This is a genomic window from Leptospiraceae bacterium (genome assembly GCA_016708435.1).
GTDB lineage: Bacteria > Spirochaetota > Leptospiria > Leptospirales > Leptospiraceae > UBA2033.
Window position 1 is genome coordinate 288,358 of record JADJFV010000005.1, and the last position, 96,584, is coordinate 384,941.

Annotated in this window: 92 protein-coding genes, 2 tRNA genes and 3 pseudogenes (1 of these 97 running past the window's edge); 51 read left to right on the forward strand and 46 right to left on the reverse strand. The window is 37.0% G+C overall.

The window, feature by feature from the left end; genetic code table 11:
- Positions 1–496, forward strand: partial view of a hypothetical protein gene (locus tag IPH52_11340; GenBank protein ID MBK7055627.1) — the final stretch only. The gene continues 1,088 nt to the left of window position 1, outside the view; only the last 496 of its 1,584 coding nucleotides appear in the window; the start codon falls outside the window, past its left edge; its stop codon occupies positions 494–496.
- Positions 497–512: 16 nt separating this feature from the next.
- On the opposite strand, the gene IPH52_11345 is transcribed toward IPH52_11340, so the two are convergent.
- The 5 genes from IPH52_11345 to IPH52_11365 all read right to left on the reverse strand — a co-directional run bounded on the left by IPH52_11345 (position 513) and on the right by IPH52_11365 (position 3,337).
- Positions 513–1,148 carry a prepilin-type N-terminal cleavage/methylation domain-containing protein gene (locus IPH52_11345; GenBank protein ID MBK7055628.1) on the reverse strand — a complete coding sequence of 212 codons (636 nt, stop codon included), beginning with the start codon at positions 1,146–1,148 and terminating at the stop codon, positions 513–515.
- Between the two features lie 6 nt (positions 1,149–1,154).
- Positions 1,155–1,697, reverse strand: coding sequence for a prepilin-type N-terminal cleavage/methylation domain-containing protein (locus IPH52_11350; protein ID MBK7055629.1), 543 nt, complete (start codon positions 1,695–1,697; stop codon positions 1,155–1,157).
- Positions 1,657–2,223, reverse strand: coding sequence for a type II secretion system protein (locus IPH52_11355; GenBank protein MBK7055630.1), 567 nt, complete (start codon positions 2,221–2,223; stop codon positions 1,657–1,659). The genes IPH52_11350 and IPH52_11355 overlap by 41 nt, the downstream gene beginning before the upstream one ends.
- A complete protein-coding gene (locus IPH52_11360; GenBank protein ID MBK7055631.1) occupies positions 2,223–2,516 on the reverse strand; it encodes a hypothetical protein in 294 nt (97 codons plus the stop codon). Before IPH52_11360 ends, IPH52_11355 begins: the two co-directional genes overlap by 1 nt.
- Positions 2,517–2,614: 98 nt before the next feature.
- A complete protein-coding gene (locus tag IPH52_11365) occupies positions 2,615–3,337 on the reverse strand; it encodes a hypothetical protein (protein MBK7055632.1) in 723 nt (240 codons plus the stop codon).
- A gap of 123 nt (positions 3,338–3,460) precedes the next feature.
- Here IPH52_11365 and IPH52_11370 point away from each other — a divergent pair, with 123 nt between their 5' ends.
- Together IPH52_11370 and IPH52_11375 are read left to right on the forward strand one after the other, a co-directional pair.
- Complete coding sequence (locus tag IPH52_11370; GenBank protein ID MBK7055633.1) at positions 3,461–4,705, forward strand: hypothetical protein; 1,245 nt, start codon at positions 3,461–3,463, stop codon at positions 4,703–4,705.
- On the forward strand, positions 4,706–5,170 hold the full coding sequence (locus IPH52_11375; protein ID MBK7055634.1) for a chemotaxis protein CheX: 465 nt from the start codon (positions 4,706–4,708) through the stop codon (positions 5,168–5,170). It begins immediately after the preceding gene.
- Positions 5,171–5,425: 255 nt separating this feature from the next.
- On the opposite strand, the gene IPH52_11380 is transcribed toward IPH52_11375, so the two are convergent.
- The 7 genes and pseudogenes from IPH52_11380 to IPH52_11410 all read right to left on the reverse strand — a co-directional run bounded on the left by IPH52_11380 (position 5,426) and on the right by IPH52_11410 (position 11,809).
- Positions 5,426–6,877, reverse strand: a complete 1,452-nt coding sequence (locus IPH52_11380; protein ID MBK7055635.1) for a hypothetical protein — start codon at positions 6,875–6,877, stop codon at positions 5,426–5,428.
- Entirely contained in the window at positions 6,878–7,681 is an 804-nt protein-coding gene (locus IPH52_11385) for a hypothetical protein (protein ID MBK7055636.1), read from the reverse strand.
- A gap of 59 nt (positions 7,682–7,740) precedes the next feature.
- The gene (gene clpX, locus IPH52_11390) at positions 7,741–8,979 is read right to left on the reverse strand and encodes an ATP-dependent Clp protease ATP-binding subunit ClpX (GenBank protein ID MBK7055637.1); all 1,239 of its coding nucleotides are present in this window, start codon (positions 8,977–8,979) and stop codon (positions 7,741–7,743) included.
- Positions 8,980–9,010: 31 nt separating this feature from the next.
- Positions 9,011–9,610 carry an ATP-dependent Clp protease proteolytic subunit gene (locus IPH52_11395; protein MBK7055638.1) on the reverse strand — a complete coding sequence of 200 codons (600 nt, stop codon included), beginning with the start codon at positions 9,608–9,610 and terminating at the stop codon, positions 9,011–9,013.
- Between the two features lie 3 nt (positions 9,611–9,613).
- Positions 9,614–10,948 carry a trigger factor gene (gene tig / locus IPH52_11400; protein ID MBK7055639.1) on the reverse strand — a complete coding sequence of 445 codons (1,335 nt, stop codon included), beginning with the start codon at positions 10,946–10,948 and terminating at the stop codon, positions 9,614–9,616.
- Positions 10,949–10,991: 43 nt separating this feature from the next.
- A tRNA-Gly gene (locus tag IPH52_11405) sits at positions 10,992–11,063 on the reverse strand.
- An 82-nt stretch (positions 11,064–11,145) separates the two neighbouring features.
- A pseudogene (locus tag IPH52_11410) lies at positions 11,146–11,809 on the reverse strand (arylesterase).
- Between the two features lie 145 nt (positions 11,810–11,954).
- On the opposite strand from IPH52_11410, the gene IPH52_11415 reads away from it, so the two are divergent.
- Positions 11,955–12,809 carry an Hsp33 family molecular chaperone HslO gene (locus IPH52_11415; protein ID MBK7055640.1) on the forward strand — a complete coding sequence of 285 codons (855 nt, stop codon included), beginning with the start codon at positions 11,955–11,957 and terminating at the stop codon, positions 12,807–12,809.
- 141 nt (positions 12,810–12,950) lie between these two features.
- Entirely contained in the window at positions 12,951–13,370 is a 420-nt protein-coding gene (tsaE, locus tag IPH52_11420) for a tRNA (adenosine(37)-N6)-threonylcarbamoyltransferase complex ATPase subunit type 1 TsaE (protein MBK7055641.1), read from the forward strand.
- A 206-nt stretch (positions 13,371–13,576) separates the two neighbouring features.
- Here tsaE and IPH52_11425 read toward each other — a convergent pair whose 3' ends face one another.
- The gene (locus IPH52_11425) at positions 13,577–14,203 is read right to left on the reverse strand and encodes a hypothetical protein (protein MBK7055642.1); all 627 of its coding nucleotides are present in this window, start codon (positions 14,201–14,203) and stop codon (positions 13,577–13,579) included.
- A 592-nt stretch (positions 14,204–14,795) separates the two neighbouring features.
- Between IPH52_11425 and IPH52_11430 the strand changes: the two genes are divergently transcribed.
- The 3 genes from IPH52_11430 (at position 14,796) to IPH52_11440 (ending at position 18,829) form a co-directional block, all read left to right on the forward strand.
- Complete coding sequence (locus IPH52_11430; GenBank protein ID MBK7055643.1) at positions 14,796–14,999, forward strand: CHAT domain-containing protein; 204 nt, start codon at positions 14,796–14,798, stop codon at positions 14,997–14,999.
- Positions 15,000–15,116: 117 nt separating this feature from the next.
- Positions 15,117–17,360, forward strand: coding sequence for a M48 family metallopeptidase (locus IPH52_11435; GenBank protein ID MBK7055644.1), 2,244 nt, complete (start codon positions 15,117–15,119; stop codon positions 17,358–17,360).
- A 200-nt stretch (positions 17,361–17,560) separates the two neighbouring features.
- Positions 17,561–18,829, forward strand: a complete 1,269-nt coding sequence (locus IPH52_11440; protein MBK7055645.1) for a phosphoglycerate kinase — start codon at positions 17,561–17,563, stop codon at positions 18,827–18,829.
- Between the two features lie 266 nt (positions 18,830–19,095).
- On the opposite strand, the gene IPH52_11445 is transcribed toward IPH52_11440, so the two are convergent.
- Positions 19,096–21,591, reverse strand: a complete 2,496-nt coding sequence (locus tag IPH52_11445) for a TonB-dependent receptor (GenBank protein ID MBK7055646.1) — start codon at positions 21,589–21,591, stop codon at positions 19,096–19,098.
- Between the two features lie 250 nt (positions 21,592–21,841).
- Between IPH52_11445 and IPH52_11450 the strand changes: the two genes are divergently transcribed.
- From IPH52_11450 to IPH52_11460, 3 genes are read left to right on the forward strand one after another with little or no spacing between them, the layout of a single operon-like run.
- On the forward strand, positions 21,842–22,465 hold the full coding sequence (locus IPH52_11450) for a hypothetical protein (GenBank protein ID MBK7055647.1): 624 nt from the start codon (positions 21,842–21,844) through the stop codon (positions 22,463–22,465).
- 12 nt (positions 22,466–22,477) lie between these two features.
- Positions 22,478–23,362 (forward strand): hypothetical protein, encoded by an 885-nt coding sequence (locus tag IPH52_11455; protein ID MBK7055648.1) that lies wholly within the window; start codon positions 22,478–22,480, stop codon positions 23,360–23,362.
- Positions 23,359–23,925, forward strand: coding sequence for a hypothetical protein (locus IPH52_11460; GenBank protein MBK7055649.1), 567 nt, complete (start codon positions 23,359–23,361; stop codon positions 23,923–23,925). The genes IPH52_11455 and IPH52_11460 overlap by 4 nt, the downstream gene beginning before the upstream one ends.
- A 132-nt stretch (positions 23,926–24,057) precedes the next feature.
- Here the strand turns inward: IPH52_11460 and IPH52_11465 are convergent, their stop codons facing one another.
- Positions 24,058–25,005: a prolipoprotein diacylglyceryl transferase gene (locus IPH52_11465; protein ID MBK7055650.1), complete on the reverse strand. Its 948-nt coding sequence runs from the start codon at positions 25,003–25,005 to the stop codon at positions 24,058–24,060.
- A gap of 46 nt (positions 25,006–25,051) precedes the next feature.
- Positions 25,052–26,071, reverse strand: coding sequence for a M23 family metallopeptidase (locus IPH52_11470; GenBank protein ID MBK7055651.1), 1,020 nt, complete (start codon positions 26,069–26,071; stop codon positions 25,052–25,054).
- 107 nt (positions 26,072–26,178) lie between these two features.
- On the opposite strand from IPH52_11470, the pseudogene pcnB reads away from it, so the two are divergent.
- The 3 genes and pseudogenes from pcnB to IPH52_11485 all read left to right on the forward strand — a co-directional run bounded on the left by pcnB (position 26,179) and on the right by IPH52_11485 (position 29,215).
- Positions 26,179–27,869 (forward strand): annotated as a pseudogene (pcnB, locus tag IPH52_11475) (polynucleotide adenylyltransferase PcnB).
- A 34-nt stretch (positions 27,870–27,903) separates the two neighbouring features.
- Positions 27,904–28,719, forward strand: coding sequence for a hypothetical protein (locus IPH52_11480; protein ID MBK7055652.1), 816 nt, complete (start codon positions 27,904–27,906; stop codon positions 28,717–28,719).
- Positions 28,720–28,777: 58 nt separating this feature from the next.
- Positions 28,778–29,215, forward strand: a complete 438-nt coding sequence (locus tag IPH52_11485; GenBank protein MBK7055653.1) for a single-stranded DNA-binding protein — start codon at positions 28,778–28,780, stop codon at positions 29,213–29,215.
- Here the strand turns inward: IPH52_11485 and IPH52_11490 are convergent.
- Positions 29,212–32,472: a SpoIIE family protein phosphatase gene (locus tag IPH52_11490; protein MBK7055654.1), complete on the reverse strand. Its 3,261-nt coding sequence runs from the start codon at positions 32,470–32,472 to the stop codon at positions 29,212–29,214. The two genes, IPH52_11485 and IPH52_11490, sit on opposite strands and share 4 nt — an antisense overlap.
- Before the next feature lie 280 nt (positions 32,473–32,752).
- Between IPH52_11490 and IPH52_11495 the strand changes: the two genes are divergently transcribed.
- Positions 32,753–34,897: a VacB/RNase II family 3'-5' exoribonuclease gene (locus IPH52_11495; protein ID MBK7055655.1), complete on the forward strand. Its 2,145-nt coding sequence runs from the start codon at positions 32,753–32,755 to the stop codon at positions 34,895–34,897.
- A 634-nt stretch (positions 34,898–35,531) separates the two neighbouring features.
- Here IPH52_11495 and IPH52_11500 read toward each other — a convergent pair.
- Positions 35,532–35,603, reverse strand: a tRNA-Pro gene (locus IPH52_11500).
- A gap of 106 nt (positions 35,604–35,709) precedes the next feature.
- Here IPH52_11500 and IPH52_11505 point away from each other — a divergent pair.
- The 3 genes from IPH52_11505 to IPH52_11515 all read left to right on the forward strand — a co-directional run bounded on the left by IPH52_11505 (position 35,710) and on the right by IPH52_11515 (position 37,441).
- The gene (locus tag IPH52_11505; GenBank protein MBK7055656.1) at positions 35,710–36,744 is read left to right on the forward strand and encodes a hypothetical protein; all 1,035 of its coding nucleotides are present in this window, start codon (positions 35,710–35,712) and stop codon (positions 36,742–36,744) included.
- Positions 36,745–36,876: 132 nt separating this feature from the next.
- Complete coding sequence (locus tag IPH52_11510) at positions 36,877–37,218, forward strand: pentapeptide repeat-containing protein (protein ID MBK7055657.1); 342 nt, start codon at positions 36,877–36,879, stop codon at positions 37,216–37,218.
- A complete protein-coding gene (locus tag IPH52_11515) occupies positions 37,109–37,441 on the forward strand; it encodes an NUDIX domain-containing protein (GenBank protein ID MBK7055658.1) in 333 nt (110 codons plus the stop codon). The genes IPH52_11510 and IPH52_11515 overlap by 110 nt, the downstream gene beginning before the upstream one ends.
- Before the next feature lie 280 nt (positions 37,442–37,721).
- Here the strand turns inward: IPH52_11515 and IPH52_11520 are convergent, their stop codons facing one another.
- Entirely contained in the window at positions 37,722–38,021 is a 300-nt protein-coding gene (locus IPH52_11520) for a type II toxin-antitoxin system RelE/ParE family toxin (GenBank protein ID MBK7055659.1), read from the reverse strand.
- Complete coding sequence (locus IPH52_11525; protein MBK7055660.1) at positions 38,005–38,298, reverse strand: hypothetical protein; 294 nt, start codon at positions 38,296–38,298, stop codon at positions 38,005–38,007. The genes IPH52_11520 and IPH52_11525 overlap by 17 nt, the downstream gene beginning before the upstream one ends.
- A 525-nt stretch (positions 38,299–38,823) precedes the next feature.
- Here IPH52_11525 and IPH52_11530 point away from each other — a divergent pair.
- From IPH52_11530 to IPH52_11555, 6 genes and pseudogenes are all read left to right on the forward strand, one after another.
- Positions 38,824–38,988, forward strand: coding sequence for a caspase family protein (locus IPH52_11530; GenBank protein MBK7055661.1), 165 nt, complete (start codon positions 38,824–38,826; stop codon positions 38,986–38,988).
- Positions 38,988–39,164, forward strand: a complete 177-nt coding sequence (locus IPH52_11535; protein ID MBK7055662.1) for a caspase family protein — start codon at positions 38,988–38,990, stop codon at positions 39,162–39,164. Before IPH52_11530 ends, IPH52_11535 begins: the two co-directional genes overlap by 1 nt.
- Positions 39,165–39,305: 141 nt before the next feature.
- A complete protein-coding gene (locus IPH52_11540; GenBank protein MBK7055663.1) occupies positions 39,306–39,743 on the forward strand; it encodes a hypothetical protein in 438 nt (145 codons plus the stop codon).
- Entirely contained in the window at positions 39,698–40,192 is a 495-nt protein-coding gene (locus IPH52_11545) for a hypothetical protein (GenBank protein MBK7055664.1), read from the forward strand. The genes IPH52_11540 and IPH52_11545 overlap by 46 nt, the downstream gene beginning before the upstream one ends.
- Before the next feature lie 97 nt (positions 40,193–40,289).
- Positions 40,290–40,777, forward strand: a pseudogene (locus IPH52_11550) (tail fiber protein).
- Complete coding sequence (locus tag IPH52_11555; GenBank protein ID MBK7055665.1) at positions 40,774–40,944, forward strand: hypothetical protein; 171 nt, start codon at positions 40,774–40,776, stop codon at positions 40,942–40,944. Before IPH52_11550 ends, IPH52_11555 begins: the two are co-directional and overlap by 4 nt.
- Positions 40,945–41,247: 303 nt before the next feature.
- Here the strand turns inward: IPH52_11555 and IPH52_11560 are convergent, their stop codons facing one another.
- A complete protein-coding gene (locus IPH52_11560; GenBank protein ID MBK7055666.1) occupies positions 41,248–41,535 on the reverse strand; it encodes a DUF5615 family PIN-like protein in 288 nt (95 codons plus the stop codon).
- Between the two features lie 61 nt (positions 41,536–41,596).
- Positions 41,597–41,839: a DUF433 domain-containing protein gene (locus tag IPH52_11565; protein MBK7055667.1), complete on the reverse strand. Its 243-nt coding sequence runs from the start codon at positions 41,837–41,839 to the stop codon at positions 41,597–41,599.
- A gap of 84 nt (positions 41,840–41,923) precedes the next feature.
- Between IPH52_11565 and IPH52_11570 the strand changes: the two genes are divergently transcribed.
- From IPH52_11570 to IPH52_11585, 4 genes are all read left to right on the forward strand, one after another.
- Positions 41,924–42,580, forward strand: a complete 657-nt coding sequence (locus IPH52_11570) for a tail fiber protein (GenBank protein ID MBK7055668.1) — start codon at positions 41,924–41,926, stop codon at positions 42,578–42,580.
- Positions 42,581–42,861: 281 nt separating this feature from the next.
- On the forward strand, positions 42,862–43,431 hold the full coding sequence (locus tag IPH52_11575; GenBank protein MBK7055669.1) for a hypothetical protein: 570 nt from the start codon (positions 42,862–42,864) through the stop codon (positions 43,429–43,431).
- Positions 43,428–44,993: a beta-propeller fold lactonase family protein gene (locus tag IPH52_11580; GenBank protein MBK7055670.1), complete on the forward strand. Its 1,566-nt coding sequence runs from the start codon at positions 43,428–43,430 to the stop codon at positions 44,991–44,993. Before IPH52_11575 ends, IPH52_11580 begins: the two co-directional genes overlap by 4 nt.
- 6 nt (positions 44,994–44,999) lie before the next feature.
- A complete protein-coding gene (locus IPH52_11585) occupies positions 45,000–45,980 on the forward strand; it encodes a flagellar motor protein MotB (GenBank protein ID MBK7055671.1) in 981 nt (326 codons plus the stop codon).
- Positions 45,981–45,991: 11 nt separating this feature from the next.
- Here IPH52_11585 and IPH52_11590 read toward each other — a convergent pair whose 3' ends face one another.
- On the reverse strand, positions 45,992–47,308 hold the full coding sequence (locus IPH52_11590) for an adenylate/guanylate cyclase domain-containing protein (GenBank protein MBK7055672.1): 1,317 nt from the start codon (positions 47,306–47,308) through the stop codon (positions 45,992–45,994).
- Positions 47,309–47,367: 59 nt separating this feature from the next.
- On the opposite strand from IPH52_11590, the gene IPH52_11595 reads away from it, so the two are divergent.
- Genes IPH52_11595 through IPH52_11605 form a run of 3 tightly spaced genes read left to right on the forward strand, consistent with a single transcriptional unit; the run spans position 47,368 to position 48,826 of the window.
- Positions 47,368–48,255 (forward strand): DUF2804 domain-containing protein, encoded by an 888-nt coding sequence (locus tag IPH52_11595; protein ID MBK7055673.1) that lies wholly within the window; start codon positions 47,368–47,370, stop codon positions 48,253–48,255.
- A gap of 9 nt (positions 48,256–48,264) precedes the next feature.
- Complete coding sequence (locus IPH52_11600) at positions 48,265–48,402, forward strand: DUF2804 family protein (GenBank protein ID MBK7055674.1); 138 nt, start codon at positions 48,265–48,267, stop codon at positions 48,400–48,402.
- A 28-nt stretch (positions 48,403–48,430) separates the two neighbouring features.
- A complete protein-coding gene (locus tag IPH52_11605; GenBank protein MBK7055675.1) occupies positions 48,431–48,826 on the forward strand; it encodes an STAS domain-containing protein in 396 nt (131 codons plus the stop codon).
- Positions 48,827–48,836: 10 nt separating this feature from the next.
- Here IPH52_11605 and IPH52_11610 read toward each other — a convergent pair whose 3' ends face one another.
- Positions 48,837–49,151, reverse strand: coding sequence for a hypothetical protein (locus tag IPH52_11610; GenBank protein MBK7055676.1), 315 nt, complete (start codon positions 49,149–49,151; stop codon positions 48,837–48,839).
- A gap of 41 nt (positions 49,152–49,192) precedes the next feature.
- Complete coding sequence (locus tag IPH52_11615; GenBank protein ID MBK7055677.1) at positions 49,193–50,158, reverse strand: alpha/beta fold hydrolase; 966 nt, start codon at positions 50,156–50,158, stop codon at positions 49,193–49,195.
- Between the two features lie 378 nt (positions 50,159–50,536).
- Here IPH52_11615 and IPH52_11620 point away from each other — a divergent pair, with 378 nt between their 5' ends.
- Complete coding sequence (locus IPH52_11620; GenBank protein ID MBK7055678.1) at positions 50,537–50,767, forward strand: hypothetical protein; 231 nt, start codon at positions 50,537–50,539, stop codon at positions 50,765–50,767.
- A gap of 1,146 nt (positions 50,768–51,913) precedes the next feature.
- On the forward strand, positions 51,914–53,836 hold the full coding sequence (locus IPH52_11625) for an NAD(+) synthase (protein MBK7055679.1): 1,923 nt from the start codon (positions 51,914–51,916) through the stop codon (positions 53,834–53,836).
- Between the two features lie 147 nt (positions 53,837–53,983).
- On the opposite strand, the gene IPH52_11630 is transcribed toward IPH52_11625, so the two are convergent.
- Both IPH52_11630 and murD read right to left on the reverse strand, forming a co-directional pair.
- Complete coding sequence (locus tag IPH52_11630) at positions 53,984–54,847, reverse strand: SDR family oxidoreductase (protein MBK7055680.1); 864 nt, start codon at positions 54,845–54,847, stop codon at positions 53,984–53,986.
- A gap of 47 nt (positions 54,848–54,894) precedes the next feature.
- Positions 54,895–56,232: a UDP-N-acetylmuramoyl-L-alanine--D-glutamate ligase gene (gene murD, locus IPH52_11635; protein MBK7055681.1), complete on the reverse strand. Its 1,338-nt coding sequence runs from the start codon at positions 56,230–56,232 to the stop codon at positions 54,895–54,897.
- Positions 56,233–56,309: 77 nt separating this feature from the next.
- On the opposite strand from murD, the gene IPH52_11640 reads away from it, so the two are divergent.
- Both IPH52_11640 and trpC read left to right on the forward strand, forming a co-directional pair.
- Entirely contained in the window at positions 56,310–56,645 is a 336-nt protein-coding gene (locus IPH52_11640) for an STAS domain-containing protein (protein MBK7055682.1), read from the forward strand.
- Between the two features lie 86 nt (positions 56,646–56,731).
- Entirely contained in the window at positions 56,732–57,406 is a 675-nt protein-coding gene (trpC, locus tag IPH52_11645; protein ID MBK7055683.1) for an indole-3-glycerol phosphate synthase TrpC, read from the forward strand.
- Between the two features lie 4 nt (positions 57,407–57,410).
- On the opposite strand, the gene IPH52_11650 is transcribed toward trpC, so the two are convergent.
- Both IPH52_11650 and IPH52_11655 read right to left on the reverse strand, forming a co-directional pair.
- Complete coding sequence (locus IPH52_11650) at positions 57,411–58,151, reverse strand: GerMN domain-containing protein (protein ID MBK7055684.1); 741 nt, start codon at positions 58,149–58,151, stop codon at positions 57,411–57,413.
- A gap of 136 nt (positions 58,152–58,287) precedes the next feature.
- Complete coding sequence (locus IPH52_11655) at positions 58,288–60,426, reverse strand: Cache 3/Cache 2 fusion domain-containing protein (GenBank protein ID MBK7055685.1); 2,139 nt, start codon at positions 60,424–60,426, stop codon at positions 58,288–58,290.
- Between the two features lie 144 nt (positions 60,427–60,570).
- On the opposite strand from IPH52_11655, the gene IPH52_11660 reads away from it, so the two are divergent.
- Positions 60,571–61,194, forward strand: coding sequence for a hypothetical protein (locus IPH52_11660; GenBank protein ID MBK7055686.1), 624 nt, complete (start codon positions 60,571–60,573; stop codon positions 61,192–61,194).
- Here IPH52_11660 and IPH52_11665 read toward each other — a convergent pair.
- The 5 genes from IPH52_11665 to IPH52_11685 form a co-directional block, all read right to left on the reverse strand.
- Positions 61,191–62,411, reverse strand: coding sequence for a tetratricopeptide repeat protein (locus tag IPH52_11665; GenBank protein MBK7055687.1), 1,221 nt, complete (start codon positions 62,409–62,411; stop codon positions 61,191–61,193). The genes IPH52_11660 and IPH52_11665 overlap by 4 nt on opposite strands.
- Positions 62,412–62,493: 82 nt before the next feature.
- On the reverse strand, positions 62,494–62,907 hold the full coding sequence (locus IPH52_11670; protein ID MBK7055688.1) for a hemerythrin family protein: 414 nt from the start codon (positions 62,905–62,907) through the stop codon (positions 62,494–62,496).
- 309 nt (positions 62,908–63,216) lie between these two features.
- On the reverse strand, positions 63,217–64,005 hold the full coding sequence (locus IPH52_11675; protein ID MBK7055689.1) for an alpha/beta hydrolase: 789 nt from the start codon (positions 64,003–64,005) through the stop codon (positions 63,217–63,219).
- Positions 64,006–64,015: 10 nt separating this feature from the next.
- Positions 64,016–64,879: an alpha/beta hydrolase gene (locus IPH52_11680; GenBank protein ID MBK7055690.1), complete on the reverse strand. Its 864-nt coding sequence runs from the start codon at positions 64,877–64,879 to the stop codon at positions 64,016–64,018.
- A 59-nt stretch (positions 64,880–64,938) separates the two neighbouring features.
- On the reverse strand, positions 64,939–67,437 hold the full coding sequence (locus tag IPH52_11685) for a hypothetical protein (GenBank protein MBK7055691.1): 2,499 nt from the start codon (positions 67,435–67,437) through the stop codon (positions 64,939–64,941).
- Positions 67,438–68,418: 981 nt separating this feature from the next.
- Between IPH52_11685 and IPH52_11690 the strand changes: the two genes are divergently transcribed.
- The 7 genes from IPH52_11690 (at position 68,419) to IPH52_11720 (ending at position 76,925) form a co-directional block, all read left to right on the forward strand.
- Entirely contained in the window at positions 68,419–69,102 is a 684-nt protein-coding gene (locus tag IPH52_11690; GenBank protein ID MBK7055692.1) for a histidine kinase, read from the forward strand.
- A gap of 9 nt (positions 69,103–69,111) precedes the next feature.
- On the forward strand, positions 69,112–69,882 hold the full coding sequence (locus IPH52_11695) for an SDR family NAD(P)-dependent oxidoreductase (GenBank protein ID MBK7055693.1): 771 nt from the start codon (positions 69,112–69,114) through the stop codon (positions 69,880–69,882).
- A 296-nt stretch (positions 69,883–70,178) separates the two neighbouring features.
- The gene (locus IPH52_11700) at positions 70,179–72,863 is read left to right on the forward strand and encodes a hypothetical protein (GenBank protein ID MBK7055694.1); all 2,685 of its coding nucleotides are present in this window, start codon (positions 70,179–70,181) and stop codon (positions 72,861–72,863) included.
- A 285-nt stretch (positions 72,864–73,148) separates the two neighbouring features.
- Positions 73,149–74,561, forward strand: a complete 1,413-nt coding sequence (locus IPH52_11705) for a hypothetical protein (GenBank protein MBK7055695.1) — start codon at positions 73,149–73,151, stop codon at positions 74,559–74,561.
- A 173-nt stretch (positions 74,562–74,734) separates the two neighbouring features.
- Positions 74,735–76,138, forward strand: coding sequence for a hypothetical protein (locus tag IPH52_11710; GenBank protein ID MBK7055696.1), 1,404 nt, complete (start codon positions 74,735–74,737; stop codon positions 76,136–76,138).
- Positions 76,139–76,185: 47 nt separating this feature from the next.
- Positions 76,186–76,539 (forward strand): hypothetical protein, encoded by a 354-nt coding sequence (locus IPH52_11715; protein ID MBK7055697.1) that lies wholly within the window; start codon positions 76,186–76,188, stop codon positions 76,537–76,539.
- A 41-nt stretch (positions 76,540–76,580) separates the two neighbouring features.
- The gene (locus tag IPH52_11720; GenBank protein MBK7055698.1) at positions 76,581–76,925 is read left to right on the forward strand and encodes a hypothetical protein; all 345 of its coding nucleotides are present in this window, start codon (positions 76,581–76,583) and stop codon (positions 76,923–76,925) included.
- An 85-nt stretch (positions 76,926–77,010) separates the two neighbouring features.
- Here IPH52_11720 and IPH52_11725 read toward each other — a convergent pair whose 3' ends face one another.
- Positions 77,011–79,737 carry a response regulator gene (locus tag IPH52_11725; GenBank protein MBK7055699.1) on the reverse strand — a complete coding sequence of 909 codons (2,727 nt, stop codon included), beginning with the start codon at positions 79,735–79,737 and terminating at the stop codon, positions 77,011–77,013.
- Between the two features lie 194 nt (positions 79,738–79,931).
- Here IPH52_11725 and IPH52_11730 point away from each other — a divergent pair, with 194 nt between their 5' ends.
- From IPH52_11730 to rsfS, 4 genes are all read left to right on the forward strand, one after another.
- Positions 79,932–81,041, forward strand: coding sequence for a response regulator (locus IPH52_11730; protein MBK7055700.1), 1,110 nt, complete (start codon positions 79,932–79,934; stop codon positions 81,039–81,041).
- A 17-nt stretch (positions 81,042–81,058) separates the two neighbouring features.
- Entirely contained in the window at positions 81,059–82,201 is a 1,143-nt protein-coding gene (locus IPH52_11735; protein ID MBK7055701.1) for a two-component system response regulator, read from the forward strand.
- 166 nt (positions 82,202–82,367) lie between these two features.
- Positions 82,368–83,465 carry an LCP family protein gene (locus tag IPH52_11740; GenBank protein ID MBK7055702.1) on the forward strand — a complete coding sequence of 366 codons (1,098 nt, stop codon included), beginning with the start codon at positions 82,368–82,370 and terminating at the stop codon, positions 83,463–83,465.
- A 166-nt stretch (positions 83,466–83,631) separates the two neighbouring features.
- On the forward strand, positions 83,632–83,985 hold the full coding sequence (gene rsfS / locus IPH52_11745; protein MBK7055703.1) for a ribosome silencing factor: 354 nt from the start codon (positions 83,632–83,634) through the stop codon (positions 83,983–83,985).
- On the opposite strand, the gene IPH52_11750 is transcribed toward rsfS, so the two are convergent.
- From IPH52_11750 to IPH52_11785, 8 genes are all read right to left on the reverse strand, one after another.
- A complete protein-coding gene (locus IPH52_11750; protein MBK7055704.1) occupies positions 83,982–84,305 on the reverse strand; it encodes a DUF59 domain-containing protein in 324 nt (107 codons plus the stop codon). The two genes, rsfS and IPH52_11750, sit on opposite strands and share 4 nt — an antisense overlap.
- A gap of 13 nt (positions 84,306–84,318) precedes the next feature.
- Positions 84,319–84,744 carry an SUF system NifU family Fe-S cluster assembly protein gene (locus IPH52_11755; GenBank protein MBK7055705.1) on the reverse strand — a complete coding sequence of 142 codons (426 nt, stop codon included), beginning with the start codon at positions 84,742–84,744 and terminating at the stop codon, positions 84,319–84,321.
- Complete coding sequence (locus tag IPH52_11760; protein ID MBK7055706.1) at positions 84,728–85,969, reverse strand: cysteine desulfurase; 1,242 nt, start codon at positions 85,967–85,969, stop codon at positions 84,728–84,730. The genes IPH52_11755 and IPH52_11760 overlap by 17 nt, the downstream gene beginning before the upstream one ends.
- 4 nt (positions 85,970–85,973) lie before the next feature.
- Positions 85,974–86,282, reverse strand: a complete 309-nt coding sequence (locus IPH52_11765) for a non-heme iron oxygenase ferredoxin subunit (protein ID MBK7055707.1) — start codon at positions 86,280–86,282, stop codon at positions 85,974–85,976.
- A gap of 11 nt (positions 86,283–86,293) precedes the next feature.
- Positions 86,294–87,043 carry a Fe-S cluster assembly protein SufD gene (sufD, locus tag IPH52_11770; protein MBK7055708.1) on the reverse strand — a complete coding sequence of 250 codons (750 nt, stop codon included), beginning with the start codon at positions 87,041–87,043 and terminating at the stop codon, positions 86,294–86,296.
- Entirely contained in the window at positions 87,000–87,509 is a 510-nt protein-coding gene (locus IPH52_11775) for a hypothetical protein (GenBank protein MBK7055709.1), read from the reverse strand. The genes sufD and IPH52_11775 overlap by 44 nt, the downstream gene beginning before the upstream one ends.
- Positions 87,510–87,512: 3 nt before the next feature.
- Entirely contained in the window at positions 87,513–88,262 is a 750-nt protein-coding gene (gene sufC, locus IPH52_11780; GenBank protein ID MBK7055710.1) for a Fe-S cluster assembly ATPase SufC, read from the reverse strand.
- Positions 88,263–88,338: 76 nt separating this feature from the next.
- Positions 88,339–89,592, reverse strand: a complete 1,254-nt coding sequence (locus tag IPH52_11785; protein ID MBK7055711.1) for an EAL domain-containing protein — start codon at positions 89,590–89,592, stop codon at positions 88,339–88,341.
- A 249-nt stretch (positions 89,593–89,841) separates the two neighbouring features.
- Here IPH52_11785 and IPH52_11790 point away from each other — a divergent pair, with 249 nt between their 5' ends.
- From IPH52_11790 to IPH52_11800, 3 genes are all read left to right on the forward strand, one after another.
- Positions 89,842–91,326 (forward strand): HDOD domain-containing protein, encoded by a 1,485-nt coding sequence (locus tag IPH52_11790; GenBank protein ID MBK7055712.1) that lies wholly within the window; start codon positions 89,842–89,844, stop codon positions 91,324–91,326.
- Between the two features lie 337 nt (positions 91,327–91,663).
- On the forward strand, positions 91,664–92,443 hold the full coding sequence (locus IPH52_11795; protein ID MBK7055713.1) for a GNAT family N-acetyltransferase: 780 nt from the start codon (positions 91,664–91,666) through the stop codon (positions 92,441–92,443).
- A gap of 118 nt (positions 92,444–92,561) precedes the next feature.
- Entirely contained in the window at positions 92,562–93,548 is a 987-nt protein-coding gene (locus IPH52_11800) for a carboxypeptidase (protein MBK7055714.1), read from the forward strand.
- Here the strand turns inward: IPH52_11800 and IPH52_11805 are convergent.
- From IPH52_11805 to IPH52_11815, 3 genes are all read right to left on the reverse strand, one after another.
- Complete coding sequence (locus IPH52_11805) at positions 93,541–94,239, reverse strand: ceramidase domain-containing protein (protein MBK7055715.1); 699 nt, start codon at positions 94,237–94,239, stop codon at positions 93,541–93,543. The genes IPH52_11800 and IPH52_11805 overlap by 8 nt on opposite strands.
- A gap of 5 nt (positions 94,240–94,244) precedes the next feature.
- Positions 94,245–94,514, reverse strand: coding sequence for a hypothetical protein (locus tag IPH52_11810; protein MBK7055716.1), 270 nt, complete (start codon positions 94,512–94,514; stop codon positions 94,245–94,247).
- A gap of 670 nt (positions 94,515–95,184) precedes the next feature.
- The gene (locus IPH52_11815; protein MBK7055717.1) at positions 95,185–95,448 is read right to left on the reverse strand and encodes a hypothetical protein; all 264 of its coding nucleotides are present in this window, start codon (positions 95,446–95,448) and stop codon (positions 95,185–95,187) included.
- Positions 95,449–96,107: 659 nt separating this feature from the next.
- Here IPH52_11815 and IPH52_11820 point away from each other — a divergent pair.
- A partial coding sequence (locus IPH52_11820) for a hypothetical protein (GenBank protein ID MBK7055718.1) occupies positions 96,108–96,584 on the forward strand: 477 nt, incomplete at its 3' end.

Below are 96,584 nucleotides of genomic sequence, written 5' to 3' on the forward strand. Positions count from 1 at the left end.
ACTTAGAATTGTTGAATTGATAAAATTATATCAGCCAACGGGAATCTGGACAATGCCCCTACCGGGCTCTATACCTGCCTGGGATTCAATGAATGGGTTCGGCGCTTTCCTTAAAAAGTCAGATGTAACTTACAAAGAACTATTTCAATACTTTGAGAATACACTCGTTGCGATTGATAAGAATGCAAGTCAGAGTGGAATCAAAGTTCATTTCATTGTATATCCAATGCGTTTCCAACAATCAGAAGGCGAGTGGAATGCTACAAAGGAATTGTATGGACTAAATACTTCGGGCTTTGATTTAGAAAGTCCCAATCGGGTAATAGCGAATATCTGCTCTAAAAATAATTTGTCTTGCTTGGATTTGTTACCAGTGTTTAAAGAGAACGGAAAACAGATTTTACATTTTCCATTCGATCAGCATTGGAATAAACAGGGAAACCTAATTGCAGGTAAAGAGATAGCAAGGTTAATTCGAGAGAATTATTTTAAGTAACCGCACGCTTCCAATTTTACTTAAAAAATACACCGGGGTAGGCGAGGGTTTCGTATTTAAGCTCTGTATCGCCTACTAATGCAATCAGTTCAATTCTTATTAGCTTGGGAATCTTTTTTAAATCAGCAGAACTCCAATCGTCTTGCCATTTGTCTCCCCTCTGAGAATACTTCAATTGAAAACTTCTCACATGAGAAAGAATCATATGCTCTGTTCCTCCATGTCTAGGATCTGCGTCCACCATTTCGTCTTCTCGTCTCATCAAATAATAGTATTCACAGTCATCGCACATCTGTCTTAGAAAGTAACCGACTTCTCTCACAGAAGGATTTCCAGTTTCTTCTGAATTTGTATGGTTAGCGGCAAATACTACACTATCCGCTCTGCCACCCGTAGTGCTTTCTGTTTTTGCTTCGAAGATAAGTCGTTTGTGACCTTGAACATAGAATACTTGCGAGAAAGTAGAGCGAAGATTTTCTAAGGCAAAGAATATTTCTTTTCGTGTAGTTCCTCCGCGGGGGTCTGAGTCTCTAGATATTTTTAAGGCAGCATAATAAGCTCCAAAGATTCCACTGAATATCACACCGAGAATCGCAACCACAATCGAAAGCTCGATTAGTGTCATACCTTTTCGTCTTTTATTTTGTTTCATATAGTTTTAGAAAGTGCTCGATTTTAGAGTCTCAGCGGTATATACCTTTTCGCCGTAACCGGAGGGGAAGAATATGCTTACCTTGATGCGGAAAACTTTGATTATCCCACCCGTCTTTGAGCCGGTCGTCTTTCCTCTTTTCTTTAAGAGATCATCCATTTTAGAATTTGCATTTGTGCCGAGTAGATCGTCTGGATTCGCTTTTTTTTTCTTTTCTCCCCCCTGCTCGGAGAGTTTTAATAAATCCAGTTCCTCTTCTTTGATTTCTGTTTCGAATCGATATCCTTCGTAACCCGGTATGTCTCCCTTGGAGCTCGTTGTTTCTAGTTTAGGACTTGCATCTATTTGTGCCATTTTGATCTTTGCTAGGAACACCGCATTCGTAAGAGTAACCGCTTGTCGCTGTAAAGATAAGCCTTTGCTGATAAGAGAAAATGTAAACACTATCGCACTTGCAGCAATGGCAAGTGCAATGGAAATTTCGATCAAAGTAAAGCCGCGTCTAATATTATTTATCTTCATCTGGATCCTTGATTCGAAAGGTATTATCTTGACCTGCTCCGGAACTACGATTTACATCTCCGTTCTTCACTACAATTTTTCCATTGTATCTGTAAAGCAATACGGATTTAGTAATTGTATTTGCATCTTCACCTAAATGGATATTGTAATCTCCTGCCACTCCATCATGTGTAAATGGAATCACTAGATGACCGGTTTCATATTTTACTCCGCGAAGATCAGTCACATTCACAACTCGATTGTTAGAGGGAAGAAAAACTTCTAAGACTTTTTTTTCTTTGAGACCTTCGTCTGATCTAACTAACTTCGATGCAGTGTATTTATTTTTTTCCATATCAATATCAAATAGGACAGTTTGATTAGATATAATCGCAGTTTGATAGGCGTAATAAAGTCCCGCTTTCATTTTATCGGATGTGTCTTTAGAAGAGGGGCGAATGAGACCAGAAATACTACTCACCATCAAAGCCATTAGTAGTCCAAGAATGGAAATAACTACAATGATTTCAATCAAGGTCATACCACTTCTGATTTTTCTTTTTGGGATTTTCATTATTTATAATTAATTTCTTCTTTTACAACATCATCCGAGCTTGATTTACAAGCTGCATCATACTGACAAAAACTGCCAATGAAAATATTGGATTCTAAGCTTCCATTGCACTCGGGTCTAGATTTATTTCCCGAACAAAAAAGGATAAATGCATTTACGCATCTCTTTGCCCCTTCCTTTTGTTTTTTACAATCAGCATCTTCCGTGATATTGCAACTGATTAGAAAAGATAGGATTAAAAATAATATTTTACGCGCGATTCGTTTATTCAGTAGGATGAGTAATAATTCCATCGTATCTTTTATCGGTGTTCCGCTCCAAGCATTCGCGACCAGCGCCTTCGCATGTTCATCGGTGGTAATCTTTTAAAATTCTTTCTGAACGGTGTATATTAAGAATTATCCTTCATGACAATGGACTTGAGTCTTGCTACTTCTTCGCTGAATATAAGTGGGACAGGAAGAAACCGTTTCTTGGGGATAATACTGAATGCCTGCTCGAAGAATATTACCTCTGCAATGTCGGAAAAAGCATAATCTGTGAGTAAGTTACCTGTAATAAATTTAAAGGAATTATTTTGATGTTGGATTCTCGCAACGCCAATACGTTTGAAGTTTTGAAACATATTTTCACTCCAAGCAGTAGATTTCAAATCTTTGGATTGGAATGGAATTGTCCTAGAATAATCTAAGAATAAAAGTCCGTTTAATTCTATCGTTGCCGTCTCTTCCTCAACAGGAATGGTTTCCATTCTTTCACGAGTTTCTTGGATTGTATTTAAGCTTTTCGTCTGCACGGTTTCATAAAAAGAAGAAATGGAACTTTCTTCCGGAAAGTCTTCTAGAGTAGGCATTTCAAATTTTGTTTCTTCTAGTTTTGGTTTTACAGTAGTCGTCGTTGCCATTCGTCTCTCCTGTCTGATCTTACGCTCTAATTCCGTTGAGCCTTTGTATTCCGGATAACGAAAATTAAATAGAATCTTTTTTGTTGCGCGAGGGGAATTCCTTACTACTTGAGCTTTAGGCGCTTGTTTAGGCATTGGTTTCTTTGAACTCGCGACTAGCTCGGGACCTATGCTCGCGATCACAAAAAACAGCAAACCGATTAATATCATTATTGTTGCAAGGTAAATCATTTATATCTTGAATATCCTATTAATTTGGTGAAAAGTAAAGTAGTTTTTATTTCTTTACAAGAATCCTATTTTAAAAAGAGTAATAAAATAAAGAGAGTTAAGATGATACTTGAAGAAGAACCAGTAAGCATAGCACAGAAAATTTATAGAGTTTTCGCGGGGCTATTTATCGCAGTTTTAGTTGTGATGTTAATTTTTACTTTTATTCCAGGCGATGCAGAGCAAAGTTTGCTTCGAACCATCACTGGTCAAGACCAGATGACAGCCGGAAAAGTGGGCGATGAATCCATTCCTGTGGATTATTTTAAAGCAGCAAGGCTTGAATGCTATTATATGTTTAAGCAACGTTATCCTACCATTGCAGATGATCGCTCTATGCTGGAAAATTGTGCTTTCAACCAAGTAAAATCTTTGAAAATAGATAGAGTTCTCGGAACTGCAGCAGGGTATTATGTATCTGATCTTTCTATCAAGGAAGATATTTCCAATGAAGCAAGACGCATTCATAGTCAATCCGGAACATCTGCTGGCTATGCAAGCGACGAAGTTCGTAGTGTAGACGAAATATACCGTTCCATTTTACTTTCCGTTCCCATGCATTATAGACAGGATTCCGTGTTATCTTCTGATTTGTATGAGCGTTTTCTTTATACAGATGTAAAAGAAACGGAAGAAGAACAAAAGGTTCGCTCTGAATTGGAAAATGTTCGCATTTCCTTATCTTACGTATCTTTCTCAGATGAAGAGCTTTCTAAATTAGTGGGAGAAATTCCGGCTGTTACGGACGAAGAAATCAAGAAGGAATACGATGCATCGATCGCAAATAAAACAATTCCTATGGGTGCTGATGGAAAGCCTCAAACATTAGAGATAAGAAAAGCTTTCATTTTTAACAAAATTCAGACAGAGGCAAAAGAAAAGAAGCTTTCTGAATTAAAAGCTAAGATCCTATCTGTTAAAGGTGCTGAAAATGCAAACTTGGCAGCGATTGGAACCATTTCAGGATCTAAAATCCAAGAGTTAAGTAAGATATCTCTTTCTAGCTTGAATTCTCCTAATAAAGATGCAAAGACAGAGTTGCCTAAGTTTTTATCTAGCTCTACCTTTTTGAAAGATATTACAAATATGTCTTTTGGAAAAGGCAAAGTAGGTGGTCCTTATACTGACAAAGATAAAACTTTTTATGTTGAATTTAAAGAATTAACAATCGATTCTGGTAATTCAGTTGGGAAGACTGTTGCATTGAACGATAATGGAAGTAACAAGGTAAGAATGTTTTTATACGAAATCAAACAAAGTCTTAACGGCATATATCCTATTCAAAGAAATGATAAATCGGTAGAGTAAATGGAAATAAGAGCGGAATTTGTTAATCCCTTTATTGAAGCGGCTTCTTTAGTCTTTAAAGATTCACTCAAAGTTGAATTGATTAGAGGAAAATTAAAGATTAAAGAGAGTCCAGCACCTTCACACGAAGTTGCCATTGTAATTGGAGTAGTAGGGTCATACAAAGGGGAAGTAGTATACAGTATGAACCTGGATGCCGCTTATAAGATTGCAAAGCAGCTTGTGCCTTCCCTCGATGATGAAAGCGTGAAAGATGAATACAAGGACATTATTGGTGAGATTGGGAACATGACTACTGGTAACGCTCTTAGGATTTTTGCCACCAGTGGTCAGTTCATTGATATTACTACACCTAATGTCATTGAAACGAATGATTCGTCTATTAAATTTATGAAAGCAACTACTTTGTCTCTAAATCTATATTCTAGATTTGGACAAATCGAAATCAATATAGCTATTCTTTAATTAACACAGAGCGTCAGGTAATGGTGGGGTATGTTGATTTCTCCAGTCATTTCGAACACCACTTGACGGCTGGATTTGCTGCATAGGAAATATGCGGTGTGAGAAATCTATTTAGCAATATAACAATAATGCGAGAAGGCCGCTAGAGCCTACGTTTCATCGAGGAAGGCAAGATAGACATGGCGAAGGCGCTGGTTCGCGATTAAGCGAAGGGTGGATGATAAAGCCGTTCGGGGTGACAGTAAAACAAAATTCCTAGTTCTCTAATAACTCTAATCTACTCTTAACAAAGTTTAGATACTGACTATTTTTAAAATGGGGTTTGTCTCTATTCTTTAAAAACAACTCATAGTATTTCTTCGCTCGAGTCAAATTTCGAATGCTTGTGCTTTCTTCGTAGATTCGTCCACTTAAATAAATCGCGTCGTCTGCGAATTCACTATTGCTGTGATTCAAAATAATATTGGACAAATGATCGAGTGCCGGTGTGTGATCTCCAATTGTATATAAGAGATGAGACAAAGCCCAGAGAGACTTAGGTAGGATAGCGTTTGTTTTTGGAGCTTCCGTGATGATAGAAAGATGAAAAGGAATTGCTTCTTCTTTTAATTTTTTGTCTCCCTTAGCTGAGTTCTCCAATCCAACGGCTAATTCGTATAATCCCTTAAATCTAAATTCAGGATCAGAAATTCCTTCTATGACATTCTTGGCTTCATTTTTTTTCCTATCTAATGCAAGTAAACGAATTTGATCCATCTTTGCAAGATTAGAAATTTCTCCATCCCCCGAAGTTGCTGCATTTAGTTCAGGAGTTGCTGACGGTTTATCATTTCGATTCAGATAGTATTTAGATCGTTCAAAGGGAGCGGCAGTTTCGTCTGCCTGCTTTTTGTCTTTACCTTTCTTGCTCGATGGTTTATCGATATTGGGTAATTTTGTATCTGGAATAATAGTAGGAGTAGTCTCTACTGCTTTCTCTTTTTTTGCATTCGGATCTTTGGCTTTAACTTCTTTAGTTGGAGACTTATTTGAAGTATCCTCTACACCATATTGTCCTTTTAAATCCAATTTAGAATTAGGAGTCTTAGATGGCTTTGTAACTTCTTGTTTTTCTTTGCCTACTAGAGCTTTGCCAATTTCATTTGTTGGCTTGGTTTCCGTTTTCACTTCTATCTTTTCAGGTTTACTTTCTTTCTTTACTTCAACAGGAGTAGGGGTTTTTACTTCTTCTTTTATGACTACTGGTGGTTTCGAGTCCTTAGCTGCAGGAATAACTTCTTCCAATTTCTTTGGCTCGACTTGAACAGGATTTGGTAAATCAATCTTAGGAAATACAATTAATTTTTCGAGAGGTAATTCAGCATTTGCTCCTGATTCATTTTTTTTATCTTCTGTTAAAGATTTCTCTGATTCTATTTTTTTGAATTCAATAACAGGCTCCTTTGAGTCTGGGTCAGGAGGAAATGGAATCGATAAGGATTTCTTTGTCTGTTCTTTTATTTGAGGGGAAGTATTCTTTGCCTTTTTCCTTTCTAGCAAAATAGATTCTTCTATTGTAATATTTTCAGGAAAAGGAATATGAATTTCTTCTTTGAGATTCTTCTCTTGCGATTCTAATGTGGTAAATGATAACAGTCCACTTATACAAATGACTAATGCTTTATTCTGGAGAGATATTTTATTGAACTTAAGATTTGTTTTTTTCATTTATCTATCGCCATTAATGGGTAATAGTTTCCCCTTTTTATCTTGCTTCTCTGATTTCTCTGGAACCTCAATTTTACCTGTGTTACTTTTTAATAGCCTTGATTCATTCGTATTATTGGTATCGTTTGCGTTTTGGGAATCTTTGCTGGACTCCTTTTTGTTAAGAATCTTTTTTTCTGGATGCATGTCTGTATTTACTTTATCAAGGACTGAATTTATTTCTCGACTCTCTGTATTGCTCAAAGGATTATCAAAGCTATCCTTTAGATAAAGTTTTCTTTTTGTCTTTTGAGTTGCATCTGTATTCTCATTTCTAGTCGGAGTAACGGTTGGAATTTCTTGAGAAGGCGCTGTATCATTTAATTCTGCAAGAGGGGAAGTTTCTCCTTTTCTTTTAAATGCTCTAAGGCTCTTGCTATTTTCGACCATTGTATCATCTGGTGAATAAATGGAATTAGCCTCGTTTGTTCGTCCATAAGGCTCGTATTGCTTTGGAGTTTTATATATTTCATCACTTAAGAGGCTATCTGAGCTTGGCATTCGAATGTTCTTACGTTTTCGGTTGTAATCTCTCTCAATGTCTTCTTGAAAAAGGGACTTTGTATCCTTTGCAAGCTCTTGTCCTTCTTGGGTGGCACTGCCTTTTCCTCGAACATAACCATAATACATCGCATACATGATTGCTAATACCAAAATACCTACCATTACTTTTGTAAGTAAAGAGGAAATGCTTTCTGGGATTTTAGCTACTAAATCATCTAAAAATCCTAGAACATCGTTGGGTTTAATCTTCTTGAAATCCATTATTTTATCCTTCGGACTTAATCATGGATTTTTTCATCCCTTTTTATCGTGGGATGAGTTTAAGCGATTTTTTCTTTAGGCTTGAGGATAAGAAGAGGAGCATCTCCGTTCATGACAGATTCTTCCGTTATGACTACTTCTACCACATCTTCTCTAGAAGGAATCTGAAACATCAAATCCATCATAATATCTTCTACAATAGCACGAAGCCCTCTAGCACCAGATTCTCTTTTGATAGCCTTGGTAGCAACTGCATTGATAGCTCCGTCAGTAAACTTAAGAACTACATTTTCTAATTCAAAAATCTTAGCAAATTGCTTCATAATAGAGTTCTTGGGCTCAGTAAAGATTTGCTTTAAGGTAGCAACGTCTGCTTCTTCGAGAGTCGCAAGAATAGGCAAACGACCAACAAATTCAGGGATCAAGCCGTATTTTAGTAAATCGTCTGGAATTACGTTCTTTAAGACTTCTGTTTTTTGTAAATCATCTAGGTTTGCACTTGCATCTGAGTTAAAACCAATTGTTTTTACGCCAATTCTTGATTTGATAATTCTATCTAAGTCAACGAATGCTCCACCGCAGATGAAAAGTATATTTCGAGTATCAATAGAAAGATAGTCTTGGTGTGGATGCTTTCTTCCACCTTGAGGAGGGACGTTCGCAACGGTTCCTTCAATGATTTTGAGGAGAGCTTGCTGAACACCTTCCCCGCTTACATCTCTTGTGATAGAAGCACTGTCATTTTTACGGGAAATCTTGTCGATCTCATCGATGTAGATAATTCCAAGCTCTGCTTTCTTAATGTCGTTATCCGCATTTTGAATGAGCTTTAGAATGATGTTTTCTACGTCCTCTCCCACATAACCAGCCTCTGTTAAAGCAGTTGCATCTACGATGGCAAAAGGAACTTTTAGAATACGAGCAAGGGTTTGCGCTAATAAGGTCTTTCCGCTACCGGTAGGACCGATCAAAAGGATATTTGATTTTTCTAACTCAACGTCATTTTTTCCAACATTAAAATGAATTCGTTTGTAATGGTTGTAAACGGCTACAGAAAGGGCACGCTTAGCATGGTGCTGACCAATTACATACTGGTCTAAAATTTTTTTAATTTCTTGGGGCTTCGGAACATCCGCTATATGGGTAGGTCTCTCTAAATGAGCAGGCTCATCCGCGATAATCTCTGTGCAAAGGGAAATACACTCGTCACAGATATACACTCCAGGTCCTGCAACCAATCTCTTGACTGCATCCTGCTCTTTACCACAAAAGGAACAATGTAATTTTTCTTTTCCCATATTCGTCGGTTTCTTAGTTGAAGCCAAAACCTTATCCTACCTTAGGTTTTTTTCTGTCCGTAATGACATTATCTATGATGCCGTAGGCTTTTGCTTCTTCGGCTGTCATATAGAAATCTCTTTCGGTATCTCTTTCGATTGTCTGGATATCTTTTTCTGTGTGTTTTTGATAAAGGGAGTTGATGATGCTTTTTACTCGTAGTATTTCGTTTGCTTGAATCTCTATATCACTAGCCTGACCTGTTGCGCCACCGGATGGTTGGTGCATCATGATTCTGGCGTGCGGAAGAGCAGAGCGTTTTCCTTTTGCTCCTGCTGCTAAAAGCAAAGAAGCCATAGAGGAAGCCTGCCCAAAGCAAAGAGTTCTTACTTCTGGTTTGATGTATTGAATAGTATCATAAACAGCTAAGCCAGAAGAAATATAACCACCCGGAGAGTTGATATAAAGATAAATGTCTCTTTCAGGGTTATCAGCTTCTAGGAATAAAAGCTGAGCGGTTAAAATATTAGCAAATTCGTCGTCAATTCCACTACCAATGAAGATGACTCTGTCTTTGAGTAGACGAGAAAATACATCGGAGCTTCTTTCTCCTCTGCTGGTTTGCTCTGTAATATATGGTACTATTGGCATAAATTAGTTATCCTTTTTGGAGCCACCTAGAATTTCTGAAGCGCGGCTGATAGAAATTTCACTATTCCCTTGTTTGTTCGAATTGGAAAGTAAAAAATCATACACTTTTTGCGAAATCAGGTTTTCGTAGATATTTCTATAAATTCTTTCTTTTGATTCTCGGCTGCTTTTCTCTTTTTCTCCAAGTTGGAGCTGAGAAAATACAGCTTCCATTTCTTCAGGGGCAACTGTTTGGTTTTCCTGTTTTGCAATCTCATGAATCGCTAGATAAAACTTAATTTGGTCTACGGCTCTATTATGGAAGTTAGACTTAATTGATTCTAAATCAGATCCCACTAATTCAGCATATTTCTCCATTGGCATATGATCTAGGTTGTAGTCATGTGAGAATTGGTGGTATAATGCATGGCTTTCTTCCTCAATTAAGGAATTTGGAATGCTAAAGCTTGCATTTTTAACTACTTCCGAGATAAGGTGTGTGGAATAATGAGCATGTAGCTTGTCATCTGCGAACTTTTTCAAGTTTTCCTTCATCTTATTCTTAAGCTCTTCCATTGTAGGAGTCTCGTCCCATTCTTGGGCAAGATGATCATCTAACTCAGGGAGAATTACTTTAGAAATAGAATTGACTGTAATTGTGAAAGTAAATGTCTTTCCTACTAATTCCGCAGAAGATTCGCTATCGTAGGTATAATTGAAAGTTTTGGTTTCGCCTTGTTTGAGTCCGATGATTTCGGCGTCTAATTTCTTTTGTTTTGGGTTTAATCCAATATAGTATTGAGTATTTTTGGAGTCTTGAACAGATTCTCCGCTTTCATTCTTAGTTTCGATGTCAATGTCAACTAAGTCAGTGTCCTGCGAAAGCTCATCTGCCTCACGAGCCTGGGTTTTAGAAAGTTTTAATTGAATGTCTTTTAACTGAGGTTGAATATCTTCATCTGTAATTTTAACATCGTAAACTTCTACCTCAAGTTCTTTATATTTGCCTAAATGAATTTCTGGGGCGGTCTCATAAGTTGCTTTGGCAATGAGAGTGCTATGTCTTTCAAATTTTTCAATTTCAATTTTAGGAGGCTTGTAAGCTTTAAAAGAAAGAGTAGGGTAGAGACCATTGATAGAGTCGGTGAGTAGAATGGTTACAGCATCATCTGAAACGGTATCGCCTAGCATTTTAATGACCATTTCGATAGGAGCTTTGCCCTGTCTAAAACCGTTTACTTTTACTTTTTGGCTGGCTCTAATATATGCTTTCTTGAAGGCTTCTTCAATGTCTTCCGGTGTATAGGTCAAATCTAATTTTGCTGTAGCGTCGTCGTTAATTGTTACTTTGTATTCCATGGATTGCTCTTTGTATTGTATTGGGGGTGAAAAAAATACATTAAGCGGGAAACGGGATTCGGACCCGCGACCCCCTCCTTGGCAAGGAGGTGCTCTACCACTGAGCTATTCCCGCAAAACATTGGTGATATTTCCATGAAATTTCTTCTATGAGATTTGTAAAATATTTTTTAGGATTTATAACTGAATTGTTTAGGTCACTTTACCAATTTCTTCACACTTGGATAAAGTGTTTCCGCTAGAAGCTTATGACCTTCTGCGGTTGGGTGGATTCCGTCTTTTTGATTTAGGTCTTTTAGACCTGCGACTTTTTTCTAGCAAGAAAGGGGATAACGGGATGTTTTCCTCTTTGGCGAGTCTGGGATAAATAGAATCAAATTTCTTTACATAACTTGGACCCAGATTTGGAAATGTGAGCATTCTGACTAAGAGGATTTTGACCTCTGGATTTTTCTCGCGAACTTTAGAGATGATTTTTTTTAGGTTGGTTTCAATGACTGTTGTATCAATGCCGCGCATACCGTCATTTGCCCCTAGCTCTAAAACAAAATAATCTACTCCTTTTGAAATAGACCAGTCGAGTCTTGCAATTCCTCCTGATGTAGTGTCTCCACTGAGTCCTGCGTTGATTACTTTTAAATCGATTCCATCTTTTTTTAATTTCTCACCAAGTAAGAATACAAAAGATTCTTCAGGACTATTTAGACCCATTCCAGCTGTGAGACTATCGCCGAAGAAGATTATTTTTTTTCGTGAGTCTGTTTCGATTTTCTTTGCCGGACTGCCTTCATTTGATTCTGATTTACATGCATAAAAAATTCCAAGAGTAAGAATAAGTAAGTAAGTGATTTTATTTTTCATAGGTTTCTAAAAAAGTAAAGCAAACGACAAAGCTTTTTGTCAATCTAGAAAATTTTAAATGGAGCGAGTAGCCGGGGAAAATAAACCTAAGAAAGCTTTTTTTAATTGACGTAGGATTTTTGCAGAGATTCGATGCATGGAATATATGGATAAAACAGATTCTTATTTAGTTGGTATATTACCGGAATACAATTTTAGATTTTTACTAGCAGATTGTTCTAATTCTGTAAGAGAAGTAATTCAAAGACATGAAATGGAAAATTCTTCTGCAACACTTGTCGGAAAGACAATGATAGCGGCGTTTTTTTTAGCGGGTCTTGTAAAAGAAGAGACAATGATTAGCATACAACTAGAAGGAGAAGGGGATGTCGAGCGGGTAATGGCATACTCGGATAGAATGGGTAGAATGAGAGGAATGGCAAAGCACAATACCATTCAAGCAGATCCATCTGATACCACTCTTGGAATTGGAAAGGGGATATTCCGTGTTACTCGCTGGGGCGGAGTGCAGAAGTTACACCAATCTATTACTAAATTAGAAGACACTGTATTCGAAACAAATCTACTAAATTATATCAATGAATCAGACCAATTGATTTCTTTTGTATCTATCTTCACAGATATTGACGCAAGACCTGTGCGTGCCTGCGGAATGATCTTTCAAGCTTTACCTTTTACAAGCTCAAGACAGATTGATGATTTGATGGATAAGATTTCAAATATTGATATCGATCAATCCAAAATATTTTCGGGAAGTATAGATAGCACATTGAAGCTAATGGAGAATATGCTCGAAACCAAGGCTGATATTTTGGAAGTAGGGATTCCCGAATTCTACTGTGGATGCACACTCGATAAAATTAAAAATGTAATTGTATCAATCGGAAAAGAAGAAGCGTATTCGATCATAGAAGAAAGAGGAAACATAGAAATGATCTGCGAATTCTGCCGCGAAAAATACCTATTAGACGCAGAAGAAGTAAGACTTTTATTTATTTAAACTGAACCTAACTCCAATTTTTATTACTTGTATTGTATTACCGATAAAGTCCCCTTCCCTAGGGTGGATTAGGGAAGGGGCTACTTATTAGGATTCTACAAGTAGTTAAAGTCCGGGGTTAGGTCACACTACTATAAAACAATGCAAATTACATACAATTTAAACGAAATAGATAAACCAGTATCTTGCTTACGTGAGATGCTAGTAGAGCGTAAGATTGATTATCCCGTGATACTTCTAACAGGAGAAATGGGGGCGGGCAAAACTACATTTACCTCTCATTTGGTTCGATCGTTTAATGAAAGTCTAAATCCAAATTCTCCCACATTTAATCTAATGAATGAATATAGGACTTCCGAGTTTAGTATTTTTCATTTTGATTTGTATCGTCTCAAGTCTTCTGAAGAAGTAGACAATCTAGGCTTTGAAGAAATTTGGGGAAAACAAGGATTATCCATCGTAGAATGGTGGCAAATAGCAACTGATTATTTTGATAAGTCAGCAATCGAAGTAAAACTAGAAGTTGTAGATGAACAGAGAAGACGATTTACTGTGAAATAGACAGATTTGCCACTGAGCCACGGAGACACAGAGAGTTATTGGATTTTGCCAATTTTATTCAAGTGCATCATGTAAAAGAGAGCAAATGGAAAAATCGGATTCAAATTATAATTGAATAATAACCGTTAAATACGAAATCAAACATTATTCTGTGAAGTAGACTCTCTCGAAATCTCTCTGTGTCTCAGTGCCTCTGTGGCATTGTATTATGCTGAGTAGTTACAAAACTCTCCTAGATACTGAGAATTGGAAACTTGTTGCTTTTGGTTCTGCCTGAATGCATAGGCATGAAAGATTGCTCCATTCCAGAAAGAAGGAAACTTTACCCTAAGACTTTCCTCTTTACCAGAAGATTGAGATTGAATAGATCGATAGTTTTCGTTGAGAGGGAGTAGAACAAGGTATACGGTATCCGATTTGTCAGTGATGGATTTATTCTTCCATTGAAAATAAAAGGAAGAATTCTCAGGGCTTGCGGATACTACCTCTATGCCTTTGAGAGTTCCTTCACTTAGAACCAATTGCGGGTAATCAGTCTTTAACTCACCTTCCAAGTTTAAAATAGAAGAGTGGTTGTATTTAAAAAAAGCATTTCGCTCAGACATAGAAGAAGTGTGAGATTTAAATCCGATAGCGGCTGATTGGGATAATCCTCTAAACACACTACTGAGCAATTTGAATTTATCTCTCGCTATAATTTGTGCCTGCGTGGGCTTTTTTTTTGAGGGACTTCTCTTTGCTCTAAGAACGACTGTGTTTTTCCATTTGTAAAAGTTCAAATCTCCAATGCTTCCAGAGAGATCCTTAAATATTCCATTTTGTAATTTTGCCATAGGTGGCTCCTTTGTTATAATGTATTATGATAATTGAAATAGTATGCCTGAATTGGTAAGAAAGGGTAGGTAAACTAAGTGTATTACAAGATAACTATCGGTAAACTACTTAAATAAATGCAGAATAAAAGGGACGTAAGAGGGACATAGAAGCCACATAGAAGCCACATAGAAGCCACATAGAAGCCGAACTCGGCTTCTATGTGGCTTCTACATTGCCCCTAGATTGCGGTTATGTAAAAAGTAAGGATATGGACAAACGAAAAAAATCACAAGCACGAAGGAATACAAAGTAGATTTGAATCCAAAAAAATCTTGACTCTATAGAACTTTTCAAATGGATTAAGAAACATTTTAAGCCAAAGCATACTCCTAAGTATCCGCTAATTCCAAACATGGAAGGATTTTAATTTCCGAGCGTGTATTCGATTGGATGCACACAGAAAAAGGAAATCCTGCGGAACTTGTAAGAGAAGATGTGAAGAAGAGGAATGTGGCTTGATTCTTATTCAAATACCTGCCTGCATAGTCCTTGCAGGCTATGCAGGCAGGTATTACGCTCCGTTAGCTTTAGAACGATAGCCCCCTGTGAATGTTCTTGCTACTCTGGTCTGTAGACGACACAGGCACCATGCTCTTCTTCAAAGAATATTACAAAAACCTAATAGACAAAAAGCTAACATCCGTAGATGCACTGAAACTTACACAGAAGAATCTTTACAAAAAGACTAAAGCGGCATCCGTTGATTATACTGATCCATTTTATTGGTCGCCCTTTGTTGTTTATGGAAAGTGATTATTCCGATAAGTGCTACAATATTGGGGTGAGGTAAGTCATTTCTTAAAATAAAAAACGCTTGCTTGTAAAGCAGAAAAGAAACTCTAATAATCTAAGCATCTACAGGAGAAGTTTATGCAAACGTCTACATTATACAAATTATTTTCGTTAATACAAAAGAGGGTTGAATATATTCAACCCCTACAACGAATAGGGAAATCTTTTTTTAATATTGCACTCCTAATCTTTCTCACATTCCCCATCTTCTCACAAGCAACCACAGCCAAGCTTACAAGACTAAATGGCTCTGTAGAAATGACAGAAGCGGGTAAGAGTGTTAAGCCAGAGGTAAATTCTAATTTGTCGCTCTCAACTAAGATTAAGACAGGAGAGGATGGAAAAGTAGAATTGCTGTTAGATCAATCGGAGTATTTAATTTTAAGAAATCAGGAAGTAGTTGTAAAAGATTTACAATTGAAGAATTTTATCTCCGTGCAACCTACAGCCGTTCCGGGGGCAAGAGGGCTTTATGAAAAGATACTAGTAAAATTAGAAAAAGAGAGTGCAGAGGCTTACAGGGATTATGTGAAAGCGAAGGGATCGCTTGAAAATCATAATGGTTGGAAGAAGGTGATTGATACTTGTTTTGCTAAATTGATTGCGACTAGCGGCAAAGAGTCATTTAACTTACACTATGCGATTATAAAAGATAATTCATTTAACGCAGGCGCATTTCCCGGAGGACAATTTATTATACATGTTGGAACTCTTGATTTTCTAGATAAAAAAATAGGGACAATTTTAAAAGATAAGAAAGAATCCGTAGATGCGATGAGAGAATCTTTGTTATCCGCAATCCTTTCTCATGAACTAGCACATTATTATAACAAGCATGCATTTCAGAAAGTAAAGAAAATTATAGGCGATGAAGGCGATACTAAAACGATTACGGCTGAGAGTGAACTCATTAGTATCCGCTTTGGACAGGAGATGGAGCTTGATGCTGATATGAGTGGATTTTTGTATTATCAGAAAGCTGGGTTTGAACCAAGTGGAATGATTTCCATGTTAAAGATTCTAAATGAATTACAGCAAGAAGGCTTGAAGAATTCTCCCGAGTCGATTCCCTATTTTACTTCGCATCCAAGTCCTCATGAAAGGCTTTCTCAGTTTCCGAGTGATGAAAAGGAATTACATGCATGGGCGTTCACAATGGAGAAGACATTTGCTGATATTCAGCTTGGACAAAATCTAAAAGCTGCCAATGAAGAAATTACTTCTGCTTTAAAAAAATACAAAGACAATTCAGAACTTTTAAAAGCGAATGCTGTTTGTCTACATAAGATTTGGTTGGATACAGTTTCCATTGAAGAGCAGGGGCTACGCTCTATTATATCTATGCCAGCCTTTAGGGATGAAATGGTATTTGGTGGGGAAAAGGGAACAAAGGGAGATTTAAAAATTCCAGGTGATGTTGATAAATACTATGCTGCTAAGGATGCTTACTTGCTTGCATTCTCTAAATCTCCCGATCCAGCATTTGCTTCTAACTATTCAGTTTTACTTTCCTATTCGGATGAGAAAAAAGAGCGGCTAATGGCAAAACTGATTGGAGAAGAGTTAGTTAAAACCCCTACTGTTCAAAATTGCAATAATCTAGCAGTAGTTTATTTACAAAATTCAGAAGAGAAGAAAGCTCTTGAAATATTAAGATTAGTAGCTCCCGGTTTAGTCGAGCATACACAAAAACTAATCGTGGCTTCTTTCTTTGATGAAAATATCAGATTACAACTGACTACATTTCTAAAGGAGATCAAACTCCGTCAAGCGGCAAACAAGACGTATGTCTCTGATCTACATACTCCTATTTTAAATCTAGCAATTCTAGAAACATTAATTGGCGATAAAAAAGCAAGTGCGGATTGGTCTAAAGAATACCTTACTTCTTTTGACTCCGATTCTAAATGGGCAGAGTATCTTTCTACAAAATCTGGTGTTAGTATAGCAAGTGCGGATACTCCTAGTAAGCCAGTGAGCCTAGAAGGAGTGGAACTAGAAAACACACAAAAGCAATTGATTTCTAAATGGGGAGAAGCGGATTCACGTAATAGAAATGGAAATTCTGAATTTCTCATTTATAAAAAATACGGTGCTGTAGTTACTCTCGAAAAAGATATAGTGACAGAAATAAAAATGACTGACTCTACAACATTTGCTCTTAGCAATAAATTAAAATTAGGTGCCAAGCAAGAAGAAGTAGAAAAACTCTTAGGTAAAAAAGCAAAACGAAAAGGTAACAACTATCTCTATTCCGGCAAATCCAAATTAGCCCTTCGTTATATATCTAGTAAGTTAGTCGAAATATTAGTATATAAATAAGGCTTTTTTGAAATACATTGCATCGTCCTTTCAGTCTACGCAAGCCTACGCCCGGAGGGCTTTATACCATAGCCCCAACGGGGCGTAATATCTCCAGCCCATTGCCGCAAATTTAAGAAAGAGTAAATAAAAAAAGTGCTTTCCTTTCAAAGGGTATCTTTCAGGATTTCATTGTAAATCATAACGAGAAAGAGGAACCAATGGCAATCAGCAAAAAAACAATTAAAGACAGCGACGTAAGTGGCAAAAGAATAATTATGAGAGTGGATTTCAATGTCCCGATCAAGAATGGAGTCGTGCAAGATGACACAAGAATTGTCTCCTCCCTTCCTTCTATAAAATATCTTTTAGAGCATGGAGCAAAGTCTATCGTTTTAATGTCACATTTAGGTGACCCAAAGAAAGATACCAAGAAAGCAAAAGAAAAAGCAGATAAGGCTGGTAAGCCGTTTAATGAACAAGATTATATCAATGGACAACACAAGATGGCGCCTATTGGTGCTCATTTAGCAAAAGTATTAGGTAGCGAAGTAAAAGTTACTGATAGCTGTATCGGCGAAGCTGTATTAGCCACAGTGAATGCTCTCTCCGGTGGACAAGTTTTATTATTAGAAAATACTCGTTTTCATAAAGAAGAAACTTCTGAAAACGCAGAAGATAGAGAAAAACTCGCAAGTGAACTTGCCAAGTATGGCGACATCTATGTAAATGATGCATTTGGAACTGCTCACCGTGCTCATGCTTCTACTGAGACTCTCGCTAAATACCTTCCAGCAGTTGCCGGATTCTTAATGGAAAAAGAATTAGAATTTCTAGAAGAGAAAATAGTAAAAAATCCAGCTAAGCCATTTGTCGCTATCATTGGTGGTGCAAAGGTTTCTTCTAAGATCACAGTTATTGAAAAGCTAATGGATAAAGTAGATAAAATTATCATTGGTGGTGGAATGGCATTTACTTTCTTTAAAGCAATGGGAAAAGAAATTGGCACTTCTCTTGTTGAATTAGATCAATTAGAAGTAGCAAAGAGCACAATGGCAAAAGCAAAAGAGAAAAATGTTGAGTTTATCCTCCAGACAGATGCGATAGTCTCAAGTGCATTCTCAAACGATGCCGAAACAAAAACTGTAGACGTAGATCATATTCCTTCTAATATGATGGGTCTTGATATAGGACCAAAGTCTATCGAAGAATTTAAAGCAGCAATTAAAACAGCAAAAACAGTTTTCTGGAATGGACCTGTTGGTGTATTTGAAATGGAAAAATTTGCAAAAGGAACTGTAGAGATTGCAAATACTCTTGCTTCTTTAACAGGTGCGATTACTGTCATAGGTGGCGGTGACTCCGTATCTGCCGTAAATAAAGCAGGTGTAGCAGATAAGATGTCGCATATATCTACCGGTGGTGGTGCTTCTATGGAATTAGTAGAAGGCAAAGTATTACCAGGAGTAGCCGCACTTAACAATAAGTAACATCTAATTGCCACGGAGGCACCGAGACACAGAGAGGTTTTGGATTTGTCCAGTCACCTCGAACTGCTTCTTGTTTGCCCTTATGTGCAATAACCTTCGCATGTGAGAGGTCTATCTTGCTTAACACTACTGTTTTGTTATCAAATAGATTTCTCACATCGACAATTGCTTAGAGTGAAAAACCCAACCGTAAAACGATGTTCGAAATGACTGTAAAAATATTTTTTCGATTCTCTGTGTCTCAGTGCCTCTGTGGCAACCCAATCTCAGAATTCAAAGTTTAAGGTAAATAGGAAGTATCTGCCCGGTTGTGGTAAGATAGAATTTCTATAACCTCCTGATCTATCGTAGAAATTATTTCCAGCATCTGCTTGTTCTTGTCCTGAATGAGTGTATGAATGATTGAGTAGGTTAAATACTTTTACAACAAGTGTTGTATATTTGAATAAAAAAGAAAACGAGCCGTTGATTAAAACATAGTTGTCGAGGATAATACCTTTATCCCGCTGAAACGGTAATCCTTTATTACGAAGCTCATTACTTAAATAGAGTTCTCTCGGTCCTACGTAATTGGCTCGGAGGTTAATATTCATTATGTTTTGTATAGGTAGGTTTATTCCTAGACTTACTTTATGAGGAGAAATATCACCGAGCGTCGAGTAAGATTTCTTTCTTGGGAGTGGGGGAGTATTTGGATTAGCCGTATAGTAGGCGTTTTCATATTTACCAAGTGCTGTTGTTCCAGAGATCCAATCTTCTGGATTTACTCCGGCTGGCGTCCAGTTAGTCCTTGGAGCATCGAAATTGTAATAGGATTCGCTTAACGCTTCCGTATAGGTATAATAAAAGAATACATCCATTTTAGACGAATTGGGAATTGGATTTCCAAATAGAATTTTATTCCTAAGTTCTAGTCCGTAGATTTTTCTTGAGCCTTCATTCTTTGCTGTTTCTTTGATTACATTTTCATAGCGAGAATAATAGATAGAAGCCTCTGCTAGCCAGTTATGAAATTGCTCCATTAAAATTAATTCTGTTGTTCTTTCCTTTTCTGGTTTTAATCTCTCATTTGCCTTTCGCCCAGACCAACCCCCAAACAATAATATGAAAGCTGGTTCTTGAAATGCTTCTCCGTATAACAGCTTGATTGCCCCTGTTCGACTGTATTTGTAAATGGCTGTAGCTCTTGGATTCAATGATTGTCCATAGAGTGAATTATGATCATAGCGCATACCCGGACTGAATCTAAATTTTCCAATCTCATAAGTTGCAATTGCAAATCCTCCCATATCATAAACTTGTGCGATATTATTATGAGGCATTCTTTTGTTACCATCGGGTAATTTGATGTAAATAGGATTGCTACTAGATTGCACAGCAGGACCATTGGGGAAAATCGATGTTAGATCCAAGGCAGGCTTTCCTTCATACTGATTCCATGAATTATAAGAACCCGGAAAATAACCAGGAATATCAAATTGCTTAGTCATATCTCTTTTTTCAAATTTTACACCTGTGTTAAATTGGAGATTACTAGTTACTTTGTATTCCCAGCTTTGATTAAACAACCAACTTTTATTTTGATTTCCCCAATAGGTTTGACTTAAATAGGAATACTGTTTTCGTCCAGGGTTCCAATCTGGTTCGGCTTCTGACCATTGTCCTCTAAAAGCTGATTCACGATAGGAAAACATTGTATTCGAAGTGAGGCTAGGCGTTATTATACTCGTATATTCCAAGTAAGATTGTTTATTTAATACTTCCCACATTCCATTGTTCTGTGCTCTGTCCCCTGGATATTTCATTCCATAGCCTTCATTGCGACTCCATATTATGGTTCCTACTTTGAAGGCACCATTTGTCACACTGGCTACTGCTCCGTAGTCGCGAGTCGGATCATAATAACTAGAAAGGGATCGGTCGTTATTTTGAGTGTAACGAATTCCTCCCCATACGGTCGGATTGCTATACCAATAATTTGTATTAAAGCTAGAACGATTGGATAAATCAGGCTCATCACTCTTAAATACTTTCCCCGAAGCGGCTAATAGCCAGTCTCCGATCTTAGCATGTGCTCCTGCGTCAATGCTTCTGGTATTGTAACTTCCGCCTTGCAGAGAAATCTTTGTCGAACTATAATTCCCATTTTCAGAAGCTTTGCCCTTTTTAGGATTAGAGCCATCATGGGTGATAATATTGATTATCCCCTGAAACGCATTCGGTCCGTAAGCCGCTGAGGCAGGTCCATATAATACTTCGATTCGTTTGATATTCGACATAGGAATTTGACGGGATAACTCGGCTTCTTGCGTATACATATCGTTTTGAACTTTGCTATCTATCATGAATAGAGTTCTAGACATGAAAGGAGTTCTATAACCTCTTTGATAGCCCATGATATAAGGAATTCCATTTGAAAAAGATAAATCAAATCCGGGTAAATCGTAAAGTATTTCGTCTATACTCGCGTAGCCTCGATTGCGAATGTCATCTTCCGTAATTACAATCACACTAGCAGGAGCATTCTGTAAATTTTCTTTTGTTCTGCTAGCAGTTACTACTATTCTATCTTCCAGTTTAAAAAAACTCTCTTCTAAAACTTCATCTTTCTTAGGTTTAGGTTCTTTTTTTTCTTCCGTCGGTGTGCTTTGCTGAGTATCTTGCTTTGTTGTAGCATTCTTTTCATCTTCGGCGAGAAGTGTTGATTGAATAATAAAAGGCAAAATACAAGTAACCGCTATTCGTTTTAATTTCTTGAACATAAGAGGAGACCCTTTTTTTGGAATTGGATATTTTCAATCCATAGACAAGTTGTAAAAGGAAGGTTATCTTTTCAATGTTTTTTGTTATTCTTTGGAATTAGATTTCTCTATGAAGAATACGACCTGGCAGAAATGCGTTGAATGGCTGAATGCTCCTAGTTTAAAATCTGTTAGCAGTTTTAGAATTGGAAAATAAAAAAATAGACGAAAAAAGGTCAACGTCTCAAATGAATTTATCAATGAAATCATTATGAAAATTATAAAAATTTTATTTCTAAGTCTAATTTTGCTTAGTCCAATCTTATCCAATGCAGTTTTTCCCGGTAGAAATTTAGCCTCGAATGTAAATCGAGTTACTTCTCAACTCAAAGACAGGCATTATACGATAGAAGGGGGTAGGCGATTTCACATCGGTCTAAAAAAAAATGAATCTGTCCGATATGTTATTACAGTTCCCGTTTATCTTTCCAAGACCGCAATCGGAATTGCTACGGATGAAAATGTGAATAAAGTTCGTATGGTTTTATTTACTCAGTTGAATGAGGAGTCAAGAGAACACGCTGTTGACGGAGAAGAAATTGAGTCTAGGGCATACATAAAAGAAATTTCAGACAAAAGCTACCATTATGTAGTTGAAATTACACTGCTCGAATCTTCTGCGGCTAATGAGTATTCTTCGGTCGATTTACTTGTTGCCTATGCTCCGATGCCTTTAAAGACTGTGGAGGAATTGAAAGATTTTTACTATGATCATACCGATGAAAAAGAGTTTTACAGTGATCCAATTCGCGCCAGGAATGCGGGTTGGAGAAGATCAGATACAGGAAGAATTCCTTGCACAGCCTTAGATTATGGGCGCACATGCATTCGTTAATTAGGAAACAAAATGATTAAATTCAAAAAAACTATGACAGAAAAAATAAACCAATACAGATATATTATTCTAACGTTAGTCACCATGACAGTATTAACCGTGACTGGATTTTATTCCTACAAAGAGAAGTCCCAAGTTCCTTCTGTAGAAGATGATGTTCAGTTTAATTTTATTATTGATGGCAAAAACTATGTTATGCCTTCACCAGTTCATTCCTTTCATTTCTTAAATACAATGGGCTTTCCTTGGAAGGAATTGGCTGAAGCAAGTCCAAATAGCAAGTATGAAACAGAGGCTCAGACTGCACTCAATTTAGGATACCGTTCTGCAGATGGAACTGTTCTTTTATTTGCAGATGAAAAATTGAAAGCAGTAGAAGCAAGATCGACTTTTATTCACTTAGCGGATAATCTGGGTATAACCTCGGATGTAAAAGATGCTATTTCCGCGCTTGACAATGCTGTTACACTCAGGCAGGATCATTCCATTCTAAATGAAAGAATTATTCATCTAGAATACCAAATTGAAAAAGCACTCCATACTACGAAAAAAGACAATCTTGCTGTGCTCGTGGAATTGGGCGCTTGGCTTGAAGGATTACACATCGGAAGCAAAGGAATTATTCGGAATTATTCCCCTGTCTATGCCGAGATTCTAAGGCAACCTAATATCGCAGAAATATACTTAGATGTATTAGCCGCGTTGATTTACCGATCTACTTCCGAGAAGGAAAAAGTATTATTGGAATCTATTGCAAAAAATTTAGAGAAAATCGCTAAAATTACAAATCATACGCATAAGGAATCTTTTCCTCTTCAAAAAGTAAAAGAGCTAAATACGATTGCCATAGAAGTAAAAAAACTAATTGAGTCTAACGGCGATTTACCAAAAAAATGAAACTTAAAATTCTAATCCTATTGTCCTTACTAATTTCGATTGTTCTAGTTTCACAGGAGATTGAGAACGAACACGCCGTGCTTACTGAAAGAATTAGCATTGTAAAAAAAGAATTGCAAAGGAGAAAATTCTATTTAACTCCTAAAAAGTATAATTTCCTTCTGATGAATAAACAGACTGTGCAATTCATTTTAGTGAAGCAAGGTCGAATGTTTTCAACTGGAATTGGCGTTGCTGCAGACGATAAAAGTAAAGGCTACAAAATTGCAATCTATGAACTCCATGACATAAAAGATTATTCGTCTAAAGAACTTTTAGAAAAATTTTCTGTTACTGATAAAATCTTTTTACGCGAAATTCACGATACATCCAATTTCTATCTTATTGAAATCGAAATGGCAACGGATTTTTCGGAAGGCTCCGTCGTGCAATTGTTACATGGATTTTCAGCCATTCAATTAAATGTCATAAATAAGAAGCCACCACAGAATATAGACATAAACGCTGGTCTATGTGATTTCGGGAATTGTGGTATTATCCGCCGTATGGATTGGGGGAAGTAAAAGATTAGTCTCCAGAAATTTACTATCTACAATACTATCAAAGATACTATCATCTATACTTAAAAAAATTTAACAGTATCTTTGAGAGTAAGTTTAATAGTATTATTGATAGTATCTTTGATGCATTGTTACCTAAGCTACTTTTTCTTTCTCCCAGAGTCTCATCTTGAAAAAGAAAATGGCGGATACTAATATAAAGGCGATGGAGATGTATTGAGATTGAGAAAATCCATGCCAGTAGTAGCCTGTTAGGAAAGTAGGGTTGCCGCTTGCATCGGGAATGTTTACCATTTGCGGTGGATCGACGAAAGGTATAACAGCCTTATTCACACGAAGGAACTCAATGCATAGACGGGCAAATCCGTGTAAGGCGATGTATTGAAAGAAAATACTCCACTTCTTGAAATTTTGAAATCTCGCGTAGTAGTGGAAGTAGAAAAAATATCCAAACGAAATTATGGATTCGATTACGGGTGTATTCCAAACAGGAACTCCCGAAGGATGAGCGCCCTGGAATTGAAATACAAAAAGAGGAATATTTGCGTCTGTGTGAAATCCGTAGCAACCATCACCCGATACAAAACAACCGAGTCGTCCAATTGCATAACCAATTGCCATAGTCGGAGCCATTCCATCGTAGTATTTACCTAGATCGTATTCATTCCATTTTAAATAAAAATAAATGAAAAGGGTTCCAAATAAAAATCCACCATAGAATACAAGACCGCCTCCGTTAAAAAGCGAACTCCAAAGTCCCATGCTAGTCTTACAGGCTTCGCAAGCGGGATCGGCTAATTCCTGGAAACCGTTCCAATGAGTCCACGGATAAGAAAACATTCCAGGCACTACGAAGATTTGATCCCAAATTTCGAAGATGTAGAAAATCTTTGCTCCAACTAAAGTGCCAAGGACTCCAAGAAAAACAATCGTATCCGCAGCTTCGGGCACTAAGCCTTTGCGTTTGTATTCGAGCGGAAGTAATTTTGAACCGGTTAGAAATGCTATCAGCATTAAAATGGAAAAGGTGGAAGGACCACCCCAAATGCTTTCGAGAAAGGGTATTGGAATTCTATCTATCATATTATTACCAGAGATGCCTGTTTTCTTTACGAATCAAGATGAAAAACTAATCTATGTTGATAAATTCTTGCGGGTTAATCGGTGGGTCAAGTCCTATATGAACTTCATAATGTAAATGCGAACCTGTCGCTTTTCCTGTAGAGCCTACGTGAGCTATGATGTCTCCTCGTTTTACGATGTCTCCCTCGGCAACGAGTAACTTAGAACAATGCCCATACATGGTAAAAAATCCATTCTCGTGGTTGATACGCACATGCATTCCAAGTCCTCCATCAGAAGAGGACGCATCTGCTACTACTCCCGGCGCAGTCGCATAAATAGGAGTCCCATTAGCGGACGCAAAGTCAATACCATTGTGAAATTCGCCTACATCCACATAGAATGGATCTTCTCTATGTCCGTAAGTGGAAGTGATTAAGCCAACACCCGGACCAAGCGGTCTTCCTCTTGGCATAGACTCAAAAATACTCTCTCTTGTTTCGAGATAGTCCATTGAATTTTGGAAATTTGCTTTTAGATTGGAAAGGCTATCGAATACTTCTGCAAATTTTTCCACAGTGTAAGTGTAAATCTTCATATTGGAATCTAAATTCGAAGCGTTGGCTACTTCCAATTTTTCCGGTTCATCTTGGATAAGTCCCATTTCTTCGTTTGTCTTCGTATCCCGAAGCGACCTTTCCCAGGTTGCCTTGTAAAGATCTTCCGTTTCTGAGGCTAGGTCTTCAATTGTATTTTCTAAAATATCTCCCATCAAGTCATGGTGTAAGAAAAAAACTTTCTCGGTATTACCTCGATTGTAAAGATATTGGTGATCATTTCTAGTATATAGGTAGTATCCAAAGAAGCTGAGTCCTAAACTAAGGAGACTTACTATGATTAATAATAAAAAGCCTAGGGAATAGTGAGAGATTTCTACCTTTACAATGTTCTCATTGCTATGCGGTATAAAAAGGAGAGAAATTTTGGTTTTTCCGAACGTATGAATCTTTTTAAGACTTTTTTTCAATTCATAGGACTTAAGAGTCATTCTCTCAAGCAAATTCAGTTTATGTTCCGATAATTCCATTAGAGCGTATACATCTATTAAAGTTCCAAGTTTTCGCAGCCTAGTGTCCTAGTCAATTTGTTGTTGATTTTAATAGATAAAATCCTAGCTTAGACAATATACACATGATAAAATTTATAGCAAACCTTTTTAAAAAAAAGCCACAGACAGTTGAAAACATCCTAATTTTTCCAGAAGGTAAGCGCTACTACAAAGACTCCCATATCATTCGAAAGAACTTAATCGATGAAGATGCTCTCAAGATTATGCATAGATTAACCAAATTCAATCATAAAGCATTTTTAGTAGGCGGTGGGGTAAGAGATATTTTACTCGGGAAAAAACCAAAAGACTTTGACATAGCGACTAGTGCCACACCCAATCAGATAAAAAATATTTTCAATAATTGCCGTATCATCGGAAAGAGATTTAAAATAGTTCACGTAATGTTCAAAGGAAAGATTATAGAAGTATCTACTTTTCGATCTCTTCCCGATCACAGACTTGGTAAACAAGCGGATGACAAAGATTATCTTCTACGTCGTGACAATAATTATGGAACTGCCAAAGAAGATGCAGCTAGACGTGATTTCACCATCAATTCTCTTTACTACGATCCTAGAAATGATTCCATTATAGATTTCGTTGGTGGATTTGATGATATAAAAAACAAAATTCTCAAAGTGATTGGGAATCCCGATGTTTCTTTCAAAGAAGATCCTGTTCGAATGCTTAGAGCCGTTAAGTTTCAAACGCTTCATGGTCTAACTCTTGATAAAGAAACAAAATTGGGAATTAAGAAAAATCGTCTCGAATTAGAGAAGGCTTCTTCTTCTCGAATGCTTGAGGAGTATAATAAAATATTCCGCACCTGGCATACTTCGGAAATCTTTAACGGACTTGCAGAGAATTTCCTCTTAGATGTATTGTTCAAAGAAGCTTTAGAGGTTTCTAAGAAAAATCCATCCTGGCAAAAAGAATTCCTGGAATCGAACATAGGCAAACGTCTAGTAATCGCGGATAGAATGTTGCAAGAACGTGAGGAGCTAACTTCTGTTATCTTCTTTGCCTTAATCTTCTGTGATCTAGTTACGGACACTTTGGAAAAAGATAAGAATAAGCAAAACATGATTCATTCTATCAAAACTGCTATAGATCCAATTTGTGCTCGTATGGAAATTCCAAAGAAAGACAAAGAGCGTCTCATTAAAATATTTGCAAGTCAAAAGAGATTTTTTAAAACAGAAGAGCACAATCCTACTCACAATGAAGTATTTCGTAAGAAGGATTTTTTCTACGAAGCGTTTATGGTTTATAAGATCAACGCATTGGCAGACAAGCAAGAAGAAGCAATTCAGTCTGCATTTTCTGGGAAATTTCTACACGCAATAGACCAAAGCCTTCTCAAAGAATGATTCATAATGAAGCAGGTGCGGGCGAAAGAGAGAGATTCAGATCGTTTCGTAATGATAGAAATGATCGTCCTGAAAGAAAGCCAAAACGTTTTAACAAAGGCAATCATGTTTCCAAGGAAAGTGCTACAGGACATCATCATCCTCGCAAGGTGGAAAAATCTGATTTAATAGAAGAAAAGATTCTTCCAAAGGATACGGAAGAAAAACCGCAAATAGCTGCGAAGGCTGTGGAAGGAAACGGAGAAGCTGTTGCGCCTAAGGACGGTAAGCCGCCCTTTAAAAGAAACAAATACCGTAACAGATTTAGACGGCATGGAAACAGAAATAAAAAACCGCAACAGGGTGGGGGCGATACACAGGGCGGTGACAATTCTGGAAATACTCTCCCAAAGGAAACGAATTAGTAGCCGCTCAATTAGTTATTAATTGAACCAAGTTATGAATTATTTCCTTTTGTTAGTTTTGGTTTCTCTTCCTCTTTTTGGGGAAGAGAAGGTTGAATCTTTCATCGTTCATCAACCAAAAGAAGACAGGGATTCTAGCAGTAATATCCGTAAGGCAGAATTACTGCTCAATCAAAATATTACAAAGGCAAATCTCTCTTTGTCAGAATATGCAAGTCTTCTTTCTATGAAGACTTCCTCTCTTCCTCATAAAACAATTTTATCGAGAGGAATTACTAAGGGGGAAGACTGCATCCTAAATAAAAACCAACAAGAAACTGCAGACTGTATCAAGGTAGAACTATTTGATTTTGTAGAAGGGGAAATTGTAAATAAAGGAGTAGCAGTTGGATCTCGAAGTAAGTCCATGATACTTTTCTTTTCCTCTCGCATTGGTGATAAAGCGGATACTTTGGATTTGGCGAATGTCAGACTTATGAAGGTTAAGAGTAGAATCTTTGAGCATAATCTTTCTACTCTAGACAAGAAATTAATTGAAGTAATAGATACTGATCCACTCGGAAATCCCGATCACGATGATAAAATATTTATCACGAGTCATACGGATGCTTATTTCGCGAGTTCCAAAAAAGACGCAGAAGAAAATGGAACTCCTTACAAATACACTCTCTCTTCTCTTGAAAACACAAAAGCAAATCCAATTCGAAATCAATTTAAGAGAGAAGCCTATCTTAAGCATTTAATGGCTTTCGAAAAAATACTTTCCAAGGTGCATGGCTACAATGAAGTAGAAGCTAACCCGAAAGAATCGAATAAAAAAGAGATTCCCAAAAAAACTTTAAAAAATTAAGCTATTTTGTCTGTATGTAGTTTTAAAATAAGATAATAACTTACCGAGAGGAAATTTTATGGCAAATGATTTGAATAGTGTAATATTAATTGGAAGAATGACAAGAGATCCCGAATTCAAAACGGTAGGTCAAACATCGCTCGCAAATTTCAGTGTTGCGAATAATCGAAGTTATATGGACAACGGAACTAGAAAAGACATAGTCAATTACTTTGAGTGTTCCGTATGGGGCAAGCTCGCCGAAATATTAAAACAGTATGGGGGTAAGGGCAAACAGATTATGGTAGAGGGTCGATTGGAACAATCTACTTGGGATGGACCTGATGGAAAGAAACTCAGTAAAGTTAGAATTCGAGTAGAGAATTTTCAATTGCTAGGCGGTAAATCAAACTCTGATAGCGGTACTTCTCATGATTCAACTCACTCTCAAACATCTGCGCCTACTAGTTATTTTGCGCAAGACATAGAAGAAATCCCCGCTGATGATATATTTTAAACTATATCTATTGACACAAGTGTGATGTCGTCTTCGAAGCCTACGGATTCATCTTCTATACCACGGTAGGCTTTTACATCATCGATGATAGAGCTTAGGAAATCCTGACCGACTAAGCCATGCTTGTTTTGTATAAAGTCAATAAATCTTTCTTCTCCATAAAAAACAGTGCTGTTGGGTTCTTTTCTTACTTCCAAAATTCCATCTGTATAAAGAAGAATTTTATCTCCGAGTTTAATAGGCATTAGCTCGTTTGTGCATTTGATTTTTGGAAATGCTCCGAGTATTGCTCCTTTTGGTTGTAGTTCTTTGATCTCGGTAGATCTACTTCTTAGTAAAATTAGAGCAGGGTGACCGGCACTGCTAAATGTAATTTCTTTTTTTTCTAAATTGATATAACAATAACCAGCGGTTACATATCCTTTGCCGGCAATTCCGAAAAGTGTATCATTCATCTTCTCTAAAAGATTGGCAGGGTTTCGGGCATATTCTTTATTTGTCTTAAAGGCAAGCTTAACCATTCCCATGATAATAGCAGCGGATACTCCATGACCTGCTACATCAGCAATTAGAATTCCAATCTCTGTCTTACTGATGACATGAAAGTCATAGAGGTCTCCTCCAACAGTATGCATTGGTAAATAGGTAGTGCTAATTCTAATTCCATCTAAGATAGGAATTTTATCAGGAAGAATATCTGCCTGGATTTTCTTGGCGGTTTGAAGTTCCTTTTCAATTGTGATAAGACGGCTGTTATCCTCAATTGCTTTCTTGATTGATAATTGGTTGTGGATACGGCTGAGTAACTCTTTCTTATGAAATGGTTTGTGCATATAGTCATTGGCACCAATTTCTAAACCGAGGATAATATCATTTGTCTGATTCTTGGCTGAGAGAATGATAATCGGAAGAGTGTGGATGGGATATTTTAAACGAAGTGTTTTACATACTTCGTATCCAGAAAGCTTTGGCATCATGATGTCTAGTAGAATTAAATCTGGAATTTCTTTTTCAACTATCTTAAGTGCTTCTACTCCATTGTTTGCAGTAATCAATCGATAGTTTAAGTCCTTGAGGTGATTTACAATTACCTGCAAGTTGATAGGCTCATCATCTACGGCTAATATAGTGTATCTCTCTGTTACTTTGTCTGACTTAATTTCTTTAGGGATTTCGATGATCTTATCTAATGGAATTGGAACTTCTGTTTTTAGTCCCGGTAAAAAGAATTGTCCCTTGAGTAGGGGAGTATTGTCCCATTTGCTTTTACTCCCTATACTCAAATCAGGAATTGTAAAATAAAAAGTGGAGCCTTTCCCTAAAGTAGAGTCTACCCATATTTTACCCCCATGTAGCTCTACTAATTGTTTGGTGATACCAAGTCCTAGACCGGTTCCACCGTATTCTCTGGATGTTGAATTGTCTATTTGCTCAAAGGACTGAAAGATAATCTCAAACTTTTCTTTCGAAATTCCAATGCCTGTATCGGCTATGTAGATTGTAGTTGCACCAATTTTACTTTCAGCATAGATTTTAATTTCTCCTTGCTCTGTGAATTTAATTGCATTGCCTATAAGGTTGTGGAATATCTGAATTATCCGATTCTCATCTGCTTCAATTTCTGGAAAATCAATTGATATAGCGTTGCTTAATCTTAAATCTCGATCTACAACGAGCGGTTCCGACAAACGAATTACTAAGTCTGCAATTTGCCTTAAATCAATCTTTCTAATTTGTAATTCGATTTCATGATTTTTTAGTTTAGAAAAATCTAGAATATCATTTACGAGGCTACTGAGTCTTCTACCACTTGCTACAATCAAAGAAAGATTTTGTCTTGTGTCGTAATTGAGTTTAGTTGTTGCGTCGTCTAACATAGATTCTGCGATACCGATGATTCCATTTAAAGGTGTTCTTAGTTCGTGAGAAGTGTTTGCGAGGAAGTCATCTTTTAATCTATCTAATGTTAATAGTTTTTCGCTCATAGACTCTACTGTAGCAAATGCTTTCGAAAAGCGCATCGAAAGAATAAATGACTGCGAGAAGATAAAAACGAATAGCCCCACTGGAAAGAGAAATCCTGTGTAGATAAAATTATTCAAATAGAGTAGGTCATTAATCAAGGCACCTAAAAAAACGATGAGCCCAAATGCTACCCAGGAAGCACCTTCTCTTTTTTTGCTATTGATAACAATCAATATATAGGCGATGTATGCAATCAGAGAGAATAGTAAAAACTGAAAGTATTGAACAAAACCAGTAGTAATGGAAGTATCCATCACCAAGGTGGCAAAACAAAAGAACAATGCGATAGTGATTGTGAATTTTGAAATAAATTTATGCGTGTCTTCGGGATAGATAGATTCTAAAAATAAAATAAAACAAGGAGTGGTAAGAAAAACCGTCATAAACTCCAACTTGACAAGAAAAATCCAAAACATAGTATCTTCTGAAATTTTGAATAAATATCTTTCTCCAGTGAGTAAAATCCTAAGTGCAATGATAAGACAGACAAAGCCAAAATACAAAGTAGATTTATCTTTTTTTCTAAGAGCATAAAGCCCGAAGTGGTAAAACGCCATTATGCACAAGCTACCGAACATGAAGAATTCAAAATTGGTTTGATCTTCTCTGGATTCTTCAATATGCTCGGCAAGTCCAAATTCTATAAAGTTCCAAAGACCTCCCTTGAAATGATAAAAATTGGAAACTTGGAAAATAATTTCTATAGCCTCACCATTGGGTTTAAACTCAATTACCCGCGAATTATAAGCAGGTGACATTGTTTCTTTTGTTTCTCCAATCGTTCCTGCTCTGGCTAGAAGTTCACCGTTAATCCAGACTTTATAGGCGGTGGCAGCGTCTATGATCTTCATCGCATAAGTAGGATACTTATCTTTAACTAGCACTCTGAGGCGGTATGTAGCAAATCCATTGCCGGATAATTTCTTGTCCTCTAGTTTATACTTATTCCAAATAGATGGAACCGATTGAAAGCTTGGCTTTGATACTTGATTGTAAATAAAGTCTTCCGGTGTATAGAAATGAGCCCAATAAAATTCCCAGGCTCCATCTAATTTTAAGATTCCTTTCTCTTTAAAATTCCACGAGGTAGTATTTAAAATACCATTTACGGCGATAGGCGCCTGTGATTTCATTTCAGAGGTTCTGATTCTTGAAATGAGATAAAAGAGTGTAATCCCAAGGAATGCACAAAACACAATCGCTTTAATGAGCCTGATTTTATTGAACTTCATCACGGATGATTCACAGATTTTCAGATAATTTCTTCTTTGAATAGTCTTTTTTTGTTATAGAATATACTTGACTAAAAAAAGGCATTGCTTTAGGTTTAGATACAGATTGTCCTCTCAGCCGTTTTTTTATTATAACAGTAGATTCCTCCTCTTCTTGGTGATAAAATCATTTCAGTTTCAATATCGCGGTAATCTATTATTAACCTCTATGGGATAGTGCTGTCGGATGAGTCAAATTCATAGATACAACAAATGCAATCATAAATATAAAAAGGAAAATATGAAACCAAATAAATTCATTAAAAGTATTGTAGAATACTTAAAATTAAAAGCGGGAAAAGAAATAACTAAATCGGATATTTATAAACACTTTCTCGAATCAAACGAAGATAAAAAACACAAGAAGCATGAGAAAGGAAAACGCAAGCATGACGACGAAAGAAAAGTAGAGATCGAAGAGCTATTCTGGTTACTCGAAAAAGAAGGACTGGTTACCTTAGATAAAAAAACTATCTCCGTGCACAAACCATTTAGCATGGCGGGAACAATCTCTCTTAGCCGCCGAGGGGACGGATTCGTAAAGTTAGCCTCCGGAAATGAGATATTTATACCAGCCAGTTTTACAGATACGAGTATTTCTGGAGATACAGTCGAAGTAATTCCAATTGGAATTGGAAAAAAAGATAGGCTAGAAGGAGAGGTCATCAGTATTCTTAAACGGGGAAGAATTCTTTACCGCATGAAGGTAACAGAAATAGAAGGAGGGTATATTCACGGTAAGCTCCTAGATATGACAGGAGAAGAAAAATCAGGACTCATTGCTAAGAAAACTTTATTGTCTGAAATCACAAAGTCGATTCAACCAAATGATGTTCTAATTGTAAAACTAAAAGAACATGCCTATCAGGAACAAGCTACTCTAGAAGTTACTTTTATAAAAGTAGAGTCCGGTGAAAAAGAAGACATTGACTTTAACCGCATCTTAATGAAATACAATTACCACCAAGTCTATCCTGATACTGTATCTCTAGAATTTCAAGAAGAAATAAAAGAAGATACGATTGATGACTGGCATACACGCGTTGACCTCAGAGACTTATACACTGTCACCATTGATGGAGAGACTGCAAAAGACTTTGACGATGCAATTAGCTTTATCGAAGAAGAAAAACGTCTTCGCTTCTATGTGCATATTGCGGATGTTTCGTATTATGTGAAGCAAGGCTCTAGTCTTGACGAAGAAGCATACAATCGGGCAACTTCCGTTTATCTCGCAAATAAAGTAGTTCCAATGCTTCCGCCCGAACTTTCCGAAAACCTATGTAGTCTTGTTGCAAAACAAAACCGTCTAGCCTTTACAGTAGAAATGGAAGGAGACTACACTGGAAAAATCTATTCTGCGAAGTTTTATAAAAGCGTCATTAAAGTAGATGAGCGTTATACATACGAGAGAGCGGAAAAAGAAATTCTAGAAGGACATCCTGACAACTGGCTATTTAAGATTATGCGCTTAGCGAATGGACTTAAAAAAGCCCGAATCGAAAACGGTAGAGTAGATTTAAACTTCAAAGAAACCTATGTTGTAACAGACAAGGACAACAGAAAAGTAATCGAAATCAAAACGCGTGAAAGACTAAACAGTCATATTTTAATTGAAGAAATGATGCTATCGGCTAATATCAAAGTAGCCGAACATTTGCGTAAAAATAAAATTCCCGCACTCTTTCGTATTCACGAAACCATGGACGAAGAAAAATTAGAAAATCTAAATGAATTTCTAAAGCTCTACGGGTTTAAGTATCAACTAAAGTCTACGGAATACGACGATATTAAACGTGCGTTAGTCGAAATCGCAAATCATCCCGCAGAGAAAATCTTCAACTACTTCCTACTTAGAAGTTTTATGCAAGCTTATTACAGTGGAGAAGCTCTTGGGCATTGGGGTCTTGGTTTTAAAGACTATTGTCATTTTACTTCGCCTATTCGCCGTTATCCAGATTTGGTCTGCCACCGTGCCCTCGAAGCTCTCATCATGAAAGAAGAATACGCCTATACCGCTCACGAAATTCAGATCATGGGTGCTCATACTTCCACAGAAGAGAGGCGTGCCGCCGATGCTGAGCGTGATATTCTAAAACTAAAAGCCTGTCGATTTGTAGAAACAACTGGAATGAAAGAATTTACAGGAACGATTACTGGCATTAAGCCACATGTAGTTTTTGTAGAGTTAGACGAGATTCTTACAGAAGGGGCTGTTCCATTCACCGAGTTTACGAATGAAATTGAACTCACTATGCCAAATGATTTTTCTTTCTATGCAAAGAAATTTACGAAGACATACTTTCTCGGGGAAAAATTAAAATTGGTTTTAGATAGAATTGATTACGAAGAAATTAAAATATTTCTAAAGGTGGCTAAGGGGTAGGGATTAATTAAGAATGCTGAATTATTAATTTTGAATTTTTCGGAGTGATTGTTTTGAACCTGCGGCTACTTAGAATAAGCCGCCCTCTCGCCTGACGGGCTCGCCTAGACCTCGGCTCCTTCCGCCTGATGGCTAACGGAGCCTCGTCCCCCATACAAGTGCGCTACCACTGCGACTTTATTGAAATGTATTTTTTAAAAAAGATATGAAAGCAGCAAAGCGCTAAGCTTTTCGGAGTGATTGTTTTGAACCTGCGGCTATTTAGGATAAACCGCCCTCTCGCCTGACGGGCTCGCCTAGCAGACCTCGGCTCCTTCCGCCTGATGGCTAACGGAGCCTCGTCCCCCATCCAAGTGCACTACCACTGCGACTTTATTGAAATGTATTTTTTAAAAAAGATATGAAAGCAGCAAAGCGCTAAACTTTTCGGAGTGACAGGATTTGAACCTGCGGCTATTTAGGATAAACCGCCCTCTCGCCTGACGTGGGGGCTCGCCTTTGCGTGGTAAGACGGTCGGCTCCTTCCGCCTGATGGCTAACGGAGCCTCGTCCCCCATACAAGTGCACTACCACTGCGACTTTTTTGAAATGTATTTTTTAAAAAAGATATGAAAGCAGCAAAGCGCTAAGCTTTTCGGAGTGACAGGATTTGAACCTGCGACCACTTGCCCCCCAGACAAGTGCGCTACCACTGCGCTACACCCCGTGCTTGTTATTTTTTTTGAGATATGTTCTTTGTAAAGAAGAAATATTTTACAAGGAAGGGTGCTTTAATTATTATCCTAGATATGCAGAATCAGGAAAGGGTAGACTTGAGAAATCAGTTGATTGGTTTTTTAGAGCCGGGGGAGGATGTGCGATTTTGTCTCAAGACTCCGACAGAAGAGGATGAATGGATTGCAGCAAAGGATTATTTTGTTCGGCGAAATGAAATTCTTGGTGTTCTAAGTTATGGAGTAACCAAGAAAGGAAAAATTCATAAGGTCAATTTTTGGAATACAAGCGCAAACTATTACTTATTCGATAATGCGCAGGCTGAGAAAATTCCAGATACCAAAGTAAGAGAGGAAATTCATTCTCTCGAAAATGCACTCATTGATTTTCTAATTCTTATTTCTAATGGTAGACAGGGTTGGGCTCTGGGAGAAGGAGTAATTAAGATTATGCGCAATCTCTCTATCTATACGATTCGAAATAGTGATGGTAAATTACAAGTATCCGCTCAGTCAAAGTCTCTAGGTGAATTGGAAATTGAAACTAGAACAATAATGGATTTTATTCTAAAGAGAGTAAGGTTAAATATCGTTACATTAGATGACGAAATACGAGAATTTATTTCGAGGGAAATTCCTATTATCCCTTTGGAGGAAATCAAAAGGCAGTCAAAGGAAAAAATTGACATCAAAGATAGTATGCTAGATTTTTTAATCGATTCCGGTCTTGAAATAGAAAGAGCAAAAGGAAAAGAAAGACAAATTCTAGAAGAAGTCAATTATGGATTACAGAATGCCTTCCAGAGTATCGGTTTAGAAAAAAAAGAAATTCAGTTTTTAACTGACGATACATGGAATCAATTACTGGATAATCACCATATATTTCTGGAAAGCCTTCCCGAAAATGCAAACCTCAAATGGGAAAGAGTAGGCTCCTCGATTGAGCAGGAAGTGCAATACTTATCTAAAAAATATCCCAATCATCATCTACAGGGAAAAATAGTTGGCTATAAGCTAAAAGAATTTTTCTTAGAAAATAGAAATATACGGGTAATGAATCTTAGCCGTTCTCTGTTTTATGATTCAAAGTTTATCGGGATTAATTTTTCAAATTCAATTGCAGTCTTTTTCTAAATGGAAGAATAATCACCTAGACGAATGCAATTTCTCGGAAGTAGATTTCTCTGAAAGTGAAATGGTAGACTGCAAATTCAAAAAGATACTTTTTCTAAAGTAGATTTTGAATCGGTCACTTTTGAAGATTGTTTGTTTGACTCCTGTGATTTTACGGGAACAAAATTCAAAAGATCTATTTTTTATAAATGTAAATTTACAAATTGTAATTTTAAAAATTCTCGGTTCATAGAGGCTATTCTTTATTTGTCGGAGTTTACAAATTCAGACATTCAAAAAGCAATCAATAAAAATTCTGAATTTAACGATTGTAGTTTTCTTAAGTCCAGAGTCTATATGTATAAAAAAATTCCCATTGTTCTTATTGTGGAGCAAAGTTTCCCGAAAAATATTCCTTTCAATCACTTGCGATACCTGTTCCCAGATTACTTATTCGAACCCAATTCCAGTAGCAGTAATACTACTTCCCGTTGATGAGGAATTCTTCTGGTTCGTCGCGGAATTGAACCACAGGAAGAGCAAACTCGCATTACCCGGTGGATTCATTGAAACCGGAGAGACCTGGCAAGAAGGCGGAGCACGCGAGCTTAGAGAAGAAGCAGGTGTCATCATTCAACCAAAAGATGTGAAAAATTTATGGTTCACAGTGCCAATGAAAACAGACTTGTTCTTATTTTCGGAATTGCAAAACCAATGAAGTCTTCCGATTTACAGCCGTTTACCCCAACAGAGGAGGCACCGGAGCGGGTAATTCTCTTTCACCCCGAAGAGCTTGCTTTCGAATTACATACATTAGCCGTTGCTGAATGGTTCAAGAAGAGATAATTAGAGTTGTTGCTAAATTAAAATTGTCATGGTGAGCCTGTCGAATCCATACTCAATATAAATAGTATCCTTCGACAGGCTCAGGATGACATTGAACTAAATTTACCAACAACTCTATTATGAATTAGAAATTGTGAATGTTGAATGATGATTTAGTCGTCTAATCTTTCCATTTTATCGAAGGGTTGTCTTGCAGAATGCCAGATTGCGAGCATGGTAGGTGTGATAAATACATAGTAGATTCTGTGCTTTTTGAATCCATTTACACTTGTGTAACGAATTCCATTTTCGTCTGCCGAATATTTTTCTGGTTTAATTAACGTAGTCTCAATTTTTGAAAATACATTTTGAATGAATCTTTTGCCAAGACCTATTTGTTTGTCTTCGTAGTATTCATAAATTTCATCCAAATCTTTGTCAGCTTTGGATGTGAAATTATAATTGAATCCCAAGTTTTCGACCCCATTTAGATTTAATTTCTTGGGCAGTGATTAATTTTTCAGGATATTTCTTTGCATGGTCAAGTCGTCTCAGTAATTCTTTTCTTTGTTCTTGCGACAATTCTGGATTAGCCGCTTTCTTTGATTTCTTAGGCGTGTATTTGAATTCTAGAAAGTCTATGTATTCCAAAAGTTCTTTCTGAATTTTCTTTTGCAGAGCAGGAGACAAATCTTTGATTCTGTCCATTACTCTAAAATGGCTTGTGGGGTATTTGTCTCTACTAGTCATGGTTTAAGGTTAGGTTTTTAGGGAAATTGGTCAAGAAAAAAAAATCTGTATGCTGGCGTTTTTTAGTGTGGGTCAACCTTTACTTAGTAGGTAAAAAACATGTTCTAAGAATATGAATTAAACAAGGTAGACCCTCTCAATGTCATTAAGTTAAGAAAAACTAGGAAGAAATTAACCACGAAGGGCACGAAGAACACGAAGAAAAGAAGGGCGATAGAGGGATTAACATTTTAGTGAAAGTTTTTTGAGAGTTATCATTTTGATACTACGTCTCATATAGCGCCTATCGTCTTGGAAATAAAAAATGAATTTTCCTCCTATAAGAGGATTTTTACACCTTAAAATAGAAAAGACTTGATTTAGTATTAGCTCAGTTTGTGTATGGCAAATGTAGGAAATGCTGGAGAAAATTTTTGCTATATAAATTACTAATTCTACAATTACTTTTTTGTATTCTGTCTATTTGCAGAGGAAAGCATTGCAACGGGAACTGTCGGAAAAAAATATAATTTTGTTCAAAAAGGAATGAAATTAAAATCACTAGATGAAGAGAATCAGGGGAACCGTTATGCGATAATCATCGGCATCAATGAATACGAGGATGCGGCGATAAGCAAACTAAACAAAGCGCGTAATGATGCGAAGGCGCTCGACCGACTCCTAAAGGCTCAGGGCAATTTAATAAAGTAATTCTACTTACAGATGATATAGACCTGCAAAGTAAAAAATATCCGAGTGCGGAAAATATCATGGGACGACTCAGGGAAATTCTTTCCGGTGCATCAGAGAATGATTTGATCCTTGTATTTTTCTCCGGTCATGGAGTGACAGACAAAGACGGAAAAAGGCTACTTGGTCGCAGTTGATTCCGATCAGGCGAATATTTTTCGACTGGGGTTCCGGTAGATAAGATTGTAGCGGAGCTTTCTAAGTTTAATAAATCCTTACTACTACTCGATGCTTGTCGCGATGTGGTTTACAAGACGAAGGCGCTAGAGCAAAATCCTTTGCAGACAGATAGATATGCAAAGGCAAAATTAGCGGCTACTTTCTATTCGACGCAATCGGGTTATTTTAGTTTTGAAGATGAAGAATCGGACTATGGGGTATTTACCCGTTATCTCCTCGAAGGACTAGAAGGAAAGGCAGATACAAATAAGGACAGCGTAGTATCGTTTACGGAAATCGAGCAACATGTGCAAGCGGTAAATAACTGGTCGGCGAAGTTTAAGAAAAAACAAAAGCCTTCTACTGAAATTCACGGAGAAAAATTTGGCGATCTCGCACTCACTCTAAGCAGACGGAACAGAGAAAAGTCTAATCATAGAAAAAAAGAGGCAACGTCACGCGCGCAAGACGTGGGATGTTTTATGATCTTTCTTGTTCCTGGTTGGGGGCAGTGGCATGGAAGGATTATGGATTTGACCCGGCGACTCAGAAGATGAAAGCCTCTTTCTTTGGAATCGGTTCTTTCTTATTAGTCGCAAATCTTTTTCACGAAAACAGTTTATACAAAGAAGCAAAAGATACTTACAGACAAGAAACAATTCTAAATACTGCGACAAGTCTTAGTAGCCCATTCGTATTTACTCCTGCACTTTATACTTATACGCGAGCAGAAGCTGCCGGTGCCGACTACCAAACAGCGGCTAATCGTGCGAATTTCTCCATCTTAGCTCTAGTAGGTTTTATGGCGATGAATCTTTTAGATGTATCTTTCTTCGGGAACATAACAACGTTTAACCCCTTCTTAAAAGAACCAACAGCTTTTCTTAGAGGCCGAATTCAAAGTAACCACAGAAAATTAGCCGGTCAAAACGGGCAGAGGGGGAGATTGAAATTGATTTTCGTTTTAGTAGACGCTCGGTTCGGCTCCGCTCACCGAGCGGACTAATTAGTGAAGCGGACTGGTTCGAAGACATTTTACAAAAAAGTCCGATCCCTGAGCGAAGCCGAAGGGTCGGTGTATAACAAAAAAAGGAGACCAATCAATGAGAAAAAAACTATTCTACCACAAACTATTTCAAAAATACCTAATGGGAGTTGCGATTTCGTTGGGTCTTGCGAGTGGCGCATTACTAGGAGTAACCGGTCTAGTCGGAACCTACAACAGTTTCTCCGACGGAGAGACGTTAACCGCGAGTAAGCTAAACGCAAACTTCAATGCGTTAAAAACGGCAATTGCGTCAACAGTGGGAACAATCAGCGCCTACGGAGGAAATACCGCTCCAACAGGTTGGCTTCTTTTGCGATGGAACAGCCGTTAGCCAGACAACCTATGCAGATTTATTCGCAGTTATAGGTTGTAACTTCCGGATGCAGTGGAGGTAATTTCAATTTGCCCGATTTGCGCGGGAGATTTTTGCGAGGCAGAGATGGTGGAGCTTTGCGTGATCCAGATAGCGGAACCCGCACAGCTATGAGCACAGGTGGGAATACAGCGGATAATGTGGGGGGGAGTGTGCAGGGGATGCGTTGAAGAGTCATACGCATGATCATAGTTTACCAGTATCAAATTATACAACGTCCGGCGGTAATCCTGATAGAGTATGGCATGCATCTTATGGAACAAATTCTACATCAGCAACAGGTGGCAATGAAACTCGTCCTGTGAATGCGTATGTGAATTGGATTGTGAAGTATTGAGTAGACCTGTCATTTCGAACATCGCTTGGCGGAAGGATTTGCGGCTAAGCAAATGGGTGGATGTGAGAAATCTATTTGGCTTAATGCGATAGTTCTAAGAAGGATAGACCTCTCACGATGGGACTGTTCGAGGTGACAGGAGTTGTATGGCTATTTAGAATTAGCCCTTCCTAATTCTACGCAGGGCAGGGGACTTTGTTGTTGAAGGTAGTAATGTGTTATCTCTTTCTTCTAAGGAAAGGGGTGTTGGAAGAAAAAGTAAACCTCAACTGAAAAGTTGGGAATAGGTAAGTAAGGAGATTTTTAAAAATGGACAATTATTTCAAGCAAAGAGAGTTCAATTACAGAGTTGGTTTCGAGGTGATTTATGATTGCATCTAAATTAGTTTCAAATAAAGCTATTAATTTTTTATTCGAAAGATTGCCAGTTGTGATAAGCAAAAGTTTCTTTGGTTCGTTCTTAATTAAAAATCTTTCTATAAAATCGTGGTCTTTCGTAATCACCACGCGCTCTGTTTCCATAGACAATCTAAATAAAATAGTATCATCTGTTGCATTACCTTCTTCCAGTTCGGAGGTATGTAGAGTCAAATCCTTTTATTCTAAGCCATTTTAGACAGTGCAGATGACAGCATTGCATCAACTATAAAGTTCATGCTGCCTGCAATTTATGGATGCTCTTTATTTTTACCATTTTGCTCGCAAATAGAATACAAGCTCGGAGATCATCTTTTTCTAAATCAGGGTAGTCTTCTAAAATTTCTTCATGGGTCATTTCCCCGGAAAGAAGTTCCAGCATTATCTCTACCGGGTATCGGAGGTTGCGAATGGTAGGTTTTCCGAAACATACACTGGGATTTAGCGTGATGCGTTGTAATAGATTGGTTTCATTCATAGGTTTGAGTGTTCTATGCAAAGAAGAACTAGTCAAGCGAAAAACAAAAAGTTGGGAATAGGTAGAAAGGAGAAAAAAATATGAATAAAAAGTTTAAGCTTTCATTTCAAAAAGGAATCTTTCAAGGAATGGGGGATAGTAGTCGTTATCCTCTTCTTCCTCGGCACAGCTTGGGCGGTAACCGGTCTAGTCGGAACCTACAATAGTTTCTCCGATGGAGAGACGTTAACCGCGAGTAAGTTAAACGCAAACTTCAACGCTTTAAAAACAGCGATAGCGTCAACAGTGGGAACAATCAGCGCCTACGGAGGGAATACCGCTCCTACAGGTTGGCTTCTTTATGATGGAACAGCCGTTAGCCAAACAACGTATGCTGATTTATTTGCGGTCATAGGTTGTAACTTCGGATGCAGTGGGGGTAATTTCAATTTGCCCGATTTACGTGGTCGCTTTTTGCGAGGCAGAGACGGTGGTAGTGGAAGAGACCCAGATAGTGGAGCAAGGACAGCTATGGGCGTGGGTGGGAATACAGCGGATAATGTGGGTAGTGTGCAGGTGGATGAATTAAAGAGTCATACGCATACGGTTCAATGGTCATACGATGGATCAGATAATGATAGAGACGACTCGCATCCAGGAGTTGGACTTGCTTATCCTAATGGTGGATTGACAACAACTGCAACAGGTGGCAGCGAAACTCGTCCTGTGAATGCGTATGTGAATTGGATTGTGAAGTATTAGTAGCCCCGTCATTTCGAACTGCTTCACCGTGAGAAATCTATCTGCCTTAATGCGATAGTTCTAAGATGGATAGACCTCTCACGATTTTTCCGCCCTGCGCTAGACGCGCCCAACGCCTTCGCATGTTCGAGGTGACTGGGGTTGTGCGGGTAATAATAAGTAACCCCTTCCCTTTAGGGAAGGGGTGTTGGGCGCAGAAGTGAAGCAAATAGAATAAGTCGGGGTTAGGTCAAAAGTCCGACAAGAACAAAAAAGTAAGAGTAAGAAAGGAGAAAAAAATCATGAACAAAAAATTAAACCAATCTTTCCAAAAAAGAATCTTCCACGCACTGAGGATATTATTAATTATCCTCCTGTCAGCCTGTAAATTTTCATTTGCAGAAGATAAGCTTTCTCAGATTGCTACTGCGTTTAATCTAAGTAAGCCTCAGAGCGAGAGAGATGCAAGGATTATCATTCAGTGTGATGCAGATACTCCGACTGGCGTTCGCTCGATTCGCGGGTTGGTCACGGACTATGAGACGAATGCTGTTATTTCGAATGCATTTGTTAGCACGCAGGTTTCTACCGAGGTGTATTCTACTGATGCAGAGGGAAAATTTAAAATCCAAAAAGTAGGAATGGAGACAACACGTGTTACCCTCAAAGTGGTAGCGGATACTTATAAAAGTCTATCTACCCCGATTGAATTTACCTGTCAAAATTTGAATGCTTTGATCTATCTTCCAAAAGAAACCATTACAGGCACGAACACAGCGTCTAATCCGAATAATACTCCAGTTACTCCGACGGGCACTGCGTCCACAGCTTGTATTTTTAGCATGTCTATCTATGGTGGTTGTAAGTTATGATTTTTCTCTCTCAGGGGATAATGGTTCGACAGGCTCACCATGACAAAATATGTGTCACCCTGAGCCTAGTCGAATGGGGCAAATCCGTTTTTATCAGTGCAAGTCAGTGGTTAATATTACTTTTCATCCTTTCCATTTCTAATTGCATTATCTTTTATCCTCTCGTGGAAAAAAGTTTTGAGGTGAAAGACAAATCAAGCTCTTATGCGATAGCCGCATTGTATGCACTTGCTGACAAAGAAGCACCTAAAGCGGGTAACGGTGGCACTTTACAAAAACTAAATCCGGGTAACGCGGGATTTACTCTTTCCTGGAATGAAGGCTCGGACGACAAGACAGATGCATCTAGTCTACGTTATAAAGTATATACATCAACCTCAGACAATCTTCGCACCGTTGGGGATATTGAGGCTAATGGCGAATTACTTACAGAATCTGCAAAGTCTATGTCTAGTCTTACCATTTCTAATTTGCGAATTCGTGGGACGGTTTCTTATTACAATGTAATCGTGCAGGATTTGTTTGGCAAAAAGACCGCCTATTCATCTATATCCGCTACGATTATTCCAAAATACTTTTACGCATTAAATCAATCCGACAATTCTGTATCCATTTTTACTATAAACAAAACGACAGGTGCTCTAACGCAAGTCAATACACTGAGTGGTGGAAATTCTCCTTCTTCGATTTATATTCCTCCCAAAGGAAACTATTTGTATATGGCTTCGACTTCTGAAAATAAAATTAGACTTTATACTTTGGATGCAAATACAGGAAGCTTAACGTTTGCAAATTCCTATTCCGGCGGCAGTGGAGTAATCTCGTTAATCGCTGATCCGGAAGGACGCTACCTCTATTCTACCGATTCTCTTTCGAATAAAATTTTTATGTTTAAGATTAACTCTACTGATGGCACACTTACTCCGCTCACTGCTGTTTCAGTGGCTACTGGTAATTATCCGATTCATCTAAGCATTGATCCTTCTGGTAGTTTTGTCTATGCGATGAATCGGGACTCGGATAGTGAATCCCAATTTGTTCTAAATTATACCACAGGTGAGTTGACTCCTCTTGTTGTATCTTCTCAGGTGACAGGAACCAAACCTTTACAGGCAGCCATTGATCCATTGGGTGTCTACGCTTTCGCTACAAATTTCATCGGAAATTCTCTTTCCAATTTTAAGATTGACCCTGTGCGCGGCGAATTGAAATTATACGCTACTCTAACTACTGCCCTTAGCGCTGGTCCTTCCTCTCTTCAATTTCATCCCTCCGGGAATTATTTGTATGTAGCTGAGTCTACGTCTAATCAAATTCGGCAAATGAGTTTAGACCGAACAAATGGGATATTACAGCCATTAGCCACGGCAACTGTATCCCAGACTGGCAATCCATTTTACATTTTATCAGATTACGGCGGCAAATTCTTATACTCCGTAAATAAAACAGGAAATTCAGTGAGTCTCTATACGATCGGTAGTGATGGCTCTTTAGCGTATAATTCAAATTATCCGACAGGAAATACTCCTGTATACAGCGTTCTATATCATACAGTGGAGTAAAATAATATGAAAAAAATTATAAAGTTATTTAAAAAAAGCCTAAAGCGAATCGTTCTAAGGCAAATAGATTTCTCACACTTCGCAAACTGTGAAGCCGCTCGGTTCGAAATGACTGTTATAAATCGCATCGGTGTTCATCGGTGTCTATCGGTGGTAATCTTTTCTCTTTTCCTAACCAGTTGTGCAAGCATCGAGAAAGACCCGCTTGCCATTCGCACACACGAGCACGGAAGTTTTGAATTCAAGCAAGTGGGGCTTGGTGGATTTTCGGAAAGCTGTGAAATTTTATACGAAAAAAAAATCGTTCACGGCTTATTCGTATTACCCATTAACCCACTTAATAAAGAAGAACTTCCTTCTCTTAAAAATAAAAAGATTAGAATCAAATACTTAATTCGTAAATTGGATTTGCTTTACAACGCTTTAGGATTTGTATTTAGTGTTATTACTCAGACGATTGTGGTAGAGGATTGTGGGCGGACAAATAATCGAGACGATTTAGCAGAGCAAAAGTCTGTAGACTTTATGAAATCTTTTCTTGGAAAGTATGAAAAGATTAAAGCGTTAAGAGACGAAGGGAAGTTAAACGTAAAAATTGTAAACGGGCGAATGGTCATTGTCCTCTCAACTGATGTCTTGTTTAACGTTGGCTCCAAAGAACTTTCTTTCAAAGGAAAAAAGGCGATTATTGAAATAACAAAAATTCTTTCTGAAATTGAAGACCAAAAATTTCAAGTGGAAGGGCATACGGATAACGATCCATTTAAGGCAGAAGGAGCGACTAATTGGGATTTGGCGGCAAGCCGCGCGCTGAGTGTTCTAAATGAAATGATAAAAACAGGAATGCCATCGACTAAAATCTCAGCCGCAAGCTTTGGAGATGCAAGACCGTTAGTCGCAAACGATACTCCTTCCAACAAAAAGCAAAATCGTAGAATTGAAATTGTAGTTCTGCCGGATATTGAATCTTTGCCGGGCTATGAATGACATTGCGAGGTTTATGCACTTAGCATCTTTTCAACATGCCCGATATACTTCTGTAAAAAATTCATATCGGGAGTTCGACCTTTTTTTCCGACGGATAATTCCTCTTTGATCCGCAAGACGAAATACATTTCCATTTCTCCTTTTCCTTTTACAGGAATTTTACCCCTGAATTGGAAATCGAAGAAGTCTTTGGTCATAAGGTAAAGGTTATGAGATATATTGACCTTATCCGCTTCTCCGTTTGCTTCCATTCTTTGCGCGATATTGACAGTGTCTCCCCATATATCAAAGTTAAATCTTTGTTCTCCTAAAACTCCACAGACAACAGGACCGCAGTGAATTCCGATTCTTACTTTCCAACTTGGAAGTCCTTTTCTCCTTTGACTCTTTTGGTATTTGCGTAGAAATTCCTGAATTTTGAGAGCACTTAAGACTGCATCGACTGCATGAAGGCGTTTACTCTCTATTATCCCGCTTGCAGCCATGTAACTATCGCCGATAGTTTTTATTTTTTCTAAGCCTTTCATTTGAACAATTCTATCAAAGTGCGAATAACATTCATCTAACTCAGAAAGTAATTTCTCGGGTGAAAGAGTAGAGGCAATGTTTGTAAACCCTACAAGATCGCAAAATAGAATAGAAGAAGAAGGAATTGATTTTGGTTTTACTTTGCCATTTTGTTTTAATTCTTCTACAATGTATTTTGGTAGGACTGAATTTAGTATGTCATCTGTTTTTTTGAAAGAGTCTTTTAATTCTTTATCGAAAATACGATAAGCGGCTCTTTGAATAAAAGAATTTTGCTCAAACAAAATATCGGTACATATTCTATAAGGAAGTTTTGCTCGCTTAACGATTATTTCAAGTAGCGGATACATCTTATTTTCCGAACTAAAAATCGTATCAAAACCAATATTTCTTCCTTTTGCACGAAGAGAGTGTATCGCATACTCCATATTCTCCTCATATTTCTTTCTGAGAAGAGAATCGTTTTTCTTAATGTCCAAGACCTTAAAGAAAAAAATTTGATTTTGCGATTTGAAAGTTGCTTCATAGTATGAGTTTAGATTTCCACTCAAATTGAGCTCTGCCTGAGTTGCAATCCACCAGTGTTTGAACAAATTGAAATAGGGAGGTTTTGGGCTTATGTCTGGAAATTCCTTTCGCAGGGTGTCGATCATATCTTTGGTTATCTTACGAAACGAGACTCCTTCAATGGCAATGTAGTCAGAAACTCCCGGCGGCTTCTTAAGCTCCTCTTGCAAATGGAGCAGTAAATATCTAGCCAATTCGCGCGCTAGCTCATATCTGATTTCTTTTCTGTTCATTCAATTGCCAATATTAAATTCTCCTTGCTTAATGCTTTTACAAATTCAATTTGGTTAATGTGAAAACAAAAAAAAAGCCAGAGACTGCAAGAGAGCAGTTAATCAATCCCGACGGCTTGCCAGCGTTTGGGATTTTTTCTCAAGCCGTTAATGAAATCAATTTTAAGGATTACAAATATCTATCTCCTTTTGGGAAAACAAAGAACTCTATAAGTAAACACTTTGCTTACAATCAATTTGAATATGTAGGTGGAGTTTCTGACAAAATAATTTTTGGTGTTGCCGTTGCGGATTTAAAGTTTCTCACTAACGCATTTTTTTATATCTATCTTCCTGAGACAGGTAAATTCTTTCACAAAAGTTTCAAAGCCCCTTTCTCCATCGGCTCTAAGTTTTCTAATTTTCCTGAAACAGGAGTAGTGTCTTTTTCTCAGGGAAAAAACAGAATCGAGATGGCTCCTTTAAACGGTAGGCGAAAGCTTCATTTGGAATTAGCGTCAGGCGAAACAGTCGAAGCGGAATTTTTAGAAGATGGAATTGAGCCTCTTCGTATTTGCACACAAGCCGGTGTCAACGGATGGGTGTATGTGCGCAAAACCGCCGGTAGCCCCGTCATTGGAAAAATTGATTGTGATTTAGGAAAGTTTGATTTAGAAAAACTCGGTGTTTATGGGCATAATGACTACAGTGTAGGATTTATGCGAAGGGAAACGTTTTGGAATTGGGCTAGCTTCACTGGTAAGATAGAGAAGGGTGTAATTGGTATTAATCTCTCTTGCGGGGTAAATGAAACTAGCTTCTCCGAAAATTCTCTCTGGATAAACGGTGAACGATTTCAAATGCCACTTGTGTCCTTTCAATATGATAAGAGAGACTTAAAGAAAGATTGGAAAATTGTTTCGAGTGACGGTGTTATTGATTTGGTATTTAAACCGGAAGGAAATTAGCGCGAGAACATAAATGCATTTATCGTTGCTTCAAACTTTAACCAATTATATGGAAAATACTTTGGGAAAATAAAAATTAGCCCCACAAAATCGATTAAGATCAACGGAATGTATGGATATGCCGAAGATCATTATGCAAAATGGTAAATTAATAAAAGAAGGATAGGAACTATAAATGAGCGAAGAGGAAATGGAATTCAGTGAGGATGATTTTAACTATACCGACAAACAGATTACTATTTCTGTTCGGACGATTGGTATTCCTGAAAATCTACCTAAGAACGGAGTTATTTTAGATTTAAAAGGTATTTTGAATATTTATTCTGCAAATCCTTTGAAAGGGGTTCTAGCGAATTTAATCAATGCCGGTAAGACTAAAATTTATGTTTATATGAAGCAACTGGATAATATCGATTCGTCGGGACTCGGTGGACTCATCGCCGTTCAAACGAAACTCTTGAAAATAAACGGAGTGCTAAAAGTTGTTGAGCCTTCTGATAAAGCACGGTCAGTTTTGAAATTGACCAACCTGGAAAGCTACTTTCATATGAACGATATCTTTGTTCCTTAGGTAAATATCATTATGCCGCACCTGTTACCTGAATGAATTCTTCGATAATTCTATACACCGCCTGAGCAAGAGCCGGATCAAATTGTAATTCCATAGCTCTTGTTTCGGGATTAGTGACTAAAATATTTTCTAATCCTTTTGGTTTAAAGCGAAAGTACGTAACCTTTGTATAAATATCTATTTTAAAATTGTCGCTATCTAGTCGAATCGCACTTATTTCTTCGAGGGGTAATCTAAAAGTCTCCGCTAGTAGGAAACGGAGTCTGCTCGATTCATAGATAATATCTCGGATTGTATCTGGGTCTGTGATTTGTATGTCTGCCATAGAGGCGTAATTAAATACGATCTAATACCTTTGTCAAGAAATTATTTTGAAAATATCTCGAGTAAAATCGGAAGATAATAACAATCTAATTTGAATGAATTAAAAAAACCATTGTGTCCACCATAGTTTTCAATCCTGACCGTCAAATTAGGATTAGGCGTTAGCTCATAAAAATCTTCCGGATGAACTACCGGATCATCCTTTGCCGTAATGATTGTGGTTGGTGTTTTTAGATTTTTAAAATAATCTTTCGTGAGAGTGTAGGTCTCGAAGTATTCATCTGCACTTTTATAAGGACTGTAATCGGGAATAATTCTTTCCGTGAGTTTCATTACGGTGTCCGCATTCTTGTATTTTTCGAAATCATACAAAAAGGGAAAGAGTCTTTCTTTTTCTTCGAGCGAGCGCATCCATTGTTTTAAAAAGTATTTTCGTAGAAATGGATTTTCATCCATCATCTCTGTGCTAGACTTTGGATGAATCGCGGGGCTAATGCCTACAGCGTGTTTTAAATTGGGAATTATTTTTTTAGTGTTATTTCGTGCAATGCGGAGTGCAAAGTTTCCACCAAGAGAAAATCCGATAACAAAGAAAGGATTGCCCTTATCTGCTAGCTTAGAAACTTCTTTTGCTGCTGCCATAGTTTCTTCAAAGAGGCTACCATTGAATATCCCCTCGTTGAGATGATGAGTTCCTCCATGATCGCGCAGATTGATTCTAAAAATATCAAATCCATTATTATAAAGGTAAGCTCCTGTCTTTAAAATATACGCAGAATTTATATGTCCTTCCCATCCATGTAAAAGTAAAACTAATCCTTTCGGATTTTTATTCATCTGCTTCGACAAATACCCGATTAGCCGCACATTCTTTCCTGCCTGGATTAAATGAAGCTTTGCCTGCTCAAACATCGCGCTTTGTTTTAGCTTTTGAAATTTCAAACTCGCAAGGATTGTCTGCACAGTCGCAGAGCGTAGTAGTAAGGGAGGTTTAAATTTTGGAACCATATTTTATATACTGATTGATATATTCATATTCATTTCACTCAAGTCTAGTTTTACTTACTCAGAGTTGTTGTCGAGTAATAATAAGAAACGGATTGCCACCGATGGACACCGATAAAAAAGTGATAAAGATTTTTAACACAAAGGACACAAGGGTTTCACAAAGTGCACAAAGATTCCTTTTTCATTGTGAGCTTTGTGTGCTTTTCTCTTTGTGTTCCTTGTGGTTTATCTTTTTTGGTTGGCTTGGTCGATTTGATTCATCATTAATACAAATCACTTATTCTAGTCTAAAATTTCTTGTTTAATTCAACTTGACTTCTTACTGGAATCAGAAAGATACTTTTTAAAAATGCTATTATATTGTAGGATACAATTTTCGTGAAAACTAAATTTCTTATTTTAATTTCCTTTTCTCTATTTCTAAGTTGCCAGTTTATTTCCGAATGGAAATACAAAGATGAAATAGTGTCAGAGGCTTACGTCAATAATCCAAATGGTCTTGCACTTTATAAAACAAAAGGAGATTTGAATTCGAAAGAAGTTGTTTTAAATCCAGAAGAGAAATTTTATTTTTTAGAGAAATCGAATGACGATGTAAAAAGAGGGTAGTTGGCGCAAGGTATTGTATGGGGGTAAAGAGTTATTTGCCTATAAACAGATGATTCGTCTGCAAGGAATTGATGGAATATTTTAAAGTAGAATAAAAAAGCCGTTGGTAATTTGGAGTTCAGAAGTAGGACTAAAATTAAAAGAATCTCCTTTTATAGATACTAATGGAAAAGAAAAGAGTTTCCTCCTTTTTCAGTTATTGAAATTCTTGCTTACGAAGGTAATTGTCTGAATCAGAATATATTAAAAGTCAGAACGAAGACAAGAAGAATTGGATTTATTACTCAAAAAATTTCACGCTTCAGAAATAAGGAAGAGGCAGAGGAAAATGCAAGTTCTTTGATGATTAAAGATGACGGCTATTTCTAGTAGCCACCAAAGAGCCTATTTTTCTGGACATAAGAATCAATGACTCCAATTGATAAGACTAAATACAAGAAATTATGAGAAAAAGAAAATTATTATATGTCAACTATTCTAAAAAAATTGATGGGGAAAGATATTACTCATTTTAATAAAATCCGTAGCAATATTTGGAAGAAAGAACTGGAAATCACGATTATTTATTCCAGAGTCCAACGGAAAATTTCTAAATGACAAAGACTTTACCGATTATACAATAGAAAATACTAAATTCAAAGGTAATCCTATTTTCATTAAACTAGTAAGCGAAATAGCAAAAGAATACCCTACAAAATTTTTGAACTTTTTAGATTTCAGATTAACAAAGCTTTCTACTTATTCTAAAGGCATAAATTATTATTTAGAAAATGCAATTTGCATGAACGGGAATTATAATTCCTTTGTATTAAGAATGATAAGCAGGTTATTCACAAATGGATATTAAATAATAATTATCATTGGATTTCTGGTTTTAAAACATTTGATTTAGATGGGGATGGCATTTTGGAATTTCTTATCGAGAGGATGGGAGGAAGTGACTTATAATGAACTCTTTGGTGCTAAAAGGAAATATGAAGCAATAGCTTATTTTTCACACGAATCAATAATCAAGAATAATACAATTTACGTGCAAAGTATTTAAAGGAATATCTGTCTTTAAAGATGAATTCGATATTCTAATACAAAATCCCACCCCAAAGGCACCATACTCAAATACAAAAAAGGAAAACTAATAAAAATAAAATGAACAGTTATATACGAATAGCCGCAGTCGTGCCGGAATTAAAAGTCGGCGATGTTGAGTTTAATACAAAAGAAATTATTTCGGCGCTAGAGAAGGCAAAGAAAGAAGGTGTGGAGATTGTAATATTTCCAGAGCTTTGCATTACTGGTTACACCTGCGCGGATTTATTTTATCAATCCAAACTCAGGCGAGAAGCGGTAAATGCTTTAATTGAGATTGCAAAGGTTACTGGTTTACACGGAATTACCGCAGTCGTGGGACTTCCTGTGGAAGTAAATAGCAAGCTTTATAACTGTGCGGCACTTCTTTCGAATGGGGAAATCATAGGAATTGTGACTAAGACGTATTTGCCTACGACGGGTGAGTTTTATGAAGAGAGATGGTTTTCTAGTGAACTAGATAGAGTAGGTGAGTTTGTAAAAATAGAGGGAAAGGAAATTCCGTTTGGCGCAGACTTACTCTTTGCCGCTGAGAATTTCCCCGAGCTAAAGATTGGAATTGAAATCTGTGAAGATTTGTGGGCAGTGATTCCTCCGAGTAGTGAGCTTGCGATTTCAGGTGCGACTCTTCTTTTAAATCCTTCTGCAAGTAATGAAATACTGGGTAAATTTGAATACCGTAAAGAATTAGTCCGTCAACAATCGGCTCGCTGTATTGCGGCTTATGTGTATTCGTCGGCGGGGGCGAATGAATCCTCGACAGATGTGGTATATTCTGGTCATGCGCTCGTGGCAGAGAATGGATCTATTATTGCCGAGTCGTCGCGCTATTCTTTTGCAACTGAAATGACTCTTGTGGATATTGATCTAGAGCGACTTGTAAATGATAGAATTCGAAATAGTAGTTTTTCTAAATCTTCCGTTGAAACTAAATTTACGGAAATTAATTTTACACTATCTCGAACTACAAAAGAGAAGCTCATGCGCGTTATTCCTAGAATGCCATTTGTGCCTTCTGATCCCGCGAAGAGAAATGCAAACTGTGAAGAAATATTTCTCATTCAATCTACTGGTCTTGCTAAGCGACTCAAGCATACAAACTCGAAGAAAGTTGTCCTCGGTCTTTCGGGTGGACTGGATTCTACTCTTGCCCTTTTAGTTTGTATTAAAGCATTTGAAATTCTTGGGCTTGATAAAAAGGGAATTCTTTGTATTACAATGCCAGGCTTTGGAACAACAGATAGAACTAGAACAAATGCAGAGACTCTTGCAGTGGAGCTTGGAACAAGTCTACAGATTATTTCTATTGCGGATGCAGTCTTGCAACACTTCAAAGATATTGGGCAGGACTTAAACCTTCACGATATTACCTACGAGAATTCGCAGGCAAGAGAGAGAACGCAAATTCTAATGGATCTGGCTAACAAAGAGAATGCGCTTGTCATTGGAACGGGAGATATGTCAGAGCTGGCACTTGGCTGGTGCACTTACAATGGAGATCAGATGTCCATGTATGGGGTTAATGCCGGTATACCTAAAACGCTTGTGCGTTATTTGATAGAGTGGAGAGCAGACGCAGAATACAAAAATAATGTTGGAAAAATTCTACACGATATTTGCAACACTCCTGTTTCACCGGAACTTCTTCCTTCTAAGGACGGGGAGATTGTGCAAAAGACAGAAGAAGTAGTTGGTCCTTATCTACTGCATGATTTCTTTTTGTATTATATGCTTCGCTTGAATTACTCTCCATCTAAAATATTCTATCTTGCCAAACAAGCATTTGCCGGTGAATATGAAACTTCTGAAATAAAAAAATGGATGTTAGTCTTTTACAAACGATTTTTCTCGCAACAATTCAAACGCTCTGCAATGCCAGACGGACCGAAAGTAGGTTCAGTCGCTCTTTCTCCCCGTGGTGATTTACGTATGCCAAGTGATGCAAGCGCAAACTTGTGGTTAGCTGAGATTGAAGGACTGTGAATGATTGATACTGTCATTTCGAACCTCGCTTGGCGGTCGTGGCGAAGCGGGTGGAACTTCGAGTGTGAGAAATCTATTTAGCTTAATACTATCGTTTTATTGTCAGATAGACCTCTCACGATGAAGCTGTTCGAGGTGACAGTGTAACTACTCCAAATCCAATTGCAGCTTTCTAATTTTCTTTAATTGAATATCGCCGGTTGGATCGTTGCCTAATTTGGCTGCAATAAATTCTCTCGCTTTGTCGGAGGTTTGGTAGCGGAGGTAAGGCTTCTCTGAGAGTATACAATCTAGAATTACGCGTGCTACTTCGTCGGGGCTTTGACCTGCGGCGAAAGATTTTTTTGCTGTATCCATATAGGTTTTTAGAACAGGCGCATAATCGTCATTTAACACTCCGCCGGATTTTTGCATATCTCCTAGAACTCGATTTACAAATTCTGTTTGAATAGCACCGGGCTCTATGATTGACATTTTTACATTGAAGAATGGTTCAAGGTAAGTTGCCATGCTTTCAATTAAACCTTCGAGGGCAAATTTGGATGAGCAATAGATTTCGTTCATTGGTTGACCGATTAGTCCACCCACTGAGGTTACAGAAATAATATGTCCTGATTTTCTTTCTCGCATGGAGGGTAATACTGCTTTGATGCAGCGTATCGCTCCGTAGTAGTTTACATCCATTACATTTTCGATTTCTCTCATCGAAGCTTGCTCAAGAGTTCGAATGTAGCCGAAGCCTGCATTGTTTACTAGAACGTCTATTCTTTCTTCTTTGTCTAATATGAATTTAACGCAATCTAAAACTGATTCATCATTTTGAACATCAAGTTGTCGTATTTCTAATTTAACTCCTTGATCGTTTGCGAATTGCTTTAACTTATCTTTTTTTTCTAGATGTCTCATCGTCGCATAGACTTTGAAGTCAGTCTTTGCAAGTCGGACTGCTGTGTGCAATCCCACTCCAGAAGAGCATCCAGTGATCAGAGCAATTTTATTTACATTGTCCATATAATTCCTTTTGATTCACTCTATTCCCGCGCTTCTCCTATGTCCATCTAGAAATATTGATTTACTAAGTCCGTAAAATGCTTTCCTCTTTCTTCAAAGTTATTGTATTGGTCAAAGCTTGCACAGGCAGGCGAGAAGATTATCATTTCAAATTTTGATCTGGATACTCTTTCTTGAATTGCCTTAACTGCTTCGGTTAGATTTTCTAAAACATGTAGCCTGTCATTTAAACAAACTGATAATTCGTTTTCCCAATGAAGTCTTGCTTCTCCGATTAAGAATACTTCTGCGTTTAATTCTTTTAGGCGGTTTGTAAGAGGGGTAAGTTCTTCGTTTTTTTGCTTTCCTCCAATGATGAGGATAATCGGTGTAATGCTACTAATTCCTGAAAGACCGGAAAGCATACTATGAATGTTTGTAGATTTTGAATCATTGATAAATGTAATTCCATTGTATTCTTTGATTTTCTGAAAACGATAGAGTAGACCTGTAAAATCAGAAATTGCCTTTTGTATATTCTCCGGCAAACAGCCCGCAGCCTCACAGAGTAAGATACTCGCCGCTAAATTTTCTAGATTGTGTTTTCCCTCTAGTGGAAATTCTTTTGTGGAGTAGGTGAATAAGTTAGTATAAATTCTAGATTCCTCCTGGCTAATTCTTGCCGAAGAATCTTTTGTTTCGCCGAATAATACTGATTTGCCTTTCGGGCTTAATGCTTCTAAGTTTAATTTTTCTATGAGTCGCTTGTTTGTGACAAAGACTGCGTTTTCACTTTCTAAATTGATAATTCTTTTTTTTGCTTCCAAATAGTTTCCCATCGTTCCATGTCTTTCTAAGTGGTCGGGTGCAATGTTTAGAATGGCAGAAATGTCTAGATTTAAAAAATCAGAGTCATCGAGTTGATAACTACTCAACTCTAAAACAGCAAAGTCTAAATCCTCTTCACAGAATTCAATGAATGGGACTCCTATGTTTCCGCCCATTTTGGATTTTGGAAATGATTTTTGTATGATATGAAAGGTGAGGGCGGTTGTTGTTGATTTGCCATCTGTGCCTGTGATTCCAATGATTTTGCCTTTAAAGAAAGAACGAGCAAGTGAAATCTCGCTCACGATAGGAATACCTGCTTCATTAAGCTTTACTACGAGTGGATGACTTGGTTTAAATCCGGGACTTTTAACTGCTAATTGAATTTCTCCCAAGGCAGATAGTTCGATAGAGTCGGGAAAATAGGAAATGCCGCAGATACTCGGTTGTGGCTTTCCGTCTACGAGTAGGATTTCACAATCAAACTTCTTTAGAAATTCTACAACTGCCTTTCCTGTGATTCCGCCGCCGATTACAAGGACTCTTGGTTTGCTTTTTAAGATGTTTTTAAAGTTCATATTTTTTTTCTAAAAGTTTCATTGACACAATTTTAGGCTTAAGGTAGATGTATATATTATTTTTTAGGAAACATACCTTGCTTAAACATACAAATAAAGGCGATATACTAGTAGTTTATCTGGAAGGCCGTTTAGACGTTTCTGTCGCAAACGAAGTAGAAGAAGGCCTTGCTGAGATCATAGACAATGGTGGACACAAGAAAGTCCTTTTGAATATGGAAGGAATTGAATACATGTCTTCTTCTGGCTTTAGAGCCTGCATTTCTACTCTTCGAAAGTTAAATTCGAAAGAGGGAGTCTTAAAAATGTGTAATATCAAACCTGCTGTAAAGCGTATCTTTGATGTCATAGAGCTTACATCCTTATTTGATATCTATCCAACAGAAGCAGATGCACTTGCTGATTTTAAATAATCAGCCTTCTTTCTTTAGCCATTAACCCAATTCTTCAAAAAATCATTTTACAAAAGGAGTTCGAAGTTTCTCGGACTCCTTTCTATATGGACACTCTACGTCCTAAATATTCCCTTCTTGAATCTCTCAAGTCCAGTTCTGATTCGATTATTGCTGAATGCAAAAAAGCCAGTCCTTCTATGGGAATTATTCGTGCTGACTATGATCCCGTTTCCATTGCGCGTATTTACGAAGCTTGTGGTGCTCGCGCCATATCTGTATTAACCGATGAGAATTTTTTCCAAGGAAGTCTCAGTGATTTACAAAGAGTAAGCTCTGCTGTAAAGCTTCCTGTGATTCGAAAGGATTTTATTATTCACGAGAAGCAAATCAGAGAAGCAGCCCGCTTTGGTGCTTCGGCTGTATTACTTATCGTTCGAATTTTAAAACCAAATCGATTAAAGGACTTATTAGATTTCGCTTATTCGATCGGGCTTGAAGTCCTTGTAGAAATTCATAATAAAAAAGAAGCAGATATTGCTGCTAATATCGGCGCTCCCATCATCGGGATTAATACCCGCGATCTAGATACATTTCAGATTCACCAAAACCTGATAGAAGAGGTTACTCCTAATTTGCCTGAGGGAACTCTTGTAGTAGGCGAGTCGGGCATTAAAAACAAAGGCGATTATCAAAGCATGAAAAAATACGTTCAATCCGTTTTAATCGGAACTTATTTCATGCAAAAGCAAGATATTGCGAAAGCTTATAAAGAGAATTAATCTCTTAAAGAAAAATTACTTTTCTAAAACTACTTCGTGCTAACACAGATGGAATTTTTAGATTGTCTTTGCCCATGGAGTGGGTTTCTTTTCCGTCAATGTAGACTTTGATTCCTTTTACTTCTTTGAATTCAAAAAGTGTGTGACTGAGTTGATCGAGTCTATCTTGCATCAGTTCTTTACCAGCATTTTGTTGAAAATTACTATCTAGAGAAATATGTAAAATTCCATCAGCCAATTTCATTTTCTTTGAATATTGAAAATCTTGCGGTAGAACACTTAAAACACCTTTGTCTTGCTCGTCGTAGTTAGGACCTTTTCGTAGTTCTTTTAGAGCAGACTTAATTCTTTTCTTTAAGCTTCCTTTTAATTTTCTTTGGACTTTGACTAGTTTTGAATAATTCTTATTTCCAGTTTGGTAGAATTTTAAAAAATAAATTCCCTGTAATGTCTCTGTTTCTTCTGAGGCAAATTCTGAAAGTCCATTCAGATTATTTTCTGCGCGAATCATAGGAACTTCAGAAGAAGAGTTTTCTTTTTCTTGTCCTTCTGCAAATGAGGGAATGCTTGTGTCGTCAGTTATGTCAAAATTAGTAACATGATTGATGGAAGATTGCGTTTTTACTGCATTTGGCTTGAATGGTTTACGATGAAGACTCTTGTCGATTAATATCAATCCAATTAAAATAAAAGATAGATAGTATAAAAAAGATTTTGAAGAGTTGGACTGAAATTCTTGTGACACACTTTATTTTCGGAAAGGTAAAGTTGAGAATTAAGAAACTAATTCTTATTATTTCTTTTTGGAGATAAATAATAAAAAAAAGTTTCCAAAACTATATTAATGAAACATAATACACGTTTAATGAGACAAAATAAAATTATTTGTTCTTTGATTCATATACTCCATTCCAATTTTCATCTGGCGGATTACGGAGATAATTCTCACAGCGATCAATATAAACTCTAGATGCTAGGTCAGATGATTTGATTCGCAAAGTTTCTTGAAATATTTTTAATGCATCTTGAAAATTTCTATTTCTGTATTGATTCACTGCCTCATTAAACAAGGAATTAAATTTTTGCACTTCAAGACTTGCTTCTTCTTTCTCACAAACTAATTCATAAATTTCAATCGCGTTGTGTTTTCCTTTCACTGCAACTAAATCAAGAACTCTTACTTCTACAAAATCTTTTACGATTGCGTATGTCGGTTCACTGATAATGATTTCTGTCCCATAGTATTTGTTGATACTTTCAAGTCTGCTCGCAAGATTTACACTGTCGCCAATGACAGTGTAGTTTAATCTATTCTCGGAGCCCATATTTCCAACGATTACTTCTCCGGTGTGAATTCCAATTCTGTCGGCAAACGGCATTTTGCCCATGCGCTCTAATTCTTGATTTGCCAATCTTAATACTCTTTTATGCTCGATAGCAGAAAGGCAGGCTTGTAGTGCATGGTCTTCAATCGGAGTAGGTGCTCCCCAGAACGCCATGATAGCATCTCCAATGTATTTATCTAATGTCCCGTGGTGATCTGTGATAATCTTACTTGCACTGCCTAGATATTGACTGAGTTGCTCAACTAACTCTTCTGGACTTAACTTCTCGGAAATAGAAGTAAAGCCTGCTATATCAGAAAAATAGATTGTCATAGATCTACGCTCTCCTTCTAGAATCGCTTCTTTGTTGAGAGAAATCAATTCACGAACAAGTCCATCGGGAACGTATTTTTTAAAAGAGCGAAGACCCGTGCGCATCTTTGTAAACGACTGAGCCATATTATCTACTTCATATAAAAAGGAGCTAACCTCTGTATCTGACGTTAAATCGAATTGCTGAATTTTTTTCATTTCATCTGAAAGAAGAGACAAAGGCTTAGACAGCTTTTGGGAAAATTGAAATTCAAAGGCAACTGCTACAGCAACTAAAATTAAGGACATGAGTAATATGTATTTATTGTTTCGATGCACAATATACATGAAATCATTTTCGGGAACAACGATTCCAATTTTCCATTCAATATCATCTTTTCGAAACGAAGTATATTTCGCAATATAATCGATCCCTTTGTAAGTATATTCTAAGAAATCGATTCCTTCTTTTTGTTGAATATCTTTTTGGGTTTGATAATAATTGAAAGAGCCTGCAATCAGTGGGTTATCCATCTTATCCGCAGTAATGAGTTGAAGAGTTTTTTTCCCATCGGCAGCGATTTCTTCTTTCATTATTTTTTCTAGCTCATCTTTCTTACCGGACGGAATTGCAACGACTTGGTTCTTTGAATTGAGTAAAAACGCTTTTCCGTTTTCACCAATTGTCAATGTGTTTAAAAATTCAGACAGCTCTGAAATGCTAATATCAATTCCAATTGCGCCAATGAATTTTCCAGACTTATCATAAACGGCACGGCTACAGGTAATGCCGGGTTTGCGATCATTGAAGAACACATAGACTTCTGTCCATGCATGATCCTTTGAAGCGATTGCTTCTGTATACCAGGGACGCGTCTTAGGATTGTAGGCTTCTTCTGCGGGTAAAACTTTATTTGCGAATTGTTCTTTTTCATACCATTCTTCTTTTTGATGCTCCCAGACTATCTTTGTTTTTTTTCCCTTGCGGATAATCCTTTGTATGCTAAAGCTATGGTCTGGCATTTCTTTTGCCATTATGAAATTCCCAAACTCATCTCCATAAAACATGCTTAAGAATTGCGGATTCGTTTGAATAATTCCTTGGAAGTATTTCTCTAACTGCTTTACTTTTTTGATTTTTACAATTCCATGCTCTATAAAATTTTCGTTCATATGCATGTTTAAAACTGCTGCATCCAAGTAATGCAATGTCTTATCAATCACGTGCTCTGTCGCCTTGTCCATCAAACTATCTACAAGGAATTTAACGGAATTTTTACTACCAATGTAAGATACAAAGCTTACTAATCCTCCAAATAAAAGAACTCCGATGGTTGAAAAAGTGACTATACTGAAACGAACGCTTAACTTAAACTTTGACATGGTAAAAACAAAACCCCTCGTTTTTGTATACTTTAACCTTACTTTTAAGAGCAAGTGATTTATTCTTGCTAGTTGTTTTTATTCAAGTTTACTATCTCTCTATTTTCAACTTGCCTATAGGCTTGAAATGATTTTTCTAGACGTATGATTCGGTTTCTATTTTTTATTTTCGGTTTCACTGTAGCTTTAAGTAGTTCGCCTGTGCATTTTATTTTTGAAGATGCTGGGGATTTAAAGAAGAGGGTAGGTGCTTGTAGTGAGTGGGACAAGAAGAAAGGATTTCAATTTAAAGAGAAACATTTTGAAAAGCAAGAATTTGAGAAAACTAGCCAGGAGATTGCACAAGCAGCAAGGACTAGCGGAAAAGAGAGAGTATCCCAATTAAAATGCATTCTAAATCTAAAACTTTCAGACTCTGATAAGGATACATTGGCGAAGAGCTTTGATTTATACAAAGAGAATTTCCTAAGCCTCTTAGAATATTACAATCGCTGGATATTTTCCCTGGACAAGACAAATTTGATGACTCCGATGGATAAAAAATACACATCCGAATTGATGAAGCTTAAATTTGATTTATATAACCTGCTGCATGACAAAACAAAGGATATGCTTTTTTCAAAGGGAGCCTTAGACAAAGAAGACCTTGAATCATTTGAAGAGCAAATAACATCCATTTACCTCTCAATTCTGAAAGGTAATTATGAATATTATAATATGATCACACCGGAGCTAAGAAAAGAAATCTTCAAGCGGATAACGGACTAAAGCCCCTTAGCTACTTCTATTATATCTTTGATTAGTTTGTCCATCTTCTTGGATTTTGGTTTATAGATTAAGTATTGTTTGCCGTGAAATTCAATTTTAGACTTTAAATCATTTCTCTCTGTGAGATGTGTTTCTGGATTCGGTATATCTCTTAGCTTTTCAAAGTAGAGGGATATGGCTAAGGTCTGAATCTTATAGTCTTGATGACGAATCTTTAATGCCTTTTCCATATTCTCTTGCGCCTTACCAAGATATTCCTCTTGCTTTTTGCGAAGCTCGACTCTCTCGACTGCCATCTTTTCTTCTGTATCTATCTTTGGCTGAGAGTCTCTCATCTTTAGAAAGTAAAGAAAATAGGAATAGGAAACTGAATAGAAGGTATCGTAATTAGATGGACTCATTCTTAAAGCTTCTTTAGATACTTCTAAACAAGTGTCTAAGTCTGTAGTCAGGTTTGTATTCTTATAAGCCTCTGTTTCAAATCGATTCAGTAGAAATTTCATATAGTCTTGAAAGAATAGATGTTTCTCATGTTGATCGACGAACTTGTCTCGATTGTTCCATGCGATTTTGTATTCGTAGCCAGCGGATACATATCCTTCACCGCTTGTTGTGTGAATCTTGCCTAGAGCGTAGTGGGGTTCAGGATAATTCTTATCCATCTTGATTGATCTTTTATAAAAAGAAATTGCATTGGCAACATCTCCCTTTGCAACAAAATAATCGCCTTGCTTTTTTAGAACGATAGCGTCTTCTAAGCTTTCTGATTCGATAGGCATGGCGACGGTCATAACCTTACTTTCGATTAATCGTAAATAGCCTTCTCCTCTGAGTTGTTGACCGAAGAAGGAAGTATTAAAAATGGAAACGACTTTGATTTGACCAACAACGTTCCCATCTTTATAGGAAATATGATCCGGATTTTTTTCTATTAAATAAAGAGTTTGTCCTACACGAATTCCCGGATTGTGCAACACTTTTACAGTCAGCATATCTGGTCTAAGATCCACACCGATTTGCATTAGGTCTTTGTCGATCTTAGTATTGTCATCAATCATGGACGCTTTGTCTATACTAACAGTCTCTCCGATTACGATCATCTTAGAATAATTGCCGGTGCCGGTATCTCTAAATGCATAGACAATCTTGTCTTCTCGACTAACAGAAAACACGGAATAGGAAACAAAAAGGATTAAAAGGATGGTTAGTTTTTTCATAGTTTGCATTGGGTTAAACTCTAATTATTATCGGCTTAGGATTTAGCTTGGAACATAATCTTATTTAGGTTTTTTTTAGTCTTTATACAGTGATTCCTGCTTTTAGGAAGAAATCTTTGTATCTCATATCTGTGCCAAGGATATGTTTAATTAGCCAATCATATAAAAAACGGAGTAGTTCAAGAGAAAACGAACTCTTTCCACTCTTTAGGCGTTTGTAAAAATCATTGACTTGTTCAATCAGAGATTCGTGCTCTTGCTTATGTGTTTCATATTCTGGATACTTATAATGAATCATATTTTTTTCTTCATTACTGAAGTGGTAATGGGTGTAATTAATTATTTTAAGTAGAATTTCTTCCATGACTAGATGGCTAGATTGCGATTTCACTGCGTCATTTAGGTTGTTTAAGTATTTGATTAGTTCTTTGTGTTCCTCATCAAATTGCCTTACTCCAACACTTAATAGCTTTTCATCCCATACGATTGTTTCCATTGATCGTGTCCTCTAATACTTAGATTAGAAAAATATATTATCCCCCTTTTGCTTTCAAGTCAAAAAATGATTCAGCGAGACTTAGTAAAAAGAATTAACCTGAAGTATAAAACGGGAATACAAATTAGTAAAAGTATAAATAAAATGCCTGGTTTCATTCTGGTGATTTTCATAATTTTTCTCATTCCTTGGTAAACTAAAATGGTTCATTGTGAAGGAGGAAGTTTTTGAGAAGTTTTTAGCAGTATCATTTTTATTTTCAGTCTTATGTTTTGTATTTGTTAACACGGAATAGATAAAGCGTCTCTTTTACTTTAACCTTTGAGCCTCGCGGATAGCTAGGACAATTGATTCAGGCTTTTCCAATGGGACTGCATGACCACTATCTACCCAAATCTGTTTAGAGCCAGGATAAAGTCTGGCTATATCTTTTCGTTTTTCATTTGCATCATCTGCTAGCTTGGATTTTTCTTGCACTGGTTGAGAAGCACTGAGAACAAACACAGGTTTGTTTTTTATGGTTGGAAGGCTAAGAACCTGTTCCCCTGTTTTAGTAAGTAAATGGAGTTCTTCTTTGGCTGAATCTGTCAACGAAGCCTTCAGGATTGCTCTAACCCAGAAGGGCTGTTTTTCAAGAGCACCTTCTCCTTCCAACTGCTTTGGATGAGTTGAGTCAACGAGTATAAGTGCGCTTACCTCTTCGGGATATTTTCTAGCAAAAAGTTGCATATAGAGTCCACCTAGCGAGTGTCCTACTAGAATGTATGGAGGGTTCATACTTTTACTTCGAAGCAATCCTCTCAACTCATCGACTATTTGAGTGCCATCACGGGGTGTTGCTGCTACATCGCTATTTCCATAACCGGGGCGATTGTAAACGAATGTAGTGGTGTCTTTTGTAATTTCTGGTAATACTTTTCCCCACCATTCCATTCTTCCGCCAAGTCCGTTTTCAAAGACAACTGGAATAGAGTAATGCTGAGTCAAAGCAAATTCGACTTGTCTATTGTTGATACTTTCCGTGGTTGCATTGGGTAAGGATGCGCAACCAAAGAGAAGCGCAATAGACTGAGTAAAAACAAAGAAATTAATTCGCACGAAGAAAGTCTTAGGCACTTAAAAAATCTTCTACATCTTTGATAAACTTTTCTTTTTCTTCCATCATAGGGATATGACCGGATTCTTCATACCAGGAGACTTGGAAATTATCATTTCTTTCTAAGAGGGCAACGGTTTGTTCAGGTAATATGAGTTCATCTTTTTTTCCGGAAAGGAGTAGGGTAGGAACTTCGTAAACATCTACAAGGGGTAATAAGTCCATTCTATCGAGTGATTTCAAAAAAACATTCATTGTCCTTGTGTTTAAATTCTTATAATGAGGATGACAGCTTCGAACGAATTCTCTTACTCCTGGAATTTCCATAAAAGTAGAAGGATTCCCGCTTCCTTTGCTATACCAAGTTTCAATTAGTGTAGGAAAAAACTTTACTACTTCCAAAGTAGAATAGTTAATAAAATCTAGCTTAAAGTCATTTGCAAGCTTTGCCGGATAGAGTAATCCTTTCATAGGACCTGTAACTGGAGGACAGATTGCGATAACCTTCTCCACTATTTCTGGAAACAAAGCGGCTATTCCAATTCCTACAAAACCACCGGCGGAGTGACCTATGATTGTTACTTTCTTTCCGCTAAAAGCTTTTGCGATCGCTTCTTTTTGAAGCTTAAAAAGAGAATCCTGTGTAAATTCTGAGAATGTATCAGGAACGGTCGCCGGATAATGACCTAGTAAATCGAAGGTAACACAGGTTCCATAAGGGTAAAATTCTTCTATGATGAAATTCCAAAAGTATTGGAAAGAACACCATCCATGCAAGAATAAAAGAATTCTATCCCCGCCATCATTGTGTTCCTGGTAAGTAAAAGTATATTTGCCTACTGAAACTTCTTTGACTTTCGTTAAACCTTCAATCATAGATTACACAACTTTGTTTTCAGTATTTTCTATCTCGCGCTAGGCTGCAATGGTTATTTTTAGGCAAGAATCTCGAACTTTTCTTCTTTCTCATCAATATTTATTAATTTGGAAGAATCAAAATGAATCCCAAGAATAAATCGAAGCTCTTCTAAAGAATTCGGAGATTGCAAATCATCTATTCTTCCAAGAACAGAATAAATTGTTTGCGGTTCTATTTTACCTTTAACTTTAATTGCCTGCATTTTTTGCGTTTTAAATATAGATTGCACTAATAAATACAAATCCTCTGTAATTAGAATATCTGTTCCCATCGGTTTGTTTAACGCTTCTAAACGGGAAGCGAGATTGACCGCATCTCCTATGACAGTATATTCTAATCTTTCTTCGGAACCAATCTGACCGGCGATCACAGGTCCGTAATTAATTCCACATCCTATTTTAATGATTGGTTTTTTATCCGTGCCTCTTCCTACGTTAAATTTTATCAGAGCTTTTCTCATTAAGATGGCTGAGTTGACTGCATTTTCTGCATTATTTCCATGAGAGAAAGCGGCGCCCCAGGTTGCCATCACTGCATCTCCTATAAATTTATCTACTATTCCATCGGTTAGGCTTACGCAATCGACCATTTCAGTCATGTATTCATTTAAAAATTCGACAACTTCTTCTGGTTCGAGTTTTTCCGAAATAGATGTAAAACCCCGAATATCAGAAAAAAGAATAGCACAATTTTTTCTTTCTCCTCCGAGTTTTAATTCCTGCTTTAAAACTTTCTCAGCGATTTGAGGATTCACAAATTTTCCCAGTGCCTTTTTAACCTTGTCCCTTTCTATAAGACCAATCACCATTTTATTTAAAGTATCACTTAGTTTACCGATTTCATCACGGGAATGTATTTCAAATTGAACATTTAAAAATCCCTTACCTACGAGTTGCGCATTGGAACTGATACTTCTTATATTTTTTACCATCAGAGTAGAAAACAAAAAAGCCATGATCACGGCACTTATACCGAGGATACTTGAACTATAAATAATCTTTCTAATATCTGAGCGGATTTTAGTTAAACCATCACTTTTATCTACTATAGTTCTTGTGAAACCGGCAATATTTGTATGATACTGAGTCATTGCAACGCTTTCAAGTTCATCCTCTGCATTGGTGTAGTGAATGGGAGTGGAATCAAGCTTCCACATTTCTTCTTCCACTTCGGAGCGGCTTCTTGATAGCACTCCTCCTTCAAAAGGATTTATATACTTTCCATCATGGTAAATTGGATTGATTTTTATTTCTGAATTTGCAGTGATAATCCATTCTCTGATTGTATTCCATTTTAATTGCATTAGGGTTCTTTCTTTATCCGATTCCAGGTATTCTGAATAGTCTGTAGAATTATTTTTTGTTCGAAGAATCGCATACTCATAAGTTGCCGCATCTCTCAAATATTGAAAGGAGTCTATTACCTTCAGATCTTTACTATGAGACCAATCCAATATTTTTTTTTGTATATTAGAAAGTTCACTTTTCGCGTCTTTTAATTCTTCTGATTTTGCAAAAATTTCCTCATTTAATATTTTTGCTTCTTCTTGCTTTGCTTTCGTTAATTTTATTTTGCTAGCATTCAGTTCTAAAGGTAGTTGAATCATTTTCGTATTGAGTTCTTTTTCTTTAGATTTATAAAACTGAAAGTTGTTAATCTCTTGATTTTTGTTCGGATGAAATTTGTTTATTAGCTCCTGTCTTTTTTTTAGAAGCTCTCCATACTGTAAATATAGATTAGAGAATTCTTTGTCAAGAGAAGGTTTTATTGTTTTCTTTTGTCTTAATTCGAGTAAGCGATTTTTTAACTTACTCGATAGAGCCTTAAACTGAAGAGATAATTCATTATCTTCCTTAAAAAAATCCTTCCATTTAGATTTCTTAGTTTCGGTTAATATCTGTTTGGCTCTCCATATTATATGAGGTTTTCTTAATATATTGCGAAAGTATATTTCATAGTCTTTATCATCGACTGAGACTTCTCTCGTAAAAAAATTTGAATCTAAGAATTCTTTTTGCGTTGAATTTTTTATTCTATCTTCCATATCCTTTAGCACTAAAGGATGATTTACAATTACCTGACTATTCAATGAATTTGTATCAGCATAAATTCGAGTATCGAAGCCGGGAATCGTATCCGTTGTATTAAAGGATTGAATTCGAATGACTTCCGTATTCAATCCCAATTCCCGAATATTATTCTTTTGACTATTATAAAAAAAATGTAATATCTCAGAGTTTAAATTTGCTTTTAAAGTCTGTAAATGTGATTGTAAAGAGTTTAAATCCTCATAAATTATTTTTGCTTCTTCCTCTATAAGATAATTATTTTTAATAATTTCAGGACTACTTACAGGTTCTCCGTTTTCATCCTTTTCTTTTTTATTCGCTAATAGAATGACAAGCTCATCATTCTTATCTTCGGTTTTTATTTTTATCTCTTCGATTTTCAATGCTAAATTTTGAATCTCGGCAAAATGCAGAGGAGTGATCGTAATCCCTTTCTCATCTTTCATCTGCAATCGAACATTTTCTTCCAGGTCTTTTATAATTCTGTCTGTTATATATTCTGAATAATAGGTATTATAGACTCTAATATGTTTTATGCTTTGTGTGTTGATTAAATCTTTTTTTATAAGATTTAATTTTCCCAGAACATTTTTAGTGAACCAGTTTTTCTCTTCCGTATAAACAATTTTCTGTTTAAATTGATCTAGCTCTTTGGTTTTGGATTTTAGACGAAAGCGAAAGTTTTCTATCAATAGAAAAGTATTTGAAAGGCTTTCCAAATCCAACACAATTTTTTCAGTGTATCTTCTCAACGGTTGAATTTCCCTATCATAACTTTCCGAGAGAGACTTATATTCATGATTCAAAGTTAAAATGGAAATAATACAAATCAGTACAATCACGAAAAAAGCAGTGAACATGGAAAGCTTTCCCCTGATCCCGGGAATTGGAAAAAGTAATTTTACCCTGTTTTTCATATAACCTCGTAGGAAACAAAAAATTATACTTCTTCTTTCCCGAAACTTCAAGAATATATTTATAATTAACCATTATATAAAGCGGCTAATTACCTGTAAACCATACGAGTCTATAACGAACGGGTAAATTTCGGTGATTTAAAACATCGGAATTGTATAATTATATACCTTGACTGCGAATTCGAGTCCATTCTATAACAGTGTATAGAAAGATTTCAATTCAATGATTGATTAACCATTATATAAAGCGCTATTGCCGATATGGATCGTTTTACCCAGCACCGGTGCAGCTACGCTTATAGCTACGGTCTAACAGCGGGTAGCCACCCCAACCAAGACCGAACAAACACCGATGAAATAAGCGTAGCTAGACAGAAGGAGAGTAAACGTAGGCATAAGCATATACATTTCGCAATTATTCCTATTAACCCTAAATATTTCTATTGACGATATATAATCTATGCCTATAGTTGCATATTCGTTTCATACCTTTATAGTTTAGGATGTATTATGGAAAACACTCCAGAAAATCTGCCTGATAAAGTCAGGACAATGGTTGCCTCTAGAGAAAAAATTTCTTTAAAGTCTTCTAAAATCAATGCTAGGCTTGAGAAATATGTGCTTCTCATCATTACCGAAATCTTGATTAAGCTTGGACAAGAGCGATACACAGAGATGATCTATACGATTGTAAAAGAGCTTGCCATCAATGCAGTAAAAGCCAATCAAAAGAGAATTTTTTTTGAAGACATCGGGCTTGATATATTTGATGAAGCACAGTATGCCGAAGGCATTGTAAAGTTTAAACAGAGCTTTTCCGATAGCATGTCTGATCTTTATGGTACAAAGTGTCAGGAGAAAGGTGTCAATGTTCAGATTAATTTTTTCTACAAGACTGCCGGCATGTATGTGGAAGTAACAAACAATACACCTGTAATTAAACTAGAAGAGACTCGAATGCGCGAGAAGATGAAAAAAGCAATGGAATACAACGACATTGCTGAGTTCTACATGGATAATATGGACAACACAGAAGGCGCGGGTCTTGGTATTGCTCTGATTATGATTCTCATGAAGAACGAACAGCTCGACCCAAATCTATTTAGAATTGTGACTAAACCCACAGAAACGATTGCTAGAATTGAGATACCCTTTAATTCTGACTATGTATCTTTCAGAAATAAAGGAGCTTAATTTAAAATCATGGAAGTAAAAGGTAAAACTGTTCTTATAACAGGCTCAGCAAGTGGACTTGGCAAATCAATGGCACTCGGTTTTGGAAAACTCGGGGCTAATGTAATCGTATCCGATATCAAACAAGATCAAATCGACGTAGTAGTAAACGAAATCAAATCTTCAGGCGGAAATGCATTCGGTATTCCGGGTGACGTTTCCAATGAAGCAGATGCAACTAATTTAATGTCAGAAGCAGTCGCAAAGACAGGCTCACTTGACGTAGCTATTCTAAATGCAGGAATTCTTCGCGATGGACTACTAGTTCGAGTAGACAAAGAAACTGGAAATGTAAAAGGCAAAATGTCTATTGAACAATGGCAGGCTGTAATCAATGTTAACCTCACAGGTGTATTCTTAACCGGTCGTGAAGCAGCAGTGCAAATGATTAACTCAAAGAAAGGTGGAGTCATCATTCCTATTTCTTCTGTCGCAATGCATGGCAATCCAGGACAAAGCAATTACTCTGCCGCAAAAGCAGGTGTAGCCGCTATGACTAAACTCTGGGCACACGAACTAAAGAACTATAAAATCCGCGTTGCCGGAATCGCACCTGGCTTTATTGCAACCGAGATGGTTTTAAAGGACATGAATCCCGCTGCTCTAGACAAATGGAAAGCGTTAATTCCAATTGGAAGACTAGGCGAGCCAGATGAAATCTTCAAGACCGCACAGTTCATCGTCGAAAACGAACTCATCGACGGTTTCGTAATAGAAGCCTCCGGCGGAATTAAAATTTAATTAACCTGAATTCGATGTAAGAGGTTTATATCATCTGACAATGTGTTCAGGTGTCATTCCGAAATTTTCAGTCGGGAATCTCAACATCTTGAGAGGTCTATCCTTCTTAGAACGAGTAGTATTAAGCAAAATAGACCTCTCACGGTGAAGCATGTTCGAGGTGACTGGGGTAATCGCTTCTCACCTTTTTCATTCTGTTTCTTTTTTCCACTTGTATTCCATTCTTTACTTGTAGAACCTATACATTTAGTAGCTACGTAGTCGTTACTTTAGACAGGATGAACAAGATTTACAGGATGAATACTTTTGAAAAACAAACTAGCTCGTGTATAACAAAATCCTGGGATGCTATCCTAGTTTCGTTTCTTATATGTTTATTTTTTGTCTTTTCCTTTTCTTGTAAAAACCAAACAGCCGAGCCAGTGAAGAAAAAGATTCCTGTTGCGGTGAAAGGAGTGATGGATTTAAGAAACCATGACTTTCATTCCTCAGAGGAAGATGACGGAATCGTTAGTTTAAATGGAGACTGGGAATTCTATTGGGAAGAATTTGTAGATTTAGAGAATGCAAAAACTCCAGAGAATTTTATCACCGTCCCATCGAATTGGCAGGAACAAACAATTATTGCCCGGGGAGAGAAGATTCATCCCAATCGAAATGGATTCGCTAGTTATAAACTAAAATTACTTCTCCCTGAAAATTCACCTTCTCTTTCCATATCGCTCGAAGGGGCTGATACGGCTTATGCGCTTTTTATAAATGGAGCCTTGTATGCATCCAAAGGAAAGGTGGGTAAGACAAAAGATGAGATGGAGCCATTAAACCAGACTTCTCATTTTCCAATTCCAAAGTTCAAAGAAATGGATTTAGTCATTTACGTTTCCAATTTCCATCATTGGAAAGCAGGGATTCGAGATCCAATCGACTTAGGCAATACGCGGGTAATAGAAAGTATCCAGAAAAGAAATTACAATTTTGATTTAATCCTGGCTAGCTGTTTAATGATTATGGGACTCTATCATCTAGGACTTTTTGCTACTAGAAGAAAAGATAAATCTCCGCTTCATTTTAGTATCTTTTGTATCTTGATTGCAGTGAGGACAGTTTCTATTAATGAAAGAATGATTATGGAAGCATTTCCTTTTCTTGCCTTTTCGTTTGTGCATAAATTAGAATTCGTATCTTTTTATTATTCCTCCTGGGCGTTCATGCAATTCTTACATTATTTATTTCCAGATGAATTTTCTAAGAAATGGTATTGGTTCTTTGGACTTGTATTAGTTCCTGCTTCTGCAATGGTTATTTTCTCTCCTATGCCACTTTATACGAGGGGATTGATTGTAGTTCAGATTGCAATCTTAATCGCAATAATTTATTCGCTGAGAGTAATCATTGCCGCAATCGTAAACAATAGAGTAGGAGCAAAATTCTTTTTCTTTGGAATGATACTTTTCTTTGCATCTATCATCAATGATATTTTAAAATCTATGGACATAGCGCATACTCTGTATTTGACGAGCTATGGATTTATATCTTTCGTATTATTTCAAGCGATGGTCTTATCTAGTAAATTCGCAAATGCATTTTTGGAATCTGAAAGACTCACCGTTGAGCTAAAAGAATTTTCCGAGAGTCTCGAAGTAAAAGTGGTAGAAAGAACTTTTAGTCTAGAAGAAGCAAAGAAGCAAGCAGAGATTGAAAAGCGCATTGCACTTCTTGCACAAAAAGAAACAGAAAAACAAAAAATCGAAACAGAAGAGCTCAATCTTTTAATTAAAAGTTTAAATGAAGAGTTAGATATTAAGATTATTATGGAGAAAGTCAGAAACTATATACTGGCTAATTACAATATATCTCACTATGCTTTGTATATTGTAAATTCCTCTAAGGATAAAATCTCTCTTTTAGATGCACACCTACCAGAAAGAATCTTAAAAGAAGACAAAGAAAAGTTTTTTAAATTTCAGATTCCAATATTCGGTGTAGTCGGAGCACATGCACTTGTTTTTAAAACACGCAAACCACTCTATATTCCGCGGATTCGCAAAATTGGCGTTACAGAAGAAGAACTCTTTGTCATCGAAAAATCCGGCGTTCAATCCTTCTTCATGATTCCTCTTATCCTACAAAATGAACCAATTGGTATCATTGATTTTTCTAGCGATACAAAATTACATCTATCTGAATATGACGTTACCCGTCTTTCGATTCTAGGAGAGCAACTAGCGGGAGTGATTAATGGCTCTAATCTATTCAAGCAAGTCCAAGAAGAAAAAGAAAAATCGGAAAGGTTACTATTAAATATTCTCCCAAAAGAAATTGCAAAAGAATTAAAAGAGAAAGGTTTCTCTGCACCAATTTCTTTCGAGTCTGTTTCTGTTTTATTCACTGACTTTCAGGGCTTTACCTTGATTGCAGAAAAACTTCCTGCCGATGAACTTGTAAAAGAACTAGATGCTTGCTTCATTCAGTTTGATAAAATCACAGAAAGATTTAATTTAGAAAAACTAAAGACGATAGGCGATAGTTATATGTGTGCAGGTGGAATTCCTCGTAAGAATCAAACTCATGCAATCGACTCCGTATTAGCCGCTATAGAAATTCAAAATTTCATGAGCATGATGAAATCTCTCAAAGCAGAAAAAGGATTTGCATATTGGGAATTACGCCTTGGTATTCACTCGGGACCACTTGTTGCCGGTGTCATTGGAGAAAAGAAATTTGCCTACGATGTATGGGGCGATACAGTAAACACGGCAAGTAGAATGGAATCCTCCGGCACACCGGGAAGAATTAATATCAGCGGATCAACTTACGAACTTGTAAAAGATTTTTTTGAATGCGAATACCGCGGAATGGTCAAAGCCAAAAACAAAGGCGAAGTTGCCATGTATTATGTAAACGGACTAAAAAAAGAATTCTCCAAAGACAAAGAAGGTAAAATTCCAAACGCAAAGTTTTGGGAAATATACAGAGGTTAATGGGATGTGTATAAACCAGTTAGTGTGGGATTAGAACAGGTTACGGTCAATTAGCCACTCGTTGGAAACTATTAATAAATTTCTTGAATCTAATGTAAAAACATTTCTCTTGAAGAAAAATAAATGAGCTCCTTTAAAGTAAAAAAATATCAAAACTAGTTAATACGGATGAGTTTTAAGAGAATAATTGATAAAAAAACATAAAAACTCATCAATGTTGAGGATTGACTAAGAGAATAATTTTTGTTACTCTCAATGAGTTGAGAAAATCAACAGGAGAGTCATATGAAGAACAAAACAACGAAGAGAGTAATTTCTCTTTTCTTATCAACACTAAGTATTGGTATGCTATTTGGAATTGTATCCTGTCAGCAACTAGGTCTTGAAAAGGAAAAAGATAATTCTAGCACAATGGCAATTGCACTATTAGCAGCAGGAAGCGCTTCATCGGGTTCAAGTGCAGGAACAGGAACTGCTGGTACAACAGTAGCACCTTCCGGACTTACCTATTCAGGGAGCCCTTATTCGTATAAAGTCGGAACGGCTATTACAACTCAGACACCTACAGTAACGGGAAGCATTACAAGTTGTTCTGCTAGTCCTACGCTACCTGCTGGTCTATCGATTGCTACGACTACATGTGCTGTAAGTGGAACACCAACTATAGAATCTGCTGCAAAAGATTATACGATTACAGCTACTAATTCAATTGGTAGCACGACTGCAAAAATAAATATAACTGTGCTTAACGCGTATACAGAAACATTATTTGCAGGCTCGACCTCTGGAAATATCGATGGCACTGGATCTTCAGCTAAATTTAATACAACTAGAGGAATGGCATTTGACGCTAGTGGAAATTTATATGTTGGTGACCGTTTTAATTACAGTATAAGAAAAATTTCTACAGCAGGAGTTGTAACAACATTTGCAGGAGGCTTGGCTGGAAATCTCGATGGAACTGGAACTGCAGCTAGACTTAATTATGCCAGTGGTCTAGTCTTCGATTCAAGTGGAAATCTATATGCCGCTGATGCAATGAATGGGAATATTCGTAAGATAACGAGTGCGGGTGTTGTAACCATATTCGCAGGTTCAAATGCAGGACCGACTGCAGGAACACTTGGATATTTGGATGGAACTGGTACTGGTGCACTCTTTGGCGGCCTATACGGAATAACTATTGATTCGTCTGGCAATCTTTATGTTGCCGAACTTGGCTGTATACGAAAGGTTACTCCGGCAGCAGTTGTTACCACAGTTGCAGGGTCTTGCACATTGTCTGGAAATACAGATGGAACAGGGACAGCAGCAAGATTTCATAATATCGAGGACATTACAATTGATTCAAACGGAAATCTATATGTTACGGATAGTTTTTATCATACTATTCGAAAAATTACAAGTGCAGGAGTTGTGACTACAATAGCAGGAGGAAGTCTTAACCCTGGAGCGGATGGAACTGGAACAGCAGCTAATTTTGGTAATCCGAGAGGAATAAAAATTGGTTCGGATGGAAACCTATATGTTGCGGATGACGGTAGCCAAAGGGATATTAGGAAAGTAACAACTGATGGAGTAGTTACGAGTCTTAAACTACCATGGAAAGTCTGTTATAGTGCTTCCCATCTTGCATTCGATTCCGTAGGAACTATGTACCTTAGTTGTGGATACAGCATTGTAAAAGTTACAAAATAATGGAGACGTAGAAAAATATTTTTCAACCATAGAGAATGCAGAGTTTATAAAGAAAAAGTAAATAAGACTAATTACTCTCTATAAACTCTGCTAGACTTTTTTCCTTTGTCTAATAGAAAAAACCTTGTTAGGAAGCCTTGCGTTTTATTACCCTTTTTTAACGCACAAAACCTATGAAGCTCAATCAACTTAAAAGTATTCTATATACTATCGCAATCAATATCCTTATTCTATTTGTATGTTTATTCTTAGTAGATTTATCAATCCTAGGATATAGTAAATCCCATACTCTGCAAAAGTCAATTCAGCTCTCTCAGTTTTTCAGAGAGTTTATTAAGTTTAACATTGTGGATATTATCCAATACAAAGAGGAATGTTCCAAATTTGATAGAGAGCTTTTTTATACTTTGAGACCGGGGCATTGCCAATTTAATATCTCAGAGAATAGGGAGGAATATTTCATTAATTCGCTTGGAGTAAGAGATGACGAAGAGTCTTTAGCAAAACCTTCTATTGTTTTTCTGGGAGATTCTTTTACAATGGGATGGGGGGTTTCCCAAACTGAATCTTTTCCTCTTATCGAAAGGGCTACAGGACAAAGAGCTTTAAATGCTGGGATTTCTTCTTATGGCACCGCAAGAGAAATCAAACTACTAGAAAGAATAGATACATCGAATCTAAAATATTTAGTCATTCAGTATTGCTTAAATGATGATGAAGAAAATAATACATTTGTATCAAATAAGAATCAATTAAAAGTTTCAGATGAAAAGAAATATTCGGAAACGATAAAGTCCCAAAAAGAAAAACAATCCTATTATCCTTTTAAATACTTACTTGAAATGTATAAGATACTCCAAGAAAATTCAGCGGTAAACAAAGAGTATGCTAAGTCAATGAAACAATTGAAATATACTAATTTTGATAGAAATAAAATAGATGAAAATTTTCATTGGGGAGAAGTCGAAGTAGAGTTTTCTTACTCGCAGGGAGAAAATCGTTTTCTCCATCTGCAAGGTTGGGCATATGACCTAAGTCAAAGGGAACCGATTGAATCAATGGGTTTCTTTGTAAACGGAAAAGAAGTATTATCCGCAACAAAGCTTTTAGTAGATCGTCCTGATTTATTCGCAAGATTGAGAGCAATGAATATTGGTTGGAGTTCAGAAATTCCTCTACCCAAAGATATTTCCGAAATTGAAATTGAAGTGCTAATTAAAAATAAAAGCGGAAAGGTAAATATCTTAAAATATAAAAATCAGACAAAGATTGTTTTGCCCAAAAAACCTCATAAAGCAGAAACCTTCTTAAAAGTTCTTAGCTCTTTTCCCAAACCACTAAAAGATGTAAACCTAATTGTAACGGTAGTCAATGGATCCTTTGATCCCAAATACGATTTTCTATCTAAAATCAATGAATTAAAAAACTCTCCCGAATTTCCTGATTATATCAAGAACATCCAAACAGTTGAAGTGCAAAGCTCTTTCGATACAAATGATTTCTTGCGCGTAGACGATCATATCAATGCATCCGGTCATAAAAAAGTTGCCGATAAAATATTGAATTTGATGAAGTAGAAATAAACTAGTTGTAATTTCCGCAATTGGACAAATCCTTTTCTCCCATGAAAATAAAAATTGCTTTGTTGTTCTTATTGACTCAGTGTGCAACGTATCCGCCTGTAATGGAAAAGGAAATGGACGTAATGAATCATCTTGCATTACAAGACAAAATCAAAGAATGGATTCGTGCGGATTGCGGCTCTTGTCATACTTCGGGCTTATCCACCGCAAAGCCTAGTGCGCTACAGGTCTTTGATTTCAAATACTCCGATTGGATGAGCCGAATGACTAAGAAGCAATTAGAAAAAACGTTCCTAGCAAGACTTGGCTCAACAGTTCCCGAAAGAGATAGACCAAGCGTAACCGACGCACTCAGCGCAGAGCTATACAGAAGAAATAGATCGAAGCCCTATTAATCACTGCGATCTGACAAAGCCCGTTCGAAGACTAACAAAGCTTGTCTAAAGACAAACAAAGCACGTCTAAAGACGAACAAAGACCGATCAAATACGAACAAAGCCTGTCTAAAGATGAACAAAGCACGTCCAAAGACGAACAAAGCTCGTCCAAAGACGAACAAAGCTCGTCCAAAGACAAACAAAGCCTGTCCAAAGACAAACAAAGCACGTCCAAAAACGAACAAAGACCATCAAAAGACGAACAAAGACTGTCCAAAGACAAACAAAGACTGTCCAAAGACAAACAAAGACTGTCCAAAGACAAACAAAGACTGTCCAAAGACAAACATAGCATGTCTAAATATGAACTAAGCCTATCAAAGATCGGAAAATACCTTCCCTGACCGGAAAAACCATCGGATGCGTAGGATTATAACACCAACCATCGGTGCTAATCTGTGTCCATCGGGGGTAATCTTTAAAAATCCCTCAGCGTCTAGGTTTAATCCATAGATTTAACGCTCGCCAGAGAGATTCTGGTTCGACGGGCTTGGTGATATGATCGTTCATCCCGGCATTCAGGCATCTTTCTTTTTCTTCGGGTAGCGCATTTGCGGTCATGGCTAGTATAGGTAGGTCAGAAAAGCGGGAATCCTGTCGAATCTTTTGGGTCGCGGTGACTCCATCCATCACAGGCATTTGCATATCCATTAGAATGAGATCATAGGGCTTTTGATAGATCATTGCGATAGCAACTTCCCCATTCTCTGCCAAATCAACTAGAAACCCGGCATCTTCCAACAATTCCTTTGCAATTTCCTGGTTGATTTCGTTGTCTTCTACGACTAGTAGGCTCGCTCCAGTGATTTTCGATACGTCAATTATTTCTTCGGGAATCTTAGATTCCTTGGAAGTCTCAGCTTGGGATTGATCTCCGCCAAATACTTTCGTGAAGCTATTAAACAAAATGGAAGCCGTAAATGGTTTTAGAATTACATCATCAATTCCAACTGCAGGTGCGCTAAGAAGTAAATCCTCTCTCCAATACGCAGTAACCATGATTAATTTGGGTTCTTTAGTAAGTTTCATTTGTCGAATCATAGATGCCGCTTCGATTCCGTCCATCACTGGCATCTGCCAATCCATTAAAATTAGTTCATACGGGTTACCATTCTTGCTTGTCTCCGATACTGCTTCAATGGCAGCCTGTCCGGAGGAAACTTGGTCTACTTGAAATGACATGGACTCTAAAAGACCCACAAGCACAGTCCTTGCGTTTTCATTGTCATCCACCACAAGCAGATGTTTGTTTCGAAGATTTGGGTGTTGAACTGGTGTGGTATGACTTTGGCTTATTTTTTTAAGCCTTGTTGTGAACCAGAATTCAGAGCCTAACCCCGATTCAGAAATTACCCCGACCTCTCCGCCCATGAGCTCGGCTAGCTTTTTACTGATGGCAAGTCCTAAGCCTGTTCCTCCATACTTGCGAGTAGTGGAGTTATCTGCTTGTTGAAAGGACTGAAAGAGCTTGTTTTTTTGTTCTTCTGTGAGTCCTATGCCTGTATCTTTCACGGATAATTTTAAAAGTAAATTGTCTTCTGCTTCTTCGATTTTAGAGACTCGAATGCTTACTTCCCCTTTCTCAGTAAATTTGATTGCATTCGATGCAAAATTGACAAGCACCTGTCCAAGGCGAAGCGGATCTCCCTGTGCGAGCATTGGAACATCGGGGGAGACATCGAATATAAGTTCCAGACCTTTCTCCAAAGCCTTTTCATGAAATAGACTGGAGATATTTTCTAGCACATGCTCCAAATTAAATTCAATGGACTCAATGTGAAATTTTCCTGCTTCAATTTTGGAAAAATCTAAAATATCATTGATGATTCCAAGTAGATGTTGACCGGAAGATTTAATCTTTCTAGTGTAATCTGCTTGTTTAAAATTCAAATCCGTCTTGGATAGTAGATGACTGAGTCCGATGACCGCATTCAAAGGCGTTCTAATTTCATGGCTCATATTTGCTAGAAATTCTGACTTCATTCGCACCGCTTCCTCTGCAATTTCTTTTGCTTTAAGCAGTGCTTTTTCGGATTCTGCCTTTTCTGTCATATCACTAAACCAAGCAAACGAGTATAAGGCTTTTCCGTCTTCGCCGACTACTTCATTTCCGTAAACTATACAGGGGCATGGCTCTCCATTTGCCTTGAGAAGGTTTGTTTCTATTTGAAAGTTTCCGGTTAAATGGGAAATATCATGCGATTCGAACAGTTCGCTAAACCTATGTCCAATTATATTGCCGAACTTTCCATCGAGTAAGTGGGACATGGCGCGATTGCATTCGATAATAATTCCCTTTTCATTTACAATTACAAATCCTTGGCTCGTTGTGGCGAGTATAGATTCGATTCTCTTTTTTACATAAGAAATCTTAGAGCTAAAGAAGGTGAATAAAAATCCATTGATAATCAGTAAGACTGTCACGATGGATACGGCAATAGCTAAGACTGTAGGGCTTGTAGATTGAACGAGACTTGTGGTATTTGTCAGAGGTTTTTCCGGGATAAAAAAAGCTGCTTCCATTGCAATGTAATGCATACTAGAAATGGCACCACCCATGATAATAGAGCCAACCAAGGAAGATAAAACCGAAGTGCGGCTGGACATAGAATCAATAAAAACCTTTGCTCTTAGCGCAGAGATCGAAAGAAAAGCGGCTACGAATACGGATAGTCCAAAAAGTTTTAAGTCGTAGCGAAGGATTCCATCTAGTCGGATTGCCGCCATACCGGAATAATGCATCGCACCAATACCTAGACCCATGACAATTCCTGCAAAAATCAATTTAACATTGCTTACATTTCGCCGAGAGTCAATGTCCAAAGCGACGCCTGCCGCCAAGACACCGGGGATCATCGACATTCCCGTAATTAGAGGATCGTAGCTGACTCCACAGTTCAAATTAAAGGCAAGCATTCCGATAAAATGCATAGCCCAAACACCCGAGCCGAGAATGACTGCTCCGAGTGGAAGCCAGAGTTTGCGAGGGGCATTTTGCGAAAGCCGAGTCACCATTTCAAAGGCGCAAAAGGAAGCAAATACGGCGATGCAAACAGAAATCACTACCATGGAGTAATCATAGTGACTGCTATAGGCTCTTGCGATTTCTTCTTTTGAGCTTAGGAAGAAAATCCCTAATTCTGCTAGAAGGGGCATGTTATAAGGAATCCTTGGTGGATTTTTGTATGATTGTTAGATTGATAATACATTTTTCGTGTTACATTACAATGTTTTTTTACCCTATCTTAGAGAGTATATTCCTATTTTTAATAGATTCATTTACATGTAAATAAAAACTGTGAATAGATAGGGTTTTCCGTAAATGATATAATCCCTAAAGAGTAATTATTATGTTAAATCTAGACCAAGAGTCTTTGCGAGAGTCTTATGTTTCCGAGTCAGAACTGATTAGAGAAATGGATATGTCTTGCGTAAAAGGGGCAAGCATATTACTCGCGGAGGACAATGATATCAACCAGGAAATTCTCGTTGAATTAGTAACTGCTTTCGGACTCTTTATTGAAGTTGCCGAAAATGGAAAAACTGCACTCGACTTATTGAACCAAAGAAAGTTTGATCTCGTCCTAATGGATATGCAGATGCCAGTCCTGAACGGAACGGATGCGACAAGGGAAATTCGAAAAAATCCAATTTGGAAGAATCTTCCCATTATAGCTTTGACTGGAAATGCAAGGGAAGAAGATCGCATTGCATGTATGGATGCAGGAATGAATGATTTTCTATTCAAACCAATTGATCCAGTGGAGCTTGGTAGAGTTTTTTTAAAATGGATTTCTCGCACCGGAAAAGAATTAATCATCTCCCAAAATAGACCGGAGACAGAATCTTCTCAAAAATCCTTTCTATCTAATATTAAAGGGCTCGATGTCGCTCTTGGTCTCAGTCGAGTCGTGGGAAACAAATCAGTTTATATTTCCATCCTGCGTAAATTCATTTCTGGGCGGAAGAATACAATGCCTCTTATCCGTCATTATCTTGAAACAGATAACCAGGAAGAAGCATTGCGACTATTGCACACCATGAAGGGAATTGCCGGAAATATTGGAGCGATGCAAGTATTTGATCTTTCCTATGAGCTAGAAAATTCGCTTAAAAAAGAAAACAATCGAGAAGAAGTAGAAAGTAATTTACTCTCCCTAGAAACTTCTCTACAAGAATTAATCGAAGATTTGGAAAAAGCTCTACCTCCTGAGTATGAGTTTACCAAAATTCCTGTTGAGGAAAAGAGATTAAACAAAATCTGTGCGAACCTACTTCAATTGCTCCAAGATGATGATACAGCTGCTACTTATTTTTTAGAGGAATACAACGATTTACTTGCCTCTGCATTTTCTGAGGATTTTTCTAAGATAAAAGAAGCAACGAAATCCTATGAATTTGAAATAGCAATCTCCGCTATAGAAAGGGCTCGTAAGTCAAGAAATCTAAGAGTCAGATAAAGTAAGAGGGTTTGTCAATGAACAATCTATTAGCACTAAATCATATACCAACCATTCTTGTGACGGATGACACGCCGGAGAATATAACACTAGTCAGTGCTATTTTCAAAGACTCTTTTAAAGTAAAGGCTGCAACTACAGGAGAAAAAGCACTTCGCATTGCTAGAAATGATCCTTTTATTGATTTAATCCTTCTCGACATTGTAATGCCAAACATGGATGGTTATGAAGTTTGCAAACAACTTAAAGCAGATGAGAGAACGAAGAATATTCCAGTTATCTTTTTAACATCTAAAACAGATTTAGAAGATGAAAAGCATGGATTAGATTTAGGAGCTGTGGATTATATTTTTAAGCCACTCAGTCCACCTATAATCAAAGCAAAAGTCATCACGCATATCAATCTAAAATCGGTCACTGATTTTCTACGAGATGAGAATGCATTCTTAGAACAAGAAGTCCAAAGGCGCACCCAGGAGATTCAAGCCATTCAAGAAGTTTCTATTCTCGCACTTGCTTCTCTTGCGGAAACAAGGGACAAGGATACAGGCAATCATTTGCGAAGGACTCAATTGTATGTAGGGGCACTGGCGAAAGCTTTAAAACGAAATCCTCGTTTTCAGGAATTTTTGACGGATTCCAATATTTCTCTGTTATTCAAATCGGCTCCCTTGCATGATATTGGAAAAGTAGGTATTCCAGATAGGATTCTATTGAAGCCCGATCGTTTGGATAAAACTGAATTTGAAATCATGAAGACTCATTCTATCCAGGGTAGAGAAGCAATCGAGCGAGCGGAAAATTCTCTCGGTATTAGTATGGAGTTTTTGAATATTGCGAAGGATATAGTATTGTATCATCATGAGAAATGGGATGGTAGTGGATATCCAGAAGGACTCACAAGAAATGAGATTCCCATTCCCGCTCGTATTATGGCATTGGCAGATGTATATGATGCTTTGATTTGTCATCGGGTATATAAGAAACCGATGTCTCATGAAGAAGCTGCGAGTATTATCTTAGAGGGTAGAGGAGTTCATTTTGATCCAGAGATTGTAGATGCTTTCATTCGAGTGCAGGATGAATTCAGAAGAATCGCAAACAGCTATAAAGATTCAGAAGGAATCGAAGAGAAACTCGTGAGCCTCGAAAGATCCTAAGCATTGAATCTGCCTAATTTCTGAATGAAAGAAAAAAGCAATTTTACTTGACGAATTTCAATTCATTAGGCGCTGTATTTAATATCTTATACACAGAGTTTTAGTCATAGCAATCTTCAATAAAAAAACATTCATCCTTATTGCCGGCGTCATCGTCTTCAGCCTTTTGGTTTCGGGCGGAATCATTCTTACCAAGCGTCAGTTTAATAGGACAAAGATCGATAAAAAGTTAGCAAAACCAAGTCCGATAACCTTTTTACTTTGTGGGTTTGCAGAGAATAAAGATTTAAGCATTAGTCTACTCGTAACTCTTTTTCCTACCGAGAGAAAAGCCGCGCTCTTCTTTTTAAATCCACTCATTAGCTTTGAAGAAAACAAAATTGAAAAGCTTGGATCCGATACTGTGAGTCTTCTTACTAAAGAATTGGAAACAATTACGAATCACAAGATAGACTACAATCTTTCTATTTCAGAGAAGAATTTTATCCGTATCATTGACATTCTCGGCGGACTGCCTGTTTACTTTGATCCAATTCTTGTTCGTAAAAAGGGAGACAACTACCAGCGTCGAGTAGGAGAGTATAATCTTTCCGGCGAAGAAGTAGCTGATTTTTTACAATTAAAGAATCCTGATAATCCAACAGATTATTTAGAGCGCCTTTGGAGTCATGAAACGATTACACTTATTTTGTATGATCGTTTACGCCAGATTCAAAAAAGTATTAAGAAAGAATGGATTGTTTTGTTTGCCAGTTTCTTTGATACAGATTTACTTCCGGAAGAATTTATCTCTCTATTTACTTATCTGCGGGAAGGGCATATGATTCTTTATGTTTCCGAAATGCCGGCAGAGCCTGCGACTATTTTAGAAGGTAAGGTTAAGAAAACCCAGCTTAGAGTAAAAGAAGAAGTAGCAAGCATTGCTTACAGTAAATTTGAATCTGATTTAAGATCAGAAGATTTTGCGGATGGTGAGTTTGCACGCACAGAGATTCTTAACGGAACAGAAATCAATGGACTTGCCAAACAAGTCAAATCACTCTTAAACGAAAAGAGAATTAAAGTCCTTTCGACAGATAATGCGTGGACTCTAAACCAAGCAAATACAATCATCATAGATCGTTCTGGAAACCCGGAATACTCTCATAAAATAGCCGATATACTCGGAACAAAAAATATCAAACATATCATTGACAAAGAGGTTGGTTTAGATACCACCATCATTCTAGGAGAAGATTTTGAAATCAAACCAGGCAAAAAGTAAAAAGACAAAAACCGAGACTGCACCCGAATTAGAAACTATTATTCCCAAAGAAAAAAAAGCAACCAAGGCAAAGAAGACTACTGTTAAGAAAACGAATTTAGAAGAAAAGCTTTCTGATATTCCGCTCAAAGAAAAAAAAGCTCCTAAAGCAAAAGAGAAACTTACCATCAGTCCAGAGACTAAGAAAATCCTCAAAGAGATTATCAGCCTTCTGAAAGAAAAGAAATGTGAAGATATTGTTGTGATGAACTTGGAAGAGGTTAATTCGTATTTGTCTTTATTTGTAATTGCTACTGTTGCAAGCCATACACAGGGTAGGGCGGCGGCTCGTGATTTAGAAAAGAAGATGAAGCCTTATAAACTAGGTGCCGGGAATATGGAAAAGAAAAGCATCCCGACAGAATCAGGATGGACTTTGCTTGATTTGGGCGAGATAGTAGTTCATATCATGACAGCAGAAACACGCGCGTATTATGATTTGGATAAACTATGGGGTGATGCGAAAAGAGTAACTCTTTAGTCGTAGATACCTAGTTGCATCTTTGCATCCTCTGATGCCATTAGCCGCGGATCCCATTTTGGAGTCCAAACGATTTCAACGTTTGCATCTTTGATTCCTTCTACTTGGAGCGCGGCAGACAATACCTGTGATTTTAGAGAAGGACCTGCAGGACAAGCCATACTTGTGAAGGTCATCTTCACATTAGCTTCATTGTTTTCATTTACCTTTATATCATAGATAAGACCTAGTTCCATAATGGAGATAAATAGCTCCGGGTCTTCGACTGGTAGTATTGCCTCGTATATAGCTTTCTCTAAATCGTTTCTTAATTCTTCCATCGCAAACTCCTGATTATCCCTTTAGGGCTTTGTCTAACGTATTCCAAGAAAGCACAGCGCATTTGACTCTAACGGGATATTTTTTTACTCCGTTTAATGCTTCTAAATCAGCTTCATCATCAGAATACTCGGGAGTCTTGTCTTCTAGGATCATTCCTTTGAATTTTTCGATTAAAGCAAATGCTTCTGTTTTTGTTTTGCCTTGAATGAGTTCTGTCATCATAGAGCCGGAGGCTTGTGAAATCGAGCATCCTTTTCCTTGAAAGCTTGCTTCTTTGATAACATCCCCTTCGAAGGAAATATATAATTCGAACTCATCTCCGCAGAGAGGGTTGACTCCTCTTTCGTGAATCGTTGCATTTGCTAGAACATAATAATTTCTAGGATGTTCATAGTGATCTAGTATTACTTCTTTGTAAAGTTCATCGCTTAACGACACGGGCAAAAATCTCCATTACTTTTTTTAGTCCTTCTACTAACGCATCTACATCTTCACGAGTATTGTATAAATAAAAACTAGCTCGGCAAGTTCCTGCAATTCCCATCTTCTTCATATAAGGCTGACAGCAATGATGTCCAACTCGAATCGCAATTCCTTGCTCATCTAGGATCGAACCAACATCATGCGCATGGACTCCATCCACGTTAAACGAAACAACTCCGCCTCTATGGGTTAAATCTTTTGTTCCGTAAAGAGTAAGTCCACCTAAGTCTTCTAATCTTTCGAGCGCATACTTTAATAAATCTGCTTCGTGGGCGTGTATGTTTTCCATACCGACTGCATTTAAATAATCAATCGCATGTGCAAATGCAATTCCACCTGCAATATGAGGAGTGCCTGCTTCTAGTCTTGCGGGTAAATCAGCGTATGTGGACCAATCTTTTGTTACCTCAGAAATCATATCTCCACCACCCATCCAAGGCGGCATGTTTTCTAGGATATGCTCTTTGCCGTAAAGAATTCCAAGTCCAGTAGGACCGAGCATCTTATGAGCTGAGAATACATAGAAGTCTACGTCCAAGTCTTTTACACTTGTCTTGATATGGGAAGCTCCCTGTGCTCCGTCTAACAGGAATAAGGCGCCAACAGAATGAGCTTTTTCAATGAGTGGCTTTATATCATGAATCGTTCCTGTCGCATTCGACATTTGAGAGCAGGCTACTAATTTGGTTCTGTAGTTGATGATTGTATCGATGTTTGTCAGATCAAGTGTGGAATCTTCATTTAAAGGAATGAATTTTAACACTGCCCCTTTTTCTAAAGCGAGCATTTGCCAGGGAACAATATTCGAGTGATGCTCTAATTCGTTTAGAACAATTTCATCGCCGCGGTTAATATTGGCTCGTCCCCAAGTCTGTGCTACAAGGTTAATACTCTCTGTCGCATTACGCGTGTAAATCGCTATCTTGGCACATCTTGCACCTATAAAGTCTGCCACTTTAATTCTAGTCTTTTCGTATAATTCTGTGGCGTGTTGGGAAAGATAATAAACACCTCTATGTATATTTGCATTTTCTTCTTTGTAGTATTTCTCGATTGCATCGATGACTTGAAACGGTTTTTGTGAGCTAGCTGCACTGTCGAGGAATACGAGCGGTTTGCCGTTCATCGTAGTATTTAGAATAGGGAAATCTGTTCTTAATCTGTAGGGGTCTAGGCTCATATTTTTAATCCTCAATTTCTACTTCAATGTCATCACCGATAATTCTAGTTGGGTAGGTTGTTAAATCTTCTGTTGCAGGCATACACATAGCTTTGCCAGATGTTAATTCAAACTTAGCAAAATGTCTCGGGCAAACAATGCATCCATTCTCAATTTTTCCATGGGAAATGGCTTCTCCATCGTGAGTGCATACATCTTCAAATGCAATTACTTTGCCGTCAATTTTAGTCAATGCAATGCTTGCATATTTAGTATCGACTACTTTGATTTGACCTTCATTCACTTCACTTTGTTTAGCTAACTTTTTATACATACGTAAATACTCTAATTATATAATTTCTCTGTCAAACGAGTTATGAGTAGATTTTGGATTTCTTCTACAGTTACAAAGTCTAGAATTTCTTTTAAGAAACCTTCTATAATGAGAAATCTAGATTCGTTTTCGGTCAAACCTCTAGACATAAGATAAAACAATTGCTCTGCATTTACTTCACCGACTGTAGCTCCATGCGAGCATTTTACATCATCAGCAAATACTTCTAGTTTTGGCATAGACTCAGCTCTTGCTGTTCTTGACATTGTCAGGTTGTTATTTACCTGACTTGCTGTTACATGAAAAGATGCCTTGGGTATAAAAAGATTACCCGTAAAGATATGATGGGACTTGTCTTTTACAACCGTTTTGAATTTGAGGTTACTGTCTGTTCGACTCGCGAAATGGGAAATGGTAAACTCAATGTCTTGGAACTCTCGTTTGGAAAGAGTAGTGGCACCAATTGCTTTGATGTTTGCATTCTCTCCGTTTAAATCATTGACTACTAAAGTCTTTCCCTTGTAGCCGCCTAAGTTAAAATGATAAAGCTTTAATTCGGAATCTAATCCTTGGTTTGTGATTAGATTTCTAAAATGAAAGGTTGAATCTTTAAAATCTTCTATAGTGACAAATGTTGATTTTGCGCCATTTTCCATCTCGATATAGGAGAGTGGATTAATCAGGTTAAAATCTTCCGCAGGCAAAGAATTCATTTTTTCATAAATAGATGCATTGGAAAACTTTTCTAACTTCCAAATCAAGAGTGGACAAAAGAACTTTCCCTTGCGGATAATTTACATTTAACTGAATTGGCTCTGCAATACTTGTATTGGCTGGAACTTTTGTTAAAATTCCTATGTCAAAAAAACTCAAATTGAGTAGAGCGAAAAAGTTTGCTTTGTTTTTTTCGAGGAGCTTTTTAAATGAGCTCTCGATATAAACTTTATCGAAAGAATCAACACTTGCAAATTCATTTGCAGCAATTAAGTCCATATTGATAGAGAAGGAACAGATTTTTCGATTCGTAGAAAGTAAACTATCTAACGAAAAATTGGAAAGATTTACCTTTCGCCATGATTCTAGTTTTGAATCAGGCAAAGATGTTTCTTTCAGAAGAGTAAAAGCAGATTTGCGAAGCTCTATCATCCAATCTGGCTCTTCTAAAGAAGACAGAAAAGCTTCAAACTTAGTCTCTATCGTTGTATTTTTAGAAAGTAGGGCTTCCATATTTTACTTTGCGGCTCCAGCGGTTACCCAGTCGTATCCGTTATCTTCTAGCTTTAGAGCAAGTTCTTTTCCGCCGGTTAGCGCGATTGTTCCGTCAATGAATACATGCACAAAATCAGGGGTGATATAATTTAACATTCTCTGATAATGGGTAATGAGTAAAATCGCATTGTCTTTTGACTTATAGCGATTAATTCCATCACATACAATCTTGAGTGCATCAATGTCAAGTCCTGAATCGGTTTCGTCTAGTATGGCGAGTAACGGTTTAAAAAGCGACATTTGTAAAATTTCGTTTCGTTTCTTTTCTCCACCTGAAAAACCATCATTTACATAGCGGCTAACAAAAGAGTCATCCATTTGTAAAAGTTTCATAGCCTCTTTTAAGTCTTTACGAAAGTCTTTGATTGCTATTTCTTTTCCAGTTAGACTTTTTAGGACTGTGCGTAAAAAGTTTGCAACGGTTACTCCCGGTATGCCGGTAGGATATTGGAAACAAAGAAAAATTCCTTTCTTGGCTCTCTCATCTGTTTTAAGACCTAGAATCGATTCACCGCGAAATAAAATATCGCCTTTCGTAATTTCATAATTGGGATGACCCATGATGATATTAGAAAGAGTGCTTTTACCGGAACCGTTTTTTCCCATGATGGCGTGCACTTCCCCCGCATTGATTGTGAGGTTAACGCCTTTTAAAATTTCTTTCCCTTGAATACTTGCGTGTAAATCTACTATTTTTATAAGCTCGGACAAATTATATAGTCTCCCTAAACACTAATGTCATAATTCCAAGTATTAGACTTAGTGCAATAGAAAACCTTGCTAGTTTTTATTCGTAATTCCAGTTTACGCGAGCGATTAGAATAGTGTCAGATGCTATGGTGAAAGTAAAAATTACATATTGGGATTGGGTTTGGATGTCATAAAGAGGCTTTGTAACTCCCCATTTCTTCTTAAAAAAATAGGTTTCTGATTTATGTTTGATGAAGTAGGGCTTCCAAGCGTAGTTATTTTGCATACTAGTGTCACTTATTAGCCATTCATTGTCGGATAAGCGAGTATAAGAAGGCGATGTCTGGTATCCATTCATATCAGTTAGAAGGACATGGATAATATGATCAGGGAAATCTTTTAGTCGGTGAGCTAGGATGTCCTGAGGACGGATAGTCTCATCTGAGGAAACCTTCTTCTCTAATTCTTCAAAAATGGACGAAAGAGAGTCTATGATATATTGGAGCTTATGAAAATCTTCTACAATCTCCATGAAGCGAATTCCACTGAATTTTTCGAGACTATCTTTTAATTCATTCGAATAAGATTGTTTGGATTGAAAAGCGTTAGTCGCTTTTGAAAAGTAAAATCCTTGCAAAAGACTAGCACCCATTTTAAATGCTAGAGTAAGTTCTTGTTCTGTCTCAATTCCTTCAAACAAAAGCTCTGATCCAAGCTTTACCGACATTTCAGAAAGTGCTGTTAAGACTTGCATGAAAGAATTACTACCTAAAGATTCACGCATGATCTTAATATCTACTTTGATAATATCGGGATGTATATATCCAATGCGCTCTAGGTTAGAAAAACCAACGCCTACATCGTCTATCGCAATTTTAAAACCATAATTTCGAAAAATTTCAACCATCTTTAAAAGACGTTCCATTTTTCCCTGGAATTCGTCTTCTGTAATCTCAATGATGATGTTGTCTTTATTGATTCCGTATTTTTCAACGAGTTGAATCATATGAAATCGAGTTGGGTCAAGAAGCTCTTCTTGGTGAACAGTCGAGAGCATATTTGGCATCATGTTAAAAAAAAGTTTTGTGTTTGTGCCGGTGGATTTTAAATAGCGAATTGCTTTTTCGCGAATGAGTCTGTCAACTTGCACTTTCTCGGAGAGATTTGTTGTTTTTCCATGAAAGAAAGATCCTAGAGACATGAATTCGTTGTGACTTGCTGAGTAAATTCTGCCTAATACTTCGTAACCTAAAATATCGCGTGTGATTGTATTGATAATTGGTTGAAAGTGAGGAACAAAGTTGTCGTCACTTAAAAACTCATTACTGATCTCTGGTAGAATTTTAATCATACGTATTTTACACTCGTTTCTTACTAAGTTAGAATTTCAATAAAAAGCAAGAATTTTATTTTAGTTTTTAAGCAAAGATGCTTTTTTCCTTATTGCAGTTTGCATATTTCTACTCTAGTTGTTGTTTGGATTTTTCTTACATCTTTTCGAAAATATCTTCGATATTTTGAAACAGAGTTTGACATATACTTTGCTTAGTCAAATATCATCCTATCAAGTGAGTGCTTTATAAAATTATCAAATTCAACAATGGACAATTTCGAAGAATTAAAACAAACAGCTATGGAAGGAAGCGATGTAGAAATTACTTTCCGCTATATCACTGACGAAGATCTTCAACAGATATATAGCCTTCTACATCAAATATTGCATCGGATAGGAAAGATTTATCTCTCCGAATACATCTTCATGATGCTTAAGGAAATTTTAGTTAACTCGATTCGTGCTTCCGCCAAACGAGAATTCTTTGCTAGAAATTCTCTCGATCCAGAAAGACAAGAAGATTATAATATTGGAATTGTTCGTTTTAAAAATGAAATTATTTTAAATTGGTCAGAGCATGTTGGTTTTTTAAATCGATCTCGATTCTTTATTGTGTTAAAGTTTAGATTTGAAAATGGACTTGTAATTGAGGTAATTAACAATTCGCCGCTTGTAGAGCATGAAAGAATTCGAATCAATTCCCGTTTAACAGCAGCGGATAAATATAAAAATATCTTAGAGGCATACAGTGATCATTCCGATTCACAAGAAAGTGCCGGTCTTGGGATTGTAATGACTGTATTACTTCTTAAGAGCATTGGTTTGGATAAATCCAATTTCAAGATTGAATCAGTAGAAGGTCATACTGTTACTTCCCTGCTTGTCCCAATCCAGATTATTCCAGTAGAAATTGTCAGCGAGATTAGAGAAAAAATTCTACAAGAAGTTGATATGCTTCCCTCTCTTCCTGAATCGCTCAAGAAAATAATGCAGATGTGTAATTCGGAAAACTTAGATTTCCCAACACTCGCTCTAGAAATAGAAAAGAACCCTGCACTTAGTGCGGATTTATTGAAACTTTCCAACTCTTCAAGTTTTGTCACGCGAACCAATGTCAATACAATTCTACAAGCAATTAAGATTGTTGGCTCTGACAATGTTTTAAGTATGTTGTATGCTGTTAGCTCCTATAAGGTTATCAAAGAAAAATTTCCACGTATGGAAAAAGAGTGGGAACATGCAAATAAAACAAGTATTTTCGCAGTCAAGATTGCGCAGGATTTTGGAATAGAAAAATCAATAGAAGCAATTAACGTAGGAGCACTCCTTCACGATATCGGAAAGATTTTATTACTAGCAGTAGAAGGAAAACTTTTTGTGGCTATTCAAGAATTGACCAAAAATTTGCAAATGGAAAATACCCGTGCCTTAGAAGAAGCATCCATCGGGATAAGCCATTCCGAACTAGGAATGCTTCTTGCGAATAAATGGAATTATCCGAAAGAGCTTTCTGCCATTATTCAATTTCACCAGGATCCTTTCATGGCACCCTTAGAGTTTAAAAGAAGTGTAGAAGTAGTCTATCTTGCAAATATTCTTGCCAATAAAACGGAAGGAGAAGTAAACTTCTATTCTTTTAATTTAGATGTCCTACATAGTTTTAATATTTATACAGCGGAAGATTTTAATTCCTTTCATTACAAACTAGAATCTCATTACCACTCGAACAATAAAAATCCTTTCTTTGGATAGTTGATATTATCCGCTTTATAGAAAAAAGATTTGCCACAGAGGCACAAAGACACAGAGATGGCGAAAGATTCATATAAACAGAATAATGTTTGGTTTATAATTCTGGCTTGTTTATTATACAATGATGATGCTATTCTTGAATGCAATTCTTTTATTCGTTGTCTTTTACATGATGCACTTGAATAAAATTGGTAATATATCATAACCCTCGGTGACTCTGTGCCTCTGTGGCAAAAAAACTGATTTGTCACAAACGATTTCTTTTTTTATTTGGGGCGTAATTTTCTTGTAACATCACTTTGCGATAGTATCAAACATATACAATAGGAGATTTACTATGGCGATCAGCATCATTCAAAACAAACAGGGAATTGAGAGAAAGCTTGAAGTTCGTTTGGCGGAAAATCAATATGAAATTGAACAAACACTTGCGCTTCGTTACAATGTATTCAATTTAGAAATGGGGGAAGGTCTTCCTGAGTCAAGACAGTCACAAAAGGACAGAGACGCGTATGATTATTATTGTGATCACCTAATTGTAAAAGACGAGACACAAGATAAGATCGTTGGCACCTATCGCATTCTCAAACGATCCGTTGCGAAAGAAAACATTGGATTCTATTCAGAAACAGAATTCGATCTTAGAAAGCTTTATGATTTAGAAGATGATGTTGCCGAAGTAGGTAGAAGCTGTGTGCACCAGGATTATCGGGATGGCTCTGTGATTTCCCTTCTCTGGTCTGGATTCGGAGAATATATGTTGGAGAATAATATCCGTTATCTGATGGGATGTGGCTCTATTCATTCTAAAGATCCTTTGGTCGCCTCTCAAGCCTACGCATATCTGAGAGAAAACAACGCATTAGCCGGTGATGAATTAGGTGTCAGCCCTTATGCAACACATGCTCTAGAAGGATTTGATCCAAACTACTTAATCGAAGACAAAAAAGCAGTTTATAAAACAATTCCTCCTATCATTAAAGGCTATGTTCGATTAGGTGCTAAAATATGTGGCTATCCGGCATTAGACGATGTATTTGGGACAACAGATGTATTTGTTTTATTTGATCGTAAAGAAATAGATGCCCGCTACGGAAAGCATTATTTAAAAGAATAAGGATGTCTACTCAGAATTTCTTGCCACAGAGGCACAGAGTCACAGAGGGTTATGGAATCGTGCCTATGTGGCAATGTATTATGTTGAGTAATTACGAATGAGGTGTTTTTAATCCATCATGCTGAAAGGACTGCGAAGACTCAATCGATACGAGAACAGGATTTTTAAGATTGCGAAAGACGGAGGAAAACTTGTCCGTCTTTCGCAAATTGGATTTTCTAGAAAGACAAAAGATAATTTTAGATTTCCCGTTTATTCTCTTGAGATAGGAACAAAATCAGCGGTTAAGAATAATCCAGTTGGTATTGTTGCAGGCGTTCATGGACTTGAGACGATAGGCGTAAGAGTAGCTCTTGATTTTTTAGAGTATCTAGTCAATTCTAAACACCAAGAATTTTTACCAGAAATTTTTAATGGAGATGTGGGTATTGTCTGTTTGCCGATGATAAATCCTGGCGGAATCGCACAGACTTCTCGCTCTAATCCTGCCGGAGTTGATTTAATGAGAAACTCAGGAATCGATGCAGTGAGTGCTCCATTTTTTTTCGGTGGGCATAGGATTAGTTCTTCTCTTCCTTATTTTAGAGGAAAGTATTTAGAGCCAGAATCTAGAATCGTATATCGATTTATGAAAAAATATTTTTTCCCAAACGAGACTGCTATCATGCCTCTTCTAGATATTCATTCAGGATTTGGAACAGTGGATCATGTATGGTGGCCGTTTGCCTTTACCCACGAGCCTTGTGCGGATGAGGCAATATATAAAAAAATGGCAATGCATCTTAGTGAAAAGAATTTACATACACAGTATCAATATGGACAGCAAAGTGAAATCTATACAACGCATGGAGATTTATGGGATCGATTTTATTTGCAGTTTAGAAATTTAATCGAAATCAATAAAAGAAAGTCCCGATTTTTGCCTTGGACTCTTGAGATAGGAACCTGGTCTGATATACCCGATAATCCATCAAAACTCAGTCGTAAACGTGGAATCTTTAATCCTGCCAAAGAAAATAAGCAAGCAGTCATAAAGAATTACCGGAACTTTCTGCGAGACTTTGTGCGGCTATCTTGTATTAAACCCTCGTATTGGTTTAAATAGCTTTTTCGATTTCTCTCTGGCTATAAAATTTATAAAAGAACAAAAAACACAAAGAGGATAATACATGCCATACTGCATGTCCTTGCACAATATGGTTGGAAGGATTGCAAGCAATTCTTTTAAAATCCAAAATCCAAGCAGTAAAGGCAAGGGCTAAAGCGGCAATGGCTAACTTATAATAAAAATAGGAATAGTCTTTGTTGGATTTTCGGAACAAATAGTATTCAAAAGCAAATCCGGCTAATACCTGTAAGCCGAAAATTGGAATTCCAAATGGTTTGAATAAAAACAATAAACCCATAGAAGTAAAGAGTAGGGCAAGCAGGGTTAAATTCTGATTATTCGCAGAAATGAATTTAGCACGCCTTAGATTTATACTGAGTACCATGGCAGAGAAAAGATACATAGAAGATAAATCAAAGAATTGAAATAAAAAAGTAAAGCTCGCATGGTATAAAAAGGAAGCTATACCTGTTAAGATTGCAATCGGTCCTATATAACGAATGTAAGACAACTTATCTTTTCTATTTTGCAGCAGTAGATAAATTCCAATCGCAATAAACGCAAGGTTTGACCATGTGTTAGAAGGTTGCGTAATATAAGAGCATAGATTGTCTTCACAGTATTTAATCGTAGGAGGAAGAAAAGAACTCCAGGGACATTCAGGTAGTAGTGGGATAATTGGTTCCATAGTATCTACTTCCTATTTTGAATGATACTGTATTTGGGAAAGTCTATTCTGAAATTCATTTGTTTCTTTTTTGTTACGGTTTGAATAGTAAAATTACCACGGATGAACACAGATGGACACGGATGATTGAATGATGTTGTAATTTTAATTAAGAAGGGAATTGTAGGATTGGCATCCCTGCCTGTCCATTGAATAGGCAAAGTCCAATTTAAGAATGCAATGTAATCAACTGCTCTGGTAATATTTTCTAAAAAAATTTTTATTAATTTTATCATATATAATTTCCTTACTTCATTTCACTCCGATTTCTTCGGAGTTGAGTTGTTTTGTTTTCATATCATCCTTCTTCGCTTTTGCTTACCTCTCCCCAACTTTATCGTTGTTGCGGTATATAGCTGTATTCCCCCTCTCCTAATGGGAAAGGGGTTTCTTACTGTTATGCGCTTTAAGCAAGAATAGATGTAGTTCAGTTAAAATAATCTTCGTATGCGGCTAATCGAAAATCAACTGAAATTATTTTTTGTGAGATATTTTTTCTCAATAATTACGCAGTTGCAACAGTTTTTAGTGCAACTATGTAATTAGTTACTATTCACAGTGTCACAGCAAACCTGCTGGTAAGAATTTTTAAACACAAAGGACACAAGGGCAGTTGCGGCATTATGAAATTAACCCTGTGTATACACTTCGTATAAGAAGACGTTTACTATTGTGCGATTATAATGGGGCATCAAACTCGGTTATGATACTATGTAGACTCTTGAGCCAGGTGGCATCTGCACCGAGTTTAATGCGGGTTATCCACTGTCTTTGAGTTATAGTCTTCTTATAGGAAGGTAAAAGGAAACTACTTGTGGTTATTGGTTTGATTGAAAAATTGTGATTCAAGAATTCATTCCTCTTTCTTGACAATTCCGATAAGTCCCATACATATCTCCATTATCACTAATGACCAACGCAGAATTGTCGAGCGCAACTGGAATTTGTTTCATTCCTTTTAGAAACTGGTCTAAGCTTTTCTCCTTTTTCAGCAAGTGATTCAGGACGACAGTAAACAACGATTAACTGCGGTCCAAAATTACTAGCAACTCTTCCGCGAAGAAAACCACCATAGTCTGGCTCGTCATCGACTATATGCTCGTATCCTCTAGGTAGATTCTTGCCGTGTGATTCTTTGCGTCGTGTAATTTCCCATCGGGATAAATCCAAAAAACAAAGTCGGGGCTAAGATGTGTAAACTGCTTAATTGCTTTTCTGCGTCCAGAATATTTTTCTCTTAAGAAATCAAATGTCTTGGATGCTTCTTCTCTGGTTATGGAGCCTTTTGTGATCATAATAATACACCCACTTAATTCAAAAATTATTATTGTTCATTATATAAAAACTGTAATTGTTTTATTGTTTAAAATGGCTTTTTCAAAATCTGAATTCCTTCCTTTTTTCTAGCTTCGATTTGACTATTCCTCTGAGCGAAAATTTGTCAGCTTGCTTTGGGTCCAATTCATTTACAGAAAAAATCTTTGATTGCTTGCTTTATTATTCTCTAATTTCAGAATTAAAAGACTTTCTCATTCTTTCATGTTCTTTCATTGCTATTCTCCTTTTTAACCTTCGGAGCTTATTTATTTTGCTACACTAAGATCCTGATTTCGTCTGAACTGAACATGAATTCTTTTTAAACTCATAATCGGAAGGCCTTCTTGGGATTGAATTTTTCATTTCTACAAGAATAGAAATCCTTGTAGAAATCCATTTTGGTTTTTTAATTGACGAATCTCTATGGAATTTTAGGATTAGCTAAAGATTTATCAATGCTATTTTTGAAAAGGTAAGATAGTTGAAATACTTTAAATACATTCAGTGCAAAAATGCCAGAAAGAAAACTTTATTGGCGCATATGGAGAAACACTTTCAGTGAAAATTGCAAGGAACTAATACTATTAAATAAGTCTGATATTTATATAATTGTTCCATGCAGAGATTGTAAAACGAGAAATAAAATCCTACTTTCTAGAATTACAATTAAGCAAACTATTTCTTGCGGCACTTGTCAAAAACATTTTGATTCTGAAATAAAGGAATTTTTAGACTCAGAGAGTCAAGATTCTGAATTTACAAATAAAGAAGAATTCAATCGCAGAACAGAATTTTCAAATAAAAGTCAAAATGAAGATCTGGAAAAAATACTATCTAGTACAAAGCCTGGATTTATAATTACTCTGTTTATTCTGACTTTTGTTTTAGTCTATTTCAATCAACCGGCAAATGCTTTATGGTATAAATCAATATTAGTTTCCATTGGCTTTGCGTTGTTAAGTATTCCTATTGTAATAATTTTGGAATTA

What these genes read in the sequence shown, in the direction of transcription:
- tsaE (MBK7055641.1), top strand. Translation starts at nt 12,951, where the DNA reads ATGCAAATTACATACAATTTAAACGAAATAGATAAACCAGTATCTTGC.
- IPH52_11680 (MBK7055690.1), bottom strand. Translation starts at nt 64,879, where the DNA reads ATGATTGAAGGTTTAACGAAAGTCAAAGAAGTTTCAGTAGGCAAATAT.
- IPH52_11730 (MBK7055700.1), top strand. Translation starts at nt 79,932, where the DNA reads ATGTTAAATCTAGACCAAGAGTCTTTGCGAGAGTCTTATGTTTCCGAG.
- IPH52_11710 (MBK7055696.1), top strand. Translation starts at nt 74,735, where the DNA reads ATGAAGCTCAATCAACTTAAAAGTATTCTATATACTATCGCAATCAAT.
- IPH52_11370 (MBK7055633.1), top strand. Translation starts at nt 3,461, where the DNA reads ATGATACTTGAAGAAGAACCAGTAAGCATAGCACAGAAAATTTATAGA.
- IPH52_11685 (MBK7055691.1), bottom strand. Translation starts at nt 67,437, where the DNA reads ATGAAAGATGAGAAAGGGATTACGATCACTCCTCTGCATTTTGCCGAG.
- IPH52_11490 (MBK7055654.1), bottom strand. Translation starts at nt 32,472, where the DNA reads ATGAAGTTCAATAAAATCAGGCTCATTAAAGCGATTGTGTTTTGTGCA.
- IPH52_11660 (MBK7055686.1), top strand. Translation starts at nt 60,571, where the DNA reads ATGATTCGGTTTCTATTTTTTATTTTCGGTTTCACTGTAGCTTTAAGT.
- clpX (MBK7055637.1), bottom strand. Translation starts at nt 8,979, where the DNA reads ATGGGAAAAGAAAAATTACATTGTTCCTTTTGTGGTAAAGAGCAGGAT.
- IPH52_11725 (MBK7055699.1), bottom strand. Translation starts at nt 79,737, where the DNA reads ATGCCCCTTCTAGCAGAATTAGGGATTTTCTTCCTAAGCTCAAAAGAA.
- IPH52_11435 (MBK7055644.1), top strand. Translation starts at nt 15,117, where the DNA reads ATGCAAACGTCTACATTATACAAATTATTTTCGTTAATACAAAAGAGG.
- IPH52_11655 (MBK7055685.1), bottom strand. Translation starts at nt 60,426, where the DNA reads ATGTCAAAGTTTAAGTTAAGCGTTCGTTTCAGTATAGTCACTTTTTCA.
- IPH52_11700 (MBK7055694.1), top strand. Translation starts at nt 70,179, where the DNA reads ATGAATACTTTTGAAAAACAAACTAGCTCGTGTATAACAAAATCCTGG.
- IPH52_11360 (MBK7055631.1), bottom strand. Translation starts at nt 2,516, where the DNA reads ATGGAATTATTACTCATCCTACTGAATAAACGAATCGCGCGTAAAATA.
- IPH52_11480 (MBK7055652.1), top strand. Translation starts at nt 27,904, where the DNA reads ATGAATTATTTCCTTTTGTTAGTTTTGGTTTCTCTTCCTCTTTTTGGG.
- IPH52_11665 (MBK7055687.1), bottom strand. Translation starts at nt 62,411, where the DNA reads ATGAAAAAACTAACCATCCTTTTAATCCTTTTTGTTTCCTATTCCGTG.
- IPH52_11580 (MBK7055670.1), top strand. Translation starts at nt 43,428, where the DNA reads ATGATTTTTCTCTCTCAGGGGATAATGGTTCGACAGGCTCACCATGAC.
- IPH52_11795 (MBK7055713.1), top strand. Translation starts at nt 91,664, where the DNA reads ATGGCGATCAGCATCATTCAAAACAAACAGGGAATTGAGAGAAAGCTT.
- IPH52_11670 (MBK7055688.1), bottom strand. Translation starts at nt 62,907, where the DNA reads ATGGAAACAATCGTATGGGATGAAAAGCTATTAAGTGTTGGAGTAAGG.
- IPH52_11485 (MBK7055653.1), top strand. Translation starts at nt 28,778, where the DNA reads ATGGCAAATGATTTGAATAGTGTAATATTAATTGGAAGAATGACAAGA.
- IPH52_11630 (MBK7055680.1), bottom strand. Translation starts at nt 54,847, where the DNA reads ATGGACAATGTAAATAAAATTGCTCTGATCACTGGATGCTCTTCTGGA.
- IPH52_11705 (MBK7055695.1), top strand. Translation starts at nt 73,149, where the DNA reads ATGAAGAACAAAACAACGAAGAGAGTAATTTCTCTTTTCTTATCAACA.
- IPH52_11615 (MBK7055677.1), bottom strand. Translation starts at nt 50,158, where the DNA reads ATGGTTCCAAAATTTAAACCTCCCTTACTACTACGCTCTGCGACTGTG.
- IPH52_11375 (MBK7055634.1), top strand. Translation starts at nt 4,706, where the DNA reads ATGGAAATAAGAGCGGAATTTGTTAATCCCTTTATTGAAGCGGCTTCT.
- murD (MBK7055681.1), bottom strand. Translation starts at nt 56,232, where the DNA reads ATGAACTTTAAAAACATCTTAAAAAGCAAACCAAGAGTCCTTGTAATC.
- IPH52_11530 (MBK7055661.1), top strand. Translation starts at nt 38,824, where the DNA reads ATGAAATTAAAATCACTAGATGAAGAGAATCAGGGGAACCGTTATGCG.
- IPH52_11425 (MBK7055642.1), bottom strand. Translation starts at nt 14,203, where the DNA reads ATGGCAAAATTACAAAATGGAATATTTAAGGATCTCTCTGGAAGCATT.
- IPH52_11385 (MBK7055636.1), bottom strand. Translation starts at nt 7,681, where the DNA reads ATGGATTTCAAGAAGATTAAACCCAACGATGTTCTAGGATTTTTAGAT.
- IPH52_11415 (MBK7055640.1), top strand. Translation starts at nt 11,955, where the DNA reads ATGGATAAAACAGATTCTTATTTAGTTGGTATATTACCGGAATACAAT.
- IPH52_11610 (MBK7055676.1), bottom strand. Translation starts at nt 49,151, where the DNA reads ATGGCAGACATACAAATCACAGACCCAGATACAATCCGAGATATTATC.
- IPH52_11715 (MBK7055697.1), top strand. Translation starts at nt 76,186, where the DNA reads ATGAAAATAAAAATTGCTTTGTTGTTCTTATTGACTCAGTGTGCAACG.
- IPH52_11585 (MBK7055671.1), top strand. Translation starts at nt 45,000, where the DNA reads ATGAAAAAAATTATAAAGTTATTTAAAAAAAGCCTAAAGCGAATCGTT.
- IPH52_11525 (MBK7055660.1), bottom strand. Translation starts at nt 38,298, where the DNA reads ATGACTAGTAGAGACAAATACCCCACAAGCCATTTTAGAGTAATGGAC.
- IPH52_11625 (MBK7055679.1), top strand. Translation starts at nt 51,914, where the DNA reads ATGAACAGTTATATACGAATAGCCGCAGTCGTGCCGGAATTAAAAGTC.
- IPH52_11575 (MBK7055669.1), top strand. Translation starts at nt 42,862, where the DNA reads ATGAACAAAAAATTAAACCAATCTTTCCAAAAAAGAATCTTCCACGCA.
- IPH52_11690 (MBK7055692.1), top strand. Translation starts at nt 68,419, where the DNA reads ATGGAAAACACTCCAGAAAATCTGCCTGATAAAGTCAGGACAATGGTT.
- IPH52_11810 (MBK7055716.1), bottom strand. Translation starts at nt 94,514, where the DNA reads ATGATAAAATTAATAAAAATTTTTTTAGAAAATATTACCAGAGCAGTT.
- IPH52_11800 (MBK7055714.1), top strand. Translation starts at nt 92,562, where the DNA reads ATGCTGAAAGGACTGCGAAGACTCAATCGATACGAGAACAGGATTTTT.
- IPH52_11495 (MBK7055655.1), top strand. Translation starts at nt 32,753, where the DNA reads ATGAAACCAAATAAATTCATTAAAAGTATTGTAGAATACTTAAAATTA.
- IPH52_11565 (MBK7055667.1), bottom strand. Translation starts at nt 41,839, where the DNA reads ATGAATGAAACCAATCTATTACAACGCATCACGCTAAATCCCAGTGTA.
- IPH52_11775 (MBK7055709.1), bottom strand. Translation starts at nt 87,509, where the DNA reads ATGGAAGCCCTACTTTCTAAAAATACAACGATAGAGACTAAGTTTGAA.
- IPH52_11695 (MBK7055693.1), top strand. Translation starts at nt 69,112, where the DNA reads ATGGAAGTAAAAGGTAAAACTGTTCTTATAACAGGCTCAGCAAGTGGA.
- IPH52_11805 (MBK7055715.1), bottom strand. Translation starts at nt 94,239, where the DNA reads ATGGAACCAATTATCCCACTACTACCTGAATGTCCCTGGAGTTCTTTT.
- IPH52_11790 (MBK7055712.1), top strand. Translation starts at nt 89,842, where the DNA reads ATGGACAATTTCGAAGAATTAAAACAAACAGCTATGGAAGGAAGCGAT.
- IPH52_11760 (MBK7055706.1), bottom strand. Translation starts at nt 85,969, where the DNA reads ATGAGCCTAGACCCCTACAGATTAAGAACAGATTTCCCTATTCTAAAT.
- IPH52_11785 (MBK7055711.1), bottom strand. Translation starts at nt 89,592, where the DNA reads ATGATTAAAATTCTACCAGAGATCAGTAATGAGTTTTTAAGTGACGAC.
- IPH52_11735 (MBK7055701.1), top strand. Translation starts at nt 81,059, where the DNA reads ATGAACAATCTATTAGCACTAAATCATATACCAACCATTCTTGTGACG.
- tig (MBK7055639.1), bottom strand. Translation starts at nt 10,948, where the DNA reads ATGGAATACAAAGTAACAATTAACGACGACGCTACAGCAAAATTAGAT.
- IPH52_11460 (MBK7055649.1), top strand. Translation starts at nt 23,359, where the DNA reads ATGAAACTTAAAATTCTAATCCTATTGTCCTTACTAATTTCGATTGTT.
- IPH52_11465 (MBK7055650.1), bottom strand. Translation starts at nt 25,005, where the DNA reads ATGATAGATAGAATTCCAATACCCTTTCTCGAAAGCATTTGGGGTGGT.
- IPH52_11455 (MBK7055648.1), top strand. Translation starts at nt 22,478, where the DNA reads ATGATTAAATTCAAAAAAACTATGACAGAAAAAATAAACCAATACAGA.
- IPH52_11355 (MBK7055630.1), bottom strand. Translation starts at nt 2,223, where the DNA reads ATGAAAATCCCAAAAAGAAAAATCAGAAGTGGTATGACCTTGATTGAA.
- IPH52_11605 (MBK7055675.1), top strand. Translation starts at nt 48,431, where the DNA reads ATGAGCGAAGAGGAAATGGAATTCAGTGAGGATGATTTTAACTATACC.
- IPH52_11430 (MBK7055643.1), top strand. Translation starts at nt 14,796, where the DNA reads ATGTTCTTGCTACTCTGGTCTGTAGACGACACAGGCACCATGCTCTTC.
- IPH52_11345 (MBK7055628.1), bottom strand. Translation starts at nt 1,148, where the DNA reads ATGAAACAAAATAAAAGACGAAAAGGTATGACACTAATCGAGCTTTCG.
- IPH52_11440 (MBK7055645.1), top strand. Translation starts at nt 17,561, where the DNA reads ATGGCAATCAGCAAAAAAACAATTAAAGACAGCGACGTAAGTGGCAAA.
- IPH52_11750 (MBK7055704.1), bottom strand. Translation starts at nt 84,305, where the DNA reads ATGGAAGAATTAAGAAACGATTTAGAGAAAGCTATATACGAGGCAATA.
- IPH52_11380 (MBK7055635.1), bottom strand. Translation starts at nt 6,877, where the DNA reads ATGAAAAAAACAAATCTTAAGTTCAATAAAATATCTCTCCAGAATAAA.
- IPH52_11445 (MBK7055646.1), bottom strand. Translation starts at nt 21,591, where the DNA reads ATGTTCAAGAAATTAAAACGAATAGCGGTTACTTGTATTTTGCCTTTT.
- trpC (MBK7055683.1), top strand. Translation starts at nt 56,732, where the DNA reads ATGGACACTCTACGTCCTAAATATTCCCTTCTTGAATCTCTCAAGTCC.
- IPH52_11450 (MBK7055647.1), top strand. Translation starts at nt 21,842, where the DNA reads ATGAAAATTATAAAAATTTTATTTCTAAGTCTAATTTTGCTTAGTCCA.
- IPH52_11365 (MBK7055632.1), bottom strand. Translation starts at nt 3,337, where the DNA reads ATGATATTAATCGGTTTGCTGTTTTTTGTGATCGCGAGCATAGGTCCC.
- IPH52_11765 (MBK7055707.1), bottom strand. Translation starts at nt 86,282, where the DNA reads ATGTATAAAAAGTTAGCTAAACAAAGTGAAGTGAATGAAGGTCAAATC.
- IPH52_11590 (MBK7055672.1), bottom strand. Translation starts at nt 47,308, where the DNA reads ATGAACAGAAAAGAAATCAGATATGAGCTAGCGCGCGAATTGGCTAGA.
- IPH52_11395 (MBK7055638.1), bottom strand. Translation starts at nt 9,610, where the DNA reads ATGCCAATAGTACCATATATTACAGAGCAAACCAGCAGAGGAGAAAGA.
- IPH52_11470 (MBK7055651.1), bottom strand. Translation starts at nt 26,071, where the DNA reads ATGGAATTATCGGAACATAAACTGAATTTGCTTGAGAGAATGACTCTT.